Below are 97309 nucleotides of genomic sequence, written 5' to 3' on the forward strand. Positions count from 1 at the left end.
GGAATGTGCCATGACGACGATGATCTTTCATGGAGGCAAGCTGCTCGACCCGCGAAAGCCCGACCTGCAAGAGGGGCTGGAGGTCCTGATCGAGGACGGGCTGGTCAAGGAGGTCTCCGACACGCCGCTCAAGAGCGATGCGGCGCAGCGGATCGACCTAGACGGGCGCACCCTGTGCCCCGGGCTGATCGACGCGCATGTGCACATGTTCATGAACGAGATGAACCTCGGGCTGGCCCGCACTGTGCCGATCACCTATGCCTCTGCCAAGGCGGCCTTCGTGCTCAAGGGCATGTTGATGCGCGGCTTCACTACGGTGCGCGACATGGGCGGCGGCGACTACGGGATGCGCGATGCCTCGGACGCGGGCTATATCGAGACGCCGCGGCTGTTCGTTTCCAACCGCTTCATCACCCAGACCGGTGGCCATGGCGATTTCCGCGAAAGAAGCGTGGTCAACGAGGACTACGCCTGCTGCTCGGCCTCGGAGCTGTTCACCATCGTGGCTGACGGTCTGCCCGAGGTGCTGAAAGCGGTGCGCAACGAATTGCGCAAGAGCGCCGACCAGATCAAGGTCATGCTCAGCGGCGGCGTCGCCTCGCCCAATGATCCGCTCAATAGTCTTCAGTACCGCATGGACGAGCTTCGGGCCATCGTCGAGGAGGCCGAGCGCTGGGGCGTCTACGTCGCCGGTCACGCCTATTCGGACGACGCGATCAAGCGCGGTCTCGAGGCTGGGATCCGCAGCATCGAACACGGCAACTTCATCCAGCCGGAGACCGCCAGGGACATGGCGCAGCGCGATGCCTATCTGGTGCCGACGCTGATCACCTACGAGATCACCAAGCGCCTTGGCGCCGCCTCGGGCAAATCCGCCGACAGCCGCGCCAAGAACGACCTGGTCCATGCCGCGGGCCTCGAATCGCTGGAGATCTGTCGCGCGGCCGGGGTGCCCATCGGCTATGGGACCGACCTGTCGATGCACACCCAGCAATGGCAATGCGACGGGCTGGCCTTGCAGGCCGAGGTGATGTCGCCGCAGGGCGCGATCGCGGCGGCAACGATCACCAACGCGCAGGTGCTGCGCCAGGAAGGCAAGCTGGGTGAACTGGTCCCCGGCGCCCATGCCGACCTGCTGGTGGTGGACGGCGATCCCTACAAGGACCTGTCGGTCTTTGCCGACGGCGGCCCGAACCTGGCCGCGATCATGAAGGGCGGCGTGTTCTACAAGAACACGCTGGCCTGACACGGCCCTGCAGGATCGAAAACGCTGACCCTTCCAAGCCGTTGCCCCCCACGGGGTAGCGGCTCTAAAGGGCAGCGACGATGTGATCGGGCAACTTGTTATAGGTATACCACTTGACAGAAACGTATACGATCTGCAAATGTGAAGGCGACCAACGGCAAAGGCGCAGCGTGTCCCAATCGACGGCAGACCGGATCTACGAGATCCTGCGCGAACGCATCATCTGTGGTGCGGTCACGCCCGGCATTGCGCTGCGCCAGGACGAGATCGCCAGGGAACTGGGGGTCAGCAAGATCCCGGTGCGCGAGGCGCTGCTCAAGCTCGAGGCGGACGGCTTCGTCACCTTCCGCAAGAACCGCGGCGCCACCGTGCGTGATCTGTCGTCCGACGAGATTTTGAACCTGATCGAGATCCGCGCGGCACTGGAATGCCGGGCCCTGGAGCTTGCGATCCCCAACATGATCGACGCCGATTACGAGACCGCCGCAGAGATACTGGAGACCTATGCCGGAACGACGCAGGCGGCCGGGTTGAGCGCGCTCAATCTGAAGTTTCACCAAGCGCTTTATGAGCCCTGTGGAAACCATATTCTGCTGCGGCTGATTTCGGATGTGCAGCAACGCATCGGGCCTGCCCTCCGGGCGTTCGTCACGCAAACCAGCGGGTTGCACCGTCCGCATGCGGAACATCGCGAAATCCTTGCCGCCTGCCGGGCGCAGGACATCGGGCGCGCCGTAAGCCTGCTACGCGATCATATCAAGACGACCCGCAAGGAAGTTGCGGCACGCCTGAGGCGAGCGGCGCAGGAGGACAGCCCCGCAGCCTTCGGAACCTGACGCCATTCAGTCAACACAAGGGAGACGACCAACATGAAACTCACGACAAGACCGATCACCACATATCTGTCGGCGGCCATTCTGGGGGCCGCGCTGCTCTCGCAGCCGGCGCTGGCCGAAAGCTGGGACATGAGCAATGAATTTCCGGTGACCTCGCTGCATGGCCAGGTCGCGGATTTCTTTGCCAATGCGGTGGAGGAAAACACCGGTGGCGAGATCGAGATCACCGCCCACCACGGCGGCGCGCTGGGCTACAAGACGATCGACCATTTCGACGCGGTCGGCGACGGCGCGATCCAGCTGGCCTCCTCGCCGTTCTCGGCCTGGCTCGGCATCGACCCGATCTTCCAGCTCTCGGCGCTGCCCTTCGTCGCCCCGACCACGGAAGATGCCCGCAGGCTCTATGACCTGGCGAAGCCGGAATATGCCAAGGTCCTCGAGGCCAACGACCAGATCCTGCTGTTCGCCACGCCCTGGCCGCCCTCGGGCTTCTGGGGCAACAGGACCTTCGACAGCGCCGAGAGCCTAAATGGCGTCAAGATCCGCACCTTCGATGTCACCGCGACTGAGTTGCTGAAAGGCATCGGCGCCTTCCCGATCAAGCTGGCCTGGTCGGACGTTCCCGCGCAGCTGTCGACCAACGCCATCGACGCGGTCCTGACCTCGGCCAATGGCGGTGTCGGCGTCCAGCTTTGGGAGCTTCAGTCGCATTTCACCCAGGTCAACTATTCCTCGGGGCTTCAGGCGATCCACATGAGCCGCGACACCTGGGACGGGTTGAGCGAGGAACAGCGGACCCAGGTCGAAGACGCGGCGCGCGCCGCCGAAGCTCACGGCTGGAAGCTGGCGGCAGAAAGCATCGCCAAGGATTTCGCGACGATGCGCGAGCATGACATGGTGGTGACCGAATCCGTGCCCGCCGAGTTCACCGCCTTCCTGAGCGACGCGGCAAGCCCGATCGTCAACCAGTGGGTCGAGAAGATCGGCGCCCGGGGCGAGGCGATCATGTCCGCCTATCGTGCCGGCAACTGAGACGAAAAAGGCAGAAGCGGCACAAACCGCTTCTGCCAGTCCCAAGACTTGAGGAGACCTTGAAATGGCTTTGCTTTACCTTATCGTTTACCGCACATCGCAAGCTACAGCCGTAATCGCCGCTCTTGCCCTGGTCTTGATGGTGGGGTTCATCGCGGTCGAGATCGTCATGCGGTTCTTCTTTTCGACCTCGACCTTCGTGCAGGACGAATTTCTCGGCTACGGGTTGTCGATCTGCATCGTCTGGTCGCTTGGCTATACCCTGGAGAATGGCAGCATGATCCAGGTCAACCTGCTCAGCTCGCGCCTCTCCGATACGACGCAACGCTGGCTCACCGCCATCGGCTCGGCGGCCACGGCTTTCGTCATTCTTGGGTTGACCTACATGTTCTGGCTGCGCGCCGCCAAGGCGTGGGATCGGGGCAGCGTTTCGGCGACTTCGGCAGAAATGCCGGTCTGGATACCCGAAACCATCATTGCCGTCGGCCTGTTGCTCTTTGCTCTGCAACTGATGGCCCATGCCGCGCGGCATATCACCGATCATCCCTCTCCGGCGCCTGCCGCCGTTCTCGATCACCACGATCAATAAGGCGTTTCGATATGGAAGCTCTCTTCTCGGCATTCGCGGTCTTCGGCATTCTGCTGGTCTTTCTTTCGGCCGGGCTCTGGGTGTTTGCCAGCATCGCCCTCGTTTCAGTGGTCTCGCTCTATTTCCTTGGCGGCATGGATCTCGCGCGGATCGGATCGATCACCGGATCCATCGTCAATCGCTATGCTTCGGCCTGGGAATTGTCGGCGATCCCGATGTTCATCTGGATGGGCGAGATCGTGTTCCGCACCGATATCTCGATGCGACTGTTTCGAGGTCTGTCGCCCTTTGTCAGCATGATCCCCGGCAAGCTGCTGCACACCAACGTCATGGGCTGCACGATGTTTGCCGCCGTGTCGGGCTCGTCGACCGCGACAACGGCGACCGTGGGCAAGATCACCACCCGTGAATTGTTCAACCGCGGCTATGACAAGTCGCTGGCCATCGGCTCGCTGGCCGGCGCCGGGAGCCTGGGTCTGATGATCCCGCCGTCGCTGGTGATGATCGTCTACGGCATCTTGGCCGAGGAATCCGTTGCCCGGCTGTTCGCGGCAGGGGTCTTTCCGGGCTTGATGATCAGCGGGCTCTTTACTGGCTACGTGGTGATCCGGTCGCTCCTCAACCCCTCGCTCGTGCCCATCGACGAACAGCGGTTCAAGCTTGCCGATTTCTGGAGCGCGCTTGGCGATCTGTTTCCCTTGCTGCTCTTGATGGTGGTGGTGCTCGGGTCGATCTATTCGGGCATTGCGACCCCTTCGGAGGCGGCCGCGGTCGGGGTCTGCATGAGCCTGGTGATCGTCGTGTTGACGCGGCAGTTTTCCCTGCGGCTCATGATCGAGTCGCTGATGGGCGCGCTGCGCACCTCAACGATGATCTGCATCCTGCTGATCGCCGCGGCGGTCCTGTCGACGACCATGGGCTTTCTGCATATTCCGGCGGATGTGGCCACAGGGATCGCGTCGCTGAACCTGTCGCCCTGGGGTCTGCTGGCCATTCTGTCGCTGTTCTACCTCGGGCTCGGGTTTCTGCTCGACGGCAACTCCATCGTAGTGATGAGCCTGCCCATCGCGCTGCCGCTGATCACCCAGGCGGGGTTCGATCCGATCTGGTTCGGGGTCTACCTCGTGCTGATGATCGAGATGGCCGCGGTGACGCCGCCGATCGGCTTCAACCTCTTCGTGCTGCAGGGCGCGACGGGCTATCCCATCGGGCGCGTGGCCCGGTCGGCCTTCCCGTTCTTTGCGCTGATGGTGGTCGGGGTGTTCCTGCTGGCGCTCTTCCCGCAGATCGTGCTGTGGTTCCCCGACCTGATCTACGGGAAATGACCTTGACGCTGCGCGATCTTCCGGCCTCGGCCTATTTCCCCCTAACAGAGGTCTGCGCCACGGCGCGGACCTCAGAGCCGATATTCGCCGCGGTGGTGGCCTTCTGCGAGGCGCACTTCGGCTTCAAGCTACTGACCATCCTGCGGCATCTGCCCGAAACGCGCGAGATCGAGCGGGTCTATACCAGCAACCTCGAAGCCTATCCCATCGGCGGGCGCAAGCCGATGGGCGGCACGCCCTGGGGGGATGTGGTGCTCAAGGCCGGCCGACCCTGGCTGGGCAATGGCGCCGAGGACATGCGCTGGGCCTATCCCGATGCGGAAAAGTCGCTGGCCATGGGCCGCCAGTCGAGCTTCTGCGCGCCGGTGCGCTTTGCCGGCGAGACGCTGGGCGTGCTGAACCTGAGTGCGGCGCGCGATAGCTATGATTTCGCCGATGCGCGCCATCTTCAGACGGTCAGCGCCTTCCTGGTGCAGGCGTTCCTGACGGACGCCTGACCCGCGCCTCAGCCTTCCTGCTGGCGGCGCAACCGCGCGGCGGTTTCCTTCTTCGAGGTCTCGATATGGCGGCGCAGCAGGTCGACGGCGCGCGGCACATCCGCCGCCTCGCAGGCGTCGAGGATGGCGCGATGTTCGATGGCCGGGCGATTGGAGCCGCTGGTATCGGTGACTAGAAGCCGCAGGTAGGGGCCGATGCGCTGTTGCAGATCGGTGATCATCGCCATCAGTTGCGGATTGGCGCAGGGCTCATAGAGGATGTGGTGAAAGCGTCGGTTCATCGCGCTGGAATGTTCCACGCCGTCGATGTCGTTGTAATGGTCGAGAACCTCGCGGGCAGCGTCGAAATCGGACTGGATCAGGTTGGGGATCGCAAGTTCCAGCGCCTTGCATTCCAGTGCGACGCGAATGTCCATCATGTGCAGAAGCTCGGCGGCGCTGAGTTCACGCACGATGGCGCCGCGGTTCTTGCGAAACAGCACGAAACCATCGGCCTCGAGCTTGAGCAGCGCCTCGCGCACGGGGATCTTGCTGACCCCGTGCTGCTGCGCGATCTCGTCCTGGCGCAGGGGCGCACCGGCGGCGATCTCGCCCGACATGATCGCCTGGCGCAGGCTTTCGTAGATCGGCTGTGACGTGGTCTTCATCTTGGTCGACGTGTTCATCTCGCACCACTCATGATCGCTTCCGGATCACTATAACGTCGAGTATACGAAACTTGCAACGGATATACCAAACGCCGAATTTTTCCGGCGGGCCGTTGCCGGCGGCCCTCCTTGGACCGAATTGACGCGGCGTTAGAGGGACTTACCCCATCCCTTTCAGCCTTGACGCCGATGGTGCGCCGACCGGGCGGCAGGCTTGCGGAACCTCCGCATTTATGATACGAACCCAATCAATAAAATACGTAAACGCAGGAAGGTATACGAAATGCTTGGAAGACTTTCACCGACCCTCGGACGGCGCTCTGCCGGGGTGCTCGTGGCGGCAACCCTCGCGGCCGGCGCCCCGAGCCTTGTTTTGGCGCAGGACGCGCATCTCGACGTGGCACTTGGCGGCGCGATCCTGTCGATGGATCCGCATTACTCCATCGTGGTCTCCAACCAGATGGTCTCGGACAACTTCTTTGATGGTCTGACCGACCGCGACGACAGTTTCCGCGCCGTTCCTGCCCTTGCGGTCTCGTGGGAGGCAACGGGCCCGGTCGAATGGATCTTCAACCTGCGCCCCGATGTGACCTACAGTGACGGCACGCCGTTGGTGGCCAAGGATGTCGTCGATTCCATCGACCGGGCGACCAACCTGCCCAACAGTCCCTCGTCCTTCAAGACCTACACCAATTCGATCGAGACGGTCGAAGCTCTCGATGATCAGACCGTCAAGATCACCACCGTGCGGCCCAACCCATTGCTGCCGGTCGAACTGGCCAACGTGATGATCGTGCCGAACAAGCTCTACTCGGCGGAAACTGGTACGTTCAACTCGGGCGAGGCGATGATCGGCACCGGTCCCTATATGCTTGACAGCTATACCCCCGGCGGCGACGTCACCATGACGCGCAACCCGAATTACTGGGGCGAAGCGCCCGAATGGGACACTGTCACCATGAGCGTCATCAGCAATGACGCCAGCCGCACAGCCGGGCTTTTGTCGGGCGATTACGACCTGATCGATCAGGTGGCGGTGTCGGACGTCGAGCGGCTGGAAAGCACCGACGGTCTCAAGGTCAAGATGATCCCGAGCAACCGGGTGATCTTTCTGATGCTGGACCATTACAGCGACACCAACCCCTATATCTCTGGCCCCGATGGCGCGCCGCTAGACGTCAACCCGCTGAAGGACCTGCGCGTGCGCCAGGCGCTGTCGATGTCGATCAACCGTGCGGGCATCACCGACCGCATCCTGCGCGGCCAGGGCACCCCGGCGGCGCAGTTCCTGCCGGCCAGCTATCCCGGCACCTCGGACTCTCTGGATGCGACTCCCTATGACCCCGAGGCCGCCAAGGCGCTGCTGGCCGAGGCCGGTTATCCCGACGGCTTTCAGATGACGATCATCGGGTCGAACGACCGCTACACCAACGATTCCGAAGTGCTTCAGGCCATCGCGCAGATGTTCTCGCGTATCGGGGTGAAGACCCAGGCGGATCCCTCGCCCTGGGCCACCTTCCGGCCCAAGGTCACCAATTCGGATTTCGCCATGTCGCTGTTCGGCTGGGCCTCCAACACCGGTGAGGCGGGCATGAGCATGCGCGCCCTGATCGGCACGCCAGATGCCGAGCTTGGCCGCGGCGGGCCCAATGGTGGGCGCTATTCCAACGGCCAGGTAGACGCGCTGGTCGAGATGGCCATCGTCACCATCGACAACGAGACCCGCTCGGCGGCGCTGGCTCAGGTGACCAAGCTGGCGATGAACGACGTGGCGATCATCCCGCTCTATTTCACCGCCATCACCTGGGCGATGCGCGATGACCTCGACTACCTCGGCAAGGCGGATCAATTTACAACCGCCCAATCCGTCGTCAGGGTGGACTGAACCGGACCGGCGCGGCGGCCTGACACGGCTTCCGCGCCGCCCAGTTGCAAAGGATCCGCCCGCGGGGCGGAGAGCCAAGGAGGGCCTGCCAGATGTTTGGCGCTGATCGAATTCCAATCGTGCTTCTGACCGGCCACCTGGGCAGCGGCAAGACCACCTTGCTCAACGACTACCTGTCTGCGCCCGAGGTGGAACCGACGCTGGTGATTATCAACGAATTCGGCGAAGTGGGTCTGGATCACCAGTTGGTGCGCCAGACCGACGAGAATGTCGTGCTGATGGAGAACGGCTGCATCTGCTGTTCGGTGCGCGGCGACCTGGTCGAGACGCTCAAGGACCTGCACGTCGATCTGCGCAAGGGGCGGCTGACCCCGTTCGGCCGCGTCGTGATCGAGACCACGGGCCTCGCCGATCCGGTGCCGGTGGTGCACAGCATGATGAACGATTTCCAGGTCATGATGGCCTACGAGTTGACGGCGATCGTTGCGCTGGTCGATGCGGTCAACGGCGCTTCGGTGCTGGGCAAGTATCCCGAGGCCGTACGTCAGGTGGGGCTGGCCGACCGGGTCTGCCTGAGCAAGACCGACCTCGCCACGCCCGAGGCCATCGACACTTTTAGAACCCTGATCGCGCACACCAACCCCGGGGTTCCGGTCACGCTGCGCACGCCGGGCAGGATAGACCGCGAGCTGTTCGAGACGCGCTTTCACGACACCTCCGGCAAGACCGACATCGAACGCTGGCTGGGTCGGGCCGGGGGGCAGGCAACGTCGCTGCACGGGGCCGGGGGCGACATCCGCTCAACCGCGATCATCCGCGACATGCCGGTCAACTGGGATGCGGTGTCGCACTGGATCGACCTGCTGGTTGCCGCACACGGGCCGAACCTGTTGCGGGTCAAGGGGTTGCTGAATATCGACGGAGCTGAGCGGCCTTCGGTCATCCACGGTATCCAGCACCTGTTTCACCCGCCGGAAGAGCTTGCCGCCTGGCCCTCGCAGGACCGGCGCACGCGGATCGTCTGCATCGTCGACGGCGTGCCGACCGACGAGATCCATGCGCTTTTCACCGAAGCCGAGGCCATGCCGCGCAGCGTGCCCGCCTGAGTGCTGACCGGTGCGCCGCGCGCGCCCGGATCACCATGCCATCGCCATGAAGACCCTGCCCGGCACCGCAGCCCCTTGGGCGCAGTACCGGGTTCGCGATGCTTTTGCCCGTGGTAATCATTATACAAATTGTTATTTTAGTAGACTTGTGTTGACTTTCGTATACGATAATTGAGGAATCACGGACCACCCGGAAGGCGGTACTGACATGACGATGTGGCTCATCAGGCGTTTCTTGCAGGCCGGCTTTGTCATCCTGGCGATGACAGTCATCGTCTTCATCGGCGTCAGCGTCATCGGCGATCCGATGGAGATGCTGGTCGCCCCCGACGCCACCCAGAAGGAACGGCTGGAGGTTGCCGCCGCGCTTGGCCTCGACCGGCCGCTCTGGCAGCAGTATTTCACCTTTCTCAGCGGGCTGGCCCAGGGCGATTTCGGGCGCAGCTTCATCTATGGCGAACCGGCGTTGCAGGTCATCCTGACCCGGCTTCCGGCGACGCTGGAACTGGCCTTCACCGCAATCGGCATGTCGGTGCTGGTCGGGGTGCCGCTGGGCCTGTATGCTGGGCTTTATCCCAACGCCAAATCCTCCAAGGCGATCATGGCCGGCTCGATCATCGGCTTTTCGCTGCCGACCTTCTGGGTCGGGCTGATGCTGATCGTGATCTTCGCGGTCGAACTGGGGTGGCTTCCCGCCAGCGGGCGGGGCGACACGGTGAGCGTGCTGGGGCTGCAATGGTCCTTCCTGACGCTGGACGGCTGGTCGCACCTGCTCTTGCCGGCGCTCAACCTCGCGCTCTTCAAGGTCTCGCTGATCCTGCGGCTGGTGCGCGCCGGGGTGCGCGAGGTCATGCCGGAGGACTACGTCAAGTTCGCCCGCGCCAAGGGCCTGAGCGAAGGCCGCGTGATCTTCGTGCATGTGCTCAAGAACCTGATGATCCCGGTGGTGACGATCATCGGGCTGGAGTTCGGCTCGGTCATCGCTTTCTCGGTCGTCACCGAAACCATCTTTTCCTGGCCGGGCATGGGCAAGCTGATCATCGAGAGCATCAACCTGCTCGATCGCCCGGTGATCGTGGCCTACCTGATGATCATCGTCCTGCTGTTCGTCGTCATCAACCTGATCGTGGATCTGCTCTATACCGTGCTCGATCCGCGCGTTCGCATCAGAACCGGAGCGTGACATGACCGATCTCAGCCAATCCCCGACGCTGGCGCCGCAACGCTCGGAAATCGAACCGCCGATCCGGCGCGTCATCCGCGAATTCTCGCTGTCCAAGATTGCCGTCGGCGCGCTGGCGCTGCTGGTGCTGCTGGTGCTGGCGGCGGTCTTCGCGCCGCTGATCGCGCCGCAGAACCCCTATGACCTTGCGCAGCTCGACATTATGGACGGGCGCCTGCCGCCGGGGTCCGAAGCAATGGACGGCTCGGTCTACTTGCTCGGCACCGACACCCAGGGGCGCGATATGCTCTCGGCCATCCTTTATGGGCTGCGGATCTCGCTGGGTGTGGGGGTCGTCTCGGCGCTTGTGGCCTCGATGCTCGGCGCCACGCTGGGGCTGACGGCGGCCTATGCCGGCGGGCGGGTCGAGACCGTCATCATGCGGTTGGTCGATCTGCAACTGTCCTTCCCGGTGATCCTGGTGGCGATGATGATCCTCGCGGTGCTGGGCAAGGGGATCGGCAACGTGATCCTGGCGCTGGTGATCGTGGAATGGGCCACCTATGCCCGGGCCGCGCGCGGCGCCGCGCTGGTAGAAAGCGAAAAGGAATACATCGAGGCCGCGCGCTGCGTGAACATCCCGCGCCATCGCATCCTCTTTGGCCACCTGCTGCCCAATTGCACCGCACCGCTGATCGTGATCGCAACGGTCCAGATTGCGCGGGCGATCTCGCTGGAAGCCACGCTCTCTTTTCTCGGCCTCGGCGTGCCGGTCACCGAGCCCAGCCTCGGGATGCTGATTGCCAACGGCTACCAGTTCATCCTGTCGGGCGAACACTGGATCAGCGTTTTCCCCGGTCTCGCGCTGCTGATCACCATCGTGGCGATCAACCTGGTCGGCGACCAGCTGCGTGACGCCCTCAACCCGAGGAAAGGCGCATGAGCGAACCTGTTCTCTCCGTGCGCGGCCTGCGCACCGAATACCCGACCCATGCAGGCACCGTCATCGCCGTGCGCGACGTGTCCTTCGACGTCGCCAAGGGCGAGGTTCTGGGCCTTGTCGGCGAGTCCGGATCCGGCAAGACCGTCACCGGCTTCTCGATCATGGGGCTGCTCGAAACCCCGGGGCGCATTGCCCAGGGCGAGATCCTGTTTCACGGCCGGAACCTGGCGGACCTGCCGCCCAGGGAGATGCGGAGCCTGCGCGGCAACCGCATCGCCATGATCTTTCAGGACCCGATGATGACCCTGAACCCGGTGCTGCGGATCGACACCCAGATCATCGAGACCATATTGGCGCATGAGAAGATGTCGCGCCGCGCCGCCTGGGAAAAGGCGCGCGATGCGCTCGGCGAGGTCGGCATTCCCGAACCCGAGGCCCGGCTGTCGGCCTATCCGCACCAGTTTTCCGGCGGGATGCGCCAGCGCGTCGCCATTGCCATCGCCCTGCTGCACAAGCCCGAACTGCTGATAGCGGATGAGCCGACGACGGCACTGGACGTGACCATCCAGGCGCAGATCCTCTCCATCGTACAGCGGCTGGTGGCGCAATACGGCACTTCGCTGATCTGGATCACCCATGACCTGTCGATCGTGTCGCAGATCTCCGACCGGATCGCGGTGATGTATGCGGGCCGCTTTGTCGAACTCGGGGCGGCGGGGCAGGTCATCGCGACGCCGCACCACCCCTATACCAGCGGGCTGATCGGTTCGATCCCCAGCGCCAACGCGCGCGGCCAGCCGCTGACGCAGATCCGTGGCACCACGCCCTCGGTGCTGAACCTGCCGACCGGCTGTCCGTTCAGAACGCGCTGCGATCATGCCGACGAGGCCTGTCTGCAAGAGCCGCCGATGGCGCCCGATCCGGCGCATCCAAGCCACCGGTTCCGCTGTCTCCATCCGCTGGCCGTTGGCGTACCACTGGAGTTGGAGCCGTCATGACCCGTTCAGAGCCCCTGTCCCCGGCGTCCGCGGGCGCGACCACAGACCTGCCGCACCTCGAATTGCGCAACGTGTCGAAGCATTTCACCAAGCAGACCGACATCATCGGCAAGATCGCCGAGAAATCCGGGCTGACCTGTCCCGCCCCGGTGCTACGGGCGGTGGATGACGTCAGCCTCGAGGTCGCCAAGGGCGAAGTGCTGGGGCTGGTCGGCGAATCCGGCTGTGGCAAGTCCACGCTGGGCCGGGTGATCGTCGATCTGCTGACCCCGACCTCGGGCGAGGTGCGCATCAAGGGGCGGTCCCTGTCCGAGATGAGCGCCTCCGACCGCGCCGAGGCGCGGCTGCGGACGCAGATGATCTTTCAGAATCCCTATGCCTCGCTCAACCCGCGCCATCCGGTGTCGCGGATCATCGGCGAGGCGCCGCGGCTCAACGGGTTGGTCAAGGGAGCGCGCGCAACGAAGGACCATGTCGCGACGCAGATGGCCCAGGCCGGGCTCGACCCGGAAATGTCGGGGCGCTATCCGCACCAGTTCTCCGGCGGCCAGAGACAGCGGATCGGCATTGCCCGGGCGCTGGCGGTGCAGCCCGACCTGCTGGTCTGCGACGAATCCGTCGCCGCGCTGGACGTGTCGATCCAGGCGCAGATCATCAACCTGTTCATGTCGCTGCGCGAGGAATTCGACCTCACCTACCTGTTCATCAGCCACGATCTTGGCGTGGTGGAACATATCTCGGACCGCGTCGCGATCATGTACCTCGGGCGGATCGTGGAGCAGGCCCCGGTGGCCGAGATCTTCGAGCGGCCCAACCACCCCTACACACAGGCGCTGCTCAAGGAGGTGCCGCGGATTTCGACCAGCAAGAAGGAGTTCAAACCGCTGGAAGGCGAGATCCCCAGCCCGCTCGATCCGCCGAAGGGCTGTCATTTCCATCCGCGCTGCCCGCATGCCTTCGACCTCTGCCGCGCAGAGCGGCCGGTGCTCAAGTCCGTCGCCCCGGGGCATGTCTCGGCCTGCCATCTGAACGATGTTCAATCGTGAGGGCTCAGGGGCGATGAAATATTTTCGGATAATCTGCGTTGTAAATCGTATACTAAACTGCAATAAAGAATTCAAATCGGTAAATCGAAACGGGCCGCCGCCCGCTGTGCTGTTCGGGAGCTGAACAAGATGTCTAACGCCACCACCCTCGTCATCGGAACCGGCATCGTCGGCATTGCGACGGCCTATTACCTGTCGCGGGCCGAAGGCCATGGCCGGATCACCCTGGTCGACCGCGACCAGCCGATGGCCTATACCTCGGCCCAGTCCGGCGAGAACTATCGCACATGGTGGTCGGAACCGGCGATGGTGAATTTCACCAGCCGCAGCATCGAGCTGATGGAAGAGATCGCGCGCGACAGCGGCAACCGGATCAACATGAACCGGCGCGGCTATGCGCTGTGTACCCGCGAGAGCGATATCGACAAGCTGGTCGAGCAGGTCCGCAAGGGCTATGGCGACCGGGCCGAGGATCTGCTGCGGTTCCACACCTCCGCCGAGGCGCCGGGTTACCAGTCCTTCGAAAGCCCCGATTGGGAAGGCGTGGCCGACGGCGTCGACGTGGTGTCGAACCAGGACCTGATCCGCGCGCGCTTCCCCAATTTCGATCCCGAGGTCCGCAATATTCTGCATGTCCGCCGCGGCGGCGACATCAGCGGCCAGCAGATGGGCATGTACATGCTCGAAAAGTTGCGCGAGGCCGGTGCGGTGCGAATCGTCGCCGAGGTCGAGGATATCGTCGCGCAGAACGGCTTTACCGTCACCCTGCGCGGCGCGGACGGGGTGGAAACCCGGCAGTTCGACCGGGTAGTGAATGCCGCCGGTCCCTTTGCCGACAGGATCGCGAAGATGCTGGGGGTCGACCTGCCGATCTACAACACCTTCCAGCAGAAGATCGCCTTCGAGGATCGCGAAGGTGCGATCCCGCGCGCCACGCCCTTCTCGATCGACCTCGACGGCCAGATGATCGACTGGACCGACGAAGAACGCGCCATGCTGCTGGAAGACACCGATCACGCCTGGTTGGCGCAGCAGATGCCGGGATCAATCCACTGCCGCCCCGACGGCGGCGACGGCGGCAAATGGATCAAGCTGGGCTGGGCCTACAACGAGACCCCCGGAACCGCGACCTTCGAGCAACCGACCGACACCAACTTCCCCGAGATCGTGCTGCGCGGCGCGGCGCGTCTGAATCCCGCGCTCAAGGCTTACTACGGCCAGTTGCCGCGCGGGATGCACCACTACGGCGGCTGGTACACCATGACCGAGGAGAACTGGCCGCTGATCGGGCCGATGGGGCCGGAGGGCGCCTTCATGACCTGTGCACTGTCGGGCTATGGCACGATGGCAGCCTGCGCCGCCGGAGAGCTTTGCGCGGCGTGGATGTCGGGTGGCAGTTTGCCGGATTACGCCCGGGGTTTCGCGATCATGCGCTATCAGGATGCCGCGCTGATGACGGTGCTGGCCGAGGCGGATCGGGGGCTCTTGTGATGACCAGGGTTCTGATGATCGGCGCCGGGCGCATGGGCGGGGCGATGCTGAAGGGTTGGACGAAGGCGCTCGGCGACGGGTTTCGCTTTACGGTGATCGACCCCCATGCCGACTGGCAGGGTCTCGGGCTGACGCCCGGTCCGCAGCTCTTGCTCGGGCGGACACTGGATGAGTTTCCCGGCGATCATACCGCAGATATCGTGGTGCTTGCCACCAAGCCGCAAAATCTGGAGACGGCGTTGCAGGGTGCCCGGCCTGCAATCGGCGCCGGAACGCTCGTGGTGTCGATCGCCGCCGGCGTGGCAACCCGAACCATGCAGGACGCCATCGGGGCGGGGCAGGCGGTTGTCCGGGCGATGCCAAATGTCGGCGCTTTGGTGTCCCGGTCGGTCACCGCCGCCTTCGCCAATCCCGAAGTGAGCCCCGCGCAGCGCGATCTGGTGGCCGAGTTGTTCGCATCGATCGGGGCGTTCTCCTGGATCGAAACCGAGGCGGATCTGCACCTGATCACCGCGCTTTCGGGGTCCGGTCCGGCATATTATTTTGCGTTCTGCGAAGCGATGATCGCCTCGGCAATCGCGGCCGGTCTCAGCGACGAGGTGGCACGGGTCCTGGCCATTGGCACCCTGGTCAGCGCCGGGAGGCTTCTGGAGGACAGCGGCGATCCGGCCGGGTTGCGCGTGATGGTGACCAGCCCGAAGGGTACCACGGCTGCCGCGCTCGATGCTTTGGGGGACGGAGGCGCGCTTGGCGCGCTTGCGGCGCGCGCGCTCGAGGCGGCAAGGGCCCGCTCTGTCGAGATGGCATGACGGCTGTCGGCCAGACTTGAGCCGGAGAGAGCCGCCAAGGACCGACAGGACCGACCCGGGAGGCAGTGAAACGCCTTTGGACGACCCAGGTCGTGCCAGACCGGACAGCCAAGGCGGTTTGACGCAATCCACAAGAGCCTGGACAAGACTGCTGGGCTTTTTCTGGCCTCCGTGACGGGCTTGGTGATCTTCGATGAATGGGGGATTTTTGCCTGGCTGGAGCCGGTCAAGCTGTTATTTGTCCTGGTCCTGATCGCACTCCTGACGGTGCGGGTGCAAACCTCCCGCAAAGCCTTTGTCGCGGTCGCTGCCGGGCTGAGCATCGCCTTGGCCACCACCGATCCCGCCTGGATGGGCGCCGTCAAGACCGGGCTGGGCTCCGCCGCCTTCATCGGGGCCTTCTTTGCCGCCCTGTCGACGCTTCGCAACGTGGCGGGAACTTCACCGGCCATCCAGCGGGCGGGGGCCTTCCTGACCGGCCAAAGGCCCGGCCACCGCTACGCCGCGCTGACCGTGGGCGGGCAGGCCTTTGCGCTGCTGCTGAACTACGGAGCTCTGCAGCTTCTGGGCACCCTGGCGATGTCAAACGCCGAAAGCGAAAACAACCCCGAGGTGCGCGGTCACCGCATCCGGCGCATGCTGCTGGCCATTCAGCGGGGCTTCGTCTCGACATTGCCATGGTCACCGCTATCCTTTGCCATGGTGGTCTCCACCAGCGTCATCCCCGAGACCAGTTGGGCCGAAAACCTGTTGGCGGGCTTGGTCACCTCCCTCATTCTGGCGGGGGTCGGCTGGGCGCTTGATACCGCGTTCAAACCGCGGGTCGCCGTTGCGTCGGTGCCTGTACCGCCGTCGGGCACTTGGGTCGTGATGGTGCCGTTGGTGACCCTGCTGGCCGCCTTGGTGGCCGGCGTCGTCGTGCTGAACCAGATTACGGATGTGCGCATCGTCGGGCTCGTCGCGGTGCTGGTGCCCGCGATTGCCCTCGTCTGGATGTTGATCCAGCATTGGGCGGACGCGCCGCTTTCGAATGTCGCACGCCGGGTGCACACCTATGTGCTGCACGAATTGCCCAGCTACCGCGGCGAACTGATCCTGCTGATGATGGCCGGATATATAGGCACAGTCGGGGCGCGGTTGTTGGGGCCACAGCTGCTTGGCGCAGGATTGAATTTTTCGGCGGTGCCGCCCTGGATCATCCTGGCGTCCTTGGTCTGGATCATTCCTCTGGCCGGACAGATTGGCATGAACCCGATACTTGCGGTGACACTTATTGCACCGCTCATCCCGGATGTCGCCAGCCTTGGAGTGGAGCCGACGGCCCTGGTCGTGACACTTATTGCGGGGTGGACGATCAGCGGGGCGAGCTCTCCTTTTACGGCGACGACACTGCTAATCGGGTCCTTCGCCGGGGTCAGCGCACGCCACGTGGGTGTTGTTTGGAACGGCCTTTATTCGCTTGTCTGTAGCTGTGCTTTAACTGCGTGGGTCTTAATTTATGCCTTTGTTTTATGAGCATCGGAACAGGCGAATGGCGATGGAGTTCTCTAGGGTCAGGACTCATAGCCAATAGATGATGGTTGCCGCGAGGGCGATGGCTGAGAGGAAGACCTTCGGGCACCTATCGTATCGGGTTGCCACACGCCGCCAATCCTTGAGCCTGCCAAACATGATCTCGATCCGTGAACTGGCCCCCATTTTTCACGCCCATGCTGGTCGCTGTTCGGTGGGCCTTGAGATAGGTCGCGTCCGGTGCCTGGCAGTGGTTTGCCTGCAAACCATGAGAGGGGATCATCACGGTCTTCCGTTCGCCGTGCTCGGCAGCCAGACCCGCCATCATCCGGGCGAAGACGCCCTTATCGCTCCACCGCTTCCAGCGATTGTAGAGCGTTTTGTGCGGGCCATAGGCTGCAGGTGCGTCACGCCAACGTAAGCCATTACGATTGATGAAGATAATCCCGCTCAACACACGCCGGTCATCGACGCGGGGTTTGCCATGGGACTTCGGAAAGAAGGGCTCAAGACGCGCCATCTGCACCTCCGTCAGCCAGAAAAGATCAGACATTTTCACCGCTCGGTTTTCGAACCGTGAATCACGCCCCTACGCGGAAATCAATGGGTCCTGACCCTAAGCGCCGTTGTCATGTCAAGTCCTGAACTTATGAATGCGCGCCTGCCGGATACATGGTTGTCTCCGCGGTCGGCAAGGGCCGCCGCATGATTGGGGCGCTCCGTCACGAAATGACATTGATCCCGCCCATCTACGTAAGTCCTTTCGTCAAGCGGCATGAAGACGATGATGCCGATGCCATCGCCGCGGCCGTGTCTCGTCCGACGAAGCGAACAGCCGACGTGCAAACACAGGAGCAACAGTTCCGGTCGGTCTTGTTCTGGACAGGTTACCTTCCGCGAGGCAACACATTCGACTGGCCTTGATTTGGGAAAAACCCCAGATTTGCGCTTTATCAGCCAGTGGTGCCTTCGGACCGAATGATAGGGAAACGTTGTTACCCGATAGCACGTTCAGAACGTTTGCAGGGCGCAGCACGAGTGGTCAGACTTTTCGGCCTTTGAATGGCTGATTTCGCTTTTCCGAGGCAAGACCCGTGCGCTTGCAGCGAATTTCCGCTCACCGCCGATTCTGTGGAAAAACTCGCTGCTCAAGCGGTGCCGGACAAATTGGCAGAACGCCGTTCCGCGAAATAGCTTCACCGCGACCGATGTTTGCCAGGACGGTCTGTGCGAGAACGACGTTCCAGATTTTCGAAACGATTTTCGGTTTGAGGAGTTTTTCAACACAATCCGCCGTCTTTTCCGAACATGCCCACTCGTGAACGCCGCATTTTCTTTTCACATTCTGGCCATGCGTTTCGCCCTTTCGGCCATGCGGGTCACCTGTTCGCCGCTGCTTCTCGTCGCGGCTAAGACAGTGGCCGGTGCCTTCGCCACGATCCGTCCTGCTGTCTCGGAATTGCTGAGCGATCCTGTTCGAGCGCGCCAACGGACACCGGATGTGTTCGCCACCCCACGACCGAACCCCGCAATCCCCGCCGGGGTATTCGGTGCGGCCATCAGCATGAAGTTTCCAGACAGGCCACGAACGATGAGCGGTGTCGCAGCGACAAACCCTTTGGCGAGGAACACCATGACGAAAAAAGGGACCAGCGATCCGATTGTGGTCGCGGTGCCGGGGTCGCCGAGTTGCACGAGAAGGGCGTTGGCCATACCGACGACCGTCGAAAACATGGCGGCGATGACGACCGGATAGAAGGCATAGCTGACCGTGGTCGAGACCCACCTGTGGAAGAAATCCTTCGTGGCCTCGAACAGCGACAGCGCGATCATCACCGGGGCCAGGGCGAGCATGAGCGCCAGCATCATCTTGGCGAATATCAGGACGATGCCAGTCATGAAACCGAGCAGGCTCAGGAGTACGAGGCCGATGCCGCTGAGGATCGCGCCGGTCATCCAGTTCAGGTTGTTGCCAATGGCGTTTAGGTACGCGCTAAATTTCTCGATCAGGAAGTCGAATTCGCTGGCGAAATACGTCGCACCTGCGCCGCCACCGCCGATCGACGAGATCAATGCACCGGCAATGTAGTCCAACCCGCCGATTACCGCGTTCGCGACGGCGTTAAACTGGACCCAGTTGAAGGCAAAGAGCCCGACCAGCAAGAGTTTCAGAAGATACCAGAAGAAGCTGGCCCCATCCATGCTGCGATATTGGAACGCCATGTTGATGAACAGACCAATCACGGAAAGGGTGACCATCAGTAGGACAATCGCGCCAATGTTGCTGGCGAGCGCGCCGAATTGGGATTCGGCAGCACCAGCGAGAAATGCATCGGCCGTTCCGACCATCCAGCTGACGACGCCCATCACCAGTTGCCTTGAGCTTCACAAATTGCCTGCACGACGATTCGGAGAGACTTGCGAGTTTCGATCCAATCAAGACGCAATGCCGTTTGTTCGCGCTGAGGCAGGGCTTCAGAACGGTCAAGGTACTCTTGTTCGGCTGTGCCCCATTCCGGATACCGCGTCTCGCAGCTACAATCGTCTTTCGCCGCGATCTGCTCCCAGGCTCTGAGTTCGTAAAGGTCCATCAGCGTCAGCGCCTTATACGCCTCGCGCGGGTGCAACTCGTCCATCCAGGCCGGGCGCGGGGGCCGGTCATTGCAGATGCGGTACTGTTTCGGTGTCATGGTCAGGGTCAGATCGGTGGACATCGGGGGTGTCTCCTGCGCCGCCAGGGATGCGGCGGCGAGAAAGAAGGCCAAAGTTGTAGATGGAAGTCGCATGCGAAGTCCTTGTTTCGTTAAGCGCCCAGGGCAGCAGTCTGGCCAGGCAGGTAGAATTCGGTGATGCCGCGCGCACCTTCGTGGCGGCCGGTCTGGATGATCACGTCGATGGAGCTTTCGATGTATCGGGTCATGTCAGCATAGGTCATCGGTAGATCGGTTTTCAGCGCGGCAATGGCAAGTCGGCGCACAGCCAGTTGCGGGGTTTCGGCGTGCAGCGTGGTCAGCGAACCGCCATGGCCGGTATTGATGGCCTCGAGGAAGGTCAAGGCTTCCTTGCCGCGCACCTCGCCCAGAACGATACGGTCGGGCCGCATGCGCAGGCTGGCCGTCAGCAACTGGTCGGCGCTGCGCAGCGCAACCTCGCGGTCCGAGATCAGAGTCACGACATTCGGCTGCGTGGGGCGCAGTTCGGCGGCATCTTCGATGGTGACGATCCTCTCCTCGTCCGTAACAAGCGAGAGGATCTTGCGGGCGGCGACCGTCTTTCCAGTCGAAGTGCCGCCCGCGACGATCATGTTGAGCTTCTTTTCGACGCAGAAGCGCAACGCGGCGTCGATATTGCCCGACCCGACCAACTCTCGCAGCGCGAGGTTGCGCTCTTGCCGCAGGGCCTCGAGGCTGGTTTCCCGGTCAAATAGATATGTCAGCGCGATCTCGTTGAGCGGCAGCCTCGAGAAAAACCTGAGCGAGATCGAGAACCCGCCCTCAACCGCAGGCGGCTGGATCACCTGGGCGCGGATCGGCCGGTCGCGATAGAGGATGCTGACCGACACAACCGGTTTCTTGGCGCTGAGCGTCGTGCCCGCGGCCGAGGCGATCTGATTGCCGAGGTCCTTTATGGCGGTGAGGCTCAAGGGCGTGCCAAGGGCGGACATGAAATGATCGCCGTGGAATTCGCCCCAGACGCTGCCATCGGGATTGATGCAGATCTCGATCACGTCCGTCCGCCCGATGGCGGGGGCGAGCGCGTCGAGTGAGGCTTCCAGGTAGCTTCCTGCCATCAGAATATCTCGAGATCGCGATCGACCATGACGGTGATCCGGGTGCCCTGGTCGACGTGAATCACCGGCGTGAGCGACAAATAGTCCTGCATGACGTTTCGGGTGCTGTCGCGCAGATCGGTGCCCACGTCCCCGCCGATGCCGGCCGCAGTATCGTTTTCGATCTGCCCGGCCGCTGCCGGCGGCAGGGCACCGATCAGAGAAATCAAGGCCGCCGATCCAAAACGCTCGCCAAAACGGGTGTCCACGAACCCGGTGGTCCCCGATCGGCCCAAGGCGTCTCCGCCAAAGGCACTGATTTCGACCGACTGGTTGTCGGGCAGAATGATCCGGTCCCAGGCCACCATCACGCGGGATTGCGCCAGTGCCACATCGGACCGGTAGCGCCCGATCAGCCGCGCACCGCGCGGGATCAGCACCCGGCTGCCGTCGTAGGCATGCACGTCTTCCGAGACCACGGCCCGGATCGCACCGGGCAAAGTGCTATCGAGGGCGGTTTCGGTCACGGCCTGGATCATCGTGCCTTGCGGTACGGTGTGGGAGGGGTTGGCAATCACCTCGGCCCGGGTCACGTCCGCGGCCTGGGCACCGGCGCGCAGAAACGCGTCTTCGGCACTGAGACGCGCGTCGAGTGTGGTGTCGTCTCGGCGGTTTCCCGTGCCGGCATACGCGATCATTGGCGAGGCGATGCGTTCGGCGCGAGCCTCGGCCTCAGCCGCGCGGCGACGTTCAAGCGCGGCCAGCCGTAACTCGTCTTCGGTGGGACCGAACGCGTCTGTGGGACCGGGCTGCTGCAGCTGCGCCAGTTCCAGATCCATGCGCAGCTGTTTAAGCTGTCGGTCCCTTTCCGTGAGCCGGCGCTCCAGGGCGCGCTTGCTCTCTGCAGCCTCCTTCTGAAGAGCCGCCATCTGGGCCGTCAGTTCGGCAACAGCGTCCGTGGCCGCAGTGTCGCCCGGGTCGTTGGAATTGTCGCGCAATGCCGCGAGTTCGTCACGCAAGCGCGCAAGGCTTGCCATTAGTTCGCGTTCGGTTTCGGTAGGTCCGGTCTCGACGGGGACAGGTGCGGTGGGTGGTGCGGGCTTGGCAATGGGTGCGAGATCGCCGAACCCAGATCCCCTGCCCTGGAATTCGTCGGGTGCAGCGGTTTCCATCGGCGGCGCGGCCTCGGGGCCAAGCGCGGCATAGGCCAGCCCGCCCAGCGTTGCGAGGCCCGCCACGCCGAGAACCGCCGCCAATGGTGCACCGCGTCGCGGGGACTTCTTGCCTGTCGCGCCTTCGAGTGCCGCCAGGCGCGTCGCGAGATCGTCGGTTTCGGCGCTCATGCCCCTGCCCTTCCCGGATCCATGTCCTGCACGCAGACCACATCATCGCCCAGTCGCAGGACCCATCTGGCATTGACGCCGGACACGCGAATGACCCCATCGGGTTGAGCGGTGCTGTTGACCGACCGCTCACCACCCCAGGAATGACGAAAGATCGCCGGAACAGGGGCGTTTTTCGCGAAGCGGAAATAGGTGAAGGTGCCGTCGTCCCATACCGAGACCGGCGTGATCTCGGTCTGATCGCTGACGCCGTAGTCAGTATTGAGCGGTGCCGCGGCGACCGCATTCCGCGGTTTCTTCCTGTCTTCTGGGTATTGGAACTGGATGACGTAATGCGGCGTGCCACGCGCCTCGACCACGTGGAAGTAATACGACCGACGATTTGTATAGACGGTGATATTGGTGGCCACGTTCGAATCCACAGGCTTGATGGCAAACGCCCGCCCGCCTGGCACTGCATCGAACTGGAAACCCACGGTATCGCCGGCAATGATCGAGCGGATGGTTTCGCCTTCACCGAACTCGACCGTGGTCACCCGGGTCAGGGTGGTGACCACGCGGTAGACCTGGGCTTCTGTCCAGGTGGCGACCCGGACTCGGCTGTCGTGGGGTCCGCGCCGGGGCGTGGCCTCTGCCGAAGCCGAACCCGCGGCGCTCAGGAGCGTTGCGACGAGAAGGAGGGAGAGGGATATTTTCATTCCGGACGATCCGATCTGATGGCATATTGAGTGACGGTGAAGCCGAACGGGTTCTGCCAGACGTCGTCGATGACCCGGGTCGCTTCGGGGTGGAATTCGAACATCAGCGTGGCAGTGAAGGCACCGTCCTGGATGCCTTGCGGGCTTGTCAGGCGTTTGCGCAGCCGCACCTGAGCGCGGTTCTTGCCTATCAGCGTGATGCTGGCGATCTCGACAGCCATTTCCGAAGTGGCGCCGTAGCGGGTTGGCGGATAGCTTTGCTGCCCGCTGGTCCACGTTGCCCGCATGCTGGCTTCGGCCGCACCATTCGATTGGGCGAGAACGCGGCGCACGCGCAGATCATTGTCGAGCTGGTTGTAGGTCTCGCGATCCGTGATGTAGCGGTAGATCTGAGCCTCGATAACGGCGGGGCGTTCGGCCAGGGTCACCGCCTGCACTGTCGCGTTCGGCAACGCAAGACCGGTGGCGGGATCGTAGGGGACGACCACCGGTGCAGGCACCTCGATCAAAAGCGCGACCGCCGCGGCCGAAAGACATCCCAGAACGCCAAATACCGCGCCGCCGATGCCGATCTTGCGCCAGAGTTCCTCGCGTCGCAGTGCGCCATAGACCAGTTCTTCCTCGACGATGGCATCGATGCCGGTTCCCATGCTCATTGCCGCAACTCCGGCAGCGTGAAGTCCATGTAGCGGCGTTCCTCGGCAATGGTGGCCGCGTCGACCACGCCGGCGTTGCCGGCACCCACGGTCTGGATCGCTTCAAGCTCCCACATGCGGGTCATGGCAATCGCCAGTTCCGCGGTCACGCGGGTGTTGTGATCCACGGATTCCTTGAGGTCGGCCATCTCCGGGATCATGTCGACCAGGCGCTCGACCCGTTCCAGCGATTGGCCAGCCTCGGCATGGCTGTTTTGTGCGGCGGCCGACATCACCGCGCCCGTCGTGGCGCGCGTCGCCACGCCCTGGGCGCCGGCACTGCCACTGTTGGCGATCTCGCGCAGCGAGTCCTCGTCGAACCCCGCGCTGGCCAGCGCGGTTTCCATCTGCGTGCGAAGGGGCCCCGCCGAGGAGCCCAGAAGCGCGCTCCAGTCACCTCGCTGAATGCCAGTGATCAGGTTGCCGATATCCGCGAAATCCGCCTCGAGCAGGTCATCGAGATCGCCGCCCATGAACAGGCCCAGGATACGATCGCGCGCGCCGGTCAATGCGGCATACATCGCGTTCATTTGGTCAAGCTGCTGCTGCACGAGGTCGAGTTGTTCCAGGAGCGTATCGAGCTGGTCGGTCTGGATCCCGAAATCCTCCAGCATTTGCTGCATCTGGCGGATTTCCTGGGCGATGTTCTGGGTGTCCACGGTTGGCACGCCCTGGGTCGCAACCGGGCCTGCGGCAAGGCCGATGGTCACGGCCAGCGCAGCCGTCGTTTGCCTCGGTCGGATCGCGCGTTGCAGGTATCTCTTCATCGTAATGCCTCCTGGCTGAAATCCATGAATGCCTTTTCGCGGGCCTGCGCTGCGGCCAACGCGATCTGCCCGGCGCTCATGGGCTCGGTTCCGGCGGCCTTGAGACGGGTGCGGATCGCAACCAGGCGGGCGAGCTCGGCCCGCGCATAGGTGTTGAGCGCCAGCGCTTCGTGCACATCTTCGGTCTTGCCAATGCGTTCGACGATGTCCTGCACCCGCCGGGCGGCGGCGCGGACGGAAACGAGCGAATAATCCCCGTAGACCCCTGCCCCGTGAGACGAGAGGCTGAGGCTGGCATTGGCGAGCAGCACCGGATCTATGGTGCCCTGGGCATCGATCCCGCCAACCTTTGCCAGGTACCGGTTGTATTGTTTGGGAATGACGAGGACGTAGTGCTGGGTTTCCTTGAAGGGCGGCACGCCGCCGTATTTCTGCACATTGCCCGGTCCGGCGTTATAGGCAGCAAGCGCATGGATGACGTTGCCGTCGAACATCGCCAGCATCTGCGCGAGATATCGTGCCCCGCCGGTGACCTGCAGGTAGGGATCGTCGTAGTACTCCGGATTGATGCCGAGGTCGGAGGCGGTACCAGGCATGATCTGGGTGAGGCCATAGGCACCCACGGGTGAGCGTGCACCGATCTGGAACCGGCTTTCCTGCCAGATCAGCGCCTGGAGAAGGCACCGCCATTGAACGAGGCTGAGGCCAGCGCGCGACACCCCGGTATGCGAATATGTCTCGCGCGCCGCGCGGATGATCAGATCTTCGATCCCGCCTCGTGCATCGCCGAACATCGCGTCTGCCGCCGGATTGCCGTCCTCGGAGGAAAAGAGAGCGGCGGAGGAAGATTCCGCATCCTTGCCCACCTCCAGTGCGTCGATGGTCGCGGACACATCTGTTGCGCCCAAGGATGTCGCCTCGACCAGATTGCTCAGTGCCGCGAGCTGTTGCACCTCGATCTCCGCCAGCGCCTCCTCGCGGGCAAGCCGGTCGCGCTGCAGGGCGATATCGCGATCCCGCTGCAGGATCAGCGCCGCGTTGCGCGCAAAGCGCTGCGCGTCGAAAACGGGCACGCCTTGCCCAAGGGCAGGTGCCGCGAGGATTGCGGAGAAAAGCGTAGGAGGCAGCCAGCGCAGCATCGGTCAGTTTGCAGGCGTCAAACGCTGGAATTGGCAGCCCTTATCGCCGCGTTCGACCACGGCGCCCTGGGTCGAGACATGCGCGGTCGCGCGACCTCCCTCTGCGGGCTCAAAGCAGTTGGCTTTCGCGGGACGATATTCTGAACAGGCCGCAAGCGAGAGGCCCAGGATCACGAGCCCAAGGCGCGGGTAGGTCATATTGGTCATGTCATTCTCCAGAAATCCGGGCGGTCGCGGTAGTCGCGGCCCACCAGTTCCTCGCCCTTTTCCATTCCGCCGAGGATGGTCACCAGCGGGCCGAGGCTTGCGAGATCGGCGTCGATCACCACCGATCCGCGATCATCGCGCACCAGCGCCAGGCGCGAGGACGACCCGACGCCGAAAAGGATGCCAAGCTCCTTTTCGGACAGCCCGAGCATCGCGTAATCGGCCGCGCTGGCACGAATGTTGGGCAGCAGGATCTGTGTCGGCACTGCTTCGACGATCGTCTTTCCGGTGCGGGTGCGCTCGAGCTGGCTGGCGTATTGCGTCATCATCACGACGACGGCGTTCTGTTTCCGGGCGGTGACCAGCCAGTTCGACAGCCGCTCCGCGAAATAGGCATTGTCGAGCGCCTTCCAGGACTCGTCGATCAGGATCAGCGTGGGTTTGCGGTCTTCGATTACGCGTTCCACCCGACGGAACAGATAGGAGAGAACCGCCATCCGCTCGCGCTCGCTCTCGGAATCTAGAATGCCGGTCAGATCGAAGCCCGAGACATCGCCCGAGCGCGTACCACCCAAATTGAACGTGTCCTGCGGGTTGGCCCCGAATATCCAGCCATAGCGACCGTCGGCGGTCCATTCCTGCATCCGCTCGAAGAGATCGCCCTCATCGTCGGTGGAGACCAGCAGCGATGCAAAATCCGACCAATTCCTGAGACCGGCGTGACCGGCATCGGCGTTTTGGCGCACGACCTCCTGCAGGCGGTTGGTCTGAACCGGCGAGAGCGGTTGACCGGCACGTTCCAGGAGCGTGGCCAGCCAATCGGACAACCAGGCCTGTCCGCGCGCATCGGTCTCGGTCTGCAGCGGATTGAGGCCCGTGGGGTGCCCCGCCCTCACCTCCCGGTAGGATCCGCCCAAGGCGCGCACGGCCATCTCCATGCCCGCGCGGTAGTCGAAAACGAACGCCCGGACACCGGCGCGCTGCGCCATGCACATCAGGAAGGCGGCGAGCACCGATTTGCCCGACCCGGGGCGGCCGAGGATCAGCGTATGCCCGCCGGTCGGCTCACGGTCCGGCGCGCCCTGTTCGTGGAAGTTGAACCGGAATCCGCCACGCTCGGGCGTCGGGAACATGGTGACCGGTCGGCCCCAGGGCACCTCGCGCCCGCTTTTGCCGAGAGGTGCGCGATGCAATGTCGCGAGGTCCGCGAAATTGTGATTTGTGATCGCGGCCTTGCGGCTGCGCGCCCCGGCATTGCCGGGATGCTGCGCCATGAAATGCGCCCGCGCGCCGAACCCTTCCGAGATCAGGTTGATGCCGGTGCTGGCCGCGATGTTGCGCACCTCGGCGCAGATCTCGTCCAGCGCGGCGCGGGTCTTCGCATAGACCGCGACAGTCATGTGATGTTCGCCGAAGATCAGGCGTTTGGATTCCAGGTCGTCCTGGGCGAGTTCGAGTTCCTGCGCCAGACTGACCGCCCCATCATTGGCGGCCTGCATGAGTCGCAACTGGCGCTTGATCCGACCGGCCATGATGTTGGCGTTGATCGGCACAAAGGAATGCGTGACCACCATGTCGACCGGCAGGTTCAGCTCGTCGAGCATCAGGCAATCGGTCTTGGCGGGGTAGTTCTTGACCGCGAAGATCGCGCCGAACTTCTCGCCCGCCGCACCGTCGGAGAGACGGATCACCGGGCCATCGAAACTCACCCGCGTATTGGCGACGTCCTCGGCCAGAATGCCGAAGCGGGAGCGCGGGAAAAGCGGGGTCTCGCGCCCGGTATTGAGGCTGCCGAGGAATCCCAGCAGCGCGCCGCGCCGCGCCGAGAGAAGCCGTGGGTTCATCTCGTCGAAGGTCGAGAGTATGAAGCCAACCACCTCGTCGAGCTTGCGCAACCGGCGGGTCGTATCCTCCGCGAGTTTGCGACGGGACGCGGCGGCCAGAAAAGGCAGACCCCGCCCCGCATCGGGACGCTTCAGGACCGTGAGTGTCAGCGTCTTGTCTCTGAGCCCGGAGGCCCCAAGATGGGCACGCCAGCGCGCGTCGATCGCGTGGGCAAACCCATTGCCGTCGATGGCGGGCAGGTCCGAGTCGATCGCTTTCGAGACCTTGTGCAGGTAGAAGGAAAACCCGGTGCCGGCCTGCGCCACGATCCCCGCCATCAGCGCCCCGATGCGGTCGAGATGCGTGTCCTCGCTTGTCGTACTATTCACGCCGTCCAGCCGGATACATTGCATGAGCTCGTTGCCGCGCGTCCGGATCGTGATGTCGGTCACAAGGCTCACGTAAGGCAGCATCTGCGACAGGCGTTTCTCACCGGCCACCCAGACGGGCAGAGCGGCATCGAGGCCGAGCGCCTGCGGATAATTTGCGTCATCACGGGGCATAGCTGTCGCCCCCGTGATGCCTGCGGTTCCGCGTCGGCGGCGTCTCTTGCAGTGTGATCGCCAGGACATCGAGGAAGTTCGGGTCCCAGTCCGCGGCCTTCCAGAGCGCGGGCCAGGCAAGGCCTGCGAAAAGCACCACGACCCAGCTCTGCACCCAGAGGAACAGCAGCGTGGTGCCGAACAGCCAGACCATGGCATACATGATCGGCAGGCCGAGCAGTTTCGGCGGCCTGAGAAGGCCGATGAAGACGCGAGATTGTTCAGGCATGTCGGTCTAGCTCAGGTGGTCCAGATGGCCGCCACGATGGTCGGGGCCGCGGCAATGCCGGCGATCGCCACGACCACCCAGAGCGCCTGCCGGAAATCGAGAATGCCAAAGAGCCAGGACAGGAACACACCGATCAGGGCAAGCGTGCCGATCACGATGCCCAGGGGGCCGGTGATCGCATCGACGATCCCCTGAAGCAGGGTCTGGACTGGTGACAGGTCGATGCTCTGGGCCAGCGCCGGACCCGCGGCGACGATCAACAGGGCGGCCGCAAGGCCGGTCATGACAGGGGTCAGTTTCACGATAGGTCTCCTTTCAGCCGCCGAACTGCGGCCGTGACTTTGGCCACATGGCGGCGGGTTTCTTCATAAGGGGGAATGCCACCATGGCGCGTGACTGCCTCGGGCCCGGCATTATAGGCGGCCAGGGCCAGGCGGCTGTCGCCGAAGCGGTCCAGCATCATCAGCAGGTAGCGCGCCGATCCGTCGAGGTTTTCCAGCGGATCATGCGCATTGATGACCAAGTCGCGGGCCGTGTCCGGCATCAACTGGCCAAGCCCGATCGCCCCGACGTGGCTCGTGGCGCGCGGATCATAGGCGCTTTCGATCTCGATATTGGCCCGATAGAGCAGCGTCCAGTCACTGACCGATAGCCCGGCCCGACGCAATCCCGTATGACCTGCATAGCGCAGCGCGGTGTCCTCGATGGCTTTCAGGATATCCGCACGAACCGGAACCGGCCTCGATGGCGCAACTGGTGCATCTACATTCTCTGTGGCGCTTTGGGTGAAGAGGAAAAGCCGGTCGCCTTGCCGGAGACGACCGTCCCCTTCGCGGCTGGAATAGGTCCGTTGGAAGTCCTGCGACTGGGAGGCGGAGATCAGCCGGCCATCGTGGTTGACCGAGAAGACAAAGCCTTCGGTCTGTTCCTGGGCTCGAAGGTCCGCAGGTCCCACGACCGCCCAGGCCGCCAGCAGCGCGGCAATGGCAAGATCAGTCCTTTGAGACCAATATCGGGCCCGTGCCGGACGGTTGGCCCGGCGCGTCATGGAAAACCCGACCGCCCTGCTCGAGCGGGATGCTGACGACCGTGCATCCGAGATCGTACAGGAAGCTGACGAGCCCGACGATGGTCTTGAACTCCCGGACCTTGAGAAAGCTGCGAGAAGTGACCAGCAGCTTGTCGTCGCGGCCATCGGCCGAGACGGCCCGGATGATCCAGGACCCGTACCAGCTGTTGTGGCGCTTCTCCCCGCCTTCCTTGCAGACCACTTCCGCCCGGTATCCCTTGCCCAGCAATCCGCGCAGTCCTTCTTCGGTAACAACATTCGGCGCTTCTTCTAGCATGACGTTCCTGAGACCCTCCCGATCATCGTTTGGGCCCGTGGGAACAATTCCACACGGGCGATACAATACAACATAAACGACTGCAAGACGATTTGTTCGTATTGACCGACCGTCTTTGCCTGACTAAATGGATTAACGTTTGAACCCCGGGATTTGAACCGTCAATGACATCTCGCACGACCAAGATTTGTGTCAGGCCTTCGGTCTTGCCGGCCTGTACCGCCATTCTGGCCATCCAGGCCCAGTCTGCGATGGCCTGCCTGGCGCCCGAACGCCCTTACCTTCCTGAAGAACCTGAAGTCGTTCGGGAATATGCGGACCTTCTACGGGCGGATTTCGAAGCCTACATCGCGAATATCCAGCAGTATTTTCAATGCCTGGAGACCGAACGGCAGCGTGCGTTCCTCGAAGCGCAGGAGGTGAGCCGCGACTACGGCCGTCTTGTCGAGATCCTGGAATGACGCGCCAAGCAGGCAGTTGTCACGGCTTGGGCCGCCAGGTGTCCGGTACCTCGCGAAGCAATGGCGGACCCTTTCAAACCTCAATCCACGATGTACTTCAATCATGGTTTATTGCCCTCTTACGTAGTGTTTCGTATGCGGGGCGCGACTTCTCGGAAAGGACGATCCATGTCACCCAATCTGAAACATCTGCTCCTTCCAGCGGTCCTGTCGGTTGTCGCGCAAGTCCCGCTGACGCTCGAGGCCCGCGCCTATCCCATCGACTGCGCCATCCTGCTCTGCCTTGCGGGCGGTTGGCCCGCCTCTACCGAGTGCACCCTCGCAAAGGCCGAGTTCATCCGTCGAATAACGCCCTACCCGGTCGAGCCGCCACTGCAGATCTGGCGGTGTCCCATGGGGACTGGTCTGCCAGCGCTCCCTTCCGCGACGCCCCAGATCATTATCGGCGAAAGCCATGACGACGAGATTACTACCGAAGGCGGCGATCTACAGCCGACTACATCAGTAGAGGCGATTGGTTCCGGTGCGGATGTCGATATCGGCGGGGCTGCATTCGACTTCGTCCGATCCATCGATGTGTTTCAGGTACGCGCGAGCCAGAGGGAAAGCGGCGACGGTGAATGCAACCGTATGGCCATTGTCCGACGCGGGCATTATGGCCCAAACGGACAGTTCTTCTGGGGCAGCAGCGTAGTGCGCGCCCTACCGCCAGCGTTTCAGGGCGCCTCGCGCTATGGCGACCACTGTCCGAGCGTCAACATTCGTTCGATGTTCGTCGACTGGGAGGATTACAAAGGCACGTACGGATTTGAGCAGGTCAATTACTAAATGGATGCCAGAAATCCGTGATCTCGACCTCACCATCATAGCGCCAACAAATAACTGGTCTCAACAAGCCGCACTGCCGACGCGACCTGCGCTTCTATGCCACTCAGTCGGAAAAGCCGGTGGCTGATCTGCTCGGGGCTTTGGTGGGCGCGGCGCTGTTGGTGATCGAACGCATGGATCTGGATCGACGATCGACCGATCACAACCGTGAAATCGATCACGACGCCTGGGTATCAACTTCTGACCGGCAGCTGACCGGGCATCCGAGCGGTCGAGCCGAGGACAACTTTCATGCACGTTGGAGCCGCCATTGCGCGCGGGACGCGGCAGCATCTTGCCATTTATATAGGACTCCTATATAAGTAACTCGGAGGTGTCCGATGTCTCACGAGTCCCAGCAGATCACGGTCGCGTTTCAGCGCCTTGCCGCCTTCTGGCGCGCAAGCCAATGGCAGACGGTCAAGGACATAGGGCTCAATCCGACCCAGGGCGACGTGCTGGCACGGGTGGCGGCCCGGCCCGACCGCATCGCCAACCTGGCCGATCAGCTTGGTATTACCCAGTCAAGCCTGAGCGACACGGTCACTGCGCTCGAAGGCAAGGGATTGGTCGCGCGAAGGCCCGACCCCAAGGATGGCCGCGCCCGCCAGATCGTGGCAACAGCGAAAGGTCAGGCACTGGCCGCGCAAATTCCCGAAGCGCCGCCCGCGCTGGAGGCGGCGATTGACAACCTTGGTGAGAGCCATCGGGGTGCCATGTTGCGGAGCCTTACGCTGATCATCCGATCGCTACAGGAGGCGCGGGCGATCCCGGTCCAGCGCATGTGCGTCACTTGCCAGTTTTTCCGGCCGCATGCCCATGACGACACCGAGCGCCCACATCATTGCGCCTTCGTCGACGCCGCGTTCGGCGATGCGGCGCTAAAGATGGACTGCCCGGATCACAAGATCACCACGGAGGATGAGGCGTCGCGAGCTGTCGTGCGCCTGTCCACCGTGCCGTGAACGGGACGCCCGCATTGCCGCTGCAACGGCCCGGGCGCCCTGAACTGCAACCCCTCCGTTACGAAAGGAAGCGACTCAAGATGACACAGAACCCAATCCTTCGCCAAGCCCTCGGCGCGGCGACTTCACTGGCCCTTCTGGCAGGCACGGCCACCGGCCACGAACTCACCGCCGACGCGGGCAATGCCACGGTCGCCGATTTCGACATCGTGGCCGCCGACATCACCACCGAGGGCCGCACCGCCACCTTTACCATGTCGGTCGCCGGCACGCCCGGCGCGGCATCGCCCGATCCGGGCGGCGCGCTGGCCGGGGCGCCGGTCTTTTCCTATGTCTGGCCGACAACGCTCGACCCTTCGGTCGTGGGGTTCGAGACCGGCGCCGGCATCCTCGCCTTCGCCGTCACCATCCACCCCGATTTCGACGACACGCCGCTGTTTGACGAAAGCAATTCCGGCACCACGGGCGACGATGGCGGCACCTGGCACAGCCATTGGGTGGTGCTCGGTCCGGACGACGTCTGCGGGGACGGCGCACTCAAGGTGATCGACATCCCCGAGGGTGCCACGCCGCCCCTACCGCTGACCTGGCCGGGCCTGCCCATCCTGATTGACAGCCCCGGCTGGTCGCCGGTCTTCGAGGGCCCACGCCTCAGCGTGACTGTGCCCTTCGCCGATATCGGCGCCGTGGCAGAAGCGCGGTTCGACGGGGTCACGGCGGCGCTACAGGTCAATGCCAATGTCCATGCGCCGCTGCTTTGCGTGACGGATGTCTTTGACGTGGCCTCGGGCGATCTGAGCCTGCCGGGTCAGGTGGGACAATAACGGACCGGGCACGGCGGTCCGTCCCGCCGCGCCCGCCTTGCGAAAGGCATGACACATGACCACGCCATCCATCACTGCATCTGACTGGCTGAACATTGACCGGCCCCCTGCACCCGAGGATTTCCGTGGCAAGGTGCTGGCGGTCGAGGTGTTCCAGATGCTCTGCCCCGGTTGCGTGATGCACGGCTTGCCGCAAGCCCAGCGCCTGCGCCAGACCTTCCACGCCGACGACCTCGCAGTGATCGGGTTGCATAGCGTCTTCGAGCATCACGACGGCAACAGCCGCGAAAGTCTGGCCGCTTTCCTGCACGAATGGCGCATCCCCTTTCCGGTCGCCATCGACGCGCCGGGCGACGGAGCGATGCCGCGCACCATGACGGATTGGGGCGTGCAGGGCACGCCGACACTTGTCCTGATCGACAGGAAAGGCGAGACCCGGGCCATGCATCTGGGTCAGGTGGCCGACATGGCGCTGGGTGCACAGGTCGTGGAGTTGATCCGCGAAGAGAGACCGGAATGACGGACTTCACGATCACCGAATTGCGGATTGGCAAGGTGGCGCCGCTTGGTCCCCGTGGGGTGGCATCGGCTATCGACAAGCGGTCCGTTCCGGGGCCGATCATGGCCCGGACCACCAGTCTCGACGGCGACGAACAGGGCGACCCACGCCACCATGGAGGGGCGGACAAGGCGCTGCATGCCTACCCTGCCTCGCACTATATCTCGTGGTCCGAGGATCTGCCGGAGCGCGAAGACCGGTTCCGCCCCGGCGCCTTCGGTGAGAACTTGGTCATCGAAGGTGCCACCGAACCCGAGCTCTGCCTCTTCGACCGCTACCAGATCGGAGGTGCCACGGTCGAGGTCAGCCAGACCCGCCAGCCCTGCTGGAAGCTCAACCTGCGGTTCGACCAACTCGACATGGCGCGCCGCGTGCAGGAGACCGGGCGCACAGGCTGGTATTTCCGGGTCCTGTCAGATGGCCTCATCTCGCCAGGTGACCGCGCCGAATTGATCACCCGGCCGCAACCGGACTGGCCGCTAAGCCGCGTGTGGCGGTTGCTCTATCGCGACACGCTGGATCCGGATGCTCTGGCGGACTTTGCGAACCTTCCCTGCCTGCCGGAGAGCTGGCAACGGGCGATCGACACGCGGCTTGCGCGTCAGACGGTCGAGGACTGGCGCCCGCGGCTTGACACGCCGGAGTGATCAACTGCGTTCAGCGGGGAAGCAGGACCGCTTTTTCGGTCAGGATCAGGTCGAGCGGAATGTCATGCGGTTGCGGATAGATCGTGGCGAGCCGCGCCGCGTCGAACCCGATACCGATGGAAAAAAGCCGCGGGTTCAGCGCCGCCAAAGTCCGGTCGAAATAGCCGCCTCCATAGCCCAGCCGGTAGCCGTCGGCCGTCCAGCCGACCAGCGGCGCAAGGGTGATGTCCGGCGTGATCTCGGGCGCGTCGGGTGGCGGCACGGGGATGTTCCAGTCACCGCGCACCATCTTCGTCTCCGGCGTCCAGTGCCGGAAAACAAGTGGCGCTGCCTTTGTCTCGACCAGTGGCAAGGCGATGGTCACCCCGCTCGCGTGCAAATCTGCCATCAGCGGGCGCAGGTCGGGCTCTGCCTTGATCGGCCAATAGGCCGACAGGACCATGCCCCGCGCCCCGCCGAAACGGTCCTGCAGCACCTGTCGCAGATGCCCGGCAAGCGCATCGCCCGCGACCTGACGCGCGGCCACCGAAAGCGCCATGCGTTCGGCGCGCAGCCGCGTCCGCTCGGCCTTGCGCCAGCGGGCGACGTCGCGGGCCTGCTGCGGGTCAACCGCCAGCGGATCGAAATACTCCGGCGCGATCTCGGCCGCTGAACAGGGCGGCGAGGAAAAGCCGCTTTGGCACCGAAAGCTGTCGAATTCGTCGCTCATGGTGTCACCCCGGGCTGGTCCGGCCGGTCGTCGGGAATGCGTTTCGCCTGCGCAACCATGTCGGCAAGGCGACGCGCAGCGGGAACGATGTCGTGAATGGCGCCGACCCCCTGACCGGCATAAAGCGCCATGGCTTCGAGATCACCGGTTGTGGTGCGCAGCGGCGAATCCGTGCTGTACCTCAACCGCGGTTGGTCAGCGTCCCATGCGATGGTTTCGCGTGGGAGCGTGTCGGGGTCATGACCCATGTAGCGCCCGTTCAAACCCGAGGTCACGCTGTTGCCGATCACCCGCACCGCCGCACCCTTCGGCCAGTTCAGCACGAATGCATCAGTCAGAACCGTATCGTCGTCGCGGGCTTCGGTGAGCCGTGTCTTGTGATAAGCGTGGGCAAAGGATTCCTCGGTTGCGAGGAAGGCCGTGCCGCACTGCACGCCGCTGGCCCCGGACAATAGCGCCGCAGACAGTCCCCCACCGTCAACGATACCACCCGACGCCACAACCGGCAGGTCCGTCTGCGCCAAGATCGCCTCGGTCAAGGTGCGCGTCGGGCTGCGCCCGTGCACGTGGCCTCCCGCCTCGATCCCCTGGGCGATGATCACGTCGACCCCGGCATCTTCGGCCTGACGCGCCGCCTCTACCGTGCCGACCTGGTGGAGCACGAGGCACCCGGCGTTTTTCACCCGGGCCACGGCCTCGGGCACCACGTCCCAGAAGAACGAGAAGGCCGTGACGCCAAGCTCAAGACAGCGGGTGATCTGGGCGTCGAGCAAACCGGGCGCCGTCGCGGCGGGGATCAGGTTGACGGCAAAGGGCCGGTCTGTCGCGGCCCTCAATGCGGTCACTTCGGCTGCGATCAGGTCGGGGTCTTCGCGTACCATGCCGAGCGTCCCGTAGCCCCCGGCATTGCACACCGCCGCCGCCAGTTCCCAGCGCGAGACGCCGCCCATGCCCGCCAGCAGGACCGGCAGTTCGCACCCCAGCAGGTCGCACAGCGGTGTGCGCAGAGTCGTGGCCACTTCACGCATCTTGCCCCTCTTTCCCTTCCAGCCGCGCCCGCAGGTATCGGCACAGCACGACCGCGTTGTTGCGGTCCTCGTCCTTCGAGGCGTAAAGCAGCGTGACAATCCCGTCCTGCGCATATCCGGCAAGGTCGCGCAGCAAATCGTCATGTTCGGACAGTTCTGCCTCGTAGCGGGATGTGAATTCGTCCCATGCGTCCGGATTGTCGTGGAACCAGCGGCGCAGGTCGTCGCTCGGTGCGATCTCCTTCATCCAGTCGGTCAGCCGGGCGCGATTCTTGGCGACGCCGCGCGGCCAGAGGCGGTCGACCAGGATGCGCTTGCCGTCCGACACCCGCGCCGCACGATAGATCCGCTTGACACGGATACGCTCGGCGGGATCGTCGGGGACAGGCGGTCGTTCCGGCATCAGGCGGTTTGCGCGGCGGTCGTTTCGAATTGCGGGAAGAGCAGGTCGTTTTCCAGCCGCATGTGCTCTTCGAGATCGGCCATGAATTCCGTCGGTCCGGCGTAGAGCTCGGCCCAGGTGCGGCAGGCGCGGTCGGGCACGGCCAACCCGCCGGTCAGGCGGCGGACTTCGGCGAGGTCGCTTTCCTGTCGTTCATGATCCGCGCGCAGGACGGCAATCGGGGTGTCGAGGTCTGACGCGCCGGCCTTTCGGATGGCAGGAAAGAGGACCAGTTCCTCTTGTTTCATATGCGCCTCCATCTCCCCGATCATCCGTTGCAAAAGGTCGGAGAGTCCCTCAGGCACACTGTCATCCCCGAAATGCAGGTCTTCGACCTGACGGGCCATTTTCGCCAGATCGGGCAAGCTTTCGCGATGGCGGATGTGATAGCGGATTTCGATAAATCGGGTGAGTTCCGACGGATCATGGACGGGTATCGCTTCGGTCATCTGCGCATCCTTTCTTGGCGTAGAAACGGAATGGTGTCGGGCGCAGCCTGGGCTTCGGCGACGGCAATTGTCAGGGAACGCGCGATCCGCTGCGCCCGTTCCATCACATGCGCGGCCCCGGCAGGCGTGCAGACCTCCTGCGCGGTCTCACCAAACAGCGTGATCCAGCGGTCAAAATGCGTGGCGTCCACAGGCAGCGTCCGATGCGCCGGGACCGGCGCGCCGTGATAGCGCCCGGTCATCAACGCCACCGAGGACCAGAAGGCCACCATCCGGTCCAAATGCGGCCCCCAGTCGATGATCCGCTCGGCAAAGACCGGGCCCAGAACCGGATCCAGCCGCACCTTGGCATAGAAACGATGCACCAAGTCGGCCAGCATGTTCTCGTCCAGCCCGGTTTCGACCATGATCCTGGCTGTCATTTCGGGGCGCGCGGACAGGATCTTGAGTTGCGCAGACACGGGGGACACCTCGACTCATTCTTGGGATGGTCTGGACTCTATATCCTGTAATAGGTACTGTAAATACCAATTCAAAGAGCGATCGAGACCACATGCGCCTGACATCCTTTACCGACTACGGATTGCGCATGTTGATGCGCATGGCCAGCGCGCCGGAACGCGCCTATTCGACTGCGGAGCTGGCCGAGGAATTCGACCTGTCCCGCAACCACCTGACCAAGATCATGCAACGGCTGGCCCGGGGCGGCATCGTCGAGACCCGCAGGGGCGGCGGCGGTGGAGCAGTGCTGTGCAAAGCGCCCGAGGACATTCGGCTGGGCGACGTGGTGCGCCTGCTTGAACAGGGGCAGGCGCTGGTCGAATGTTTTGCAGCCGATGGTGGCGACTGCACCATCGACGGACGCTGTCGGCTGAAGGCCCGGCTGCGCAGCGCTGAGGCGCGCTTTCTGGAAGAGCTGAACGGATCGACGCTCGCCGAAATCGCCCTGTCGCCGCAGGCGGCGTGATTTGACTGCCCGGCAGGATTTCCTGCCAGAGCGGCGGCACGGCTCCAGAACAATATTTTTTGCGAACATTTCCGGCCCTTCCGCATCCAATCGTCAGAGCGCCCGCAAGAACAGGCGTTCGCATGGAATGAAAAGGAGCCACGCATGAAACTCTCAACCGCTGTCCTGGCCATCGCGGCGTCGATGACCACCGGACCCGCCTTTGCTCATGAGGAAGACGCCCTGACGGCCTCGCCCCCGGGCGATCCTTACGTCCAGGTCAGTGACGTCCTGCCATTGCCGGAATTCTTGCCCGGCCTCGGCACGCTCTTCGTCGATCCGGGCACTCTGCCCGCCGGGCCGTTCTTGTCCTATGACCATGACGGAAGGCTCTCGGCCACGGTCTACATGACGCCACTCGAGGATATGGCAAGCGGCACGGCCTATGACGGTCTGGGCATCGGCTCGCACACGGTGAGTGGTGTCGACATCTATTACAACGCAGGCCATCCGGGGGTCGAGAAACCTCATGCCCATGTCGTGCTCTACCACGACGAGGACGCCAAGGGACGTCTGGCGGAATGAAACCGGACCGCAGACAAATCCTGGCAATGGGGGGCGGGCTTTGCGGCGGCCTCCTTACCCAGCGCGCGCTTGCCGCCGCGCCGGTCGAGGTGATCGAGATGCGCGGCACCGCGCGCGGTGAACGCATCTGGTTTGCACCACGCGGGCTGGCGGTCGCGACGGACACGGTGCTGCGCTTCGTCAATCGCGACCCTGGCAACAGCCACACCGCCACGGCCTATCACCCGGGCCTATTCGACCGCGCCCGCAGGATTCCGGCGGCGGCATCGCCCTGGGACAGCGACTTCCTGCTTCCGGGCGCAAGTTTCGACGTCACACTCACGGTCCCGGGCGTCTACGACTTCTACTGCATCCCGCACGAGATGGCCGCCATGGTCGGGCGCATTGTTGTGGGCGCGCCCGATGATCCGGGATGGGAGGGCACGGCCGGACCGTCGAAAGACGTGTCGCAGGCGGTGCTTGCCGCCCTGCCCCCGGTCAACGAAATCCTGTTGCGCGGCCGCATCGAGGAGGCAACAAGATGACCAGACATGCCCTGATCCCGGCGCCGCTCACGGCGCTTCCTCCGGCCAGCGAGGCCGAGCTTGTCGAGGGCGCCCGCGCCGGGAACGAGGTCGCCATCCGCGAGCTTGTCCGGCGGCTCAATCCGCGGCTGTTTCGCGTGGCGCGAGGCATCATGCCCAGCGACACGGATGCCGAGGAGGTGGTGCAGGAAGCGTATTTGAATGCCTTTTCCAGGCTTGCCCAATTCGACGGACGGGCGCGGTTTTCGACCTGGATCACCCGGATTGCCATCAATGCCGCGCGCATGCGCCTGCGTCGCGCGCGATTTGAAGAGGATTATGACACTGTGAACGAGACCGAGACAGACGCGGTCATCGCCTTTCCCGGCCAGCATCAAGAACGACCCGAGACCGCTCTTGGCCGCTCGCAGGTTCGCGACCTGCTTGAAACGGCCATCGCGGCGCTGCCATCCGATCTGCGGTTGCCGTTCCTGCTGCGCGAGGTCGAGGGCATGACGCTTCGGGACATCGCCGAAGACCTGTCGCTCAATGCGATCACGGTTAGAACGCGTCTGTTCCGCGCCCGCCGCAGATTGCGCGCCATTCTCGAGGCGAGAATCGAAGGCGGCTTCGATCAGGCCTTTCCGTTTGCAGGCACACGCTGCGCAGGCATGGCCGACCGGGTGATTGCGGAACTATGCGCGCCCACTACGTCCTGACCAAGGCACGAGACCGCGACACCGGCCCGAGAAAGGTTGCGACATGACACATCATTTGACGCTGAAACAGATCGAACCTGTCACCCACGATACCTATCACCTGGTTTTCGACCGTACTGAGCGCTTCGAGTTCACTCCAGGTCAGGGGGTTGAGCTATTTCTGCAAAAGGACGGCTGGAAGGACGAGGGACGCCCCTTCACGCCAGTCACCCTGCCGCATGAGCCGACGCTTGAATTCGTCCTCAAGTCCTATCCGGACCACAACGGCGTGACCGAGCAGATCCGCATGATGCAGCCTGGTGATGCGGTCGACATGAAAGACCCCTTTGGTGCGATCTCGAATGAAGGTTCCGGCGTCTTCATCGCCGGTGGCGCCGGGGTGACACCAATGATTGCGGTCCTGCGCAAGCGGCTCCACGATCACGGCACACTTGACGGCTCGACGCTGATCTTCGCCAACAAGACCGAGGCCGACATCATCTGGCGCGACAGGTTCGAGGAGATGGAGGGCCTGCAGACGGTTTTCGTGGTCGATGAGAGCGATGGAAGCGTTCCAGAGCAACGCGTCGACCGCGATTTCCTGAGCGGCTTTGTCGGCACCGACAGCCGCTGCTATCTTTGCGGCCCTCCGCCGATGATGAAGGCGGTCCGCGCGGCGCTTCAAGAACTGGGCGTCAAGGACGACAGGATCATCGAAGAGAAATTCTAGCCATGACGACCGTCCGCGTTCGCCTCTGGGATCAGGAGCCCGAAGCCGGCGTCATGGCCGCTTCGATCGTACGAAGATGCCGCCGCATGGCGGCTTCGGCCCGTTCGGGCGTGCCCTCGGCAACCGCCTGCACGATGGCGTCATGCTGGTCGCTGTGCAATGTCCTGAACTCTTCCACCCCGATGCGCCGATAGGTTCGGTCCCATTCCCGCTGCCAGGCGATCCGGCGGCGCGCGCCGGACAAGAACGACAGAAATCCCGCAAGCACCGGATTTCCCGATACCGCGGCAATCGCGCGGTGAAAGGCGTCGTCAGCGGCCTCGCATTCGGACAATGCACGCGCCCGGCGCCCCTGCGCCACGCGACGCCGGAGCAGGACAACCTCCTCCGGTCCCGCGTGACGTGCGGCCTCGGCGGCGACCTGCGGCTCCAGCAGCAAACGCGCGGCCATCACATCCCTTGGCGTCGCCCCTTCCACCAGTACCGTTTCTCGGATCGGCAGATGCCGGGGTCGCACGCCGAGAAAAGTGCCCTGCCCAACGTGGCGCCACAGCAGACCTTCGGATTCCAGGACGCCCAGGGCCTTGCGAAGCGTTTCCCGGCTGCAGTCAAACTTATGCGCCAGCGATCGCTCATCCGGCAGTCGTGTCTCGCCCGGCGGCATGTCCTCGGTGAGAAAGCGGCGCAGCTGCGCTTCGACGATGGCGGGCGATGTGCGTGGCATGACGGTTCCTTTTACAGACCAATTTGCAGACCATTCGGCTTTGCGGCAAGAGCCTTTTACAACCGGATGCTCAGAGAGGAGCCATCATGCTGGATATCATCGTTCTGGCCGTCGCCGGCCTGGCGGCGGGCCTTTTGAACGCGGTGGCGGGCGGCGGCACGTTCCTCAGCTTGCCCGCGTTGATCTGGGTCGGCGTGCCGCCCGTGAGCGCCAATGCCACTGCGACGCTGACCGCCCTGCCCGGCTATCTCAGCAGCGCCTGGGCTTTTCGCGACGACATGCGCGCGCAGGGCAGCGTCGGGCTCCGGGGCATAACCTTGGCCGGGATGGCCGGAAGCCTGATCGGCGCGCTGTTGCTGATTGTCACCCCGGCCGAGGTGTTCATGGGCGTGGTGCCCTGGCTGCTTCTGGCCGCTACGGTCCTGTTCGCCGGCGCGCCGAGGATCCTGCGCGCCGCTCGCGTCGCCGGGCTCGGGGACGCCGGGCCGCTCGCGACCGTGACGGCGCTGGTCGCGGTGTCGATCTATGGCGGCTATTTCAACGGCGGGCTGGGGATCATGCTGCTGGCGACGTTCAGCCTGTTGGGCTATGCCGATCTGCACGGCATGAACGGGCTTAAAAACCTCTTGTCGGCGGTCCTGTCCATCGTCTCCGTCGTGACCTTCATCACTGCCGGGCTGATCGCCTGGGAACAGGCGGCGGTGATGGCGCTGGCCTCGCTGGTCGGCGGTTACGTCGGCGCTCGCCAAAGCCGCAAGATCGTCAATACTGACCTTCTGCGCCTGTTCTTGACCGGCGTCGGTGCGGTGATGACACTCGTGTTCTTCATCGCCTGATGCGGGTCGGTCACCCGGAACTCGAAGCTCCAGGCCAAATAGCATTCATTGGTGAAAAGGTACGACGCTACTTTCAAAATTCCCGATAAAGAGCTGTATCGGGTTTGCGGGTGGCCGTGTCCCACTTTCAGTCGCATAGTTCGACCAAACGCCAAGCCGGTTGCAGGAGCCAACATGACCGCAAAATACTATGCCCCCCACGGCGGCCACCCCGGCCAGGATCAGCTTCTGACCGACCGGGCCGTGTTCACCGATGCCTATGCCGTGATCCCGAAAGGGACCATGCGCGACATCGTCACCAGCTTTCTGCCGTTCTGGGAAGATACCCGGCTCTGGGTCATATCCCGTCCCTTGAGCGGTTTTGCCGAGACCTTTTCGCAATACATCATGGAAGTGCAGCCCGGCGGCGGCTCGGACCGGCCGGAGACCGACCCGGGCGCGGAAGGCGTGCTGTTCGTTGTCGAAGGCACCGCCACCCTGACCGTGAACGGCGAAAGCCATGAAATGACGCCTGGCGGCTATGCCTACCTGCCGCCGTCCAGCGGCTGGACTCTCTACAACCGTGGTGACGAGACCCTGCGGTTTCACTGGGTGCGCAAAGCCTATGAGGCGGTGGAAGGCCTCGACCTGCCCGACGTGCTTGTCCTGAACGAGAATGACATCACGCCTTCGGTGATGCCGGATACTGATGGCAAATGGGCCACCACCCGGTTCGTCGATCCGGGCGACCTGCGCCATGACATGCACGTAACTGTCGTGACCTTTGAGCCCGGCGCCGTGATCCCATTCCTCGAAACTCACGTCATGGAGCACGGACTTTACGTGCTGGAAGGCAAGGCGGTCTATCGCCTGAACAATGACTGGGTCGAGGTCGAGGCGGGCGATTACATGTGGCTGCGCGCCTTCTGCCCGCAGGCCTGTTACGCGGGCGGTCCGGGCAAGTTCCGCTACCTCCTTTACAAGGACGTCAACCGCCACATGGCGTTGCGCCCGGCCTTTGGAGGCGCTGCCCAGCCCGCGACATTCAGGTCGGCAGCCGAGTAGCCATACCGCCGATGGCACGCGTCAATTCATCGGCCGCCTCGATCACGGGGCGGCTTAGCCGTTTGATTTCGTCTTCGCTGACGCGGCTCGTGGGTCCGGACACCGAAAGTCCCGCGACAGCTTCGCCGTTCACGTCAAACACCGGGGCGGCAATGCAACGCATTCCAATGTTCTTTTCTTCGTTGTCGATGGAAAAGCCGCGCTCTCGCACCGCTCTCAGATCGCTTTTCAACGCTTCATGGGTGGTGATCGTGTGCAGGGTAAAGACCTCAAGCTTGGCTGAGGCCAGGAACCGATCGAGACGGCGGTCGTCCATCTTCGCCAAAAGCGCCTTGCCGATGCCGGACGAATGCATGGGCGAAAGCGTGCCAGGCGGAAAGAAGGCACGGATGTTGGCGTGGGTCTCGACCTGGCTCAGGAAGAGGACCGCGCCCTCCTGTTCCACCCCCAGATTGGCGGTCTCGCCGGTGTCTTCCATGAGCCGCCGCAGGATCGGTCGGGCCCGATCAACAAGGCTGGTGCGCCGCAGGAAACGCGCGCCGATAACGAAGGCCCGCGGACCGATGTGCCAAGTCTGATCCTCGGCTTCGAACTCCACTAGCCCCCTGCCCTGCAGCGTAACGAGAATGCGGTAAACTGTGGCATTTGACTGGGCTGTCTCGGCCGCAAGCGCCGTCAGGGTCTTGCCCTGTGCTTCGCTGAGATACTCGAACACCTCCATCGCGCGGTCGAGCGACTTGATCGTGTTCTGCGCGGTTTTGTCGTCCCATCCCCGCGGCCTGCCGCGCGCACTCCGGGGCGCCCGCTTTCTCGCATTGTCTTGAGAATCCATAAGAACCTGCTGAATTTTGACGAAAGATGAATTCACTATATGAAAAATATAAGGCTATGACAATGCGCGTTATTTTCTAGAAATACGACAGAGAGGCGATGTTTTCAAAATAATATCGGCACGTCGCGCCATCTCTTATGTTGCATACAACCACGGAAGGAGACCCCACCAATGAGCTTTCAGAACCCCGTTTTCATACCCGGCCCGACCAACATGCCCGAGGCCATCCGCCAGGCCTGTTACATGCCAACGATCGATCACCGCTCGCCGGTCTTTGGCAAGATCCTGCACCCCTGTCTTGAAGGTGTTCGCAAGGTTCTGAAATCGAACAGCGCGCATATCTTCATCTTCCCCTCGACCGGAACGGGCGGCTGGGAAACCACGCTGACGAACTGCCTGTCGGCGGGCGACAAGGTACTGGTCGCGCGTAACGGCATGTTCTCGCATCGCTGGATCGACATGTGCCAACGTCACGGCCTCGACGTTCAGGTTGTCGAAACGCCCTGGGGCAACGGCATCCCGACGGGTGAATACGAAGCGATTCTGAAGGCCGACACCGACCACACCATCAAGGCCGTGCTGGCCACGCACAACGAGACCGCAACCGGGGTGAAATCCGACATTTCAGGTGTTCGCAAGGCAATGGATGCCGCAGGTCACCCGGCGTTGCTGTTCGTCGATGGCGTGTCCTCAATCGGCTCGATGGATTTCCGTTTCGACGAGTGGAAGGTCGACGTTGCCGTGACCGGATCGCAAAAGGGCTTCATGCTGCCTGCCGGCTTGGCCATTGTCGGGTTCTCGGACAAGGCGCGCTCTGCTGCCGATACCGCCACCCTGCCGCGGACATTCTTTGACATCCGCGACATGGAAAAGGGCTATGCCAACAACGCATTTCCCTACACGCCGCCGGTTGGCCTGATGAACGGGCTGAAACTGTCGCTGGAGATGATCCACGAAGAAGGCATCGACAACGTCATCGCCCGTCACGCAAGGATCGCCACAGGTGTGCGTCACGCCATCGACGCCTGGGGCCTGGAGCTTTGCGCCAACAAGCCCGAATGGTATTCCGACAGCGTCAGCGCGATCCGCACGCCCGAAGGGTTCAACGCGACGTCCATCGTCACCCACGCGGCCGAGAAATACGGCATGGCGTTTGGTGTGGGCCTCGGCGAAGTCGCTGGCAAGGTGTTCCGCATCGGCCACCTCGGCAGCCTGACCGACGCGCTCATGCTGTCCGGGCTGGCCACTGCCGAAATGGTGATGAAAGACCTCGGCCTGGATATCAAACTGGGATCGGGTGTCGCCGCGGCGCAGGAATATTACCGTCACGGATCCTGAGCCTAAGACTTGAGAGGACATTGACCATGTACATCCCAACCTATCAGGACATGCTCGACGCGCATGAGCGGATCAAGCCGTATATTCGCAAGACGCCGATCCGCCAGTCGGACTACCTCAACGAGCTGACCGGAGCGGAGCTGTTCTTCAAGTGCGAGAACTTCCAGGAGCCGGGGGCCTTCAAGGTCCGCGGCGCCTCGAACGCGGTGTTCGGGCTGGATGACGATCAGGCGAAAAAGGGCGTGGCGACGCATTCGTCGGGCAACCACGCCTCTTGTCTGTCTTATGCGGCCATGAAACGCGGCATCCCTTGCAACGTGGTCATGCCGCGTACAGCGCCGCAGGCCAAAAAGGACACCGTGAAACGATACGGCGGAAAGATCACCGAATGCGAGCCTTCGACCTCATCACGGGAAGAAGCCTTCGCCAAGGTACAGGCCGAGACTGGCGGCGATTTCGTGCACCCCTACAACGACCCGCGGGTGATCGCCGGTCAGGGGACCTGTTCGAAGGAATTCATCGAACAGGTCGACGGTCTTGACTTTGCGGTCGCGCCGATCGGCGGTGGCGGGATGATTTCGGGCACCTGCCTGACGCTGTCCAATGCTGCGCCGGAGACGAAGATCATCGCCGCCGAGCCCGAACAGGCTGACGACGCCTATCGCAGCTTCAAGGCCGGGCACATCATCGCCGATGACGCGCCCAAGACCATCGCTGACGGGCTTCTGGTGCCGCTGAAGGACCTGACCTGGCACTTCGTGTCGAACCATGTGTCCGACATCTTCACCGCGACCGAACAGGAAATTATCGACGCGATGAAGCTGACCTGGAAACACCTGCGCGTGGTCATGGAGCCGTCCTCGGCGGTGCCTCTGGCCACAATTCTGAAAAACCCCGACACCTTCAAAGGCAAGCGTGTCGGCATCATCATCACCGGCGGCAATGTCGATCTCGACAAGCTGCCCTGGTATCAATGAGGGAGACAAGACAATGAATGCACCCGTGAATTTCGACGATCTCGAAGTCGGCTTCGACGTCCCCGCCGTTCCCGGCATGGACGAAGCCGATATCCAGACCCCCTGCCTGGTGCTGGATCTCGACGCGCTGGAATACAACATCAAGAAGATGGGCGACTATGCCAAGGCGCATGGCATGCGTCACCGCGCCCACGGCAAGATGCACAAGTCGGTGGACGTACTGAAGCTTCAGATGGAACTGGGCGGCGCCATCGGCGTTTGCTGTCAGAAAGTGTCCGAAGCCGAAGTGTTCGCCCGCGCCGGGATCAAGGAAATCCTGGTGTCGAACCAGGTTCGTGATCCGAAGAAAATCGACCGTCTGGCGCAGATGCCAAAGGTCAGCGGTGGCGAAATCATCGTCTGTGTGGACGACGTGGCCAACGTATCGGACCTGTCGCAAGCGGCTCAGAAGCACGGTACCGAACTCGGCGTCTTCATAGAGATCGACTGTGGCGCGGGCCGCTGCGGCGTGACCACGACAGAGGCTGTCGTCGAGATTGGCAAAGCCGTACGTGACGCCAAGAACCTCAACTTCCGCGGCATACAGGCCTATCAGGGCGCGATGCAGCACATGGACAGCTTCGAGGACCGTCAGAAGAAACTCGACGCGGCCATCGCCCAGGTTCAGGACGGTATTGACGGTCTGAAAGCCGAAGGCATCGAGTGTGATCTCGTGTCCGGCGGAGGCACCGGCTCTTACTACTTCGAGAGCAATTCCGGCGTCTACAATGAGCTTCAGTGTGGCTCCTATGCCTTCATGGACGCGGACTACGGCCGCATCCTCGACAAGGACGGCAACCGCATCGACGACGGCGAATGGAAGAACGCGATGTTCCTTCTGACCTCGGTGATGAGTCATGCCAAGGAAGACAAGGCAATCGTGGATGCAGGCCTCAAGGCCCAGTCTGTCGATAGCGGTCTGCCCTTCATCTATGGCCGGAACGACGTCGAATACGTCAAGTGCTCCGACGAGCATGGTGTCGTGGCCGACCCCAAGGGCGTGCTGAAGGTCAATGACAAGCTGAAGCTGGTGCCGGGCCACTGCGACCCGACCGCCAACGTGCACGACTGGTATGTCGGTGTGCGGAACGGCAAGGTCGAAACCGTCTGGCCGGTGTCGGCCCGCGGCAAGGCCTACTAACCATCTGAGGCCCCGGGGAGGGGGAGACCCGGTCAGGGTCGCAAAGTCGCCCGTGTGTATGCTTTCCTTCCGGCAATGGCACACGGGCGCACGAACTTTCTTTGGGAGACAAGAACATGCTCATCGTACCCGAACGTGAAATCGCCGACCTGATGACCCGCGAAGCGGCCTTCGACGCCGTCGAAAAGGTCTTTGCCGCCATGGCATCGGGCGACGCCTATAACTTCCCCGTCGTGCGCGAGGCCATCGGCCACGAAGACGCGCTTTATGGCTTCAAGGGCGGCTTCGACCGCGCAGGTCTGACGCTGGGTCTGAAGGCTGGTGGTTACTGGCCCAACAACCTTGAAAAGCGCCAGATCATCAACCACCAGTCGACGGTATTCCTGTTCGATCCCGACACCGGCAAGGCCAAAGCAATGGTCGGTGGCAACCTTCTGACCGCGCTGCGCACTGCCGCGGCGTCCTCGGTGTCGATCAAGCACCTTGCGCGCAAGGATGCACGCGTCATCGGCATGGTCGGAGCAGGCCACCAGGCCAAGTTCCAGCTGCGCGCTGCGCTGGAGACGGGCAATTTCGAAAAAGTCATCGGCTGGAACTTCCATCCCGAGATGCTGCCCAACCTCGAAGAGGTGGCGAGCGAGGCTGGCCTGCCGTTCGAAGCGGTGGATCTCGACGGCATGACAGAGGCCGATGTGATCATCACCATCACCTCGTCCTTCGAAGCCATCCTGCAGGCCGATCATGTCTCGCCCGGCACGCATATCGCCTGCATGGGCACCGACACCAAGGGCAAGCAGGAAGTCGAAACGGCACTGTTGGGCAAGGCACGCGTCTTCACCGACGAGGTCGCGCAATCGGTGTCAATCGGCGAGGCGCAGCACGCGATCCAGGACCTGACCATCCACATCGAAGACGTCGCCCAGCTGGGTGCTGTTATCAATGGCACCAACCCGGGCCGGACTTCGGATGACGAGATCACCCTGTTCGACGGCACCGGAGTCGGCCTTCAGGACCTCGCGGTCGCCGCAGCCGTGGTCGATCTTGCTGTCGAAAAAGGCATCGCCATCGAGGTGGATTTCTGACGCCGCCCTAGGCGGCCTCTCTCGCTGAGATCACTAATCCTACCTCGGGTTGCGCCCTCACAGGCGCAACCACCTTTCTCTTACGCGCTCAAAGGTCTGTCAACTCATGCTCCTGCCATTGTCCCTTCTGTTCGTGGGTGCCGTCCTGGTGCTCAACGGCCTGTGGATGTCGGGCCGCATCGATGACCGCGAAATCGTGGTGATCAACGGCGCCACAGCCGCGATCACGGCGACGGTGGCCGCGGTGTCGCTGGTGCGCGTCCAAAGCGTTGACGACGTGCGCGCGGTCGCGATGACGCTGTTGTTCAGCGTGACCTACCTGTGGGTGGCGTTCAACCGGGTCAGCAGCTCGGACGGGCGCGGACTTGGCTGGTTTTCGCTGTTCGTCGCATTGTCGGTTCTGCCTGAGGCGATCGGAACGCTTGGCGCTGCCACTTCAGTGATGGAAACCTGGCTGGGCCTGTGCTGGCTGACCTGGGCTGGCCTTTGGTTCCTGTATTTCCTGACGCTGGCCATGCAGCGCCCATTCCGCAGACAGACGGCAATGGCGACTCTGCTTTGCGGCATCCTTACCGCGTGGTTGCCGGCGCTGTTCTTGATGTACGGGACCCGAACATGACCCGCCCGATCCGTATTTTCATCAACGGGTTTGGCCGTATCGGGCGCACTCTGTTTCGCCAGCTCCTGACCGAAGACGCCAGGACGCGGTTCGAAATCGTCGGCGTCAACGACATCGCGCCGCTCGAGACCTGCGCCTATCTGCTGCGTTATGACAGCGTCTACGGCCTGTTTCCCAAGGCGGTCGAGACCGGACATGGCTGGTTGGGCATCAGTACGCAACGGATACCGTTTTTCGGCAGTTCCGATCTGCGAAAGCTGGATCTGCGGCACGTGGATGTGGTGCTTGAATGCACCGGGCGCGCGCAGGACCGAGCCACCGCCGAGGCGGGGTTGGACGCAGGCGCGAGGAATGTGCTGATTTCCGGTCCGTCTGAAGCTGCTGACACGACCTTGGTGATCGGGGCCAACGAGCGCGAGCTGGGCGATGCGCGGATCGTGTCCAACGCCTCCTGCACGACCAATGCAATCGCACCCCTCTTGCGCAGCCTCGATCTCGGCCTCGGAATCGAACGGGCGCATGTGACAACGATCCATTGCTATACCGGCAGTCAGCCGACCGTTGACCAACCAGGCAGCAGCCTCGAGCGCAGCCGGGCCGCGGCGGTGTCGATGGTACCCACTACGACCAGCGCCGCAGATCAGGTGATGGGCATTCTGCCCGAGTTCCAGGGTCGATTGAGCATTGCGGCCGTACGCGTCCCTTGCCTTTCTGTCTCGGCCATCGACGCGACAATCCAAGTCGTCGAAAGCCTTGATCAACCGATGAAAGACTTCCTGCGCGAGGCCTTTGAGGGCTCGCGAGTGATTGGGCTGGTGGAGGACCCCTGCGTCTCCACAGATTTTCGGGCACGGCCCGAGTCGCTGATCATCGCGCTGCCAGAAACACAGACCAACGGCTCGCGCCAGGTGCGCCTGTTCGGTTGGTACGACAATGAATGGGGCTTTTCGGCCCGGATGATCGAGATGGCGGAACGCCTCACGGTCAGAGACGCGTAACTGGAGGAGAGAACCATGGCGCTAGACGCATCCCAGAAAGAGGCAGAACGCCAAAGGGCGCTCGACTATCACGAATTTCCCAAACCCGGGAAACTGGAAATCCGGCCGACCAAACCGATGGCGACGGCGCGCGATCTGGCGCGTGCCTATTCGCCGGGCGTGGCTGAGGCCTGCACGGAGATCGCCGCAGACCCCGCCAAAGCCACCCGATACACTGCGAAACGAAACCTCGTGGCCGTGATTTCTAACGGCACCGCCGTCCTCGGACTGGGCAATATCGGTGCGCAGGCTTCGAAACCTGTGATGGAAGGCAAGGCCGTCTTATTCAAGAAATTCGCTGGGATCGATTGCTTCGATATCGAGGTCGACGAGGCCGACCCCGAGGCGCTGGCCGACATCGTCTGCAAGCTGGAGCCGACATTCGGCGCGATCAACCTCGAAGACATCAAGGCGCCCGACTGTTTCACCGTCGAACGCATCTGCCGCGAGCGCATGGGCATTCCGGTGTTCCATGACGACCAGCACGGCACCGCGATCGTCGTGGCCGCTGCGGCGCAGAACGCGCTGAAGATAGCGGGCAAACAGCCCGAGGATATCAAAATTGTGGGTCTTGGTGCGGGAGCGGCGGGTGTTGCCTGCCTCACCATGCTGCACAAAATGGGTGTGCCGTTGGAGAACATCACCGTTTTCGACCGGGACGGTGTGCTTCATCCCGACCGCCAGAACCTCGCCCCGGAACAGATGCTTTTCACCAGATCGGAGCAAAGCACCACGTTGGAGCAGGCGCTGAAAGGCGCCGATATGTTCTTAGGCGTATCCGGTCCAGGTGCGCTGCCCGCCGACTATGTCCGCGAGATGGCCGACAACCCGATCATCCTGGCGCTCGCCAACCCGGTTCCGGAAATCATGCCGGAAGAAGCCCGCGAAGCCTCGCCCGGAGCCATGATCGCCACGGGCCGGTCGGATTATCCCAACCAGGTCAATAACGTCCTTTGCTTCCCGTTCATCTTCCGCGGTGCGCTGGACGCGGAATCGAAAGAGATCAACGACGCGATGAAGCTGGCCTGCGTTGATGCGATTGCATCGCTGGCGCGCCAGACGACCTCCGCCGAGGTGGGCGTTGCCTATGAGGGCGAAACGCTGACTTTCGGGCCGGAGTATCTGATCCCAAAACCCTTCGATCCGCGCCTCTTGCCGACCATTGCAGTGGCGGTGGCCAAGGCGGCCATGGAGTCCGGTGCGGCCCGGCGTAACCTTGACCTTGAAGCCTATCGGCAGACGCTGGAAGCCGAGGTGTTCCGGTCGTCGCTGATCATGCGCGGAGTGTTCGCGGCGGCCCGCCGGTCCAAGCGCAAGATCGTCTTTGCCGAGGGTGAGGACGACCGGGTGCTGCGCGCCGCACAGGCGATGGTCGAGGACAGCGTCGACACGCCGATCCTCGTCGGACGCCCGGAAGTTGTGGCCGGGCGGTTGGAACGTGCCGGTCTGAGCATCCAGCCGGGTCGCGACTTCGAGATCGTGAACCCGGAAAGCGACGACCGCTACCGTGATTACTGGCAGGCCTATCACGAGGTCATGCGCCGCCAGGGCGTGACGCCCGATCTGGCCAAGGCGGTTCTGCGCACTAACACCACCGCCATCGCAGCAACCATGGTGCACCGTGGTGAGGCCGACAGCATGATCTGCGGCACCTTTGGCCAGTATCTCTGGCACCTGAACTACGTGACGCAAATGCTGGCAACCAACGAATTGTCGCCAGCGGGCGCATTGTCTCTGGTGATCCTCGACGAGGGCCCGCTGTTTGTTGCCGATACCCATGTCAATGTCGAACAGACGCCGGAAACGCTGGCCCGCACCGTGCTGGCCGCAGCCCGTCACGTCCGCCGCTTTGGCGCCGAGCCGAAGATCGCGCTCTGTTCCGGATCGCAGTTCGGCAACCTCGACAGCCGCTCGGGACGAGCGATGCGGGGCGCGCTGGCGATCCTCGACAGCGAGGCACGTGATTTCGAATACGAAGGCGAAATGCACACTGATGCGGCACTCGATGCCAACCTTCGCGAACGGCTCCTGCCCGGAAACCGGCTGAGCGGTCGCGCCAATGTGCTGCTCTTCGCCAATACCGATGCAGCAGGTGCAGCGCGCAACCTGCTCAAGACCGCCGCGGGCGGCCTGGAAGTTGGACCCATCCTGATGGGCATGGGCAACCGCGCCCATATCGTGACGCCGGGTGTCACCCCGCGCGGCTTGCTCAATATCGCGGCTTTGGCCGGCTCGGACGTGTCGAGCTACGGCTGAAAGAACGGCCCGGCCGCATCTGGTACATGCGACCGGGCCTCACCCCAACCCCACCAGAGGGACTCTGGAAAAAGGAGGAGAGAGACATGTCATCCGATATGACGGCGGACGCCGTCAACCCCAATGCGGTTCATCCCGTTGATGAAAAACTGCCCGCAGCCAAGCTGTTTACCCTCGGGTTGCAGCACGTGCTGGTGATGTATGCCGGTGCCATCGCTGTGCCGCTGATCGTCGGGCGTGTGCTGAAACTGTCGCCTGAGGAAGTGGCCTTCCTGATCTCCGCGGACCTGTTCGTCTGCGGTGTCGTGACCATCATCCAGTCGATGGGGGCAAGCAAGTGGTTCGGCATCAAGATGCCGGTCATGATGGGCGTGACCTTCGCCTCGGTCGGCCCGATGGTCGCCATCGCCGCCTCGAACCCCGGTACGGAAGGGGCGCGGATGATCTTCGGCGCCATCATCGGCGCGGGCATCATCGCCATGCTGATCGCCCCGTTGGTCAGCCGCATGCTGCGCTTCTTCCCGCCGGTCGTCACCGGAACGATCATCCTTGTGATCGGCGTCACGCTGATGCGTGTCGGTATCAACTGGATCTTCGGCGTGCCGGTCGGCCCGACCGCGCCGCAACTTGTCGATCCGTCGCATGCGGACTGGCTGAACCAGGTCAAGGAACTGGGAGCCGGTGCGGTTCCCGCCATGCCAGACGGGCTGAAACTGGCCCCGACCGTGAACAACGTGAACTACGCGACGCCGCAGAACATGCTGATCTCGGCCGTGGTGCTGGGCACCATCGTCGTGGTGATGAAGTTCGCCCGCGGCTTCCTGGCCAACATCTCGGTGTTGCTGGGCATCGTGGTCGGCGCGGTGCTCTGCGGGGTCCTCGGTATCATGCACTTCGAGCACGTCGCCAAGGCCGGCTGGTTCGAGCTGATCACCCCGTTCCGCTTCGGCCTGCCCATCTTCGATCCGATTATGATCCTGACCATGACCCTTGTGATGATCGTCGTGATGATCGAATCCACCGGCATGTTCCTGGCGCTGAGCGACATCTGCGAACGCAAGGTCGAACGCCCCTCGCTGTCAGCCGGCCTACGCACCGACGGCCTGGGCACGCTGATCGGTGGTCTGTTCAACACCTTCCCCTACACCTCGTTCAGCCAGAACGTGGGCCTTGTCGGGGTGACCGGCATCCGGTCGCGCTATGTCTGCGTAGCGGGCGGCGCGATCATGATCGTCCTCGGCCTGGTGCCGAAAATGGGTGCGCTGGTCGAAGCTCTGCCTGTGGCCATTCTGGGCGGCGCGGGCCTGGTGATGTTCGGCATGGTGGCTGCGACCGGCATCCGCATCCTCGGCGGCGTGGATTTCAAAGTGAACCGCTACAATGGCCTGATCGTCGCGATCTCGCTGGGCATGGGGATGATCCCGCTGATCGCGCCGAAATTCGTGATGTGGCTGCCGCATTCGATCGAACCGCTGATCCATTCCGGCATCCTGCTGGCCTCGATCTCGGCGGTGGCGCTGAACGTCGCCTTCAACGGTGCGAAGGACGTTACCGAAGAGGAACTGCGCGAAGCGGCATTGCAGGCCGAAGGCGGCCACTGATCCGGCATGTGCCAAGGCCCGAAAATGAAACCCCGGCCGGTAACGGTCGGGGTTTTGCTTGTCGAGTACAACAGTACGTCAAGAAATGGAGGACGCCATGTGTGCAATGACGCCTGAAGTGGTCGCGGTGATACTGCGCCGGTTGCCCATGTCGGCAAAGCGTGACGTGCAGAAGGCCAATGCAAGGCTGCGCGTGGCAGCGGAACGATACCCGGGCTTTCAGGGCGCACAGGACACTTTTCTTCCGACCAATGGAAACCACGTCGATCTCGTAACGGTTTTCAGCTTTGACATCCGCCGGCACCTGCAACGCTGAGAAGGTTCGCGGGAACGCAAGCGCTTGCTCGCCGATCTGGATCGGCACTGTCTGAAGATCTCGGACCGCGCCGCATTTGACGGGCTCTCTCTGCTGCAGCCCGATAGCGTGACGATCAGCAAGATTGAAACCGTCGTGATCCTGATCCTTCTGATCCTGACCCTCGGCTGGCTGGCCGACATGCTGCTGCCCTCGATGAGGGAACCGTGGCGGACCGTTCTGGCAGTGACGGTAAATGTCTGCCTGATCAAGTATGTGTTTCTGCCGTGGTCGATCCGCTGCCTGGTGGCGCTGAAGGCACGGCTTTTCCGCTGACGGGCACCGCCGTCACTCACCGCGCACCACCCCTCGGGCAAGCGCCGCCATCATGTCGGTCCGGGTCACGATCCCGGCAATCCTGCCGTAGTCCAGCACCGGCACTGCATCCACTTCGCCATCCGCCATCATGGCCAGAAGTAGGCCCATCGGCGTGTCCTGTGTCGCGCGCGGCCCCGCAACGCTCATGATATCAGACGCGCGCACCGGCTGATCGCGACGCCGGTCCACCAGCCGTTTCAGCGCCGGGACAAAGCCGCGTTGCAACCGCGCGGCATCCTCCTGAGCGCGCAAGATCAGGTGGATTTGGAAGATCACGCCAAGAAAAACGCCCTCCTCGTCGACCACGGGCAAAGACGTGAACCTGTGACGCCGAAACAGGTCGGCCACTTCGATCAAGGGCGTGTCCGGACGCACGGTGATCAGGTTGCGCGACATCAGATCGGCGGCCACCAGCGGCCCGGTCCTGTGGCTTGCGGCTTGCAATTCCGCCGCGCCGATCAGCCGGGCAAGGTCTTCGACCCCGAGGTTGAACGACTGGCGATAGCGTTCGAGGATCGCGGTCAGTTCGTCTTCCGAAAGACCAAGCCGCTCGGGCGGTTCCGCATCCGCCGTTCCATGCCGGTTCGGCTCATCAAATTGCCGGAACGGATAGCGCCGCCCGGTCAGCCGCGCGTATATCGCCGCCAGGACCACCAGCGATGCGGTGCCGATACCGATGGGCGCAAGAGCGAACCAGAAGCCCAGGTTCGCCATCGCCTCCGGGCTCATGGCGGCGGTCATTGCCACCGCGCCGGCCGGCGGATGCACCGCACGGCAGAGGATCGTGGCCACGATGGCCAGACCGACGCCGAGCGCGATACGCGTGAGCGGATCGGTCAGAATTAGACAAACCGCAACGCCAACAAGGGCAGCGACTGTATTGCCGACAATGGCCGAGAAAGGCTGCGCCAGCGGGCTGTTGGGCACCGCGAAAAGAAGCACGGAGCTCGCCCCGAAAGGGGCCACCAGATATAGACCGAGCTCCAGGTCCACCACCGGAGACAGGATCAGAAGGCCGGTCAATCCCAAGCCCACACAGGCGCCTATCCCGGCGCGGATCGCCTCGGTTGGCGGAGCTCTCGCAACTGCCGGGCCAAGTGAACGTAGAAATTGCACGGCACTGCCTTTCAAATTTGAGCGCAACTATCCAAATAACTTTCGGGATCACAAGCAAGACCGTGCCCAGGATCCCACCGGACGAAAAAGCGGCGCCCCGAAGAGCGCCGCAATCTTTTGTTTCGGGTCGGCTACTCGCCGTGACCCGGGACCTCAGACGTGGTTGTCCTTCTCCAGAGATCCCTCGCCGTGGCCGGCCCAACCGCCGGAGACTTCCTCTGTGGCTTCGTCGGACAGCTCTTCCGGCAGGATCAGGTTCAGCACGATGGCCAGGAAGGCCGCCGGCAGAAGGCCCGAGGTCAGGAGCACGCGCGCGGTGTCCGGCAGGTGCTGCAATGCGCCCGGTTCCAGCTGGAGACCCAAACCGATGCTGAGCGAGATCGCGAAGATCACCATGTTGCGGCGGTTCCAGTTCACGTCGGACAGCATCGAGATGCCCGCCGCGACCACCATGCCGAACATAACGATCACGCCGCCGCCCAGAACCTCGATGGGAATGGTCCGGATGATGCCGCCCACTTTCGGGACCAGCCCGCAGACGATCAGGAAGATCGCCCCGCAGGTCACCACGTGGCGGCTCATCACGCCGGTCATAGCAATCAGGCCGACGTTTTGGCTGAACGAGGTGTTTGGGAAGCCGCCGAAGATGCCGGCCACGGCAGTGCCGAAACCGTCGGCATAGGTGGCGCCGGTGATTTCCTCGGGTGTAGCTTCACGCCCTGCACCACCCTTGGTGATACCGGACACGTCGCCAACCGTTTCAATCGCCGAGATGAAGGCCATGAGGCAGAAGCCGATGACCGCGGCGATCGAGAACTCGAACCCGTACTTGAATGGCTGCGGCAGCGCGAAGGCGGCGGAGCGCTCCCACGAGGTAGCGATCGACTCGACGCTCAGCATGCCGACACCGATGGCGTAGAGGTAGCCCACGATCAGCCCGATCAGCACCGCCGAGATCGACAACATCCCCTTGGCGAAGAACTTGAGGCCCAGCGTGACCAGGATCACGATGATCGCCGCCGACCAGTTCAGCAGGCTGCCGTATTCCTCGGTGCCAATGGCCGGAACACCGCCCGCGGCGTACTGGATGCCGACCTTGACCAGCGCCAGGCCGATCATCGTCACCACAAGGCCGGTCACCAGCGGCGGTAAAGCAAACCGCAGCTTGCCGACAAACGTACCGATGAAGGCGTGGAACAGACCGCCGATGATAACACCGCCGAACAGCGCGGCCAGCGCGTCGACGCCCTTGCCCGCAACCAGCGGGATCATGATCGGTAGAAAGGCAAAGGATGTGCCCTGCACGATCGGCAACGCGGCGCCGACGGGGCCGATGGTGATGGTCTGAAGCAGCGTAGCGAGACCGGCGAACAGCATCGACATCTGGATCAGGTAGAGCAGTTCCGGGAAATCGGGCGAGCCCGATCCGAACCCGAAACCCGCCGCACCGGCGACGATGATCGCGGGCGTGACGTTGGATACGAACATCGCCAGTACGTGCTGGATGCCCAGCGGAATGCCCTTGGCAAGGCCTGGAAAGTAATTCGGGTCGCGGAGCTGCTCCGGTGTCCCTATGGAATGATCAGCCATTAAGTCTCTCCCCATATATAGCTGTTGGTTGACCGCCTCTCCTCCCGGCGGCTGGGACCTCAGCCCTTGACCACCTCAAAGGCGGTATCGAACCAGTGTTCTTCGAGGTTGGGTCCGTCGCTCACGCGGTCGACAACCGCAAAAAGCCCGGAACCGCCAAGCGGCGTGAGCACCCCGTGCCAGACGTTCCGCCCAATGTTGACCGCCTGCCCCGGCGCCGTGACAAACGCGCGCGGCATACCGGGTCGTCCATTCTCGTCCTCGGCCAAAACGACGAGAAAGCCCTCATCGCTCATGGGTATAAAGGCCTGCGAGCCCAGCGGATGACGCTCCATCATTTCCAGCCGGAACGGCAGGCTGAAGATCTCGGACTTGAACAGGCTGATGCCCGGCTTGCCGTCAACGATATCGAGTTCGGCGAGGTCGTGGAACCGGCCGCAGAGCCCCTTGTTGATCAGCTTGTCCGGCTCGCCGGTGCATTCGATAAGCTCGGCCAGGCCGGACATCGCGCCACGACGCGCGGGCAGCGCAGGTATTTTTTCCAGTGTCACACTCATGGTAAAAGGTCCTTCAGTCGGAATTCGGCGATGCGTTCCACCTGACGGCAGGCTTCGGCAAATTCGGTGTCAGTGTCGTTGTTGATACGGCGATCGAAGTTCTCCTTGATCGACGCCTTGTCATGATCGCGCACGGCGATGATGAATGGAAAACCGTGCTTATCGACATATTCGGTGTTCATCCGCGTCAGCGTCTCGCGCTCTTCGTCGGTCAGCATGTCGAGACCCGCGCCCGCCTGCTCGGAGGTGCTCTCGGCCGTCAGCCGTCCTGCGGCCGCCAGTTTTCCGGCCAGGTCCGGGTGCGCAGTCAGGACGTCAAGACGCTGTTCCTTGCTGGCAGAGCGGAACACGCGCGCCAATGCGTTGTGCAGTCCCAAGGCCGTGTCATGCGCGGCCCCCAGTTCCAAGTCGTAGGCTCCTTCGGCAATCCAGGGCGAGTGCTCGAAGATGCTGCCGAATTTCGCCACGAAGGCGTCGCGTTCCATTTCGGAGGGGCGCTCGCGCCGTGCATGCGGATGGGTTTTCGCCCAGTGCTCGGCAATCTCCAGCCGTGACGGGCACCAGACGTCGTCGAACCCCTGGATATAGTCGATGAACCGCTTCAGCGCCGCGATCTTGCCCGGTCGCCCCACCAGACGGCAGTGCAGCCCGATCGACATCATCTTCGGGCTGCCCTCTTGGCCCTCGGCATACAGCGTGTCGAAGGCGTCCTTGAGGTAGCTGCCGAAATGCTCGCCCGTCACCCAGCCCGGCGCTGTGGCAAAGCGCATGTCGTTGGCTTCCAGAGTGTATGGAATGATCAGCTGGTCGCGGTCGCCGTATTCTCGCCAGTAGGGCAGATCGTCGTCGACAGTGTCCGAGATATAGTCGAACTGCCCTGTCTCTGCCGCCAGCCGCACGGTGTTCTCACTGCAGCGCCCGGTGTACCAGCCGCGCGGTTCCTCACCCACCACTTCGGTATGAAGCCGGATCGCCTCGGCAATAGCCGCGCGCTCTTGATCTTCGGGCATGTCCTTGTGCTCGACCCACTTCAGGCCGTGGCTTGCGATCTCCCAGCCAGCCGACTTCATGGCCGCCACCTGCTCGGGATTGCGAGCCAGAGCCGAGGCGACGCCATAGATGGTCAGCGGGATGCCCGCACCGGTGAACAGGCGGTGCAGCCGCCAGAAGCCGGCCCGCGCGCCATATTCGTAGATCGATTCCATGTTCCAGTGGCGCTGGCCCGGCCACATCGAAGCCCCCGGAATATCCGACAGGAACGCCTCGGAGGCCGCGTCGCCGTGCAACACGCAATTCTCGCCGCCCTCCTCGTAATTCAGCACAAACTGCACGGCCACCTTCGCTCCGTTCGGCCATTGGGCGTCGGGGATGCGGGGGCCGTAACCGATCATGTCGCGCGGATATCGTGTCAATGCGGTACTCCTTTTCGTCCCCTCCTTCATAGGACATAAAATCGCGTTTGTTTTTCAAAAAAAGACGAAAGGAGCCTCTTGCACGGCCCCGTTTGTGTCGCCGCCCGTTTCCCGACTAGAAAACGGCAAGCAATAAAGGAGTCCCCCTGTGACCGGCTATCTGACAACTCACGTCCTCGACACGGCCCGCGGCTGCCCGGCAGAAGGCCTGGAGATCGAGCTCTTTCGCATCCAGGGCGACACCCGGACTCTGCTCAAGACGCTGAAAACCAACGACGACGGGCGCACCGACGAGCAGATCCTGCCTGCGGACAAGTTCGAGACCGGCACCTACGAGTTGGTGTTCCACGCCGGGGCGTACCTGGATGCCTGCGGCACACCGCCCGAAGAGCCGCGATTCCTCGACATCATCCCAATCCGGTTCGGCATGTCGGAAGCCTCGCACTACCATGTGCCGCTTCTGCTATCGCCTTTTGGCTACGGCACGTACCGGGGAAGCTGAGCGCCGATCGCTATTCAGATTAGTGTCACGAACCGTAGCACCAATCCGTTCGATCATGAAGTCCATGAACAAACGCGTTTTCGGATCCTGACCGCGTCTGTGTGTGTAGAGGCATGCCATCTGGATGGGCTCCGGCGGCGTTTCGAGGGCCACGGGAATCAGGGCGCCTGTTTTCAAGTGTTCGGAAATCTCGAAAATCGGTTTCATCGCGATGCCTCGCCCCGCCAAGGCCCAATCGGTCAACACGTCGCCATCGTCGGATTCATAGCGCCCCCTGACCGGAAAACGCTCAGGGCCTTCATTGGTCATCAATCTCCACTGAAACTCGGCGGCACCGGGAAACCGCAGGCTGAGACATTCGTGTCCTTGCGCAAGAATGTCCTGACCATTTGCCGGCATCCCGCGCTTTTCCAAGTAAGATGGCGCGGCAACCAATACACGCGCGACGTCAGCGATCTTGCGGATTCGCAAGTTGCTGTCCTCGGGCTGGCCAAGGAAAAAAGCAAGGTCCAGCCCTTCGGTCGTAAGATCGACCTTTCGGTCCGTCAGCCTCAGACGAATGCTGACCTCTGCATAATCATCCAGAAAATCCGGCACGGCCGGCGCAATCAACCTTCGCCCCACGCCAAGCGGAGCTGCCACGTATAACGAGCCCTTGAGGTTCTCTGTCATGTCGACGATCTGAGCCTCGGCATTCTCGACCGCTTCAAGGATCTCGATTGCCCCGCGATAAAACGACTTGCCCTGCTCCGTCGGGTTCAGAGACCGCGTGGTGCGCTGGAACAGTCGCACGCCGAGATGTTCCTCGAGCTGCGCGATCCGCGCCGAGGTCACTGCCGGCGAAATTCTCAGGTCGCGCCCGGCGGCGGACATGCTGCCCAATTCGTAGACACGGACAAAGGTGCGGATGCTGTCGAAATAGGACATTGTTCGGTTTTCTTTGAGACTGCTTGGTGTTTCACAGCGATACCAGAACAAATTGCACTCGGCTAGTCTGGCCGTGAACTCGAATCCTTGGGAGGACCGCCATGTACGACCTGGCAATCATTTGGGACTGGATCGCCTTCTCCGTGCGATGGCTCCACATCATCACCGCGATGGCCTGGATCGGCGCGTCGTTCTATTTCGTGGCGCTCGATCTGATGCTCAAGCCCAACCCGAACCTGCCCGACGGCGCGCATGGCGAGGAATGGGAGGTCCACGGCGGCGGCTTCTATCACACGGTGAAATACCTGGTGGCTCCGGCCGAGATGCCCGAGCACCTGACCTGGCACAAGTGGCAGAGCTACTCGACATGGCTGTCGGGGGCCGCGCTTCTGATGATCATCTACTGGGTCGGCGGCGAGCTGTTCCTGATCGACCCGACGAAGATGGAACTTTCGTTGTGGCAGGCAATCCTGATTTCCGGCGGCTCGCTGACCATCGGCTGGATCGCCTATGACTTCCTGTGCAAGTCGAAGCTGGGCGGGACGCCGACGCTATTGATGCTGCTGCTGTTCGCGATCCTGGTGGCGATGGCCTGGGGCTACAACCAGATCTTCACCGGCCGCGCGGCGCTGCTGCACCTCGGCGCCTTCACCGCGACCATCATGACCGCCAACGTGTTCTTCCAGATCATGCCCAACCAGCGCGTCGTGGTGGACGATCTCAAGAACGGACGCACCCCTGACGCCAAGTACGGCAAGATCGCCAAGCTGCGCTCGACCCACAACAACTACCTGACGCTGCCGGTCGTCTTCCTGATGCTGTCGAACCACTATCCGCTGGCCTTCGGGACCCAGTATGCCTGGATTATCGCCAGCCTCATCTTCCTGACCGGCGTGACCATCCGGCACTACTTCAACACCATGCACCGCACCGGCAAGGGTCCGAGTTGGACATGGCTCGTGACCGTGGTGATCATGATCCTGATCGCATGGCTGTCGACCCAGCCAGGGATGGACACCTACGAGGAAAGCGAAGCTCGCGCGTTGACGCCATACGAGCAGAAATTCGCCTCGGCGGACACGTTTGAGGACGCCTTCAACACGGTGGTCGGCAACTGCTCCATGTGCCACGGACGCGAGCCGTCCTGGGAAGGGATGCATTGGCCACCCAAGGGCGTCGTGCTGGAAACCCAGGCGGACGTGGCGCGCCACGCGGACCAGATCTACCTTCAGGCCGGCCGCAGCCACGCCATGCCGCCGCCGAACGCCATCCAGATGGACCAAGAAGCGCGTCAGCAGATCGTGCGCTGGTATCGCGACGTCACCGCGGGTGAAAGCTGATAGGGGAAAGGCGGCGGGATGCGACTGGGGCTCATCGGTTACGGAAACATCTCGCGCCATCTTGTCCGGCTTCTCTCTGGTGAACTGACCGAACAATTTACCGTACAGGTGCGCCCGCAGGCCCTGGAGGCCGCGCGGGCGCAGTCGCGCGGAACGGGTGGGCCTGGACCGATCGAGTTTGTGACGTCTCGCGAAGCGTTGCAGTCCGCACACCCTGATCTGGTGGTCGAATGTGCCGGGCAGTCGGCGGTGGACCGGCACGTTGAGCCCCTGCTTCTTGCGGGGATCGACTGTCTGATTGTCTCGGTCGGTGCCTTGGCCGACGCAGAGTTACACGACAGGCTGACCCTTGCGGCCGGACGCGGCGCATCACGGATGATCCTACCTTGTGGCGCGATCGGCGGGCTCGATCTTCTGGCCGCGCTTTCGAGTGCCGGGAGTGTCGAGGTCACATATCGTGGCGCCAAACCGCCCGCCGCCTGGAAAGCTACGCCGGCCGAGAACCACGTGCGCCATGACGGATTGACGGCACCGACAACGTTTTTCACCGGCACCGCGCGAGAGGCCGCGCGTCTGTTTCCCCAAAATGCCAACGTCGTGGCTGCGCTCGCCCTGGCAGGACCCGGGTTCGAAGGCATCTCGGTGGAGCTGATCGCGGACCCTTCGGCCACCGGCAACCGGCACAGCTACGAAGTCCGCTCGCCGATCTGCAGCTACACCGTCGATATCGAGAACGCGGCGTCCGAAGGCAACGCACGAACATCGACGGCCACGGTCTTCAGCCTGCTGCACGAAATCCGTTCCTATGCCGCAGCGCGTATCGCGAGGGGGGCGAGATGAGCGTCAAGCCGAGCCACGTGTTGAACGATGATACGCCCGTGATCCCGGAAGGGGCCTTCAGCTATCCGATAGATAGGCTCATGCCCACGCGTTGGTTCGGTTTCTTGCTCTTGCCGGAATTCACGCTGCTCGCCTTCAGCTCCGCCATAGACCCGTTGCGGATCGCCAATCAATTGGCGGGCAAGCCGCTCTATGGCTGGCGCGTCTTCTCCGAGGAAGGAACCCCGGTGCGCTCATCCACGGGCCTGGAGGTTTCGGTGCACGGTGGTCTCGTTGCGATCCCCCCGGAGTTGCAACTCTTTGTCTGCTCCGGAAATCGCGGCACCGAGGTGGCATCGCAACAGGTGATCGCCGCCATCAGGAAGCACGCGCGCTTCGGCGGGCAGGTCGGCGGCATCTGCACCGGCGCCGCCACGCTGGCTCGCGCCGGATTGCTGGACGGCAAGCGCTTTACCCTGCATTGGGAAAACCAGCCCGGCTTCATTGAAGCGTTTCCCGACCTTGCACCCAGCAGTGCCCGATTTGAGAAAGATGGGGGTCTGCTGACCTGTGGAGGCGGATCGGCGGCGACCGCAATGATGGTCGAACTGATTTCGGACGACTACGGCAGGGACTTTGCCATCGCGGTCGCCGACATGTGTCTGAAAAACCCGGACGCCTCACCCGACCGGGATCAAGGCTCCGCTTGGCAATTTCCCTGTTCGTCGGGACCATGCCCATCCAGCCACCTTGCGAAACCGTCACACGCATGTTCGGCCAGCCGGTCTCCATCACGCAGTCGCCCTCGGCGGCCCAGTGGGACATCAGGTCTGCCAAGGCATCAGGCCGACGGTCGGGCATGGAGCGCAGCGCCGGGGCCTGTTGCCAGTTGCCAGTTGTGAAATCCCGACCGGCCACGCCGTGTTAACTTTGCGCATACTGCAACGCGGACCTAGACCAATTTTCGCTAAGTATACCTTTTCCAAGCAGATAAATTGAAAATGATTAAAAATAAAAAATTGGTTTGCTTTTTACTCTTGTCGGATCGAACTTGTTTGAGGTGGGGCAGCGTGTGGATTCGGCCTCTCGAGATGCGGTTCTGTGCTTTGATGGTTGATATGGGAGACGTCTGATGAAACTGATATTGGCTTGGGCCGATTTTGCCGCCCTGACACGGTACGCGCCGGAATCATGACCCGGACAGTCCGCTTCCCAAACTGGCTTGTCCGGCGCTTGCACGGCGGGCTGGCACGTGTGCCGATTGTTGCCGACATGATGCTGGCAGCTGTTTCAGACGCGGCGGTGGTCTGGGCCTCGGCGCTGGGCTCGACCCCCGATCCGGCGATGCGCATATGCCGTGCTCACCCTGTGCCCGGTCTTCCCCGATATCGTGACGTGGCTGCCCCGCGTACCCGGATATTGATCGCGTGAAAGTAGCAATGCCATGAAGATACTTCTTATCAATCCTAACACCACCGAAGCGCTGACCGAGCTGCTGACCGGGGCGGCCCGCAAAGTCCTGCCCGAGGGGGTGACACTCGACTGCATCACCGCCACGACCGGGGTGCCGTATATCTCGACCCGGACCGAGGCGGTGCTGGGCGGGCTCTCGGTGCTCGAAATCCTCGCCGAACGGCATCATAAGTACGATGGGGCGATCGTCGCGGCCTTTGGTGATCCGGGGTTGGGTGCGGCGCGCGAGCTGTTCGACATTCCGGTGGTCGGGCTGGCCGAGGCCGGGATGCTGACCGCCTGCATGCTGGGCGGACAGTTTTCCATCGTGACCTTCGCGCAGGCGCTCGGACCGTGGTACCGGGAATGCGTCGATTGGCACCGGCTGGGCGCGCGATGCGCCTCGATCCGGATGCTTGACGGCGAGTTCCACTCCATCTCGGATGTGCAAGAGGAGAAGGCCGACCTGCTGGTCGATTTGACAATGCGCGCCGTGGATGAAGACGGTGCCGATGTCATCGTGCTTGCAGGGGCGCCTCTTTCGGGGCTGGCGGAACAGGTGCGTGACCGCATTCCCGTGCCGATTGTCGATTGCGCCGCGGCGGCGCTGCGACAGGCGGTGACCTTGGCGGCGCTGCGTCCGGTGGGCGCGTCACGCGGCGGCTTCGCGCGACCGGCGGCCAAACCCTCGATCGGGCTCAGCGACGCTCTGGCAGCCCGGATCGCGCGCGCGGACCGTGCGTGATCGCCGGACCCGGCCGGAGCTTTTGTGATGAACCAGAGAACGAGGAACGGCATGGCGGAACCGGTAAAGAAGGTGCGGCTGGGCCGCCAGCACCTGCATGAACGCGTGGCGGAGGAGCTGCGCGACCGGATCATAACCTGCCAACTTCCCCCCGGCACCCGTCTTGCGGTCAATGAACTCGCCGAAGAGATCGGCGTTTCGCTCACCCCCCTCAGGGAAGCGATCAAGCTCTTGGCCAGCGAGCATCTGATCGAGATGACGCCAAACCGGGGCGCGCGCATCTCGGCGGTGACAGTCGAACAGACCCGGCATCTCTTTGAAGTGATCTCGGGCACCGAGGCGCTGGCCGCTGAACTGGCCTGCAAGCGGATGACCGACGCGGAACTGGCAGAGTTGCTGAGCCTGCACGAAGAAATGCAGGACGTCGCCGGAACCGCTGGACGGGACAGGTATTTCGATCTCAATCGCCGGATCCATGATCAGATCGTGTTGTTCGCCCGCAATCCGATCCTTGCTGACCAGCGTGCACGACTGGCGCGGCAGGCCGAACGGGTGCGCTATATCGCGCTTGGCAACGACGGTCGGCGCGGCGCGGCTATGCAGGAACACCAAGAACTGATGCGGGCCTTCGAGGCCCGTGATCCGGAAGGGGCGCGGCGGATCTGGCAGCAGCACCTGATGGTCTCGGGGGCGCAGACAATAGAAGTCCTGGCGCAACTTGGCGGCTGAGTCATGCGCGCCCATCCATCCAGAAGGGAAAGACATGAGCACCGAATTTGACCTCGTCATCCGCGGCGGCCGGATCGCCACCGCCGCCGACATCTTTGACGCCGATATTGGTATCTCCGGCGGCGTCATCACTGCGCTGGGCCGTGCGCTCAGGTCAGGCCGCGAAGAGATTGACGCCAGTGGCAAGCTGATCCTGCCCGGTGGGGTCGATGCACATTGCCATTTCGATCAGCCCAGCAGCGACGGATCGGTCATGGCCGATGACTTCGACAGTGGGCCACGCTCCGCCGCATTTGGCGGCACCACCACCGTGATCCCCTTCGCGTGCCAGCAGAAAGGCCAGAGCCTGCGCGCCGCAATCGAGGACTACCATGCCCGCGCTGAGGGCAAATCGGTGATCGACTACGCCTTCCACCTGATCGTCACCGACCCCACTCCGCAGGTGCTGGGACAGGAGCTTCCAGCGCTGATCCGCGAGGGCTATACCTCATTCAAGGTCTACACCACCTATGACGATTTGAAGCTGAACGACCGTCAGATCATCGAGGTGCTGGCCCTGGCAAAGCGCGAAGGCGCGCTGACCATGATCCACGCCGAGAACTCCGACGCTATCGCCTGGCTGACCGAGGCACTGGAACAGGCCGGCCAGACCGCGCCGCGCTTTCACGCTGACGCGCGCCCGGCGATCGCTGAGCGTGAGGCGACGCACCGAGCGATTTCGCTGGCCGAGATCGTCGACGTGCCGATGCTGGTGGTACATGTCTCGGGTGGCGAGGCGATGGAGCAGATCGCCGCCGCCCGCGCCAAGGGGCTCAGAGTGTTCGCCGAGACCTGCCCGCAATATATCCTTCTCACTGCCGCTGATCTCGACCTCGAGGGCTTCGAGGGCGCCAAGCATATCTGCTCGCCGCCACCGCGCGACACCGCCAGCCAGGAGAGCGTTTGGCGCGGGTTGGCCAACGGCACCTTTCAGGTGTTCTCGTCAGATCACGCGCCCTTTGCCTATGACAGCAAGACCGGCAAGAAGCTCTGCGGTGATGGTGCGAGCTTTGCCCATGTGCCCAACGGCATTCCCGGCGTGGAAACCCGGCTGCCGCTGCTGTTTTCCGAAGGTGTTGGGCAGCGGCGCATCTCGCTCAACCAATTCGTGGCCTTGACCGCGACCAACCCGGCGCGGCTCTACGGGCTCTATCCCCGCAAGGGCACGATTGCCGTCGGGACTGACGCCGATCTGGCGATTTGGGATGTCGACCGCGTGGTGACAGTCAGTAATGACATGCTGCACCACAACGTCGATTATACACCTTACGAGGACCGCCAGGTCACCGGCTGGCCAGAGACGGTTCTGTCGCGCGGCGAAGTCGTGATCGCGGGCGGCGCGTTACACGCTGCGAAGGGCCGGGGTCGGTTTCTCGAGTGCGGCCCGCCAGATATGGGGATCTGAGCGGACGTCACTCGACCGCGCGCCGACGGCCCCGGATCGAACCGATTCGCCCCGCCGCTTCTTCCAAGGCTCAACTGCTGGTGCACTTGCAGCATAAAATGCAATAAACCGCGCAAAAACAGCAAGATAGAAATAATTAGATTAAAAATCTAAAATAGCTTAAGCTGCTGTAGCAACGGATGAAATCAAGCTTTGGAGACCAGAGATGCGCAAACCCGGACGTCACTTCCTGCAGATACCCGGCCCCAGTACGGTGCCCGACCGCGTATTGCGGGCAATCGACCATCCCACCATGGATCACCGCTCTCCGGAGTTCGGCGACCTTGGCCGTCGCGCGCTTGACGGAATGAAGACGATTTTCGGCACCGAGGCGGATGTCATCATCTATCCGGCCTCTGGCACCGGGGCCTGGGAGGCAGCTCTGGCCAATACCATGTCAACGGGCGATGCAGTCCTGATGTGCGAGACCGGGCATTTCGCCTGGCTCTGGCAGCGGCTGGCCCGGCGGCTTGGCCTTGACCCCCAGGTGATCGAGACCGACTGGCGCCAAGGGGCCGATGTGGCGGCGATCGAGGATCATCTACACGCAGACAGCGGTCACGCAATCAAGGCGGTCTGCGTCGTGCATAACGAGACCTCCACCGGAGCGGTGTCGGATATCGCTGCCGTGCGCGCCGCCATTGATGCCGCCGGACACCCGGCGCTCCTGATGGTGGACACGATCTCGTCACTGGGGTCAGTCGCTTATCAGCATGACGCCTGGGGCGTCGACGTGACCATCGGCGGATCGCAGAAAGGGCTGATGCTGCCGCCGGGTCTGTCCTTCAACGCGGTAAGCGCCAAGGCGCTGGCCGTCTCTGAGAAGGCGTCGCTGCCGCGGTCGTTCTGGGATTGGGGCGAAATGATCGCCGCCAACAAGACCGGATATTTCCCCTATACCCCGGCCACCAACATGCTTTACGGGCTGGTCGAGGCGCTGGAAATGCTCCACGAAGAGGGGCTTCAGGCGGTATTCGCGCGGCACGAACGCCATGGTGAGGCGACCCGGCGTGCGGTGGCTGGCTGGGGACTTGAGGTGCTGTGCCGGGTGCCGGAACATCGCTCTCCGGTGCTGACGGCGGTTATGATGCCCGACGGCCATTCAGCGGATGCGCTGCGCCGGATAATCCATGGCGAGTTGAACATGTCGCTTGGCAACGGGCTCGGGCAACTTCAGGACCGGGTGTTCCGCATCGGGCATCTTGGGGATTTCAACGATCTGATGCTGATGGGCACGCTGGCGGGCATCGAGATGGGCCTCGCCCGCGCCGCGGTGCCCCATACCAGGGGCGGTGCACAGGCGGCCCTGGATTTCCTCGCCACGGCAAATGCTGGCGAACGACACGTACGCGCAGCTTAAAGCGTTTCGCGTTTAACCTGCATCATCTAACGCTGCCTGAAATCAAAGATTTCAACGCGTTAGATGATGCAGGGTGTCGCAAGTAAAACGCGAAACGCTCTAATTTTAATGCTCCCTGAACTGGCCGGGCCACGTGCCCGGCCTTTTTTCAGGCCACAGACCCGATCAGCCTCCTGCGCCAACGCCGACCTCTTCCTGCCATTGCTCGACCAGCCTGCAGGCCTCGTCACCCGCGCGTTGCAGGTGTACCTGCCAGATGTCACGGGCGGCATCGGCGTCGCGGGCCTTGAGTGCTCGCATCAGCTTCGAGTGATCTTCCATCGACACTGCGCGGTGCGCTGAGGTGGTGACAGACAGGAACCGCGCACGCTCGACGTGAAAGCCGAGCGAGGTCCGAACCCGGGTCAAATCGGGGTTCTTGGCCGCATCGACCACCAGATTGTGTATTTTGAGATTGCAGTCAAAATAGCCGGGCAGATCGCCGGCGGCGTGGCTCTTGAGCATTTGGGCATGCAGGTCATCCAGCCGGGCCAGTTCGTCGTCGGTGATCCTCTGGACGGCCAGTTCGGCGGCCAGCGCCTCAAGCCGCGAGATCACCTCGAAAAGCGACCGCGTGCCTTCGACCGAGATCTCCGAAACCCGGGCGCCGCGATTTGCCATCAGCTCGACGAGGGATTCCTTGGCGAGGATCTTCAAGGCTTCTCGCATCGGAGTCATCGAGACGTCGAGCTCTTCAGCCAGCTCGGAGATGCGGATTTTCTCGCCCGGGGCAAGGGTTCCACTGATGATCATGCGGCGCACTTCGTCAGCCACCTGCTCATGCAGGGGGATGCGGCTGATCACCTGCTTGCCTCGGCTGGTCATTCGGCGCCGTTGATGCTCGGTCTTGCGCGTTTTCATCACGCCCCCCTTGTGCTCTCTCCCGAAGTCCGCCCCAGAACAGACTTTTGTAGACGACACAGCTTGCCGTGGAAAATTAAAAAACATACAATTAAGATCACACTAACTCACTGAAAGAAAGAACAAAATGAATAATTTATCACAGGGCGATCTGCTTGTGGATGCCATGTTGCAAGCTCGCCGCAGCGGCCGCCCGGTCGATGCGCGCAGGTTCACAGAATCGCCGCTCTCGGAGCGCGACGCCTATGCCGTTCAGGCTGGCGTGGTCGCGGCTTGCGGGCCTGTCGGCGCGTTCAAGGTGGCCAACAAGCCAGACGCGCCACGGATCATGGCGCCGATCCTTGCCGCCGATCTGATCGACAACCCCGCGGAGCTGGCCGTACCTGCCAATGAGGCCATCGGCATCGAGCTGGAGATTGCATTTCGCGTCGACGCGCCCTTGCCGCCGCGGGACGCGCCGGACCGCCGGCGTCGGGTGGCGGACTGTCTTTCGGCCCTGCCAGTGATCGAGATTGTCCGCACCCGACTGACTGACGATGCGACGCCGATGCTGAAGCTGGCAGACAACCAGATCAATGGTGGGCTGGTGCTGGGCGCGCCGGTCAAAGCCTGGCAGGATCTGCCGATGGGCGAGATACAGGCGTCCTTGCGCTGCGGTGACGACCTGCTGCTCGACGGTGCAGCCAAGGTGCCGGGGGGGGATGCCTTTGAGAATTTCCTCGTGCTCGAAGAGATGGTCGGTGACCATTGCGGCGGGTTGAATCCTGGGCAGGTGGTGATCACGGGCTCGCTCAACGGACTGCCTTACGTCAAGACCGAGGCCGCGATCCTCGGGCGGATCGACGGCCTCGGCGAGGTGTCACTGCACCTCGGCCGACCTGGCTGACGAAAGGGCGAAGGCGGGCCAGTTCCAGGTCCGCTTTTCTGTCGTCGCAAGCGTCGCGGCGAGATCAAGCAGCTGGTTCTCCGCGCCCATATCTCCGATCAGCTGGCAGCCGATTGGCAGGCCGGCCGCGTCCCGACCGGCGGGCACTGCCAGCGCCGGGTGCCCGGCGGCATTGACCCAGCCGGTATAGATGGCATGGCCGCGCGGTCCGACCGGCTGGCCGGCGATCTTCTCGGGGTGGCCCTGATCGGCGGGCCAGGGCTGGGCGGCGGCGCAGGGCATCACGATGACATCCCAGTCGCCAAACAGACGCGAACAATCGGTCCTGAGCCGTTGCACCGCCTGAAGCGCAGCGAACAGCTCAACGGCGGGCACACCGCTGCCAGCTTCGGCCATGGCGAGGTACTGCGGCGCGGCCTTGGTCTGCATCCCGGGCAGGGTCGCGGCAATCTGTGCCAGGCCGATTTGCGCAAATCTTCCCCAGAAGGCATCGATCTCGGTGAGATCGAGCGGCAGCGCGCCTTCCGTCACATGATGACCTAGGTCCTGGAGCCGACCCACGAGGGCGCGATGGGCTGCGAGGATCTGTGGATCGCAGGGGTGCGCGTCAAGCAGCGGCACCGACAGGATGCGCAGACCCTGGCGCGTGGTGGGGGCCTCTGGCAGCGAGCGCGAGGCGGGGTCGCCGCGGTCCGGCCCGGCCAGCACGCGGTAGAGCGGGGTCAGGTCCGCAAGTTCGCGGGCAAAGGCGCCGATCACCTCGAAATCCATCAGGATTTGCGGCAGGCCGCCGCCGCGCGCGATGCGCCCGATCGAAGGTTTCAACCCGTAGAGCCCGGTATGGCCGGCGGGGCGGCGGGTCGAGCCGCCGCCGTCGGTGCCGATGGCGATGCAGGCCAGCCCCGCCGCCACCGCGGCCACCGATCCCCCGGAGGAGCCGCCTGGCGTCAGCGCCGGGTCCCAGGGGTTGCGGGTGGTGCCAAAACGGGCGTTGGAGGTATAGCCTTCGACAGCAAACTCCGGCGTATTGGTCTTGCCGACCAGCAGGGCACCGGCGGCCCGGAGCCGCGCCACCGGCAGTTCGTCCGCCATGGCCGGGCCGTCCAGTGCGCGGCTGCCCCATGTGGTGGGCAACCCCATGACATGCAGGTTGTCCTTGACCGCGACTGGCACGCCATCGAGCGGCGACAGTGGCTGGCCCGCGGACCAGCGAAGGCGCGACGCCGCCGCCTGCTCGGAAAAGTCATCGGCAAGCGCGACATAGGCGTTGAGTTTGGGGTTGAGCGATGCGATGCGCGCAGTGAGGCCCTCCGCGACCGTAACCGGATCGGTGCGGCCTGCGCGGTAGGCGGCCGACAATGCGGCCGCCCCCAGTTTCCAGCTTGGTTCTTTCATCGCCCCAGCCCACTCATGGTTTCCGGCAGCCACGTGACGATCTGCGGCACGAAGATCAGAAGGATGGTGAAGAGCACCATGATCAGCGCGTAAGGGATCGCCCCCAGGACAACGTCGCGGAACGGCCCGCCGTCGGTGCGCACGCCTTGCACGACATAGAGGTTCATGCCAACCGGCGGGGTGATCATTCCCAGTTCGCACATCAGCACGATGAAGATGCCGAACCAGATCGGGTCAATGCCGACCGCGGTGACGATGGGCAGGGCCACAGGGATGGTCAGTACCTGCATCGAGAGCACGTCCATGAACATGCCGAGAAACAGGTAGAAGACGATCAGCGCCATCAACAGCGCCCAGGCTGACAGGCCAAAGGATGCCACCCATTCGGTCATGGTCTGCGCAATGCCGCCGAGCGCCAGGGTGACGTTCAGCATGAAGGCCGCGGTGATGATCAGCAGGATCATTCCCGTGGTTTTGGCGGTCTGGCGGAAGCAGTTGTCGAAGAACTCGAGCGACAGTTTGCCTTCGCGGGCGGCAAAAGCCAGCGCCACCACGACGCCGAGAGCCGCGGATTCGGTGGGTGTGGCGATGCCGAAGTAGATCGAGCCCATGACCACCGCAAAGATGATTGCCGGCGGCACAAGGTGCTGGAGCGCCGCGATCTTGACTGACAGGGGAACGCGTGGCTCGTCTTCGCCGGTCGAGGCGGGGATAAAATAGGATTCCGCCGCGATATAGACCATGAACAGCAACGTCAGCGCGATCCCGGGGATGATGCCGGCAATGAACAATTGCCCGATCGATTCGTTGGCCAGCGAACCATAGATCAGCAGGTTGACCGAGGGCGGGATCAGGATGCCCAGGGTGCCGCCGGCGGCCAGTGACCCGAGCGCCTGGCGGGCGCCGTAGCCGCGCGCCTTGAGGTTGGGCAGCGCCACCGTGCCCACGGTCGCCGCCGTCGCGACCGAAGAGCCGGAGGTGGCGGCGAAGAGTGCGCAGCAGCCGATATTTGTGTGCAAAAGCCCGCCCGGCAACCGGTTCAGCCAGATCGCCAGCGCGCCGTACATCCGGTCGGCGATGCCGCTTCTGAGCAGCAGTTCGCCCAGCAGGATGAACAGCGGTATGGCGGTGAGGATGTTCTCGTTCTGCACCCCCCAGATCACCGGACCCATCGAATTCAGCAGCGGCCAGCCATAGAGCAGCACCCCGCCGATGACCCCCAGCACCACCATGATGACGGCAATCGGAAGTGACATGAGCAAAAGCCCCATCATCCCGAAAAAGCCTACGAATACAGAGCCTACGCCCATGATTGCCTCCCATTTCCGGGGCGCAGCGGCACCCGGTCCATTCCGACGAAGGGCGGCGCCTTAGCGCCGTTCCAGATCGCTCATTTCTTCCTGAAGTTCCTCGACAGCGCCTTTCGGGTGGAACTCGGCGCTGACCTGGTCGAGCCGGCCCTGCACCACCTGCACCGTCGCGCGCACCGCCATGTAAATCGCGGTCAGGGCAAACAGGCAAAGCGCCGCATACCACGCCCCCTGCGGCCAGATCAGCGGCGTTGCCCAAGGTGTCGGCGCGGTCGAGCCATAGGCCATGGTATCGACGATCACGATGCGGCCCACGTAGAGGATGAAGAGCCCGAGCCCGGCGATCGAAACAATGGAGAGCCAGTCCATGATCGCCTGAAGCCGCTTCGGAAACCGCGCGTGCAACACGTCGATGCGGATATGCGCGCGGTCGACCAATGCCACCACGAAGGCCAGCGATGAGCCCACCGCCAGCACGTAGCCGCCCAGTTCGTCCGCGCCCTCGAAGGAGAAGTTGAACAGCTTGCGCGCCACTGTCTCGACCGAGACGAAGAGCGAGAGTGAGACCAGCGCGATGCCGAACAGGCGGGCGGCGAAGGCGGCGAAACTTTCCATGACGTGCCCTCCGGCAAGCTGTCCCACGGCGGGGGAAGACGGGGCCACTTGGGCCCCGTTGGCTGTCTCGTCGGTCATTGGGCGAGCGCCGATTTCCAGTCGGCCGAGCAGGACGGGTTCTGCTTGTCGCAGATCTCAGCCCAGGCCGGGAAAGAGATCTCGTTCACCGCGTTCTCGATGATATCCTTGTCGGCCTTGGTGATCTCGACCAGCTTGAGGTCATATTCCTTGCCGGTCTCGCAGGGCTTCTGGCCCACGTTGCAACGCACTGCATCGTCGAACAGTCCTTCTGAATACGTCCAGATTTCCTCGACCAGCGCATCGAAGCCGGCATCGAGCTTGGCCTGATCCTCGCCCGAGAGCTGGTTGTAGGCATCGAGGTTCATGCCGTATCCGTTGAGCGCCAGCTGAAAGGCCACCGGAAGCATGTAGTTGGTCACTTCGGGCCAGCCGGCGGAGTTTGCCGAGCTTGGGCCAGTGATGGCGCAGTCGACAACGCCACGGGCCAGCGACTGGTGCACGTCCGCAAAGCCGATCGGCACCGGCGTGCCGCCGACCGAGGAGACGAAATTCGCGAGATTCTGGTCGTAGACCCGGACCTTTTTGCCTTTCAGATCGGCAAGCTGACCGATCTCGGGCTCGCAGAAGAGCACTTGCGGACCAAAGGGCCAGACCCCCAGCAGCTTGGTGTTGAACTTCGCCTGCAGCTGCGCGTCGACCTTGTCGGCAAAGCCCGCCACGGTCTCGCGGCCGGTAGCGTAGTCGGGATTGAGACCGACGAGGTCCAGCCCGAGGATCGTCGGCTCGTCACGCGAAATCTGGCTCATGCGCAGCGAGACAATGTCGAACAGGCCCGCCTTGAGAATGCGCAGCTGCTCGGTGTCCTTGATGCCGGTCACGTCGAGCGGCTTGTAGTCAATCTCGGCGTCGATGCCAGTCTTTTCGGCAAAGTTCTCGAAAAACGGCTGTTCGACGTTCTTCTGTATCAGGCCGGTGGCGACCGGTTGACCGAGCGCCTTGAACTGGTAAGTCTCGGCCTGGGCCGTGGCGCTGACGGCAATCAGCGCTGTCGTGGCCAGGGTCATCAAAGTCTTCATGTCTTTCCTCCCATCGGATGTGTTGCGGCGAAAGCCGCGATTACGCCGAAACAGGCGTGCCACCGCTGCGGGCCCCAGAAGGCAGCTCGTAGCGGAATATCCGGCCCCATTTGGCGAGGGCCGCGGTGTCGACTCCGGCAAGCCGCAGGGCATGCCAGAGGGTGACGGAAATGCTGTCGAGCACCGGAATGCCGGTGGCGCGCTCGATGTCGGGCGCTACGCGGGGCCCGTCGAAATTGGTACAGAAGACGGCGACGGCGCCGGGTCCATCGGCGGCAACCTGACGGATCAATTCGGCCACTTCCGTCTCCTTGTATTGCGCGAAGGAATAGTTGCCGGGGTCTTCCAGATGCCGTTCATCGAGGCACTCGAAGCCAAGCGCGGCAAAATTGCTGACGATCGCCTCCTGCACCTCGGCGAGGTAAGGCGTGGCAAGGCCGTAGGTGCCGGCGCCAAGGGCGCGAAAGCCATCAAGCGTGGCAAGGGTCGAGGTGGTGGCAGGCACACCGGTGCGGTCTGTGATGGCCTTGCACAGCTCGACATCATTCTGCGCCCCGAGCCACCCGCCGGACGTGCCGCCCCAAGCGATCACGTCGCACTTGGCTTCCGCCAGCAATTCGGCGGCAGCGAGCTGCGGCTCGAAGGTGAATTGATCGAGTGCATCGCGCCCCATCGAGATTTTGGTGACACGGAACCGCGCGAAATGCGCGGTGATTTCCGGGTTGCCTGACAGCAGCTCGCAGACCCGCGGTTCCATGACTGTGTTCGAGGAAGGCGTCAGCAGGCCAATGCGTGTTCTGGTGTGCATCTGGAAGTCTCCAAACTTGGTTTCGGCGATGGTGTAGAACGGAAGAAAAGAAATCAAATAAAAAATTAAATAACTTTTAATATACTGATAAAAAATCAATTTTAAATTTTCTACCGTGTCAATAAGTGGTGGAGAGCCGATTCGCGTGGGGCCGTCTTACTTTTGCGAAGCCGTAAATCGTGCCGGGCCGGGTGCTCATGGCTGGCAAAGTCCGCTCGTGAAAACAGCGCCCCGGGACTGTTCCCGGGACGCCTTCAAAGTAGTTTTATCGGGTCCGAAGGTTGGCCAGAACCTCGGCCAATGCAATCGAAGCCTCGATGGCGCCGATCACAGGAAGGCCATGCCTGGCCGAGAGCGTCTCGGCCCGTCCGGTCAGCCCGCCAGAGCCGAGAATGATCGCTCCCGCCCCGTGCTCTCGACGGGCGAGTTCGATCGCGGCATCGAGCCTGGCTTCAACTTCGGCCCCTCCCGCTGCCGCGGTCGCGACGCCGATCCCGGCGGCTCGGACGCTGCAAACCGTTTCAGCGCCGAGCGACTTTACCAGCGTGCGGATGCCCGGCACCATCGTTTCCACCGTCGTGACGATGGCGATGCGTGGCGCGAAGAACCTGGCAAGCGAGATGGCTGCCTCTGCCGCGCAAAGGATGGGCACATCCAGAAACTCCCGGGCACCGGATATCGCGATATCGTCGAAGCACGCCATGACATAGGCATCATAACCTGGATGCTGCGCCAGCAGGTCGAGCGCCAAGGGCTCAGCCTTGCTGCGATCGGCCGGGTTCTCGATCGAGTGTGGACTGTCCGCCGTGTAGACCACTCGCACCGTGGTCTTGGGACCGAGCAGCCGTGTTGCCACGTCCGAAACCAAGCGCGTGACCTCGGGGTTGCCGTTCGGATTGACCACGAGGATGCGGCGCCGGGCGGTTTTTTGGGCGGTGCAGGGTGACAGGATCGTTTCCATCTCAGCGCCCCGCAGCCATGTCAGGCAGGAACATCGCGATCTGCGGCACCGCGACGAGCAGGCCCGCGAAGACGATCATGATCACCACGAAGGGCGTGGCGCCACGGATCACGTCGTTGAAATCGCCACCGCCCTTGCGCACGCCCTGCACCACGAAGAGGTTCATGCCCACCGGCGGCGTGATCAGTCCGATCTCGCACATCACCACCACGAAGACCCCGAACCAGACCGGATCGACGCCCAGCGCCGTGACCATCGGCACTGCAATCGGCACGGTCAGCACAAGCATCGACATCGCGTCCATGAACATGCCGAGGATGACGTAGAACACCACCAGAAGCAGCAAGAGCATGGTCTGCGAAAGGCCGAGCCCTGTCACCCAGCGGGTCACGGCCTGTGTTCCGCCGGTCATCGACAGCGTCACGTTCAACAGCAGCGCACAGACGATGACAAGGATCACCATCCCGGACGTACGAGCCGACTGAATGAAGCAGTTCTCCAGCAGGTGCCAGTTGAGCCGCCCGCCCTTCCACACGAAGTAGAAGGCGGCGATCACGCCGAGGGCCGCGCTTTCCGTGGGCGTGGCCAGCCCGCCGTAGATCGAGCCCATGACGATGCCAAAGATCACCGCCGGCGGGATCAGGTGACGCAGGAGCCGGCGCTTTTCTGCCTTCGAGACTTCCGGCGCGCTGGAATTGCGTCCCGCGTCCGGATAGCTGAAGGCGACATAGGCCGAGAAGAGAAGCGTCAGCAGGATCCCAGGGAGGATGCCGGCGATGAAGAGTTGCCCGACCGAGACATTGGCCAGCGAGCCGTAGACCAGCAGGTTGACCGAGGGCGGGATCAGGATTCCGAGGGTGCCGCCGGCAGCGAGCGTGCCCAATGCAGGGCGCACCGGATAGTCGCGTTCGCCAAGCGCGGGGAGCGCGATTGTGCCCACGGTGGCGGCGGTGGCGACCGAGGAGCCGGAGGTCGCCGAGAACAAGGCGCAGGTGCCGATGTTGGTATGCAGCAGTCCGCCGGGCAGACGTCCCAGCCAGACCGCCAGCGTGTCGAACATCCGGTCGGCGATGCCGCCGCGCAGCAACAACTCGCCCAGCAGCATGAAGAGCGGGATCGCGGTCATGACGGGGTTGTTGAGCGTGCCCCAGACGACACCGCCCATGGTCTCGACCAGCGGCATACCGTAGGCCATGTAGCCGCCGACGCCGCCCACCGTGAGGATCGAAACCGCGACCGGCATCGACAGGAACATCAGCAGCAACATGACCATGAAGCCGGTGAAAATGACGGTAATGCTCATGCCCGTGCCTCCAGATCGGAAAGTTCGGCTTCCAATTCATCCTCGACCGTTTCCGGGGCGAATTCGCGGGTCAGCGCCAGACCGTCGCGGCGCGCCGCCAGCATCAGCGCCCGCACCGCCAGCGCGACGGTGGACAAGGTGAAGATGCCCATGCCGATCATCCAGGCCAATTGCGGCCAGATCAGCGGCGTCATCCACGGCGTCTGTGCGACCGAACCGAACATCTGCGTCTCCTGCACCGTGCGGACGGTGAAGACGAGGAGGAAGAGCGCCAGCGCCGACAGAGACATGGCCGAGATCAGGTTCAGCACCGCCTGCATGCGCTCGGGCATGCGCATGTGCAGCAGGTTGATCCTGATGTGGCTACGCTCCACCGCGGTCACGGCAAAGCAGAGGGGCGCGCCGATGGCGATGGCATAGCCCGAAAGCTCGTCCACGCCGGCCAGCGAATGATTGAGCAGCTTGCGCAGCACGGTCTCGACCGCGATGACGACGCAGAGCGCCGTCATCATCAGGCCGAAGACGATCGCGCAGATCCGCGAATAGGTCTTCATCGGTGCAACCCTCCCTTTCAAGTGGCCTCAGAGGCCCAGCTTGGCGCCGACCGAGGCCATCCAGTCAGCCTCGCAGCTTTCACGCACCGCGTTGCACTGCTTGGTCCAGGCCGGCAGCGAAGAGCCCACCAGCGCCTCGGAGACGGACTTCAGATCGGCGTCGGAGACCGGCACGCTTTTCAGGCTGTAAGAGGTGCCGTGTTCACAGGGCTCCTGCCCGGTGTTGCAGTTCATCGCGTCCAAGTAGAGCTCTTCGGAGTAAGCCCAGACATCGTCGACCAACGTGTCGATGGCGCCCTGAAGTTTCTCCTGCTGGTCGCCGTCGAGCTTGTTCCAGCTGTCGAGATTGATGGCATAGCCGTTCATCGCCAGTTGCAGCGCGATGGGCAGCACGGTGGTGGTGACTTCCGGCCAGCCGGCGGAATTGGCCGAGGAGGGGCCTGTGATGGCACAGTCCACCACGCCGCGGGCCAGCGACTGCTGGACCTCACCGAAGGGCAGCGGGATGCCGGTGGCGCCGAATTGTCCCACGAAGGCGGCGGCGGACTGGTCGCCGACACGCACCTTCAGACCCTCAAGATCGGACAACCCGCCAATTTCGGGCTTGCAGAAGATCACCTGCGGACCGGCCGGCCAGACCCCCAACACCTTGGAATTGAACCGCTCCTGCACCGCGGAATCGACCACCGGCAGAAAGGCTTCGGTATGGGTCTTGCCACTCTCGAAATCGGGGTTCAGCCCGACGAGGTCGAGGCCCAGCATGGTGGGTTCGTCCCGGCTGACCTGCGGGCCGCGGAAGGAAACGATGTCAAAAAGCCCGGTGCGGATCACGCGCATGCCATCATTGTCGGGGATGCCGGCCACGTCGACGGGCAGGTATTCGACCTGCGCGTCGATCCCGGAAGTCTCGGCCAGGTTTTCGAAGAAGGGTTGTTCCTTCTCCTGTTGGATCAGGCCAGAGCCGACCGGTTGGCCAAGGACGCGCAACGAAACAGGGTCGGCAGCAGCGGCCTGGGCCAGGCAGAGCAAAGCGGTGGTGGCAAAGAGGGAGCGCATGGTGATGTCCTTTTTGGGTGAGACGAAACTCGATGCGCTCATGAAAACAGATTTTCGTGTAAACACAAAGTAGTTTTCACAAAAGAAAACATATTTTCTTCGCCGCGCCGCGGCAACGCCCGGATTGCGTACAGTATTTTTCTCGGGGTGCTTCTGTCTTCAGCAGGGCGATATGGTCAGAGTTCCCGCAGCAGGTCGTTGTAGCCTTCAATGTGCTGCAACCTGCGGCGCCCCGATTCGGCGGCCAGCTCGATCGTTCGGTTGGCGATCAGGTTGATCAGCGCCATGACGCCGACGTGGCTGAACAGCGGTCCGGAAGAGCGTGTGGCGCAGCGGAAATGCCAGACCACGTCGCGGTTCATCGCCATGCCTTCGTCGGAAATCAACGCGACCCGCGCGCCGGTTTCGCCCACCGTTCCGAGCAGTTCGGAAAACCCCGAGACCCGGCGTCGCAGGCCGAACATGATGACCACGTCGGTCTTTGACATCCGGGCGACGTGTTCGCCCATCGTCTGGCCTCCGCCGGGGACCGGGATCGGGTCATCGACGGCCTGAAGCAATTGCCATTGCAGGTAATGCGCCATTGGATTTGCAGCACGGTAGCCGACGCACCAGATCTTTCGCGCCCCAAGCATCGCTGTCGCCAGCCCATCGACGTCGTCCTGCGCGATGTCGCCAAGCGTTTCGCGCAGATTGTTGATGTCGGTCTCCATGAAGCGCGCGGGCTCGGCCGCGTCGGCCCGTCCGGTGTGCTGGAGATATAGCCGCGAGCCACTGCTGGCCTCGTCCCGCGCGTCGCGCCGCGCGTCTTCGTAGGACTCGTATCCCAGACGCCGGACAAATCTTGTTACCGTCGCATTCGAAACCCCGGCCAAGGCCGCCAGTTCCGATGCCGAATAGCTGGCCAACTCACCCGGAAAGTCGCAGACCAGCTCGCCCAGCCGCCGTTCGGCCGGATGCAATTCCGGCAGCTTGCGCCGCACCCGGGCGAGGAAGGGTTGGTCCGCCATGGCGACCTCCATGAAAAGGTTTTTTCTTGGATATAGTGTAATGGCAACCTTTCCAAGCAGAAGGGTCACTCGGCCCGCGGTATTCTACATTCCTGGTCTGCATTCGCAGCGCTCATCTCGCACCGTGCGTCCTGATCTGCACCCACGACGGAAGCGAGATCAGCCCGGAGTTCCCGCGGACCGAGGGTCGCGCTCTATCCACACCCGACGGCGGAACGGCGATATGTGGGGACGGCCCGAACACGGATCGAAGCCGCGCCGAAATCGGCCCCGTCAAAACACTCGGCTGGACAGTGCTGCGTGAGGCGGTCATCCTCGGCGACAGGAACCCCATCATGCCGGGATCATCGGATGTAGGCGCGTAAGTGAACTTGGCCCACAAGGACGAGGTCACGCCGCTACAACAAGACTCATACAGGAAAGAGGGATACGAAATGAACGACAAGTCATTCATGCAAGAAGCAATTGACCTCGCCCGCGAAAATGTAGCGAAGGGCGGCCAGCCCTTCGGAGCCGTTCTGGTCCGGGATGGAAAGGTTCTGGTGCGGGCGGTGAACCGAATGGAGGCCGACAACGATCCGACCGCACACGCGGAACTTGTGGCGCTGCGCGAGGCCGGGGCCGCACTGGCCAGCACCCGGCTGGACGGTTGCACGGTCTATGCCAGCGGCCAGCCCTGCCCGATGTGCTTGGCCGCCATGCGCAACGCCGGGATCAGCGAGATCGTCATCGGCTATTCCGACGGAAGCGGCACGCCCTATGGTCTGGGCACGGCGGCCGCTTTTGCGGCCTTGTCACAGCCCCTCGACGCACAGGACTGGGCCAAGATCCGCTATGCCGCGCCCGAGGATGCGGCGGCGCCCGGGATATACGAGGCGTGGACGGCGAAATCATCGGACGAAAAATAAGGACCATGGTGGCATTCGAGGCAGACAAGGCCACGCCCCGTCGGGTGGCGCTGGTTCTTCTCATCGTGGTGATCGCGCTCAACCTGCGTCCGTTTCTGGCCGCGCCGGGGCCGATCCTGCCGCAGATCGCCGAAGATACCGGGTTGGGGTATGGCGCTCTGTCACTTCTGACCCTGCTGCCGATGATGCTTATGGGGATCGGTGCCTTCGTATCGCCCCCGCTTCAGGCGACCCTCGGCACAAGACGGGGGCTGATGCTGGCACTTGTATTGCTGTTGCTCGGAAATGCGCTCCGGCTGTTCGCAGGCAACGGCACGGTCCTGATCCTGACGGCCATCCTGTGCGGCGCTGGCACGGCCTTCATCCAATCAACACTTCCGGGGCTGATCAAGGAAAAGTTCGCCGGAACCGTGGCAAGCATGACCGGGCTCTATTCCGCCATGATCATGACGGGCGGTGCCCTGGGGGCGCAGCTGACCCCGGCCCTGGTGGAGGTTGGCCGCTCCTGGACGACGGCGCTCGCCGTTCTGTCGCTGCCCGTCCTGCTGGCTCTGGTGATCGCCGGCGGACTGCTTTCGGAAACGCGGGTAGTCCGACCTGACCGGGGCTTGGTCGCGCAGCTTCTCGGTCGGCGCAGAACATGGGTCTTGATGGCGGTGTTCGGCTTGATCAACGGCGGCTATTCGTCGATGATTGCCTGGCTCGCGCCTTACTATCAGGCGCAGGGCTGGAGCAGTAGCGAAAGCGGCGTGCTGGTTGCGATCATGGCGATCAGTCAGGGCTTCGGCGCGGTCATCCTGCCGCTGCTCGCGCGGAACCACAGGGACCGCCGCCCCTGGCTGTGGGCCTGTATCGCCATGCAGGCGACCGGCTTTGTCGGACTGGTGGTCGCGCCGTCGATGCTTCCGGCATTCTGGGTGGCGATCTGCGGCGTCGGGCTGGCCGGGAGTTTCGCACTCTGCCTCATAGTGGCGCTGGATCACCTGCCCGATCCCGCCCGGGCCGGTCCCCTTGCCGCGCTCATGCAAGGTGGTGGATTCCTGCTCGCCGCCACCCCGACCTTCATCCTGGCGCGCTTGCACGAGGCGACGGACACCTTTGCAAGCGGCTGGCTCATGCATCTCGGATGGCTTGCCGCAGCCGCCATCCTTGTCAGCCGCTTCGTACCGGAACGCTATTCGGAGGCCATGGGGCAAAGTCTGGCAGGCAACCACTCGAACCGATGACACCGGCGACGAGGTAGGTGAACAGGTCGATGCACAAACGGGCGGCCGCATCCTGATCGAACGGCATTGCATCCGCCATTGTCATGGACAATGGACCAAGCAACGGTCACTCATTCGTGTCCCGCCGCAGCTTTCCGTATGATCCCGGCGATTGCGTCATAGCCACGCGCCGAGGCGTGTTGCAGGGGCGTGACGCCATCGCGGTCGGGGATTGTCATGTCCGCGCCCGCCTCGACCAGGGCACGCACGGTGGCGACGTGATCCGAGCCGCCATCGCCCAGCACGACGGCCTCCATCAGCGCAGTCCAGCCCAGGTTGTTGACGTGATCGAGAGGCGCGCCGCCTACGATCAGACGGCGGACCACCTCGGCATGGCCGAGATGCGCCGCGGCGATCAGAGCGGTGCCGTCATAGACGCTGGTGATCAGATCCGCGCGATTGCCCAGCTCCATCGCCAGCGAAACCAGTTCCGGGTCGTCTGCGACGGCCGCAATCGTCAGCACGTCATAGACCCGATCTTCGAGCGCGTTCATGTCGGCACCGGCCTCGGCCAGAGCCCGCAGCGCGGCATCGTTCGACGCAAAGGAGGCGACATGCGCCGGGGTCCTTCCCGCCTGGTCCCGCGCATCGATATCGGCCCCTTCGGCGGCAAGGCGCTGGATGGTTTCGACGTCGCCCTCATGCGCGGCACGATGCAGCCCCTCATACCCCGCGATCTGGGACGCCGAGGGGGCCGTTTGTGCCTGCGCCGTTGCGGCGAGGGCCAGCAGGAAAAGGCTCAGGAGAGTGCGCAGCATGGGGTCGATCCTCTTTTGGGGCGGCCGGCCCCGAAGGGCCGGCCGTGATACGAAAAACGTGTATTACTCGGCACCGATCTCGTCGAGCCCGGCGCGCGCACAGGTCGCGTCGATATCGCCCGAGGGCGCACCGCCCACGCCGATGCCGCCGACCAGCGCACCGCCGATGCGGATCGGCAGACCGCCCGCCTGGATCACCAGCCGGTCGTCCATGTCGCGCAGCCCGTCATTGGCCGGATTGCCGCCGATGAACCCGGCCAGACCGGCCGTGTCGCGGCCCATGCTGGCCGAGGTGAAGGCCTTGCCGGTGCTGCTGCCCACGGTATGCGGACCGGCGTTGTCGGCACGCAGGATCACCTTGGTCACGCCGCTGCGCGCAACGATGGCGACGCTGACGTTGTGGCCTTCGGCGGCGCAGGCTTCCAGCGCGGTCTGCGCGGCGGTCTGCGCCATGTCGAGCGGAAGGTAGGGCGCGGTCGGCAGGTCCTGCGCAACGACGGAAACGGGGCCCAGCAATGCGGCGGCCAGGGTGAGATTGCGGATCATGTGAGTTCTCCTTGGTTTCAATGACAAGGGGAACTTACGGGGAATCGTCGCCCTCCGGTATTCGTAGGCCTTGCAGCGATATGGGTAGTTCTACCGACCCGCGCACGCCTCGATCCAGAGCCGGGTCAGCTCCGCCGCCGAACTCGTCCCGGCCTTGGCCCCGATGGCGGCGCGGTGGCTGTCCACGGTGCGGGGCGACAGCGCCAGCGCGTCGGCGATCTGACGTGTGGTCAGACCCTTGGCGACCATTTCCAGCACCTCGATCTCCCTTTCGGTCAGAAGCGCGACCAACTGACGCGCCTCGTTTGTTTCCGATACTTGGCGGTATCGGTCTTCAAGCTCCGCGTGGCCCTTCTGGAGAGCGTCGATCAAGTCCTGCTCGTCCACCGGCTTCGAAAGGAAGTCGATGGCTCCATTTCGAAACGCCCGGCGGCAGGCCTCTATGTCGCCGTGACCCGAGATAACGATGGTGGGCCAGTCAACGCCCTGCTCTGTCAGCCGTTCCTGCAATTTCAGCCCGGATATCTGGGGCATCCGGATATCGAGAATCAGGCAACCCGGTTCGAGCCTATCGAGTGCTGCCAGGAAAACGCTCGGCGCTGCGAAACTGCGCGCATCCATGCCGACGGTCTGCAAGAGCAGTGACAACCCTTCGCGAACCGCGTCATCGTCATCGACAAGATAAACGGGCAGGCTCATTCAGCGGCCTTTCGGTCTTGCGCCGCCGGGCGCGGCAGCCACAGTCGGAACACGGTCTCCGCCCGATCCGGGACCAGGATGATTTCGCCGCCCATCCGTTCCGCCAGCCTTTGGCAAAGTGCCAGCCCAAGTCCGGTGCCACCGGGTTTTCCGGTAACGAACGGCTCGAAGATCCGATCGCGGATGGTCTCGGGCACGCCGGGCCCGCTATCGGCGACCTCTACGACGATGCCGCTGTCCGTCGCGTGGCTTGTGACCTGCATCCGGCTATCGACACTGTCACTTGCCACCTCCATCGCATTGCGGCTGAGGTTGAACACGATCTGTTCCAGTGCGATCCGGTCGAGATGAAGTACGACGTCACGGGTCGCGGACAGGTCGGTTGAAAGCCGCACACCGCCGGTTTCGGCCTCGCGGCGCAGCAGAGCCTCAACATTCTCGATGGCCTCGTTGACCGGCACCGCTTCGATCCGTTCAGATTTCGGCCGGGTCCAGTCCCGCAGCCGGTCGAGGATGGCCGCCGCCCGTTTCGACTGCTCGACGACGCGTCCCAGACTACGCTCCGCCCCCTCTGCATCGCCGCGCCGCGCCAAATGTCGCCCTGCCTGCGCTTGCGACAGGATGGCCGTCAGCGGCTGCGTCAACTCATGCGCCATGCCGCTGGCCATTTCGCCCAGGGCATTGACCCGCGACGCATGGGTCAGCCGCGCATCATCGGCACTGAGCCGGGCATGACGTTCCGCCTGCCGCGCCCGCAGGAACTGCCGCAGACCGAGAAGGGTCAGAACGTAAAGTGCTGTCATGCCGGAGAGAACCGCCAGCACCCGCCCGGAAGGCAGCAGTTCGGCCAGGCGTGGCGCGATTCCTGCGCTGAAGGAAAGGGGTTGCGATGCGCTGCCGAGCGGTTTTCGAAATTGCATTGCCCCATCGCCCAATCCGGTGCCGATCAGCACCGTTCCATCCGGCAGGCTCAGGCCGCGCGACACCGAGGCGCGCATCCAGAAATCCGCATTGGACGCCAGCAACCCTGTCGCATCGACCGTGAGTGCCAGGCCGAAGCGGGCGGCATCGGTGTTAGGGCTGCGCTTGATCACAAGGTAGCGATTGTTCGCGTCGGGCGCCGGGCGCAGAACAAGCGCACCATCGGACGCGACTGCGCCCGCCGCAATCGATTGCGCAAGGTCGCGCGACAGGCCGGAACGCGTGGTCACGTAGCTGTCGGGATTATTCAGGGGAACGAGATCGACCGCAATGATCCGCGGATAGAAGCGCCGGATGGTGGCAGCGACATCAATGAACAGGTCTTTCCGCTCCGCCGCGCCTGCCACGGCCAGGGCCGACAAGGATGTGAGATGCGCGTCATGCTGGTCTGCACGTTGAGAGGCCGTTCGATGCAGGATCGCAGCCTCGGATTGAAGTTCCAAGAATAGGCGTTTCCGTTCGAGCACCCCCATGGCGATCACGGTTGCAGCCAAAAGCCCGAGCCACCCAAGAAGGGCGAGCCAGCGCCCATTGCCCTGAAAACGTGCCGCGTTCATGCGCGGTCAACCTCGTTGTTCGGCACCCGATCGAAGGTCATGCGCGAAACACCCAAATGCTACGTGATTTCGGCCTGCGTAGCACTATCCGAGGCAAACCGATACCTCGCGGCCTCTTCCACAGGTCTGCGCAGATTTTCAGGCTCCCGATGACGGCCCCCCTACTTCACCACAGTCGTCACCGTGGATCCGCAGGGTGCTGCCCTTCGGCGCGTGCTGACGGGAGAGATCGAAGCCAGCGACCGCGGGGGCGTCAACGCTAGTCCAAAGCCTCCGGCAACCAGGTCACGATTTGAGGGAACACTGTGATCAGCGCAACCAGAACCAAGATGCCAATGAAGAACGGCAGTACCCCGGTGATCACGTCCGTGATCTGGCCACGGTTCCGAACGCCCTGCACGATGTAAAGGTTCATCCCGACCGGAGGTGTCAGCAAGGCAAGCTCACACATGATGACGATAAACACACCAAACCAGACCGGATCGAACCCGACTGCAACGACGACCGGAAACAGCACCGGAATGGTGGTGATCATCATGGCCAAGGCATCGAGAAAACAGCCAAGAACAAGATAGAGCAATACCAAGCACAACACGAAGACCGTAGGTGACACATTCAACGAAGAGATGAACGCTGCCACTTGATCGGGGATGCCCAGGATACCCATCGCGAAATTCAGGAAATACGCCCCCATCAACACAAAGAGAATCATGGCGGTGATCCGGATGGTGGCCAGCAGGCTGTCGTTCAGCATCACGAAGGTAAGCTTGCCGTAATAGGTTGCCAGCCCAAGCGAGGCCACAACTCCGACCGCTGCGGCTTCGGTCGGTGTGGCCCATCCGCCGTAGATGCTGCCGATAATCAGCGCGAAGATCACAACCGGCCCAACCAGGTCGATCAGCCGTGTCCAGCGTCCGGACCGGTCGGTCTCCGGGCCGGTGCCGTCACCGGCGATCGAGGGCCAGATCGTTGCCGCCACCGCGATGATGATCACGAAGAAGCTGGCCAGCAGCAGGCCGGGAATGATGCCGGCGATGAACAGCGCGCCGATCGAGGTGTCGGTGATCGCACCGTAAATGATCAGATTGATCGAGGGCGGGATCAGGATGCCGAGCGTGGCACCACTGGCGATCGAACCCGCAACCCATCTCTCGTTATAGCCATGCTCCCGGAACGTGGGGAAAGCCACCGTGCTGATCGTCGCGGCCGTCGCGACCGAACTGCCCGAAATAGCGGAAAACATCGTGGATGACGCGATGTTCGAATGCAGCAATTTGCCAGGCAGCCACTGAACCCAATCCGAGAGCGAGCGGTACATCCGCTCGGCGATCTGTGAATTGACCAGGATTTCGCCCATCAGGATGTATAGCGGGATTGCGGTCAGAACAAAGCTGTTCATCTGCCCCCACATCAGGTTGCCCATGGAGTTGAGCAACATTGGACCGACACCGTAGATTACGCCGACAAGTGCGGTCAGCGCCATGACGGTTCCGACGTGCAGACCAAGCAACAGCAGGCCGATGACACAGAGAAAGCCGACCGCGATAATTCCGATACTGACCATCAGTTGGCTCCATCCAATTTGTCGCCGAAACCGGCCGCTTCAAGTTCCTGTTGTTCTTGGCTTTTCGCCTTCATCTGCTTCTCGATCCCGGCAAAATCGCGACGGCTCAATAGGATTACGCATCGCCCGGCAATGACAACCGTGATCAGCAGAAACAGGGCCAATCCGGTGACCCATATCCCTTGCGGTATCCAAAGCGGCGTCTGAAGCGGAGTAGTGGAGATCGCACCGAAACTGATGGATTGGCGCAGCGACCGCAGCCCGTACCAAAACATCCCCGATGCCACGATCATCAGGACGAACGCCGCAAGCACGTGCAGCACCGCGCGTCCTGCCAGTGGCAGCTTGGACAAGAGCAGGTCGATGCGGGTGTGTGCGCATGTGATGGCGGCGTAGCCGAACCCCACCGCGCCGGCGATGGCCAGGGCATATCCCCCCAGTTCGTCCACGCCCTGAAAGGAGTGGTTGAACAATTTGCGGGACACGATTTCGAAGGCGGTGACGACCGCCTGTATCAGCAGGACGTACCCCGCGCCCAATGCAAGCCACTTCAAGAGGCGTTCTTCTATTCTCATCGGAGGGTTTGCTTGTTGGGACACGGGATAAATCCTTGGCTCTGTCAGGTCACATGGGCGCTTCGGCAGTAAAGCCGCGTGCCGCGCCGACGGTCTCGTTCCAGACCTGGGTGCAGCCCGGGTAGGACGCCTCGCAACGGTTGATCCAGTCGGGGATGACGACGGCTGCGGCGGCGGAACTGACGGCCGCGCGATCATCGTCGGAGACCTCGACCAGCGTCATGTCGAACGGCTTGTGTTGCGTGCAGTTTTCGGCACCCGTGTTGCAAGAGATCGCATCGTTGTTCACGGTGCTGGCAAGCTCCCACTGCGCCTCTTCAAGGCCGGAATAGGCCTCGGAAATCGCGGTGCGCTCCTCTTCGGTCAGACTCTCCCACCAACCGAGGTTGGCGAAAATCCCCTGGACCGACCCCGACACCGAGAGCGGCAACTGGTGCGTGGTCACTTCGGGCCAGGCGCCCGAGTTGCCCGAGGTCGGCGAGGTCACGCCGCAGTCCGCAACGCCGCGTTGCAGGGCCGGGTAAACTTCACCGAAGTTCAGTGTCACTGGCGTAGCGCCGAACGAGTCCAGAAGAGCCGACATCGACGGGGTAAAGCTGCGGATCTTCAGGCCCTTCAGGTCCGAAACCGACGAAATGTCGGCATTGCAATAAAACACCTGCGGGCCAAAGGGCCACAGCGCCAGAACCGTCGCGCCGAACCGCTCGCGCAGTCGCGTGTCAAAGACATCACGATAGGAATCGACCGCAGTCTTGAGGCTTTCCATGTCAGGGGAAACGCCGATCAGGTCGAGCCCTTCGAAAAATGCGTCATCGCGTGCCGCGGTACCGATCTGTACCGATACGATGTTGAACGCATTGTCGGACACCAAACGCAGGCCGTCGGCAGTGCTCAACCCGAGACCTTCATAGTTGTTGTATTGGACAGTGAACTCGCTGTCATTCAGCTTTTCGATCGCGGCCGCTTCGTTCGGATACTGCATTGCGGTCGGCAGGATCTGTGTCAGGACGCGGACGGGCGTTTCGGCCATCACGCTGGTCGCCATCAGCGACACAGCAAGTCCTGCCAGGATGACTTGTTGCTTCTTCATGGAATTTTCCTCCGGTTGGTCAGTGAGTTGCTTCTGAAACAGACGTTGGGCGGCGTTCCGTTGTTCGGACCCGTGATTCTTTCGAGCTGGGCTGTGGCGACGCCAGCAACGAGCGAACTGAGCATCCGCCTGCGAACCCCTGCCGCCCAAGACCCGCCCTTGATGATTCTCTGGTAGCTTAACGCCACGTAAGACCAATAAAAATTCTAATAATCTCAGCTTATCATGCACAAAAAGTGTACGCAAAAGACAACAGAAGGGAGCGTGCCGAAGATTGCCAGGCCGCTCCGGCCGGTGACGCCTTAGTCACTCTTTCGCCGAAGATCTAACCTGGGCCAGAGTGTCCTTTGCACAAGTCTTCAGTATTTCGAGTACGTTCTGAGCCACCGTCGAAAAGCCCCGAGTCGCGCTGGCGATCAGGGAAATGGACTGAGCCAAGTCTGTTGCATCAGAAATCGGCACAAACATCAGCTGTCCACTAGAAAGCTCAGCCGATACGTCGAATTCCGAGGTAATCGAGACGTGAGACCCCCGCCTGACAATATTCTTCAGCAGCTGCAGCGAATTGGTGGACACCGGCTGTTGGCCCTCATGGATCACCCAGTCATGGTTCGCCTCGATGAACTTCCTGATCGAAAGCGCCTGGCTCTGCAGCACGAAAGGGTACTCGACGACCTGACGGAGTGTGACGGAAGCTAGGGCGCCCAGAGGGTGATCTGGCGCGACCACGCATCCGAGTGGCAAGTCTTCTGACCATACAGAGCGAATTGCCCGATGCGACGCCACATTGAAGGCCAGAGCCATGTCGACGGCGCCCTGATCTAGGGCTTGTACTGCCTCCGACGGCGTTAGCACTTCCAACTCCAATTGGACACGCGGATAGCTTGTGGCAACCTTTTCGATGAAATCCGGCAGTAGACCATTCACAAGGCTATCCATGACCGCGATGCGAACATGGCCCAGATCCACGCCTTGCATCTGCTGGATTTCGCTCCAGAAATCACTGCCTTCATTGCGCCAGCGCCGCGCCAGCACAACCAGCATCTCGCCGGCCTTTGTCATGGTCATGCCAGAGGAATGCCGTTCAAACAGCCGCAATCCCGCGGCGTACTCCAATTGCAGGATCTGCCGGTCGATAGCGGACGCGGAGATCCCCAGATGGCGTGACGCGCCTTGGATCGATCCGATTGTGGCGACAGATTCAACGTAGAGCAGTGCCCTAGGTACAAGATTCATCGAAATGGCCTGGCTCCCGACTTTCCATCTTGCTTCGTGCATACACTATTTGTGCACGACGGGCTGAGTTTATTAGAATTTTTATTTAGCCGACGCCGCGTTACCAAAGAAGAGAATCATTTGTATGCACGCTTTGGGAGGCACGCTTTTGGCACTCGGAATTCAGGAACTTAACGCAGCGGAAGCCGAGGAATTCGTCGCCAAGGCAAGCTTTCTGGTGGAAAATTCCGCCTGGGTGCTCGAAAGGGCTGCACCGCAGCGTCCATTCTCCTCTCCCGACGCCTTGTGCAATGCAATCGACAGCGAAATCCGCGCGTCGGGGCAGAGCGAACAGTTCCGCCTTTTCAATGCGCATCCCGAACTGGCCGGCACCGAGGCGCTAGCAGGCACGATGACCGCGGCTTCGACCGGCGAACAGGGTCGGCTCGGGTTCAACGCGCTCGACAAGACCGATCTTGAACGGCTTCGGCGGATGAACAGGGAATATCGCGACCGCTTTGGATTTCCCTTTGTCATTGCCCTGCGTCGCCAGCCGTCCCTGGCTGCGGTGTTCGCCGAGTTCCAGCGGCGATTGGAACATACGCTGGAGCAGGAAATTTCCGAGACCATTAGCGAGATCATGCACGTAGTGCGTGGCAGGGCGGCCGCGATTGCCAATGACGCCGCCCCTGCCCCGTCAACCAACGAAGAAATCTAAAATATCAACCAACTGGAGGAAAGAACGATGAATAGACAAACAGTTGCCCTGGCAGGCCTTGCCATGTCCCTGATGGCGACCGGCGCATGGGCCGAAAAAATCCGCGTCGCTGGCAATTTTGCGACCGAACACTCTTCTTCTCTTGCGATGCAGATGTTCAAGGAAGAGGTCGAAAAACTGACCGATGGCGATCTCGAGGTCGACATCTTCCCGGCCCAGCAGCTCGGCGGCGCGGCCGAGAACGTCCAGGCCGTGCGCATCGGCGCGGTTGAACTGATCTGGGTCGGCACCGCCTACCTGACCCGCACCATCCCCGAGCTGGAAGTCATCGGTCTGCCGTTCCAGTTTCCTGACCGCGAAACCGCGTTCAAGGTCGTCGATGGCCCGGTCGGCGCCAAGCTGGATGAGCATCTTGCCAAGGAAAACCTCGTCTCGCTGGGCTACATGGAGCTGGGCTTCCGTCAGCTGACCAACAATGTTCGCCCGGTCGCCTCGGTCGCCGACATGGAAGGTCTGAAGATCCGCCTCCAGCCGAACGAAACCCACCTCGCCACCTTCCGCGCGCTGGGGGCCAACCCGGTCGCGATGGACGTGAAGGAGCTGTACTCGGCGCTGGAGCAGGGCGTGATCGACGGCCAGGAGAACCCGTTCGCGATCATTCACGTCGCCCGCTACCCCGAGGTTCAGAAGCACCTGTCCAATACCGGTCACTTCTTCGATTTCATCTCCGTTGTGGCCAATACCGACCGCCTGGCAGCGCTCAGCGAAGAGCACCAGAAGGCGGTACGCGATGCAATGGCCACCGCCATCGCTTTTCAGCGTGACCTTGCCGCCAAGCAGGATTCCGAGGCGCTCGACAAGCTGATCGAGGAAGGCATGGAATACACGCCGGTTTCTCCGGAATTCGCGGCCGAACTGCGCGCCGCGACCGCGGACATCGCTGGTGCCGTGCGCCAGAAGGTCGGTGAAGACCTGTTTTCGCTGGTCGAATCCGAAACCGCCGCGGCGTCGAACTGACACCAGGCCTAGCGGGAACACCTATGGAACGCTTACTCGATAAAACCCTGTCGCGCGTCGATTCCGTCGCGCAGCTGGTCTTGCTGACCTGCATGACCGTCATGATCGCCGTGGTCGCAAGCCAGGTCTTCATGCGCTACGTGCTGAACAGCTCGATCGACTGGGCCGACGAGGTGTCCCGCATGGCCTTTGTCTGGTCGATCTTCATCGCCATCCCGCTGGGCATCCGCGAGGGTGCCCATGTGGGGATCGACATTCTGACGAGCCGGTTTCCCGCGCACGTGGCGCGGACCGTGACCCGTATCATGCTGGCACTGGCCTTCGTGCTGATGTGCGTCGTCACCTGGGAATCCATCGACGTCGCGGCCAAGACCTGGTCCGAGAGGCTGGGCGCAATCGACATATCGTCGAGCTATTTCTTCGTCGCCGTGATCATCGGCTCCGCGCATGCGGCGCTCCACCTGCTCCATCTCGTGCTGCATCCGCTGGACGGGCGTGGGCCGGACTACCCAATCGACTGAGAGAGCGCGCCATGAGCCTTATCGTCATCTTCTTGTTTCTCGGGCTGGCCGCCTTCGGCATGCCGCTGGCGTTTTCGCTCGGGGTCTCGGCCCTGGGCGGCCTGCTCCTGGCCGGCTTCGACCTCAGCGTCCTGCCGCCCCGCATCATGAACTCGGTCAACTCCTTCCCGCTGATGTCGATCCCGCTGTTCATGGTGACGGGGGAATTGATGCTGAAAGCCGGGATCATGGACCGGCTGGTCGATTTCGCCAACGCCTTCGTCGGACGCATGCGCGGCGGGCTCGCGCAGGTCGCCCTGCTGTCGGGGGCCGGTCTCGCCTCTGTCTCGGGCGCCGCCGTGGCCGATGCCAGCGCGCTGTCGGCTACCCTGGTCCCCTCACTCAAGAAGCAATACGGGCTGGGCTTTTCCACCGGCATCGTTGCCGCGGCCGCCAACCTGGGCCCGATCATCCCGCCCTCGGGCGCGATGATCGTGTACGCCTTCATGGCCGGGTCCACCGTATCGGTCGGCGGCATGTTCATGTCCGGCGTGGTGCCGGGCCTGATCCTCGTCACCGTCCTGATGTTCCTGTGCTGGTTGATCGCCACCTTGCGGGGCTACCCGCTGGTCGGAGAGAAGGCGAGCCTGCGGAACATCTTCTACCAGTTGCGCCGGTCCTTCGTGGTCTTCATGATGCCGGTGGTGGTGATCGGCGGCATCGTCGGCGGCGCCTTCACTCCGACCGAGGGCGCAGCGGTCGGCGTCGTCTATGCACTGCTTCTGGGGTTTTTCGTGACCCGCAAGCTGAAGGTCAGCGACCTGCCGGAGGTGCTGCTCCAGGCGGCCAAGACCTCGGCCATCGTCGGCGCGATGATCGCCTATGCCTCGACCGTGACCTTCCTGTTCACGATCGACCTGCTGCCGATGAAGCTTGCCGCGCTGATGAACGACATCACCGACAGCCCGACGATGTTCCTGATCCTTGTGGCGCTGATGCTGATCGTGGTCGGGATGTTCCTGGAATCCAACGCCGCCTACATCATGCTGGTGCCGCTGTTCCACCCGATCGCCGTAAGCTACGGCATCGACCCGCTGCACTTCGGCTTTCTGTTCGTCTTCAACCTGGTGATCGGCATGCTGACACCGCCGGTGGGCGTCGTGCTGTTCGTCGTGTGCGGCATAACGGGGGTGAAAATGGGTGAGCTGGTACGTGAAAGCTGGCCGTTCATCGTCGCGATGTATGTGCTGCTGATCGTGTGCATGTTCGTGCCCGGCATCGTGACCTGGCTGCCCCATGCCCTGGGATACTGAGTTTTGACGCGGCCCGATTGAAGCGCAATCTCGGGGCCTCTTCCACACTGTCCGAAACGTCAACAGAGGAGTCGATAACTTGGAAAAACCAGACATCAACAGACGCTCGGTCCTGAAGGGGATCGGCGTCGGAGCAACCGGGCTCGCCGTGCTCCAGGCGGCCTCGGGTCAGGAGCCTCTGGCCTCGCGCGCCCATGCGGCCGAACACGCCAGCGGCGGAAAGCTTACCCTCCATGCCATAGATACCTATTACGGCCAAACCCGGGCCGGCCTTCAGATCGACCTGTCGATGCAGGACGAGGAAGGCACCTACAAGCTTGTAAAGACTGTCGAAACCGTAGAGCGCGGCCGTACAGAAGCGCCGCTTCTGGAACCCGGTGAACTGAACAATGGCCGCTTTGAGCTGTTGCTGCATTTCGATGATTATTATCAGAGATTGGAAGCGCCACTGCCGACCCCGCCGTTTCTTGCCAAAGTGCCCATCCGGTTCGGCGTATTTGACGCCGCGGAAAACTTCCATGTGCCGATCCTGTTTAACCCATGGAACTATTCCTACTACCGCGGCAGCTGACCCGACCCTGGAAACCCCCAAAGAAAGGACTTTGAGATGGCTGGTATAACCACCCACGTGCTGGACAATGAAACGGGAAATCCGGGCGCCGGAATGAAGATCGATTTCTCGGTAATGGAAGATGGCGAATTCCGTCATGTTAAAACGGTGCACACCAACGCCGAAGGCCGCACGGACGGCATGATCCTGCAACCCGAGGAGACCAAGATCGGGGAATACGAACTGCTGTTCCACGTCGATGAATACTACCGCGCGAAGGGCGTCGATCTGCCTGACCCGCCCTTCATCGAGAAGGTTCCGGTGCGGTTTTCGGTGTTCGATACCGAGCAGCATTACCACGTACCGATGCTGTGCACGCCCTGGACCTGCACGACCTACCGCGGCAGCTAGGCATCGAACTGCCGACATGTGCCTGATCGTTTCCAAAAGAACACTGGCCGGGCCGACAATCCCGCCACTGACCGAAGTTTTCTGCGCCTATCGCGTTTCGCGTTCTGTTTAAGGCGCAATGTACCATCTAACGCGTTGAAATCCTTGATTTCAGGTAGCGTCAGACGATGCAGGTTAAACGCGTGACGCTATTGACTGAACACTACCTTGGGAAAGGAAAAACTATGTGGCTCAAGATCAAGACCCGATTGATGTTCGCGACATGCGCGCTGCTCGCCACGTCGGGTGTCGCGTTTGCGGACGACGACAAACTGCAGGTGTCGATGCTGCTCGCCGGGCAAATCGACGACAAGGGCTTCATGGAGGCCGGGTACAACGGCCTGATTGCCATTCGCGACCAACTTGGCGCCGAGATTGACTATATTGACGGCGTGGCGCCAAAACCCGATCTGTTGGCCGATGCCTTGCGCGAACTGGCGGCAAAAGGGCCGGATATGGTCATCGCCCATGGTGGTCAGAACAACGCTGCCGCCGAAACAGTTGCCGCCGAATTCCCGGACGTCAAGTTCGTGGTGGTACAGGGCGGCGTCACCGGACCCAATCTGTCCAGCTATGAGGTCCTGCAGGAAGAAAGCGCATGGCTGGCCGGGGCGATGGCTGGTCTGATGACCGAAACCGGAGTTGTCGGTCATATTTCCGGCATTCGCGTGACTCCGGGCCTCAAGGGACGCGCCGGATTTTACGACGGGTTGATGCACACCAACCCCGAAGCCAAGTTCCTGACCATCTTTGCAGGCGATCAGGACGACAACGAACTATCCCATCGGGTGGCTTCCGAAGAGATCGAACAGGGCGCCGACATCATTTTCACGATGCTCAACGCAGGCCGCACCGGTGCAATTGATGCCATGCGCGAGAATGGCGTCAAACAGATCGGCAATGTGCGCGACTGGTATCCGGACCACCCGGATGTGTTTGTCGCTTCGGCGATTGCCAATGTCAGCATTGCCGGCTTGCAGGCGGCCAAGGACTTCAAGGACGGCACCTGGAAGCCCGGTGTGATCGTGAAAATCGGCCTTGAGGACCCCAATGCCGCGGCCCTGGCGATGTCGCCTGATGTGCCCGACGATGTTCGCTCCAGGATCGACGAACTGCGTCAGAAGATCATCTCGGACGAGATCGAGGTTTCGGTTGAATACGATGGGCCCGAGCTTCATCCCTGAGCAAGTCCAATCAAGGGCTTTCCCGCGCTTCGGGGCAGCCTTGAGTTCGTGGTCCGGCAATCCAGCCGGACGCGAACAACTGGTTCGAAGGTCCTCTGAACGATAATGGCACCCGATCTGTTTGTAGAAATCCTGATTCGTGCAATGGCCACCGCCGGCATTGTTGTCGGCATTGCCATCGCTGTCGAACGCTTGGGTCCGTTGGTTGGCGGCGCGCTTGCCGGTCTGCCGATCGTGATCGCGCCGGGCTTCTTCTTCCTGATGCTGAAGCAGAGCACGGAGTTTACCGTCGCGGCGGCGATCTCCTCCCTGATCGCATTGAGCGCATCACAGGCCTTCCTGCTGGGGTACATTGTCGTCGCGCGCCGAACCCGGGCGGCCGTCGTCGTGGCGAGCCTGTGCTGGTTGATCGTAGCGTTTCTGCTCACCGGATTTCACGCATCGCCGTGGGCCGGTGTCGTCCTGTTTCTCGTGACGACCGTGTCTGCCTGGAGCCTGGCGCGCCTCTTCGAGGCGCCGCATACCAAGGCGCGGGTGCGCGGCGGATGGACCATCCTGCTCGGTCGCGGTATCGCCGCCGGACTTCTGGTCGCGGCGGTGACTGTCTCAGCAGACTGGCTCGGACCGGTCTGGTCGGGGTTCCTGATGACCTATCCTATTGCGATGACGGTCATTTCGATCACGGTGCACCAGCGGTCCGGTGCCGAAGTCGTGGTGGCAACGTTGCGATCCATGATGCTTGGCATCGGCAGCATCGCGGCATTTACATTCACATTGGCCATTACCTTGTCGCCGTTCGGTGACTTTTTGGCGTTCGTGGCCGCCCTTGCAGCCGGCGCCGCGATAACCTGCGGGTTGACCCTGCGGTTTTTGCGACAGACGAACTAGTCTCAGACACTGCAATGGATCCGTCAAGTACGACAAGCGGGATAGTTTACCCTGCATTGGGAAAACCAGCCCGGCTTCATTGAAGCGTTTCCCGACCTTGCGCCCAGCAGTGCCCGATTTGAGGTAAGACCGTATGTCCTTCTGAGGCTGACCTGTGACGGGTGGTTCGCCCTACACTGGCGGCTTTCAACGAGGGTTGCTCGGCGAGCAGAGCCTCAAGCCAGGAGGACGAACCATGCAGGAGAATAG

At 62.8% G+C, this 97309-nt stretch carries 105 protein-coding genes and 1 pseudogene; 59 read left to right on the forward strand and 47 right to left on the reverse strand.

Annotated elements, in window-relative coordinates; all coding sequences use genetic code 11:
* Positions 1 to 10 precede the first annotated feature (10 nt).
* The 6 genes from VOI27_RS04315 (at position 11) to VOI27_RS04340 (ending at position 5525) form a co-directional block, all read left to right on the forward strand.
* Positions 11 to 1246 carry an amidohydrolase family protein gene (locus VOI27_RS04315; RefSeq protein WP_323764070.1) on the forward strand — a complete coding sequence of 412 codons (1236 nt, stop codon included), beginning with the start codon at positions 11 to 13 and terminating at the stop codon, positions 1244 to 1246.
* 170 nt (positions 1247 to 1416) lie between these two features.
* The gene (locus VOI27_RS04320) at positions 1417 to 2082 is read left to right on the forward strand and encodes a GntR family transcriptional regulator (protein ID WP_323764071.1); all 666 of its coding nucleotides are present in this window, start codon (positions 1417 to 1419) and stop codon (positions 2080 to 2082) included.
* Positions 2083 to 2115: 33 nt separating this feature from the next.
* Complete coding sequence (locus VOI27_RS04325; protein ID WP_323764072.1) at positions 2116 to 3114, forward strand: TRAP transporter substrate-binding protein; 999 nt, start codon at positions 2116 to 2118, stop codon at positions 3112 to 3114.
* A 64-nt stretch (positions 3115 to 3178) separates the two neighbouring features.
* Positions 3179 to 3703 (forward strand): TRAP transporter small permease, encoded by a 525-nt coding sequence (locus VOI27_RS04330; protein WP_323764073.1) that lies wholly within the window; start codon positions 3179 to 3181, stop codon positions 3701 to 3703.
* A gap of 11 nt (positions 3704 to 3714) precedes the next feature.
* Positions 3715 to 5028, forward strand: a complete 1314-nt coding sequence (locus tag VOI27_RS04335) for a TRAP transporter large permease subunit (RefSeq protein ID WP_323764074.1) — start codon at positions 3715 to 3717, stop codon at positions 5026 to 5028.
* Positions 5025 to 5525, forward strand: a complete 501-nt coding sequence (locus tag VOI27_RS04340) for a GAF domain-containing protein (protein ID WP_323764075.1) — start codon at positions 5025 to 5027, stop codon at positions 5523 to 5525. Before VOI27_RS04335 ends, VOI27_RS04340 begins: the two co-directional genes overlap by 4 nt.
* Positions 5526 to 5533: 8 nt before the next feature.
* On the opposite strand, the gene VOI27_RS04345 is transcribed toward VOI27_RS04340, so the two are convergent.
* Positions 5534 to 6190 (reverse strand): GntR family transcriptional regulator, encoded by a 657-nt coding sequence (locus tag VOI27_RS04345; RefSeq protein ID WP_323764076.1) that lies wholly within the window; start codon positions 6188 to 6190, stop codon positions 5534 to 5536.
* Between the two features lie 265 nt (positions 6191 to 6455).
* Here VOI27_RS04345 and VOI27_RS04350 point away from each other — a divergent pair, with 265 nt between their 5' ends.
* The 9 genes from VOI27_RS04350 (at position 6456) to VOI27_RS04390 (ending at position 17127) form a co-directional block, all read left to right on the forward strand.
* Positions 6456 to 8057, forward strand: coding sequence for an ABC transporter substrate-binding protein (locus tag VOI27_RS04350; protein WP_323764077.1), 1602 nt, complete (start codon positions 6456 to 6458; stop codon positions 8055 to 8057).
* 92 nt (positions 8058 to 8149) lie between these two features.
* Positions 8150 to 9163, forward strand: coding sequence for a GTP-binding protein (locus VOI27_RS04355; RefSeq protein WP_323764078.1), 1014 nt, complete (start codon positions 8150 to 8152; stop codon positions 9161 to 9163).
* Between the two features lie 208 nt (positions 9164 to 9371).
* On the forward strand, positions 9372 to 10346 hold the full coding sequence (locus VOI27_RS04360) for an ABC transporter permease (protein ID WP_323764079.1): 975 nt from the start codon (positions 9372 to 9374) through the stop codon (positions 10344 to 10346).
* Position 10347: 1 nt separating this feature from the next.
* A complete protein-coding gene (locus VOI27_RS04365; protein WP_323764080.1) occupies positions 10348 to 11268 on the forward strand; it encodes an ABC transporter permease in 921 nt (306 codons plus the stop codon).
* Positions 11265 to 12266, forward strand: a complete 1002-nt coding sequence (locus VOI27_RS04370) for an ABC transporter ATP-binding protein (RefSeq protein ID WP_323764081.1) — start codon at positions 11265 to 11267, stop codon at positions 12264 to 12266. Before VOI27_RS04365 ends, VOI27_RS04370 begins: the two co-directional genes overlap by 4 nt.
* On the forward strand, positions 12263 to 13312 hold the full coding sequence (locus VOI27_RS04375) for an oligopeptide/dipeptide ABC transporter ATP-binding protein (RefSeq protein ID WP_323764082.1): 1050 nt from the start codon (positions 12263 to 12265) through the stop codon (positions 13310 to 13312). Before VOI27_RS04370 ends, VOI27_RS04375 begins: the two co-directional genes overlap by 4 nt.
* A gap of 129 nt (positions 13313 to 13441) precedes the next feature.
* The gene (locus VOI27_RS04380) at positions 13442 to 14803 is read left to right on the forward strand and encodes an FAD-dependent oxidoreductase (RefSeq protein WP_323764083.1); all 1362 of its coding nucleotides are present in this window, start codon (positions 13442 to 13444) and stop codon (positions 14801 to 14803) included.
* Complete coding sequence (gene proC, locus VOI27_RS04385; RefSeq protein WP_323764084.1) at positions 14803 to 15612, forward strand: pyrroline-5-carboxylate reductase; 810 nt, start codon at positions 14803 to 14805, stop codon at positions 15610 to 15612. Before VOI27_RS04380 ends, proC begins: the two co-directional genes overlap by 1 nt.
* Before the next feature lie 183 nt (positions 15613 to 15795).
* On the forward strand, positions 15796 to 17127 hold the full coding sequence (locus VOI27_RS04390; RefSeq protein WP_323764171.1) for a hypothetical protein: 1332 nt from the start codon (positions 15796 to 15798) through the stop codon (positions 17125 to 17127).
* Positions 17128 to 17172: 45 nt separating this feature from the next.
* On the opposite strand, the pseudogene VOI27_RS04395 reads toward VOI27_RS04390, so the two are convergent.
* The 15 genes and pseudogenes from VOI27_RS04395 to VOI27_RS04465 form a co-directional block, all read right to left on the reverse strand.
* A pseudogene (locus VOI27_RS04395) lies at positions 17173 to 17677 on the reverse strand (transposase).
* Positions 17678 to 18462: 785 nt separating this feature from the next.
* Positions 18463 to 19491: a type IV secretion system protein gene (locus VOI27_RS04400; protein WP_323764085.1), complete on the reverse strand. Its 1029-nt coding sequence runs from the start codon at positions 19489 to 19491 to the stop codon at positions 18463 to 18465.
* Entirely contained in the window at positions 19491 to 19838 is a 348-nt protein-coding gene (locus VOI27_RS04405) for a hypothetical protein (RefSeq protein WP_323764086.1), read from the reverse strand. Before VOI27_RS04405 ends, VOI27_RS04400 begins: the two co-directional genes overlap by 1 nt.
* 89 nt (positions 19839 to 19927) lie before the next feature.
* Positions 19928 to 20914 carry an ATPase, T2SS/T4P/T4SS family gene (locus VOI27_RS04410; RefSeq protein WP_323764087.1) on the reverse strand — a complete coding sequence of 329 codons (987 nt, stop codon included), beginning with the start codon at positions 20912 to 20914 and terminating at the stop codon, positions 19928 to 19930.
* Positions 20914 to 22236: a TrbI/VirB10 family protein gene (locus VOI27_RS04415; RefSeq protein WP_323764088.1), complete on the reverse strand. Its 1323-nt coding sequence runs from the start codon at positions 22234 to 22236 to the stop codon at positions 20914 to 20916. Before VOI27_RS04415 ends, VOI27_RS04410 begins: the two co-directional genes overlap by 1 nt.
* A complete protein-coding gene (locus VOI27_RS04420) occupies positions 22233 to 22934 on the reverse strand; it encodes a TrbG/VirB9 family P-type conjugative transfer protein (protein ID WP_323764089.1) in 702 nt (233 codons plus the stop codon). Before VOI27_RS04420 ends, VOI27_RS04415 begins: the two co-directional genes overlap by 4 nt.
* Positions 22931 to 23584, reverse strand: coding sequence for a type IV secretion system protein (locus tag VOI27_RS04425; protein WP_323764172.1), 654 nt, complete (start codon positions 23582 to 23584; stop codon positions 22931 to 22933). The genes VOI27_RS04420 and VOI27_RS04425 overlap by 4 nt, the downstream gene beginning before the upstream one ends.
* Before the next feature lie 2 nt (positions 23585 to 23586).
* Positions 23587 to 24396, reverse strand: a complete 810-nt coding sequence (locus VOI27_RS04430; protein WP_323764090.1) for a type IV secretion system protein — start codon at positions 24394 to 24396, stop codon at positions 23587 to 23589.
* Positions 24393 to 25535: a lytic transglycosylase domain-containing protein gene (locus VOI27_RS04435; protein WP_323764091.1), complete on the reverse strand. Its 1143-nt coding sequence runs from the start codon at positions 25533 to 25535 to the stop codon at positions 24393 to 24395. The genes VOI27_RS04430 and VOI27_RS04435 overlap by 4 nt, the downstream gene beginning before the upstream one ends.
* 3 nt (positions 25536 to 25538) lie before the next feature.
* Complete coding sequence (locus VOI27_RS04440) at positions 25539 to 25742, reverse strand: hypothetical protein (protein ID WP_323764092.1); 204 nt, start codon at positions 25740 to 25742, stop codon at positions 25539 to 25541.
* Positions 25739 to 28129, reverse strand: a complete 2391-nt coding sequence (locus VOI27_RS04445; RefSeq protein WP_416374642.1) for a type IV secretion system protein B4 — start codon at positions 28127 to 28129, stop codon at positions 25739 to 25741. The genes VOI27_RS04440 and VOI27_RS04445 overlap by 4 nt, the downstream gene beginning before the upstream one ends.
* Complete coding sequence (locus VOI27_RS04450; protein ID WP_323764093.1) at positions 28119 to 28397, reverse strand: VirB3 family type IV secretion system protein; 279 nt, start codon at positions 28395 to 28397, stop codon at positions 28119 to 28121. Before VOI27_RS04450 ends, VOI27_RS04445 begins: the two co-directional genes overlap by 11 nt.
* Positions 28398 to 28408: 11 nt before the next feature.
* Positions 28409 to 28681 (reverse strand): TrbC/VirB2 family protein, encoded by a 273-nt coding sequence (locus VOI27_RS04455; protein WP_323764174.1) that lies wholly within the window; start codon positions 28679 to 28681, stop codon positions 28409 to 28411.
* Positions 28682 to 28695: 14 nt separating this feature from the next.
* Positions 28696 to 29445: a lytic transglycosylase domain-containing protein gene (locus tag VOI27_RS04460; protein ID WP_323764094.1), complete on the reverse strand. Its 750-nt coding sequence runs from the start codon at positions 29443 to 29445 to the stop codon at positions 28696 to 28698.
* On the reverse strand, positions 29390 to 29743 hold the full coding sequence (locus VOI27_RS04465) for a hypothetical protein (RefSeq protein WP_323764095.1): 354 nt from the start codon (positions 29741 to 29743) through the stop codon (positions 29390 to 29392). The genes VOI27_RS04460 and VOI27_RS04465 overlap by 56 nt, the downstream gene beginning before the upstream one ends.
* Before the next feature lie 164 nt (positions 29744 to 29907).
* Between VOI27_RS04465 and VOI27_RS04470 the strand changes: the two genes are divergently transcribed.
* From VOI27_RS04470 to VOI27_RS04500, 7 genes are all read left to right on the forward strand, one after another.
* Positions 29908 to 30204, forward strand: a complete 297-nt coding sequence (locus tag VOI27_RS04470; RefSeq protein WP_323764096.1) for a hypothetical protein — start codon at positions 29908 to 29910, stop codon at positions 30202 to 30204.
* Positions 30205 to 30372: 168 nt separating this feature from the next.
* On the forward strand, positions 30373 to 31032 hold the full coding sequence (locus tag VOI27_RS04475) for a hypothetical protein (RefSeq protein WP_323764097.1): 660 nt from the start codon (positions 30373 to 30375) through the stop codon (positions 31030 to 31032).
* A 119-nt stretch (positions 31033 to 31151) separates the two neighbouring features.
* The gene (locus tag VOI27_RS04480) at positions 31152 to 31394 is read left to right on the forward strand and encodes a hypothetical protein (protein ID WP_323764098.1); all 243 of its coding nucleotides are present in this window, start codon (positions 31152 to 31154) and stop codon (positions 31392 to 31394) included.
* Between the two features lie 18 nt (positions 31395 to 31412).
* Positions 31413 to 32036, forward strand: coding sequence for a MarR family winged helix-turn-helix transcriptional regulator (locus VOI27_RS04485; RefSeq protein WP_323764099.1), 624 nt, complete (start codon positions 31413 to 31415; stop codon positions 32034 to 32036).
* An 80-nt stretch (positions 32037 to 32116) separates the two neighbouring features.
* Complete coding sequence (locus VOI27_RS04490; RefSeq protein ID WP_323764100.1) at positions 32117 to 32860, forward strand: hypothetical protein; 744 nt, start codon at positions 32117 to 32119, stop codon at positions 32858 to 32860.
* 55 nt (positions 32861 to 32915) lie between these two features.
* Positions 32916 to 33380, forward strand: coding sequence for a TlpA disulfide reductase family protein (locus VOI27_RS04495; protein ID WP_323764101.1), 465 nt, complete (start codon positions 32916 to 32918; stop codon positions 33378 to 33380).
* On the forward strand, positions 33377 to 34066 hold the full coding sequence (locus tag VOI27_RS04500) for an MOSC domain-containing protein (RefSeq protein ID WP_323764102.1): 690 nt from the start codon (positions 33377 to 33379) through the stop codon (positions 34064 to 34066). Before VOI27_RS04495 ends, VOI27_RS04500 begins: the two co-directional genes overlap by 4 nt.
* Before the next feature lie 10 nt (positions 34067 to 34076).
* On the opposite strand, the gene VOI27_RS04505 is transcribed toward VOI27_RS04500, so the two are convergent.
* Genes VOI27_RS04505 through VOI27_RS04525 form a run of 5 tightly spaced genes read right to left on the reverse strand, consistent with a single transcriptional unit; the run spans position 34077 to position 37155 of the window.
* Positions 34077 to 34775, reverse strand: coding sequence for a 5-formyltetrahydrofolate cyclo-ligase (locus tag VOI27_RS04505; RefSeq protein ID WP_323764103.1), 699 nt, complete (start codon positions 34773 to 34775; stop codon positions 34077 to 34079).
* Entirely contained in the window at positions 34772 to 35803 is a 1032-nt protein-coding gene (locus VOI27_RS04510) for a nitronate monooxygenase (RefSeq protein WP_323764104.1), read from the reverse strand. Before VOI27_RS04510 ends, VOI27_RS04505 begins: the two co-directional genes overlap by 4 nt.
* A complete protein-coding gene (locus VOI27_RS04515; RefSeq protein ID WP_323764105.1) occupies positions 35796 to 36206 on the reverse strand; it encodes a DUF488 domain-containing protein in 411 nt (136 codons plus the stop codon). The genes VOI27_RS04510 and VOI27_RS04515 overlap by 8 nt, the downstream gene beginning before the upstream one ends.
* Positions 36206 to 36694: a hemerythrin domain-containing protein gene (locus tag VOI27_RS04520; protein ID WP_323764106.1), complete on the reverse strand. Its 489-nt coding sequence runs from the start codon at positions 36692 to 36694 to the stop codon at positions 36206 to 36208. Before VOI27_RS04520 ends, VOI27_RS04515 begins: the two co-directional genes overlap by 1 nt.
* Entirely contained in the window at positions 36691 to 37155 is a 465-nt protein-coding gene (locus VOI27_RS04525) for a group III truncated hemoglobin (RefSeq protein WP_323764107.1), read from the reverse strand. The genes VOI27_RS04520 and VOI27_RS04525 overlap by 4 nt, the downstream gene beginning before the upstream one ends.
* A 92-nt stretch (positions 37156 to 37247) precedes the next feature.
* Here VOI27_RS04525 and VOI27_RS04530 point away from each other — a divergent pair, with 92 nt between their 5' ends.
* The 5 genes from VOI27_RS04530 to VOI27_RS04550 all read left to right on the forward strand — a co-directional run bounded on the left by VOI27_RS04530 (position 37248) and on the right by VOI27_RS04550 (position 40156).
* Positions 37248 to 37661, forward strand: coding sequence for an Rrf2 family transcriptional regulator (locus VOI27_RS04530; protein WP_323764108.1), 414 nt, complete (start codon positions 37248 to 37250; stop codon positions 37659 to 37661).
* A gap of 144 nt (positions 37662 to 37805) precedes the next feature.
* Positions 37806 to 38225, forward strand: a complete 420-nt coding sequence (locus VOI27_RS04535; protein ID WP_323764109.1) for a hypothetical protein — start codon at positions 37806 to 37808, stop codon at positions 38223 to 38225.
* A complete protein-coding gene (locus tag VOI27_RS04540; protein WP_323764110.1) occupies positions 38222 to 38749 on the forward strand; it encodes a cupredoxin domain-containing protein in 528 nt (175 codons plus the stop codon). Before VOI27_RS04535 ends, VOI27_RS04540 begins: the two co-directional genes overlap by 4 nt.
* On the forward strand, positions 38746 to 39447 hold the full coding sequence (locus VOI27_RS04545) for an RNA polymerase sigma factor (protein ID WP_323764111.1): 702 nt from the start codon (positions 38746 to 38748) through the stop codon (positions 39445 to 39447). The genes VOI27_RS04540 and VOI27_RS04545 overlap by 4 nt, the downstream gene beginning before the upstream one ends.
* Before the next feature lie 43 nt (positions 39448 to 39490).
* Entirely contained in the window at positions 39491 to 40156 is a 666-nt protein-coding gene (locus VOI27_RS04550; protein ID WP_323764112.1) for an FAD-binding oxidoreductase, read from the forward strand.
* Positions 40157 to 40187: 31 nt separating this feature from the next.
* Here VOI27_RS04550 and VOI27_RS04555 read toward each other — a convergent pair whose 3' ends face one another.
* The gene (locus VOI27_RS04555) at positions 40188 to 40880 is read right to left on the reverse strand and encodes a FadR/GntR family transcriptional regulator (RefSeq protein WP_323764113.1); all 693 of its coding nucleotides are present in this window, start codon (positions 40878 to 40880) and stop codon (positions 40188 to 40190) included.
* Between the two features lie 86 nt (positions 40881 to 40966).
* On the opposite strand from VOI27_RS04555, the gene VOI27_RS04560 reads away from it, so the two are divergent.
* Both VOI27_RS04560 and VOI27_RS04565 read left to right on the forward strand, forming a co-directional pair.
* Positions 40967 to 41716 (forward strand): sulfite exporter TauE/SafE family protein, encoded by a 750-nt coding sequence (locus VOI27_RS04560; RefSeq protein WP_323764114.1) that lies wholly within the window; start codon positions 40967 to 40969, stop codon positions 41714 to 41716.
* Positions 41717 to 41890: 174 nt separating this feature from the next.
* Positions 41891 to 42760, forward strand: a complete 870-nt coding sequence (locus VOI27_RS04565; protein WP_323764115.1) for a bifunctional allantoicase/(S)-ureidoglycine aminohydrolase — start codon at positions 41891 to 41893, stop codon at positions 42758 to 42760.
* On the opposite strand, the gene bhcR is transcribed toward VOI27_RS04565, so the two are convergent.
* Positions 42741 to 43592, reverse strand: coding sequence for an HTH-type transcriptional regulator BhcR (gene bhcR / locus VOI27_RS04570; protein ID WP_323764116.1), 852 nt, complete (start codon positions 43590 to 43592; stop codon positions 42741 to 42743). The two genes, VOI27_RS04565 and bhcR, sit on opposite strands and share 20 nt — an antisense overlap.
* Positions 43593 to 43763: 171 nt before the next feature.
* Here bhcR and bhcA point away from each other — a divergent pair, with 171 nt between their 5' ends.
* From bhcA to VOI27_RS04620, 10 genes are all read left to right on the forward strand, one after another.
* Positions 43764 to 44930: an L-aspartate--glyoxylate aminotransferase BhcA gene (gene bhcA / locus VOI27_RS04575; protein WP_323764117.1), complete on the forward strand. Its 1167-nt coding sequence runs from the start codon at positions 43764 to 43766 to the stop codon at positions 44928 to 44930.
* Positions 44931 to 44956: 26 nt separating this feature from the next.
* Complete coding sequence (bhcB, locus tag VOI27_RS04580) at positions 44957 to 45907, forward strand: beta-hydroxyaspartate dehydratase BhcB (protein ID WP_323764118.1); 951 nt, start codon at positions 44957 to 44959, stop codon at positions 45905 to 45907.
* A gap of 13 nt (positions 45908 to 45920) precedes the next feature.
* Complete coding sequence (gene bhcC, locus VOI27_RS04585) at positions 45921 to 47087, forward strand: 3-hydroxy-D-aspartate aldolase BhcC (RefSeq protein ID WP_323764119.1); 1167 nt, start codon at positions 45921 to 45923, stop codon at positions 47085 to 47087.
* 116 nt (positions 47088 to 47203) lie between these two features.
* Positions 47204 to 48169 (forward strand): iminosuccinate reductase BhcD, encoded by a 966-nt coding sequence (bhcD, locus tag VOI27_RS04590; protein ID WP_323764120.1) that lies wholly within the window; start codon positions 47204 to 47206, stop codon positions 48167 to 48169.
* Positions 48170 to 48275: 106 nt separating this feature from the next.
* Positions 48276 to 48788, forward strand: a complete 513-nt coding sequence (locus tag VOI27_RS04595; protein WP_323764121.1) for an AmiS/UreI family transporter — start codon at positions 48276 to 48278, stop codon at positions 48786 to 48788.
* Positions 48785 to 49786, forward strand: a complete 1002-nt coding sequence (locus VOI27_RS04600) for a type I glyceraldehyde-3-phosphate dehydrogenase (protein WP_323764122.1) — start codon at positions 48785 to 48787, stop codon at positions 49784 to 49786. The genes VOI27_RS04595 and VOI27_RS04600 overlap by 4 nt, the downstream gene beginning before the upstream one ends.
* Positions 49787 to 49801: 15 nt before the next feature.
* The gene (locus tag VOI27_RS04605; protein ID WP_323764123.1) at positions 49802 to 52081 is read left to right on the forward strand and encodes an NADP-dependent malic enzyme; all 2280 of its coding nucleotides are present in this window, start codon (positions 49802 to 49804) and stop codon (positions 52079 to 52081) included.
* 86 nt (positions 52082 to 52167) lie between these two features.
* Positions 52168 to 53682: a nucleobase:cation symporter-2 family protein gene (locus VOI27_RS04610; protein WP_323764124.1), complete on the forward strand. Its 1515-nt coding sequence runs from the start codon at positions 52168 to 52170 to the stop codon at positions 53680 to 53682.
* Between the two features lie 106 nt (positions 53683 to 53788).
* Complete coding sequence (locus tag VOI27_RS04615) at positions 53789 to 53998, forward strand: hypothetical protein (protein ID WP_323764125.1); 210 nt, start codon at positions 53789 to 53791, stop codon at positions 53996 to 53998.
* 24 nt (positions 53999 to 54022) lie between these two features.
* Complete coding sequence (locus VOI27_RS04620) at positions 54023 to 54313, forward strand: hypothetical protein (protein ID WP_323764126.1); 291 nt, start codon at positions 54023 to 54025, stop codon at positions 54311 to 54313.
* 12 nt (positions 54314 to 54325) lie between these two features.
* Here the strand turns inward: VOI27_RS04620 and VOI27_RS04625 are convergent, their stop codons facing one another.
* From VOI27_RS04625 to puuE, 4 genes are all read right to left on the reverse strand, one after another.
* On the reverse strand, positions 54326 to 55471 hold the full coding sequence (locus VOI27_RS04625; protein ID WP_323764127.1) for an HPP family protein: 1146 nt from the start codon (positions 55469 to 55471) through the stop codon (positions 54326 to 54328).
* A 153-nt stretch (positions 55472 to 55624) separates the two neighbouring features.
* Positions 55625 to 57061 (reverse strand): nucleobase:cation symporter-2 family protein, encoded by a 1437-nt coding sequence (locus VOI27_RS04630; protein ID WP_323764128.1) that lies wholly within the window; start codon positions 57059 to 57061, stop codon positions 55625 to 55627.
* A 59-nt stretch (positions 57062 to 57120) separates the two neighbouring features.
* A complete protein-coding gene (locus VOI27_RS04635) occupies positions 57121 to 57606 on the reverse strand; it encodes an ureidoglycolate lyase (protein WP_416374645.1) in 486 nt (161 codons plus the stop codon).
* An 8-nt stretch (positions 57607 to 57614) separates the two neighbouring features.
* Positions 57615 to 59030, reverse strand: coding sequence for an allantoinase PuuE (gene puuE, locus VOI27_RS04640; RefSeq protein WP_323764130.1), 1416 nt, complete (start codon positions 59028 to 59030; stop codon positions 57615 to 57617).
* 148 nt (positions 59031 to 59178) lie between these two features.
* Here puuE and uraH (VOI27_RS04645) point away from each other — a divergent pair, with 148 nt between their 5' ends.
* Positions 59179 to 59532, forward strand: coding sequence for a hydroxyisourate hydrolase (gene uraH / locus VOI27_RS04645; RefSeq protein ID WP_323764131.1), 354 nt, complete (start codon positions 59179 to 59181; stop codon positions 59530 to 59532).
* On the opposite strand, the gene VOI27_RS04650 is transcribed toward uraH (VOI27_RS04645), so the two are convergent.
* On the reverse strand, positions 59494 to 60459 hold the full coding sequence (locus VOI27_RS04650) for a LysR family transcriptional regulator (protein ID WP_323764132.1): 966 nt from the start codon (positions 60457 to 60459) through the stop codon (positions 59494 to 59496). The two genes, uraH (VOI27_RS04645) and VOI27_RS04650, sit on opposite strands and share 39 nt — an antisense overlap.
* 101 nt (positions 60460 to 60560) lie before the next feature.
* Here VOI27_RS04650 and VOI27_RS04655 point away from each other — a divergent pair, with 101 nt between their 5' ends.
* From VOI27_RS04655 to VOI27_RS04685, 8 genes are all read left to right on the forward strand, one after another.
* Positions 60561 to 61799 (forward strand): urate hydroxylase PuuD, encoded by a 1239-nt coding sequence (locus VOI27_RS04655; protein WP_323764133.1) that lies wholly within the window; start codon positions 60561 to 60563, stop codon positions 61797 to 61799.
* A gap of 18 nt (positions 61800 to 61817) precedes the next feature.
* Entirely contained in the window at positions 61818 to 62639 is an 822-nt protein-coding gene (locus VOI27_RS04660) for an aspartate dehydrogenase (RefSeq protein ID WP_323764134.1), read from the forward strand.
* Positions 62636 to 63520: an AraC family transcriptional regulator gene (locus VOI27_RS04665; protein WP_323764135.1), complete on the forward strand. Its 885-nt coding sequence runs from the start codon at positions 62636 to 62638 to the stop codon at positions 63518 to 63520. The genes VOI27_RS04660 and VOI27_RS04665 overlap by 4 nt, the downstream gene beginning before the upstream one ends.
* Positions 63521 to 63809: 289 nt before the next feature.
* On the forward strand, positions 63810 to 64049 hold the full coding sequence (locus tag VOI27_RS23150) for a hypothetical protein (RefSeq protein WP_416374643.1): 240 nt from the start codon (positions 63810 to 63812) through the stop codon (positions 64047 to 64049).
* Between the two features lie 13 nt (positions 64050 to 64062).
* On the forward strand, positions 64063 to 64815 hold the full coding sequence (locus VOI27_RS04670) for an aspartate/glutamate racemase family protein (protein WP_323764136.1): 753 nt from the start codon (positions 64063 to 64065) through the stop codon (positions 64813 to 64815).
* Between the two features lie 72 nt (positions 64816 to 64887).
* Positions 64888 to 65544 (forward strand): GntR family transcriptional regulator, encoded by a 657-nt coding sequence (locus VOI27_RS04675; RefSeq protein ID WP_323764137.1) that lies wholly within the window; start codon positions 64888 to 64890, stop codon positions 65542 to 65544.
* A 34-nt stretch (positions 65545 to 65578) separates the two neighbouring features.
* Positions 65579 to 66988: a dihydropyrimidinase gene (gene hydA, locus VOI27_RS04680; protein ID WP_323764138.1), complete on the forward strand. Its 1410-nt coding sequence runs from the start codon at positions 65579 to 65581 to the stop codon at positions 66986 to 66988.
* Positions 66989 to 67193: 205 nt separating this feature from the next.
* Positions 67194 to 68387 carry a pyridoxal-phosphate-dependent aminotransferase family protein gene (locus VOI27_RS04685; RefSeq protein ID WP_323764139.1) on the forward strand — a complete coding sequence of 398 codons (1194 nt, stop codon included), beginning with the start codon at positions 67194 to 67196 and terminating at the stop codon, positions 68385 to 68387.
* 165 nt (positions 68388 to 68552) lie between these two features.
* Here the strand turns inward: VOI27_RS04685 and VOI27_RS04690 are convergent, their stop codons facing one another.
* Positions 68553 to 69287: a GntR family transcriptional regulator gene (locus tag VOI27_RS04690; RefSeq protein WP_323764140.1), complete on the reverse strand. Its 735-nt coding sequence runs from the start codon at positions 69285 to 69287 to the stop codon at positions 68553 to 68555.
* Positions 69288 to 69414: 127 nt separating this feature from the next.
* Here VOI27_RS04690 and VOI27_RS04695 point away from each other — a divergent pair, with 127 nt between their 5' ends.
* The gene (locus tag VOI27_RS04695) at positions 69415 to 70173 is read left to right on the forward strand and encodes a 2-keto-4-pentenoate hydratase (protein WP_323764141.1); all 759 of its coding nucleotides are present in this window, start codon (positions 69415 to 69417) and stop codon (positions 70171 to 70173) included.
* On the opposite strand, the gene VOI27_RS04700 is transcribed toward VOI27_RS04695, so the two are convergent.
* The 10 genes from VOI27_RS04700 to VOI27_RS04745 form a co-directional block, all read right to left on the reverse strand.
* Entirely contained in the window at positions 70147 to 71568 is a 1422-nt protein-coding gene (locus tag VOI27_RS04700; RefSeq protein ID WP_323764142.1) for an amidase, read from the reverse strand. The two genes, VOI27_RS04695 and VOI27_RS04700, sit on opposite strands and share 27 nt — an antisense overlap.
* Positions 71565 to 72878 (reverse strand): TRAP transporter large permease, encoded by a 1314-nt coding sequence (locus tag VOI27_RS04705; protein ID WP_323764143.1) that lies wholly within the window; start codon positions 72876 to 72878, stop codon positions 71565 to 71567. The genes VOI27_RS04700 and VOI27_RS04705 overlap by 4 nt, the downstream gene beginning before the upstream one ends.
* A gap of 60 nt (positions 72879 to 72938) precedes the next feature.
* On the reverse strand, positions 72939 to 73493 hold the full coding sequence (locus VOI27_RS04710) for a TRAP transporter small permease (protein ID WP_323764144.1): 555 nt from the start codon (positions 73491 to 73493) through the stop codon (positions 72939 to 72941).
* A gap of 74 nt (positions 73494 to 73567) precedes the next feature.
* Positions 73568 to 74590, reverse strand: coding sequence for a TRAP transporter substrate-binding protein (locus tag VOI27_RS04715; RefSeq protein WP_323764145.1), 1023 nt, complete (start codon positions 74588 to 74590; stop codon positions 73568 to 73570).
* A gap of 40 nt (positions 74591 to 74630) precedes the next feature.
* The gene (locus VOI27_RS04720) at positions 74631 to 75497 is read right to left on the reverse strand and encodes an aspartate/glutamate racemase family protein (protein ID WP_323764146.1); all 867 of its coding nucleotides are present in this window, start codon (positions 75495 to 75497) and stop codon (positions 74631 to 74633) included.
* A 166-nt stretch (positions 75498 to 75663) separates the two neighbouring features.
* On the reverse strand, positions 75664 to 76359 hold the full coding sequence (locus VOI27_RS04725; RefSeq protein ID WP_323764147.1) for an aspartate/glutamate racemase family protein: 696 nt from the start codon (positions 76357 to 76359) through the stop codon (positions 75664 to 75666).
* A 1-nt stretch (position 76360) separates the two neighbouring features.
* Positions 76361 to 77662, reverse strand: coding sequence for a TRAP transporter large permease subunit (locus tag VOI27_RS04730; protein WP_323764148.1), 1302 nt, complete (start codon positions 77660 to 77662; stop codon positions 76361 to 76363).
* Positions 77659 to 78216 carry a TRAP transporter small permease gene (locus VOI27_RS04735; protein ID WP_323764149.1) on the reverse strand — a complete coding sequence of 186 codons (558 nt, stop codon included), beginning with the start codon at positions 78214 to 78216 and terminating at the stop codon, positions 77659 to 77661. Before VOI27_RS04735 ends, VOI27_RS04730 begins: the two co-directional genes overlap by 4 nt.
* A gap of 27 nt (positions 78217 to 78243) precedes the next feature.
* On the reverse strand, positions 78244 to 79272 hold the full coding sequence (locus VOI27_RS04740; RefSeq protein WP_323764150.1) for a TRAP transporter substrate-binding protein: 1029 nt from the start codon (positions 79270 to 79272) through the stop codon (positions 78244 to 78246).
* Between the two features lie 176 nt (positions 79273 to 79448).
* Entirely contained in the window at positions 79449 to 80282 is an 834-nt protein-coding gene (locus VOI27_RS04745; protein WP_323764151.1) for a MurR/RpiR family transcriptional regulator, read from the reverse strand.
* Positions 80283 to 80653: 371 nt separating this feature from the next.
* Here VOI27_RS04745 and VOI27_RS04750 point away from each other — a divergent pair, with 371 nt between their 5' ends.
* Both VOI27_RS04750 and VOI27_RS04755 read left to right on the forward strand, forming a co-directional pair.
* Positions 80654 to 81190: a nucleoside deaminase gene (locus tag VOI27_RS04750; protein WP_323764152.1), complete on the forward strand. Its 537-nt coding sequence runs from the start codon at positions 80654 to 80656 to the stop codon at positions 81188 to 81190.
* A complete protein-coding gene (locus VOI27_RS04755; protein ID WP_323764153.1) occupies positions 81160 to 82416 on the forward strand; it encodes an MFS transporter in 1257 nt (418 codons plus the stop codon). Before VOI27_RS04750 ends, VOI27_RS04755 begins: the two co-directional genes overlap by 31 nt.
* A gap of 110 nt (positions 82417 to 82526) precedes the next feature.
* On the opposite strand, the gene VOI27_RS04760 is transcribed toward VOI27_RS04755, so the two are convergent.
* The 8 genes from VOI27_RS04760 to VOI27_RS04795 all read right to left on the reverse strand — a co-directional run bounded on the left by VOI27_RS04760 (position 82527) and on the right by VOI27_RS04795 (position 90461).
* On the reverse strand, positions 82527 to 83213 hold the full coding sequence (locus VOI27_RS04760; RefSeq protein ID WP_323764154.1) for an ankyrin repeat domain-containing protein: 687 nt from the start codon (positions 83211 to 83213) through the stop codon (positions 82527 to 82529).
* 63 nt (positions 83214 to 83276) lie between these two features.
* The gene (locus tag VOI27_RS04765; RefSeq protein WP_323764155.1) at positions 83277 to 83759 is read right to left on the reverse strand and encodes a GlcG/HbpS family heme-binding protein; all 483 of its coding nucleotides are present in this window, start codon (positions 83757 to 83759) and stop codon (positions 83277 to 83279) included.
* A 90-nt stretch (positions 83760 to 83849) separates the two neighbouring features.
* On the reverse strand, positions 83850 to 84458 hold the full coding sequence (locus VOI27_RS04770) for a response regulator transcription factor (RefSeq protein ID WP_323764156.1): 609 nt from the start codon (positions 84456 to 84458) through the stop codon (positions 83850 to 83852).
* Positions 84455 to 85996: a HAMP domain-containing sensor histidine kinase gene (locus VOI27_RS04775; RefSeq protein ID WP_323764157.1), complete on the reverse strand. Its 1542-nt coding sequence runs from the start codon at positions 85994 to 85996 to the stop codon at positions 84455 to 84457. The genes VOI27_RS04770 and VOI27_RS04775 overlap by 4 nt, the downstream gene beginning before the upstream one ends.
* Positions 85997 to 86255: 259 nt before the next feature.
* On the reverse strand, positions 86256 to 87560 hold the full coding sequence (locus VOI27_RS04780) for a TRAP transporter large permease subunit (protein WP_323764158.1): 1305 nt from the start codon (positions 87558 to 87560) through the stop codon (positions 86256 to 86258).
* Complete coding sequence (locus VOI27_RS04785; RefSeq protein WP_323764159.1) at positions 87560 to 88114, reverse strand: TRAP transporter small permease; 555 nt, start codon at positions 88112 to 88114, stop codon at positions 87560 to 87562. Before VOI27_RS04785 ends, VOI27_RS04780 begins: the two co-directional genes overlap by 1 nt.
* Positions 88115 to 88184: 70 nt before the next feature.
* Positions 88185 to 89225 (reverse strand): TRAP transporter substrate-binding protein, encoded by a 1041-nt coding sequence (locus VOI27_RS04790; RefSeq protein ID WP_323764160.1) that lies wholly within the window; start codon positions 89223 to 89225, stop codon positions 88185 to 88187.
* Between the two features lie 306 nt (positions 89226 to 89531).
* A complete protein-coding gene (locus VOI27_RS04795; RefSeq protein WP_323764161.1) occupies positions 89532 to 90461 on the reverse strand; it encodes a LysR family transcriptional regulator in 930 nt (309 codons plus the stop codon).
* A 124-nt stretch (positions 90462 to 90585) separates the two neighbouring features.
* Here VOI27_RS04795 and uraD point away from each other — a divergent pair, with 124 nt between their 5' ends.
* The 8 genes from uraD (at position 90586) to VOI27_RS04835 (ending at position 97060) form a co-directional block, all read left to right on the forward strand.
* On the forward strand, positions 90586 to 91158 hold the full coding sequence (gene uraD / locus VOI27_RS04800) for a 2-oxo-4-hydroxy-4-carboxy-5-ureidoimidazoline decarboxylase (RefSeq protein WP_323764162.1): 573 nt from the start codon (positions 90586 to 90588) through the stop codon (positions 91156 to 91158).
* Positions 91159 to 91185: 27 nt separating this feature from the next.
* Positions 91186 to 92175 carry a TRAP transporter substrate-binding protein gene (locus VOI27_RS04805; protein ID WP_323764163.1) on the forward strand — a complete coding sequence of 330 codons (990 nt, stop codon included), beginning with the start codon at positions 91186 to 91188 and terminating at the stop codon, positions 92173 to 92175.
* A gap of 23 nt (positions 92176 to 92198) precedes the next feature.
* Positions 92199 to 92696, forward strand: coding sequence for a TRAP transporter small permease (locus VOI27_RS04810; protein WP_323764164.1), 498 nt, complete (start codon positions 92199 to 92201; stop codon positions 92694 to 92696).
* Between the two features lie 11 nt (positions 92697 to 92707).
* Complete coding sequence (locus VOI27_RS04815) at positions 92708 to 93988, forward strand: TRAP transporter large permease (RefSeq protein ID WP_323764165.1); 1281 nt, start codon at positions 92708 to 92710, stop codon at positions 93986 to 93988.
* A gap of 79 nt (positions 93989 to 94067) precedes the next feature.
* A complete protein-coding gene (locus VOI27_RS04820) occupies positions 94068 to 94559 on the forward strand; it encodes a hydroxyisourate hydrolase (RefSeq protein ID WP_323764166.1) in 492 nt (163 codons plus the stop codon).
* Positions 94560 to 94595: 36 nt separating this feature from the next.
* Complete coding sequence (gene uraH / locus VOI27_RS04825; protein WP_323764167.1) at positions 94596 to 94949, forward strand: hydroxyisourate hydrolase; 354 nt, start codon at positions 94596 to 94598, stop codon at positions 94947 to 94949.
* A 224-nt stretch (positions 94950 to 95173) separates the two neighbouring features.
* Positions 95174 to 96172 carry a BMP family protein gene (locus VOI27_RS04830; RefSeq protein WP_323764168.1) on the forward strand — a complete coding sequence of 333 codons (999 nt, stop codon included), beginning with the start codon at positions 95174 to 95176 and terminating at the stop codon, positions 96170 to 96172.
* Between the two features lie 105 nt (positions 96173 to 96277).
* Positions 96278 to 97060, forward strand: coding sequence for a hypothetical protein (locus VOI27_RS04835; RefSeq protein WP_323764169.1), 783 nt, complete (start codon positions 96278 to 96280; stop codon positions 97058 to 97060).
* Positions 97061 to 97309: the final 249 nt, after the last annotated feature.

The organism is Marinovum sp. (assembly GCF_034669705.1).
Lineage (GTDB): Bacteria > Pseudomonadota > Alphaproteobacteria > Rhodobacterales > Rhodobacteraceae > Marinovum.

Coding starts and splice junctions, on each gene's coding strand:
- VOI27_RS04315 (WP_323764070.1), top strand. CDS start 11: ATGACGACGATGATCTTTCATGGAGGCAAGCTGCTCGACCCGCGAAAG.
- VOI27_RS04325 (WP_323764072.1), top strand. CDS start 2,116: ATGAAACTCACGACAAGACCGATCACCACATATCTGTCGGCGGCCATT.
- VOI27_RS04330 (WP_323764073.1), top strand. CDS start 3,179: ATGGCTTTGCTTTACCTTATCGTTTACCGCACATCGCAAGCTACAGCC.
- VOI27_RS04335 (WP_323764074.1), top strand. CDS start 3,715: ATGGAAGCTCTCTTCTCGGCATTCGCGGTCTTCGGCATTCTGCTGGTC.
- VOI27_RS04340 (WP_323764075.1), top strand. CDS start 5,025: ATGACCTTGACGCTGCGCGATCTTCCGGCCTCGGCCTATTTCCCCCTA.
- VOI27_RS04345 (WP_323764076.1), bottom strand. CDS start 6,190: ATGAACACGTCGACCAAGATGAAGACCACGTCACAGCCGATCTACGAA.
- VOI27_RS04350 (WP_323764077.1), top strand. CDS start 6,456: ATGCTTGGAAGACTTTCACCGACCCTCGGACGGCGCTCTGCCGGGGTG.
- VOI27_RS04355 (WP_323764078.1), top strand. CDS start 8,150: ATGTTTGGCGCTGATCGAATTCCAATCGTGCTTCTGACCGGCCACCTG.
- VOI27_RS04360 (WP_323764079.1), top strand. CDS start 9,372: ATGACGATGTGGCTCATCAGGCGTTTCTTGCAGGCCGGCTTTGTCATC.
- VOI27_RS04365 (WP_323764080.1), top strand. CDS start 10,348: ATGACCGATCTCAGCCAATCCCCGACGCTGGCGCCGCAACGCTCGGAA.
- VOI27_RS04370 (WP_323764081.1), top strand. CDS start 11,265: ATGAGCGAACCTGTTCTCTCCGTGCGCGGCCTGCGCACCGAATACCCG.
- VOI27_RS04375 (WP_323764082.1), top strand. CDS start 12,263: ATGACCCGTTCAGAGCCCCTGTCCCCGGCGTCCGCGGGCGCGACCACA.
- VOI27_RS04380 (WP_323764083.1), top strand. CDS start 13,442: ATGTCTAACGCCACCACCCTCGTCATCGGAACCGGCATCGTCGGCATT.
- proC (WP_323764084.1), top strand. CDS start 14,803: ATGACCAGGGTTCTGATGATCGGCGCCGGGCGCATGGGCGGGGCGATG.
- VOI27_RS04400 (WP_323764085.1), bottom strand. CDS start 19,491: ATGGGCGTCGTCAGCTGGATGGTCGGAACGGCCGATGCATTTCTCGCT.
- VOI27_RS04405 (WP_323764086.1), bottom strand. CDS start 19,838: ATGTCCACCGATCTGACCCTGACCATGACACCGAAACAGTACCGCATC.
- VOI27_RS04410 (WP_323764087.1), bottom strand. CDS start 20,914: ATGGCAGGAAGCTACCTGGAAGCCTCACTCGACGCGCTCGCCCCCGCC.
- VOI27_RS04415 (WP_323764088.1), bottom strand. CDS start 22,236: ATGAGCGCCGAAACCGACGATCTCGCGACGCGCCTGGCGGCACTCGAA.
- VOI27_RS04420 (WP_323764089.1), bottom strand. CDS start 22,934: ATGAAAATATCCCTCTCCCTCCTTCTCGTCGCAACGCTCCTGAGCGCC.
- VOI27_RS04425 (WP_323764172.1), bottom strand. CDS start 23,584: ATGGGAACCGGCATCGATGCCATCGTCGAGGAAGAACTGGTCTATGGC.
- VOI27_RS04430 (WP_323764090.1), bottom strand. CDS start 24,396: ATGAAGAGATACCTGCAACGCGCGATCCGACCGAGGCAAACGACGGCT.
- VOI27_RS04435 (WP_323764091.1), bottom strand. CDS start 25,535: ATGCTGCGCTGGCTGCCTCCTACGCTTTTCTCCGCAATCCTCGCGGCA.
- VOI27_RS04440 (WP_323764092.1), bottom strand. CDS start 25,742: ATGACCAATATGACCTACCCGCGCCTTGGGCTCGTGATCCTGGGCCTC.
- VOI27_RS04445 (WP_416374642.1), bottom strand. CDS start 28,129: ATGCCCCGTGATGACGCAAATTATCCGCAGGCGCTCGGCCTCGATGCC.
- VOI27_RS04450 (WP_323764093.1), bottom strand. CDS start 28,397: ATGCCTGAACAATCTCGCGTCTTCATCGGCCTTCTCAGGCCGCCGAAA.
- VOI27_RS04455 (WP_323764174.1), bottom strand. CDS start 28,681: ATGACCGGCCTTGCGGCCGCCCTGTTGATCGTCGCCGCGGGTCCGGCG.
- VOI27_RS04460 (WP_323764094.1), bottom strand. CDS start 29,445: ATGACGCGCCGGGCCAACCGTCCGGCACGGGCCCGATATTGGTCTCAA.
- VOI27_RS04465 (WP_323764095.1), bottom strand. CDS start 29,743: ATGCTAGAAGAAGCGCCGAATGTTGTTACCGAAGAAGGACTGCGCGGA.
- VOI27_RS04470 (WP_323764096.1), top strand. CDS start 29,908: ATGACATCTCGCACGACCAAGATTTGTGTCAGGCCTTCGGTCTTGCCG.
- VOI27_RS04475 (WP_323764097.1), top strand. CDS start 30,373: ATGTCACCCAATCTGAAACATCTGCTCCTTCCAGCGGTCCTGTCGGTT.
- VOI27_RS04485 (WP_323764099.1), top strand. CDS start 31,413: ATGTCTCACGAGTCCCAGCAGATCACGGTCGCGTTTCAGCGCCTTGCC.
- VOI27_RS04490 (WP_323764100.1), top strand. CDS start 32,117: ATGACACAGAACCCAATCCTTCGCCAAGCCCTCGGCGCGGCGACTTCA.
- VOI27_RS04495 (WP_323764101.1), top strand. CDS start 32,916: ATGACCACGCCATCCATCACTGCATCTGACTGGCTGAACATTGACCGG.
- VOI27_RS04500 (WP_323764102.1), top strand. CDS start 33,377: ATGACGGACTTCACGATCACCGAATTGCGGATTGGCAAGGTGGCGCCG.
- VOI27_RS04505 (WP_323764103.1), bottom strand. CDS start 34,775: ATGAGCGACGAATTCGACAGCTTTCGGTGCCAAAGCGGCTTTTCCTCG.
- VOI27_RS04510 (WP_323764104.1), bottom strand. CDS start 35,803: ATGCGTGAAGTGGCCACGACTCTGCGCACACCGCTGTGCGACCTGCTG.
- VOI27_RS04515 (WP_323764105.1), bottom strand. CDS start 36,206: ATGCCGGAACGACCGCCTGTCCCCGACGATCCCGCCGAGCGTATCCGT.
- VOI27_RS04520 (WP_323764106.1), bottom strand. CDS start 36,694: ATGACCGAAGCGATACCCGTCCATGATCCGTCGGAACTCACCCGATTT.
- VOI27_RS04530 (WP_323764108.1), top strand. CDS start 37,248: ATGCGCCTGACATCCTTTACCGACTACGGATTGCGCATGTTGATGCGC.
- VOI27_RS04535 (WP_323764109.1), top strand. CDS start 37,806: ATGAAACTCTCAACCGCTGTCCTGGCCATCGCGGCGTCGATGACCACC.
- VOI27_RS04540 (WP_323764110.1), top strand. CDS start 38,222: ATGAAACCGGACCGCAGACAAATCCTGGCAATGGGGGGCGGGCTTTGC.
- VOI27_RS04545 (WP_323764111.1), top strand. CDS start 38,746: ATGACCAGACATGCCCTGATCCCGGCGCCGCTCACGGCGCTTCCTCCG.
- VOI27_RS04550 (WP_323764112.1), top strand. CDS start 39,491: ATGACACATCATTTGACGCTGAAACAGATCGAACCTGTCACCCACGAT.
- VOI27_RS04555 (WP_323764113.1), bottom strand. CDS start 40,880: ATGCCACGCACATCGCCCGCCATCGTCGAAGCGCAGCTGCGCCGCTTT.
- VOI27_RS04560 (WP_323764114.1), top strand. CDS start 40,967: ATGCTGGATATCATCGTTCTGGCCGTCGCCGGCCTGGCGGCGGGCCTT.
- VOI27_RS04565 (WP_323764115.1), top strand. CDS start 41,891: ATGACCGCAAAATACTATGCCCCCCACGGCGGCCACCCCGGCCAGGAT.
- bhcR (WP_323764116.1), bottom strand. CDS start 43,592: ATGGATTCTCAAGACAATGCGAGAAAGCGGGCGCCCCGGAGTGCGCGC.
- bhcA (WP_323764117.1), top strand. CDS start 43,764: ATGAGCTTTCAGAACCCCGTTTTCATACCCGGCCCGACCAACATGCCC.
- bhcB (WP_323764118.1), top strand. CDS start 44,957: ATGTACATCCCAACCTATCAGGACATGCTCGACGCGCATGAGCGGATC.
- bhcC (WP_323764119.1), top strand. CDS start 45,921: ATGAATGCACCCGTGAATTTCGACGATCTCGAAGTCGGCTTCGACGTC.
- bhcD (WP_323764120.1), top strand. CDS start 47,204: ATGCTCATCGTACCCGAACGTGAAATCGCCGACCTGATGACCCGCGAA.
- VOI27_RS04595 (WP_323764121.1), top strand. CDS start 48,276: ATGCTCCTGCCATTGTCCCTTCTGTTCGTGGGTGCCGTCCTGGTGCTC.
- VOI27_RS04600 (WP_323764122.1), top strand. CDS start 48,785: ATGACCCGCCCGATCCGTATTTTCATCAACGGGTTTGGCCGTATCGGG.
- VOI27_RS04605 (WP_323764123.1), top strand. CDS start 49,802: ATGGCGCTAGACGCATCCCAGAAAGAGGCAGAACGCCAAAGGGCGCTC.
- VOI27_RS04610 (WP_323764124.1), top strand. CDS start 52,168: ATGTCATCCGATATGACGGCGGACGCCGTCAACCCCAATGCGGTTCAT.
- VOI27_RS04615 (WP_323764125.1), top strand. CDS start 53,789: ATGACGCCTGAAGTGGTCGCGGTGATACTGCGCCGGTTGCCCATGTCG.
- VOI27_RS04630 (WP_323764128.1), bottom strand. CDS start 57,061: ATGGCTGATCATTCCATAGGGACACCGGAGCAGCTCCGCGACCCGAAT.
- VOI27_RS04650 (WP_323764132.1), bottom strand. CDS start 60,459: ATGTCCTATTTCGACAGCATCCGCACCTTTGTCCGTGTCTACGAATTG.
- VOI27_RS04655 (WP_323764133.1), top strand. CDS start 60,561: ATGTACGACCTGGCAATCATTTGGGACTGGATCGCCTTCTCCGTGCGA.
- VOI27_RS04660 (WP_323764134.1), top strand. CDS start 61,818: ATGCGACTGGGGCTCATCGGTTACGGAAACATCTCGCGCCATCTTGTC.
- VOI27_RS04665 (WP_323764135.1), top strand. CDS start 62,636: ATGAGCGTCAAGCCGAGCCACGTGTTGAACGATGATACGCCCGTGATC.
- VOI27_RS23150 (WP_416374643.1), top strand. CDS start 63,810: ATGACCCGGACAGTCCGCTTCCCAAACTGGCTTGTCCGGCGCTTGCAC.
- VOI27_RS04670 (WP_323764136.1), top strand. CDS start 64,063: ATGAAGATACTTCTTATCAATCCTAACACCACCGAAGCGCTGACCGAG.
- hydA (WP_323764138.1), top strand. CDS start 65,579: ATGAGCACCGAATTTGACCTCGTCATCCGCGGCGGCCGGATCGCCACC.
- VOI27_RS04685 (WP_323764139.1), top strand. CDS start 67,194: ATGCGCAAACCCGGACGTCACTTCCTGCAGATACCCGGCCCCAGTACG.
- VOI27_RS04690 (WP_323764140.1), bottom strand. CDS start 69,287: ATGAAAACGCGCAAGACCGAGCATCAACGGCGCCGAATGACCAGCCGA.
- VOI27_RS04695 (WP_323764141.1), top strand. CDS start 69,415: ATGAATAATTTATCACAGGGCGATCTGCTTGTGGATGCCATGTTGCAA.
- VOI27_RS04700 (WP_323764142.1), bottom strand. CDS start 71,568: ATGAAAGAACCAAGCTGGAAACTGGGGGCGGCCGCATTGTCGGCCGCC.
- VOI27_RS04705 (WP_323764143.1), bottom strand. CDS start 72,878: ATGGGCGTAGGCTCTGTATTCGTAGGCTTTTTCGGGATGATGGGGCTT.
- VOI27_RS04710 (WP_323764144.1), bottom strand. CDS start 73,493: ATGGAAAGTTTCGCCGCCTTCGCCGCCCGCCTGTTCGGCATCGCGCTG.
- VOI27_RS04715 (WP_323764145.1), bottom strand. CDS start 74,590: ATGAAGACTTTGATGACCCTGGCCACGACAGCGCTGATTGCCGTCAGC.
- VOI27_RS04725 (WP_323764147.1), bottom strand. CDS start 76,359: ATGGAAACGATCCTGTCACCCTGCACCGCCCAAAAAACCGCCCGGCGC.
- VOI27_RS04730 (WP_323764148.1), bottom strand. CDS start 77,662: ATGAGCATTACCGTCATTTTCACCGGCTTCATGGTCATGTTGCTGCTG.
- VOI27_RS04735 (WP_323764149.1), bottom strand. CDS start 78,216: ATGAAGACCTATTCGCGGATCTGCGCGATCGTCTTCGGCCTGATGATG.
- VOI27_RS04740 (WP_323764150.1), bottom strand. CDS start 79,272: ATGCGCTCCCTCTTTGCCACCACCGCTTTGCTCTGCCTGGCCCAGGCC.
- VOI27_RS04745 (WP_323764151.1), bottom strand. CDS start 80,282: ATGGCGGACCAACCCTTCCTCGCCCGGGTGCGGCGCAAGCTGCCGGAA.
- VOI27_RS04760 (WP_323764154.1), bottom strand. CDS start 83,213: ATGCTGCGCACTCTCCTGAGCCTTTTCCTGCTGGCCCTCGCCGCAACG.
- VOI27_RS04765 (WP_323764155.1), bottom strand. CDS start 83,759: ATGATCCGCAATCTCACCCTGGCCGCCGCATTGCTGGGCCCCGTTTCC.
- VOI27_RS04770 (WP_323764156.1), bottom strand. CDS start 84,458: ATGAGCCTGCCCGTTTATCTTGTCGATGACGATGACGCGGTTCGCGAA.
- VOI27_RS04775 (WP_323764157.1), bottom strand. CDS start 85,996: ATGAACGCGGCACGTTTTCAGGGCAATGGGCGCTGGCTCGCCCTTCTT.
- VOI27_RS04780 (WP_323764158.1), bottom strand. CDS start 87,560: ATGGTCAGTATCGGAATTATCGCGGTCGGCTTTCTCTGTGTCATCGGC.
- VOI27_RS04790 (WP_323764160.1), bottom strand. CDS start 89,225: ATGAAGAAGCAACAAGTCATCCTGGCAGGACTTGCTGTGTCGCTGATG.
- VOI27_RS04795 (WP_323764161.1), bottom strand. CDS start 90,461: ATGAATCTTGTACCTAGGGCACTGCTCTACGTTGAATCTGTCGCCACA.
- uraD (WP_323764162.1), top strand. CDS start 90,586: ATGCACGCTTTGGGAGGCACGCTTTTGGCACTCGGAATTCAGGAACTT.
- VOI27_RS04805 (WP_323764163.1), top strand. CDS start 91,186: ATGAATAGACAAACAGTTGCCCTGGCAGGCCTTGCCATGTCCCTGATG.
- VOI27_RS04810 (WP_323764164.1), top strand. CDS start 92,199: ATGGAACGCTTACTCGATAAAACCCTGTCGCGCGTCGATTCCGTCGCG.
- VOI27_RS04815 (WP_323764165.1), top strand. CDS start 92,708: ATGAGCCTTATCGTCATCTTCTTGTTTCTCGGGCTGGCCGCCTTCGGC.
- uraH (WP_323764167.1), top strand. CDS start 94,596: ATGGCTGGTATAACCACCCACGTGCTGGACAATGAAACGGGAAATCCG.
- VOI27_RS04830 (WP_323764168.1), top strand. CDS start 95,174: ATGTGGCTCAAGATCAAGACCCGATTGATGTTCGCGACATGCGCGCTG.
- VOI27_RS04835 (WP_323764169.1), top strand. CDS start 96,278: ATGGCACCCGATCTGTTTGTAGAAATCCTGATTCGTGCAATGGCCACC.